107 protein-coding genes and 4 pseudogenes (1 of these 111 only partly in view) are annotated in these 111,454 nt (G+C 72.4%); 54 read left to right on the forward strand and 57 right to left on the reverse strand.

Features of this window, described 5'->3' with window-relative positions; genetic code table 11:
- A protein-coding gene (locus K304_RS0105870) for a UvrD-helicase domain-containing protein (protein ID WP_027762985.1) crosses the window boundary here: on the forward strand, positions 1-368 show its 3' end. Its footprint begins 1,828 nt before the window's first position; the window shows 368 of its 2,196 coding nt (coding positions 1,829-2,196); the start codon falls outside the window, past its left edge; the stop codon is at positions 366-368.
- Between the two features lie 78 nt (positions 369-446).
- Here K304_RS0105870 and K304_RS0105875 read toward each other — a convergent pair whose 3' ends face one another.
- Together K304_RS0105875 and map are read right to left on the reverse strand one after the other, a co-directional pair.
- Positions 447-1,115 (reverse strand): biliverdin-producing heme oxygenase, encoded by a 669-nt coding sequence (locus K304_RS0105875; RefSeq protein WP_027762986.1) that lies wholly within the window; start codon positions 1,113-1,115, stop codon positions 447-449.
- Between the two features lie 121 nt (positions 1,116-1,236).
- Entirely contained in the window at positions 1,237-2,094 is an 858-nt protein-coding gene (gene map, locus K304_RS0105880; RefSeq protein ID WP_027762987.1) for a type I methionyl aminopeptidase, read from the reverse strand.
- 61 nt (positions 2,095-2,155) lie between these two features.
- Between map and K304_RS0105885 the strand changes: the two genes are divergently transcribed.
- Complete coding sequence (locus tag K304_RS0105885; protein WP_027762988.1) at positions 2,156-2,404, forward strand: hypothetical protein; 249 nt, start codon at positions 2,156-2,158, stop codon at positions 2,402-2,404.
- A 106-nt stretch (positions 2,405-2,510) separates the two neighbouring features.
- Here K304_RS0105885 and K304_RS0105890 read toward each other — a convergent pair whose 3' ends face one another.
- The 4 genes from K304_RS0105890 to K304_RS0105905 all read right to left on the reverse strand — a co-directional run bounded on the left by K304_RS0105890 (position 2,511) and on the right by K304_RS0105905 (position 6,788).
- Positions 2,511-3,986, reverse strand: a complete 1,476-nt coding sequence (locus tag K304_RS0105890; RefSeq protein ID WP_051307942.1) for a SulP family inorganic anion transporter — start codon at positions 3,984-3,986, stop codon at positions 2,511-2,513.
- 133 nt (positions 3,987-4,119) lie between these two features.
- Complete coding sequence (locus K304_RS0105895; RefSeq protein WP_027762990.1) at positions 4,120-4,542, reverse strand: hypothetical protein; 423 nt, start codon at positions 4,540-4,542, stop codon at positions 4,120-4,122.
- A 184-nt stretch (positions 4,543-4,726) separates the two neighbouring features.
- Positions 4,727-6,058: an MFS transporter gene (locus K304_RS0105900; protein WP_027762991.1), complete on the reverse strand. Its 1,332-nt coding sequence runs from the start codon at positions 6,056-6,058 to the stop codon at positions 4,727-4,729.
- Positions 6,059-6,122: 64 nt separating this feature from the next.
- Positions 6,123-6,788: a hypothetical protein gene (locus K304_RS0105905; protein WP_027762992.1), complete on the reverse strand. Its 666-nt coding sequence runs from the start codon at positions 6,786-6,788 to the stop codon at positions 6,123-6,125.
- Between the two features lie 181 nt (positions 6,789-6,969).
- Between K304_RS0105905 and npdG the strand changes: the two genes are divergently transcribed.
- Both npdG and K304_RS27525 read left to right on the forward strand, forming a co-directional pair.
- Complete coding sequence (npdG, locus tag K304_RS0105910; protein WP_027762993.1) at positions 6,970-7,668, forward strand: NADPH-dependent F420 reductase; 699 nt, start codon at positions 6,970-6,972, stop codon at positions 7,666-7,668.
- Between the two features lie 119 nt (positions 7,669-7,787).
- A complete protein-coding gene (locus K304_RS27525) occupies positions 7,788-8,048 on the forward strand; it encodes a hypothetical protein (protein WP_051307944.1) in 261 nt (86 codons plus the stop codon).
- Between the two features lie 37 nt (positions 8,049-8,085).
- Here K304_RS27525 and K304_RS0105920 read toward each other — a convergent pair whose 3' ends face one another.
- The 4 genes from K304_RS0105920 to panB form a co-directional block, all read right to left on the reverse strand.
- Positions 8,086-8,901 (reverse strand): site-2 protease family protein, encoded by an 816-nt coding sequence (locus tag K304_RS0105920; RefSeq protein WP_027762994.1) that lies wholly within the window; start codon positions 8,899-8,901, stop codon positions 8,086-8,088.
- A gap of 29 nt (positions 8,902-8,930) precedes the next feature.
- Entirely contained in the window at positions 8,931-9,794 is an 864-nt protein-coding gene (locus tag K304_RS0105925; RefSeq protein ID WP_027762995.1) for an ABC transporter permease, read from the reverse strand.
- Positions 9,791-10,804, reverse strand: coding sequence for an ATP-binding cassette domain-containing protein (locus tag K304_RS0105930; RefSeq protein ID WP_027762996.1), 1,014 nt, complete (start codon positions 10,802-10,804; stop codon positions 9,791-9,793). The genes K304_RS0105925 and K304_RS0105930 overlap by 4 nt, the downstream gene beginning before the upstream one ends.
- 133 nt (positions 10,805-10,937) lie before the next feature.
- Complete coding sequence (panB, locus tag K304_RS27530; protein ID WP_037789332.1) at positions 10,938-11,834, reverse strand: 3-methyl-2-oxobutanoate hydroxymethyltransferase; 897 nt, start codon at positions 11,832-11,834, stop codon at positions 10,938-10,940.
- A 568-nt stretch (positions 11,835-12,402) separates the two neighbouring features.
- Here panB and K304_RS0105940 point away from each other — a divergent pair.
- On the forward strand, positions 12,403-13,323 hold the full coding sequence (locus K304_RS0105940) for an endonuclease/exonuclease/phosphatase family protein (RefSeq protein WP_486591595.1): 921 nt from the start codon (positions 12,403-12,405) through the stop codon (positions 13,321-13,323).
- 36 nt (positions 13,324-13,359) lie between these two features.
- Here the strand turns inward: K304_RS0105940 and K304_RS0105945 are convergent, their stop codons facing one another.
- Positions 13,360-15,123, reverse strand: a complete 1,764-nt coding sequence (locus tag K304_RS0105945) for an NAD+ synthase (RefSeq protein WP_027762998.1) — start codon at positions 15,121-15,123, stop codon at positions 13,360-13,362.
- Positions 15,124-15,271: 148 nt separating this feature from the next.
- Here K304_RS0105945 and K304_RS27535 point away from each other — a divergent pair, with 148 nt between their 5' ends.
- On the forward strand, positions 15,272-16,357 hold the full coding sequence (locus tag K304_RS27535) for a helix-turn-helix transcriptional regulator (RefSeq protein WP_486591586.1): 1,086 nt from the start codon (positions 15,272-15,274) through the stop codon (positions 16,355-16,357).
- A 184-nt stretch (positions 16,358-16,541) separates the two neighbouring features.
- Positions 16,542-17,786, forward strand: coding sequence for a S8 family serine peptidase (locus K304_RS0105955; protein ID WP_051307946.1), 1,245 nt, complete (start codon positions 16,542-16,544; stop codon positions 17,784-17,786).
- Between the two features lie 106 nt (positions 17,787-17,892).
- On the opposite strand, the gene K304_RS0105960 is transcribed toward K304_RS0105955, so the two are convergent.
- Entirely contained in the window at positions 17,893-19,095 is a 1,203-nt protein-coding gene (locus K304_RS0105960; protein WP_051307991.1) for an aromatic acid exporter family protein, read from the reverse strand.
- A 280-nt stretch (positions 19,096-19,375) separates the two neighbouring features.
- Here K304_RS0105960 and glnA (K304_RS0105965) point away from each other — a divergent pair, with 280 nt between their 5' ends.
- Both glnA (K304_RS0105965) and K304_RS0105970 read left to right on the forward strand, forming a co-directional pair.
- Positions 19,376-20,737, forward strand: coding sequence for a type I glutamate--ammonia ligase (gene glnA / locus K304_RS0105965; RefSeq protein ID WP_027763001.1), 1,362 nt, complete (start codon positions 19,376-19,378; stop codon positions 20,735-20,737).
- 246 nt (positions 20,738-20,983) lie between these two features.
- The gene (locus K304_RS0105970; protein WP_027763002.1) at positions 20,984-24,001 is read left to right on the forward strand and encodes a bifunctional [glutamine synthetase] adenylyltransferase/[glutamine synthetase]-adenylyl-L-tyrosine phosphorylase; all 3,018 of its coding nucleotides are present in this window, start codon (positions 20,984-20,986) and stop codon (positions 23,999-24,001) included.
- 63 nt (positions 24,002-24,064) lie between these two features.
- Here K304_RS0105970 and K304_RS27540 read toward each other — a convergent pair whose 3' ends face one another.
- Both K304_RS27540 and K304_RS0105980 read right to left on the reverse strand, forming a co-directional pair.
- A complete protein-coding gene (locus tag K304_RS27540; protein WP_037789333.1) occupies positions 24,065-24,946 on the reverse strand; it encodes a phosphatase PAP2 family protein in 882 nt (293 codons plus the stop codon).
- Positions 24,947-25,039: 93 nt separating this feature from the next.
- The gene (locus tag K304_RS0105980; protein WP_027763003.1) at positions 25,040-26,068 is read right to left on the reverse strand and encodes a LacI family DNA-binding transcriptional regulator; all 1,029 of its coding nucleotides are present in this window, start codon (positions 26,066-26,068) and stop codon (positions 25,040-25,042) included.
- Between the two features lie 195 nt (positions 26,069-26,263).
- Between K304_RS0105980 and K304_RS0105985 the strand changes: the two genes are divergently transcribed.
- Genes K304_RS0105985 through K304_RS0106005 form a run of 5 tightly spaced genes read left to right on the forward strand, consistent with a single transcriptional unit; the run spans position 26,264 to position 32,145 of the window.
- The gene (locus K304_RS0105985; RefSeq protein ID WP_027763004.1) at positions 26,264-27,532 is read left to right on the forward strand and encodes an extracellular solute-binding protein; all 1,269 of its coding nucleotides are present in this window, start codon (positions 26,264-26,266) and stop codon (positions 27,530-27,532) included.
- A 14-nt stretch (positions 27,533-27,546) separates the two neighbouring features.
- Complete coding sequence (locus K304_RS0105990; RefSeq protein ID WP_027763005.1) at positions 27,547-28,596, forward strand: carbohydrate ABC transporter permease; 1,050 nt, start codon at positions 27,547-27,549, stop codon at positions 28,594-28,596.
- Between the two features lie 2 nt (positions 28,597-28,598).
- The gene (locus tag K304_RS0105995; RefSeq protein ID WP_199779563.1) at positions 28,599-29,429 is read left to right on the forward strand and encodes a carbohydrate ABC transporter permease; all 831 of its coding nucleotides are present in this window, start codon (positions 28,599-28,601) and stop codon (positions 29,427-29,429) included.
- 47 nt (positions 29,430-29,476) lie between these two features.
- Complete coding sequence (locus K304_RS0106000; protein ID WP_027763007.1) at positions 29,477-31,126, forward strand: glycoside hydrolase family 13 protein; 1,650 nt, start codon at positions 29,477-29,479, stop codon at positions 31,124-31,126.
- Complete coding sequence (locus K304_RS0106005; RefSeq protein ID WP_037789334.1) at positions 31,123-32,145, forward strand: LacI family DNA-binding transcriptional regulator; 1,023 nt, start codon at positions 31,123-31,125, stop codon at positions 32,143-32,145. Before K304_RS0106000 ends, K304_RS0106005 begins: the two co-directional genes overlap by 4 nt.
- A 169-nt stretch (positions 32,146-32,314) precedes the next feature.
- On the opposite strand, the gene K304_RS0106010 is transcribed toward K304_RS0106005, so the two are convergent.
- From K304_RS0106010 to K304_RS0106030, 6 genes are all read right to left on the reverse strand, one after another.
- On the reverse strand, positions 32,315-32,815 hold the full coding sequence (locus K304_RS0106010) for a hypothetical protein (RefSeq protein WP_027763009.1): 501 nt from the start codon (positions 32,813-32,815) through the stop codon (positions 32,315-32,317).
- A gap of 57 nt (positions 32,816-32,872) precedes the next feature.
- Entirely contained in the window at positions 32,873-33,286 is a 414-nt protein-coding gene (locus K304_RS33250; protein WP_158687304.1) for a hypothetical protein, read from the reverse strand.
- Between the two features lie 88 nt (positions 33,287-33,374).
- Positions 33,375-34,166 carry a sulfite exporter TauE/SafE family protein gene (locus K304_RS0106015; protein WP_199779564.1) on the reverse strand — a complete coding sequence of 264 codons (792 nt, stop codon included), beginning with the start codon at positions 34,164-34,166 and terminating at the stop codon, positions 33,375-33,377.
- A 124-nt stretch (positions 34,167-34,290) separates the two neighbouring features.
- A complete protein-coding gene (locus K304_RS0106020; protein ID WP_027763011.1) occupies positions 34,291-35,715 on the reverse strand; it encodes an MBL fold metallo-hydrolase in 1,425 nt (474 codons plus the stop codon).
- Positions 35,712-36,032, reverse strand: coding sequence for a rhodanese-like domain-containing protein (locus K304_RS0106025; RefSeq protein ID WP_078528621.1), 321 nt, complete (start codon positions 36,030-36,032; stop codon positions 35,712-35,714). The genes K304_RS0106020 and K304_RS0106025 overlap by 4 nt, the downstream gene beginning before the upstream one ends.
- Before the next feature lie 264 nt (positions 36,033-36,296).
- Positions 36,297-36,866, reverse strand: coding sequence for a rhodanese-like domain-containing protein (locus tag K304_RS0106030; RefSeq protein ID WP_027763013.1), 570 nt, complete (start codon positions 36,864-36,866; stop codon positions 36,297-36,299).
- A gap of 81 nt (positions 36,867-36,947) precedes the next feature.
- Between K304_RS0106030 and K304_RS0106035 the strand changes: the two genes are divergently transcribed.
- Positions 36,948-37,229: a metal-sensitive transcriptional regulator gene (locus K304_RS0106035; RefSeq protein ID WP_023531571.1), complete on the forward strand. Its 282-nt coding sequence runs from the start codon at positions 36,948-36,950 to the stop codon at positions 37,227-37,229.
- A 157-nt stretch (positions 37,230-37,386) separates the two neighbouring features.
- Here K304_RS0106035 and K304_RS32735 read toward each other — a convergent pair.
- Positions 37,387-37,503: pseudogene (locus tag K304_RS32735) on the reverse strand (Cmx/CmrA family chloramphenicol efflux MFS transporter); the annotation flags it as partial.
- 107 nt (positions 37,504-37,610) lie between these two features.
- Between K304_RS32735 and K304_RS0106045 the strand changes: the two are divergent.
- From K304_RS0106045 to K304_RS0106055, 3 genes are all read left to right on the forward strand, one after another.
- Positions 37,611-37,904, forward strand: coding sequence for an ArsR/SmtB family transcription factor (locus tag K304_RS0106045; RefSeq protein ID WP_027763014.1), 294 nt, complete (start codon positions 37,611-37,613; stop codon positions 37,902-37,904).
- A complete protein-coding gene (locus tag K304_RS0106050; protein WP_027763015.1) occupies positions 37,901-38,287 on the forward strand; it encodes a VOC family protein in 387 nt (128 codons plus the stop codon). Before K304_RS0106045 ends, K304_RS0106050 begins: the two co-directional genes overlap by 4 nt.
- A 152-nt stretch (positions 38,288-38,439) precedes the next feature.
- Entirely contained in the window at positions 38,440-39,129 is a 690-nt protein-coding gene (locus K304_RS0106055; RefSeq protein WP_027763016.1) for a hypothetical protein, read from the forward strand.
- 84 nt (positions 39,130-39,213) lie between these two features.
- Here K304_RS0106055 and K304_RS27545 read toward each other — a convergent pair whose 3' ends face one another.
- Genes K304_RS27545 through K304_RS0106070 form a run of 3 tightly spaced genes read right to left on the reverse strand, consistent with a single transcriptional unit; the run spans position 39,214 to position 40,891 of the window.
- On the reverse strand, positions 39,214-39,807 hold the full coding sequence (locus tag K304_RS27545) for an SMI1/KNR4 family protein (protein WP_158687305.1): 594 nt from the start codon (positions 39,805-39,807) through the stop codon (positions 39,214-39,216).
- Positions 39,804-40,049, reverse strand: a complete 246-nt coding sequence (locus K304_RS0106065; RefSeq protein ID WP_027763017.1) for a DUF397 domain-containing protein — start codon at positions 40,047-40,049, stop codon at positions 39,804-39,806. Before K304_RS0106065 ends, K304_RS27545 begins: the two co-directional genes overlap by 4 nt.
- On the reverse strand, positions 40,046-40,891 hold the full coding sequence (locus tag K304_RS0106070; protein ID WP_027763018.1) for a Scr1 family TA system antitoxin-like transcriptional regulator: 846 nt from the start codon (positions 40,889-40,891) through the stop codon (positions 40,046-40,048). The genes K304_RS0106065 and K304_RS0106070 overlap by 4 nt, the downstream gene beginning before the upstream one ends.
- 153 nt (positions 40,892-41,044) lie before the next feature.
- On the opposite strand from K304_RS0106070, the gene K304_RS0106075 reads away from it, so the two are divergent.
- Together K304_RS0106075 and K304_RS0106080 are read left to right on the forward strand one after the other, a co-directional pair.
- Complete coding sequence (locus K304_RS0106075) at positions 41,045-41,482, forward strand: DUF6892 domain-containing protein (RefSeq protein WP_027763019.1); 438 nt, start codon at positions 41,045-41,047, stop codon at positions 41,480-41,482.
- 99 nt (positions 41,483-41,581) lie between these two features.
- On the forward strand, positions 41,582-42,028 hold the full coding sequence (locus tag K304_RS0106080) for an ATP-binding protein (RefSeq protein ID WP_027763020.1): 447 nt from the start codon (positions 41,582-41,584) through the stop codon (positions 42,026-42,028).
- A 39-nt stretch (positions 42,029-42,067) separates the two neighbouring features.
- Here K304_RS0106080 and K304_RS33255 read toward each other — a convergent pair whose 3' ends face one another.
- Both K304_RS33255 and K304_RS33890 read right to left on the reverse strand, forming a co-directional pair.
- The gene (locus K304_RS33255; protein WP_158687306.1) at positions 42,068-42,268 is read right to left on the reverse strand and encodes a hypothetical protein; all 201 of its coding nucleotides are present in this window, start codon (positions 42,266-42,268) and stop codon (positions 42,068-42,070) included.
- A 406-nt stretch (positions 42,269-42,674) separates the two neighbouring features.
- A pseudogene (locus K304_RS33890) lies at positions 42,675-42,761 on the reverse strand (MerR family transcriptional regulator); the annotation flags it as partial.
- 420 nt (positions 42,762-43,181) lie between these two features.
- Between K304_RS33890 and K304_RS0106095 the strand changes: the two are divergent.
- Complete coding sequence (locus K304_RS0106095) at positions 43,182-44,672, forward strand: SulP family inorganic anion transporter (RefSeq protein WP_486591587.1); 1,491 nt, start codon at positions 43,182-43,184, stop codon at positions 44,670-44,672.
- Positions 44,673-44,784: 112 nt separating this feature from the next.
- Here the strand turns inward: K304_RS0106095 and K304_RS0106100 are convergent, their stop codons facing one another.
- Entirely contained in the window at positions 44,785-45,246 is a 462-nt protein-coding gene (locus K304_RS0106100) for a GNAT family N-acetyltransferase (RefSeq protein WP_486591596.1), read from the reverse strand.
- Positions 45,247-45,325: 79 nt separating this feature from the next.
- Positions 45,326-45,814, reverse strand: a complete 489-nt coding sequence (locus K304_RS0106105; RefSeq protein WP_027763025.1) for a VOC family protein — start codon at positions 45,812-45,814, stop codon at positions 45,326-45,328.
- Positions 45,815-46,155: 341 nt separating this feature from the next.
- Here K304_RS0106105 and K304_RS0106110 point away from each other — a divergent pair, with 341 nt between their 5' ends.
- The 3 genes from K304_RS0106110 (at position 46,156) to K304_RS0106120 (ending at position 53,828) form a co-directional block, all read left to right on the forward strand.
- Complete coding sequence (locus K304_RS0106110) at positions 46,156-47,547, forward strand: alpha-amylase (protein ID WP_199779570.1); 1,392 nt, start codon at positions 46,156-46,158, stop codon at positions 47,545-47,547.
- A 156-nt stretch (positions 47,548-47,703) separates the two neighbouring features.
- The gene (gene pulA / locus K304_RS0106115) at positions 47,704-53,073 is read left to right on the forward strand and encodes a pullulanase-type alpha-1,6-glucosidase (protein ID WP_027763027.1); all 5,370 of its coding nucleotides are present in this window, start codon (positions 47,704-47,706) and stop codon (positions 53,071-53,073) included.
- A 62-nt stretch (positions 53,074-53,135) separates the two neighbouring features.
- Positions 53,136-53,828 (forward strand): HAD-IA family hydrolase, encoded by a 693-nt coding sequence (locus K304_RS0106120; RefSeq protein WP_027763028.1) that lies wholly within the window; start codon positions 53,136-53,138, stop codon positions 53,826-53,828.
- Between the two features lie 13 nt (positions 53,829-53,841).
- Here the strand turns inward: K304_RS0106120 and K304_RS0106125 are convergent, their stop codons facing one another.
- Both K304_RS0106125 and K304_RS0106130 read right to left on the reverse strand, forming a co-directional pair.
- Positions 53,842-54,570 carry a TetR/AcrR family transcriptional regulator gene (locus K304_RS0106125; protein ID WP_486591588.1) on the reverse strand — a complete coding sequence of 243 codons (729 nt, stop codon included), beginning with the start codon at positions 54,568-54,570 and terminating at the stop codon, positions 53,842-53,844.
- Positions 54,571-54,613: 43 nt separating this feature from the next.
- Complete coding sequence (locus K304_RS0106130) at positions 54,614-55,297, reverse strand: response regulator transcription factor (RefSeq protein ID WP_027763030.1); 684 nt, start codon at positions 55,295-55,297, stop codon at positions 54,614-54,616.
- Positions 55,298-55,434: 137 nt separating this feature from the next.
- On the opposite strand from K304_RS0106130, the gene K304_RS0106135 reads away from it, so the two are divergent.
- The gene (locus K304_RS0106135; RefSeq protein ID WP_027763031.1) at positions 55,435-56,199 is read left to right on the forward strand and encodes an SDR family NAD(P)-dependent oxidoreductase; all 765 of its coding nucleotides are present in this window, start codon (positions 55,435-55,437) and stop codon (positions 56,197-56,199) included.
- On the opposite strand, the gene K304_RS0106140 is transcribed toward K304_RS0106135, so the two are convergent.
- Complete coding sequence (locus tag K304_RS0106140; protein ID WP_486591589.1) at positions 56,171-57,496, reverse strand: sensor histidine kinase; 1,326 nt, start codon at positions 57,494-57,496, stop codon at positions 56,171-56,173. The genes K304_RS0106135 and K304_RS0106140 overlap by 29 nt on opposite strands.
- A gap of 242 nt (positions 57,497-57,738) precedes the next feature.
- Here K304_RS0106140 and K304_RS0106145 point away from each other — a divergent pair, with 242 nt between their 5' ends.
- Both K304_RS0106145 and K304_RS0106150 read left to right on the forward strand, forming a co-directional pair.
- Positions 57,739-58,176, forward strand: coding sequence for an SPW repeat protein (locus K304_RS0106145; protein ID WP_027763033.1), 438 nt, complete (start codon positions 57,739-57,741; stop codon positions 58,174-58,176).
- 158 nt (positions 58,177-58,334) lie between these two features.
- Positions 58,335-59,312: a Gfo/Idh/MocA family protein gene (locus tag K304_RS0106150; RefSeq protein WP_051307995.1), complete on the forward strand. Its 978-nt coding sequence runs from the start codon at positions 58,335-58,337 to the stop codon at positions 59,310-59,312.
- 204 nt (positions 59,313-59,516) lie between these two features.
- Here the strand turns inward: K304_RS0106150 and K304_RS0106155 are convergent, their stop codons facing one another.
- A complete protein-coding gene (locus K304_RS0106155; RefSeq protein ID WP_027763035.1) occupies positions 59,517-59,876 on the reverse strand; it encodes an arsenate reductase family protein in 360 nt (119 codons plus the stop codon).
- A gap of 42 nt (positions 59,877-59,918) precedes the next feature.
- Positions 59,919-60,935: a sigma-70 family RNA polymerase sigma factor gene (locus K304_RS27555; protein WP_051307950.1), complete on the reverse strand. Its 1,017-nt coding sequence runs from the start codon at positions 60,933-60,935 to the stop codon at positions 59,919-59,921.
- Between the two features lie 178 nt (positions 60,936-61,113).
- On the opposite strand from K304_RS27555, the gene K304_RS0106165 reads away from it, so the two are divergent.
- The gene (locus tag K304_RS0106165) at positions 61,114-61,599 is read left to right on the forward strand and encodes a DoxX family protein (RefSeq protein ID WP_027763036.1); all 486 of its coding nucleotides are present in this window, start codon (positions 61,114-61,116) and stop codon (positions 61,597-61,599) included.
- Positions 61,600-61,827: 228 nt separating this feature from the next.
- Positions 61,828-63,624 carry a hydrogenase maturation protein gene (locus K304_RS27560; protein ID WP_051307952.1) on the forward strand — a complete coding sequence of 599 codons (1,797 nt, stop codon included), beginning with the start codon at positions 61,828-61,830 and terminating at the stop codon, positions 63,622-63,624.
- Positions 63,625-63,748: 124 nt separating this feature from the next.
- Here the strand turns inward: K304_RS27560 and K304_RS0106175 are convergent, their stop codons facing one another.
- Complete coding sequence (locus tag K304_RS0106175) at positions 63,749-64,612, reverse strand: universal stress protein (protein WP_027763037.1); 864 nt, start codon at positions 64,610-64,612, stop codon at positions 63,749-63,751.
- Between the two features lie 445 nt (positions 64,613-65,057).
- Between K304_RS0106175 and K304_RS33895 the strand changes: the two are divergent.
- The 4 genes and pseudogenes from K304_RS33895 to K304_RS0106190 all read left to right on the forward strand — a co-directional run.
- A pseudogene (locus tag K304_RS33895) lies at positions 65,058-65,537 on the forward strand (cation-transporting P-type ATPase); the annotation flags it as partial.
- Between the two features lie 34 nt (positions 65,538-65,571).
- Entirely contained in the window at positions 65,572-65,991 is a 420-nt protein-coding gene (locus tag K304_RS33900) for a cation transporting ATPase C-terminal domain-containing protein (protein ID WP_486591590.1), read from the forward strand.
- 68 nt (positions 65,992-66,059) lie between these two features.
- Entirely contained in the window at positions 66,060-66,617 is a 558-nt protein-coding gene (locus K304_RS27565) for a flavodoxin domain-containing protein (RefSeq protein ID WP_051307954.1), read from the forward strand.
- 29 nt (positions 66,618-66,646) lie between these two features.
- Entirely contained in the window at positions 66,647-67,690 is a 1,044-nt protein-coding gene (locus K304_RS0106190) for a zinc-dependent alcohol dehydrogenase family protein (RefSeq protein ID WP_027763039.1), read from the forward strand.
- A 258-nt stretch (positions 67,691-67,948) separates the two neighbouring features.
- On the opposite strand, the gene K304_RS31995 is transcribed toward K304_RS0106190, so the two are convergent.
- The 5 genes from K304_RS31995 to K304_RS0106210 are packed head-to-tail and all read right to left on the reverse strand — an operon-like array spanning position 67,949 to position 72,996.
- Positions 67,949-68,173: a DUF1918 domain-containing protein gene (locus tag K304_RS31995; protein WP_199779567.1), complete on the reverse strand. Its 225-nt coding sequence runs from the start codon at positions 68,171-68,173 to the stop codon at positions 67,949-67,951.
- 22 nt (positions 68,174-68,195) lie between these two features.
- The gene (locus tag K304_RS31605) at positions 68,196-68,810 is read right to left on the reverse strand and encodes an Rv1733c family protein (protein WP_486591591.1); all 615 of its coding nucleotides are present in this window, start codon (positions 68,808-68,810) and stop codon (positions 68,196-68,198) included.
- Between the two features lie 33 nt (positions 68,811-68,843).
- Complete coding sequence (locus K304_RS0106200) at positions 68,844-69,719, reverse strand: universal stress protein (RefSeq protein ID WP_027763041.1); 876 nt, start codon at positions 69,717-69,719, stop codon at positions 68,844-68,846.
- Positions 69,720-69,775: 56 nt separating this feature from the next.
- A complete protein-coding gene (locus K304_RS27575) occupies positions 69,776-72,283 on the reverse strand; it encodes a glycosyl hydrolase family 65 domain-containing protein (RefSeq protein ID WP_051307956.1) in 2,508 nt (835 codons plus the stop codon).
- Complete coding sequence (locus K304_RS0106210; protein ID WP_106965536.1) at positions 72,280-72,996, reverse strand: HAD-IA family hydrolase; 717 nt, start codon at positions 72,994-72,996, stop codon at positions 72,280-72,282. The genes K304_RS27575 and K304_RS0106210 overlap by 4 nt, the downstream gene beginning before the upstream one ends.
- A gap of 486 nt (positions 72,997-73,482) precedes the next feature.
- Between K304_RS0106210 and K304_RS0106215 the strand changes: the two genes are divergently transcribed.
- From K304_RS0106215 to K304_RS0106225, 3 genes are read left to right on the forward strand one after another with little or no spacing between them, the layout of a single operon-like run.
- Positions 73,483-73,896: a cyclic nucleotide-binding domain-containing protein gene (locus tag K304_RS0106215; RefSeq protein WP_486591592.1), complete on the forward strand. Its 414-nt coding sequence runs from the start codon at positions 73,483-73,485 to the stop codon at positions 73,894-73,896.
- Positions 73,893-74,618 carry a CBS domain-containing protein gene (locus K304_RS27580; protein ID WP_078528633.1) on the forward strand — a complete coding sequence of 242 codons (726 nt, stop codon included), beginning with the start codon at positions 73,893-73,895 and terminating at the stop codon, positions 74,616-74,618. The genes K304_RS0106215 and K304_RS27580 overlap by 4 nt, the downstream gene beginning before the upstream one ends.
- A gap of 25 nt (positions 74,619-74,643) precedes the next feature.
- Positions 74,644-75,351, forward strand: a complete 708-nt coding sequence (locus tag K304_RS0106225) for a response regulator transcription factor (RefSeq protein WP_027763044.1) — start codon at positions 74,644-74,646, stop codon at positions 75,349-75,351.
- Positions 75,352-75,414: 63 nt separating this feature from the next.
- On the opposite strand, the gene K304_RS0106230 is transcribed toward K304_RS0106225, so the two are convergent.
- Complete coding sequence (locus K304_RS0106230; RefSeq protein ID WP_027763045.1) at positions 75,415-77,136, reverse strand: GAF domain-containing protein; 1,722 nt, start codon at positions 77,134-77,136, stop codon at positions 75,415-75,417.
- Positions 77,137-77,403: 267 nt separating this feature from the next.
- Positions 77,404-78,402, reverse strand: coding sequence for an Acg family FMN-binding oxidoreductase (locus K304_RS0106235; RefSeq protein ID WP_037789338.1), 999 nt, complete (start codon positions 78,400-78,402; stop codon positions 77,404-77,406).
- A 381-nt stretch (positions 78,403-78,783) separates the two neighbouring features.
- Between K304_RS0106235 and K304_RS0106240 the strand changes: the two genes are divergently transcribed.
- From K304_RS0106240 to K304_RS0106250, 3 genes are all read left to right on the forward strand, one after another.
- Positions 78,784-79,215 (forward strand): Hsp20/alpha crystallin family protein, encoded by a 432-nt coding sequence (locus K304_RS0106240; protein WP_027763047.1) that lies wholly within the window; start codon positions 78,784-78,786, stop codon positions 79,213-79,215.
- A 108-nt stretch (positions 79,216-79,323) separates the two neighbouring features.
- Entirely contained in the window at positions 79,324-80,202 is an 879-nt protein-coding gene (locus K304_RS0106245) for a universal stress protein (protein ID WP_027763048.1), read from the forward strand.
- A 28-nt stretch (positions 80,203-80,230) separates the two neighbouring features.
- Positions 80,231-80,905: a CBS domain-containing protein gene (locus tag K304_RS0106250; protein WP_027763049.1), complete on the forward strand. Its 675-nt coding sequence runs from the start codon at positions 80,231-80,233 to the stop codon at positions 80,903-80,905.
- A 164-nt stretch (positions 80,906-81,069) separates the two neighbouring features.
- Here K304_RS0106250 and K304_RS0106255 read toward each other — a convergent pair whose 3' ends face one another.
- From K304_RS0106255 to K304_RS0106265, 3 genes are all read right to left on the reverse strand, one after another.
- Positions 81,070-81,489, reverse strand: a complete 420-nt coding sequence (locus tag K304_RS0106255) for a universal stress protein (RefSeq protein WP_027763050.1) — start codon at positions 81,487-81,489, stop codon at positions 81,070-81,072.
- A gap of 174 nt (positions 81,490-81,663) precedes the next feature.
- A complete protein-coding gene (locus K304_RS27585; RefSeq protein WP_051307958.1) occupies positions 81,664-82,830 on the reverse strand; it encodes a cation:proton antiporter in 1,167 nt (388 codons plus the stop codon).
- Between the two features lie 5 nt (positions 82,831-82,835).
- Positions 82,836-83,315: a cation:proton antiporter regulatory subunit gene (locus K304_RS0106265; RefSeq protein ID WP_027763051.1), complete on the reverse strand. Its 480-nt coding sequence runs from the start codon at positions 83,313-83,315 to the stop codon at positions 82,836-82,838.
- Between the two features lie 397 nt (positions 83,316-83,712).
- On the opposite strand from K304_RS0106265, the gene K304_RS0106270 reads away from it, so the two are divergent.
- The 9 genes from K304_RS0106270 (at position 83,713) to K304_RS27605 (ending at position 92,024) form a co-directional block, all read left to right on the forward strand.
- On the forward strand, positions 83,713-84,051 hold the full coding sequence (locus K304_RS0106270) for a hypothetical protein (RefSeq protein WP_027763052.1): 339 nt from the start codon (positions 83,713-83,715) through the stop codon (positions 84,049-84,051).
- Positions 84,052-84,140: 89 nt separating this feature from the next.
- Positions 84,141-84,662: a hydrogenase maturation protease gene (locus tag K304_RS27590; RefSeq protein ID WP_037789406.1), complete on the forward strand. Its 522-nt coding sequence runs from the start codon at positions 84,141-84,143 to the stop codon at positions 84,660-84,662.
- Positions 84,663-84,791: 129 nt separating this feature from the next.
- Positions 84,792-85,184, forward strand: coding sequence for a hydrogenase maturation nickel metallochaperone HypA (locus K304_RS0106280; RefSeq protein WP_027763053.1), 393 nt, complete (start codon positions 84,792-84,794; stop codon positions 85,182-85,184).
- Positions 85,185-85,186: 2 nt separating this feature from the next.
- Positions 85,187-85,981 (forward strand): hydrogenase nickel incorporation protein HypB, encoded by a 795-nt coding sequence (gene hypB / locus K304_RS0106285; RefSeq protein WP_027763054.1) that lies wholly within the window; start codon positions 85,187-85,189, stop codon positions 85,979-85,981.
- Between the two features lies 1 nt (position 85,982).
- Entirely contained in the window at positions 85,983-88,562 is a 2,580-nt protein-coding gene (gene hypF, locus K304_RS27595; protein WP_078528639.1) for a carbamoyltransferase HypF, read from the forward strand.
- Entirely contained in the window at positions 88,516-88,899 is a 384-nt protein-coding gene (locus K304_RS32745; protein WP_078528642.1) for a HypC/HybG/HupF family hydrogenase formation chaperone, read from the forward strand. The genes hypF and K304_RS32745 overlap by 47 nt, the downstream gene beginning before the upstream one ends.
- Entirely contained in the window at positions 88,896-90,029 is a 1,134-nt protein-coding gene (hypD, locus tag K304_RS0106300) for a hydrogenase formation protein HypD (RefSeq protein WP_027763055.1), read from the forward strand. Before K304_RS32745 ends, hypD begins: the two co-directional genes overlap by 4 nt.
- Positions 90,022-91,110: a hydrogenase expression/formation protein HypE gene (gene hypE / locus K304_RS0106305; RefSeq protein WP_027763056.1), complete on the forward strand. Its 1,089-nt coding sequence runs from the start codon at positions 90,022-90,024 to the stop codon at positions 91,108-91,110. Before hypD ends, hypE begins: the two co-directional genes overlap by 8 nt.
- Before the next feature lie 326 nt (positions 91,111-91,436).
- On the forward strand, positions 91,437-92,024 hold the full coding sequence (locus K304_RS27605) for a potassium channel family protein (RefSeq protein WP_486591593.1): 588 nt from the start codon (positions 91,437-91,439) through the stop codon (positions 92,022-92,024).
- Positions 92,025-92,076: 52 nt separating this feature from the next.
- Here K304_RS27605 and K304_RS0106315 read toward each other — a convergent pair whose 3' ends face one another.
- Positions 92,077-93,222: a beta-eliminating lyase-related protein gene (locus K304_RS0106315; protein ID WP_027763057.1), complete on the reverse strand. Its 1,146-nt coding sequence runs from the start codon at positions 93,220-93,222 to the stop codon at positions 92,077-92,079.
- A 153-nt stretch (positions 93,223-93,375) separates the two neighbouring features.
- Here K304_RS0106315 and K304_RS0106320 point away from each other — a divergent pair, with 153 nt between their 5' ends.
- Both K304_RS0106320 and K304_RS0106325 read left to right on the forward strand, forming a co-directional pair.
- The gene (locus K304_RS0106320) at positions 93,376-93,930 is read left to right on the forward strand and encodes a TM2 domain-containing protein (RefSeq protein WP_027763058.1); all 555 of its coding nucleotides are present in this window, start codon (positions 93,376-93,378) and stop codon (positions 93,928-93,930) included.
- Positions 93,920-94,357, forward strand: a complete 438-nt coding sequence (locus tag K304_RS0106325) for a DUF2752 domain-containing protein (protein ID WP_051307962.1) — start codon at positions 93,920-93,922, stop codon at positions 94,355-94,357. The genes K304_RS0106320 and K304_RS0106325 overlap by 11 nt, the downstream gene beginning before the upstream one ends.
- Before the next feature lie 40 nt (positions 94,358-94,397).
- Here K304_RS0106325 and K304_RS0106330 read toward each other — a convergent pair whose 3' ends face one another.
- The 4 genes from K304_RS0106330 to K304_RS0106345 form a co-directional block, all read right to left on the reverse strand.
- On the reverse strand, positions 94,398-97,037 hold the full coding sequence (locus tag K304_RS0106330) for a SpoIIE family protein phosphatase (protein ID WP_051307964.1): 2,640 nt from the start codon (positions 97,035-97,037) through the stop codon (positions 94,398-94,400).
- A 271-nt stretch (positions 97,038-97,308) separates the two neighbouring features.
- On the reverse strand, positions 97,309-98,754 hold the full coding sequence (locus K304_RS0106335) for a glyceraldehyde-3-phosphate dehydrogenase (protein WP_027763061.1): 1,446 nt from the start codon (positions 98,752-98,754) through the stop codon (positions 97,309-97,311).
- A 150-nt stretch (positions 98,755-98,904) separates the two neighbouring features.
- Positions 98,905-99,654: a cation efflux transmembrane domain-containing protein gene (locus K304_RS0106340; protein ID WP_027763062.1), complete on the reverse strand. Its 750-nt coding sequence runs from the start codon at positions 99,652-99,654 to the stop codon at positions 98,905-98,907.
- Entirely contained in the window at positions 99,654-99,989 is a 336-nt protein-coding gene (locus tag K304_RS0106345) for a metalloregulator ArsR/SmtB family transcription factor (RefSeq protein ID WP_027763063.1), read from the reverse strand. Before K304_RS0106345 ends, K304_RS0106340 begins: the two co-directional genes overlap by 1 nt.
- A 108-nt stretch (positions 99,990-100,097) precedes the next feature.
- On the opposite strand from K304_RS0106345, the gene K304_RS0106350 reads away from it, so the two are divergent.
- Entirely contained in the window at positions 100,098-100,790 is a 693-nt protein-coding gene (locus K304_RS0106350) for a DNA alkylation repair protein (protein ID WP_027763064.1), read from the forward strand.
- Here K304_RS0106350 and K304_RS27610 read toward each other — a convergent pair.
- On the reverse strand, positions 100,787-101,596 hold the full coding sequence (locus tag K304_RS27610) for an alpha/beta fold hydrolase (protein ID WP_051307965.1): 810 nt from the start codon (positions 101,594-101,596) through the stop codon (positions 100,787-100,789). The genes K304_RS0106350 and K304_RS27610 overlap by 4 nt on opposite strands.
- Before the next feature lie 240 nt (positions 101,597-101,836).
- Between K304_RS27610 and K304_RS33905 the strand changes: the two genes are divergently transcribed.
- Positions 101,837-102,253, forward strand: coding sequence for a hypothetical protein (locus K304_RS33905; protein WP_051307967.1), 417 nt, complete (start codon positions 101,837-101,839; stop codon positions 102,251-102,253).
- Positions 102,254-102,350: 97 nt separating this feature from the next.
- Here the strand turns inward: K304_RS33905 and glnA (K304_RS0106365) are convergent, their stop codons facing one another.
- The gene (glnA, locus tag K304_RS0106365; protein ID WP_027763066.1) at positions 102,351-103,766 is read right to left on the reverse strand and encodes a type I glutamate--ammonia ligase; all 1,416 of its coding nucleotides are present in this window, start codon (positions 103,764-103,766) and stop codon (positions 102,351-102,353) included.
- 207 nt (positions 103,767-103,973) lie between these two features.
- On the opposite strand from glnA (K304_RS0106365), the gene K304_RS0106370 reads away from it, so the two are divergent.
- A complete protein-coding gene (locus K304_RS0106370; protein ID WP_078528649.1) occupies positions 103,974-104,444 on the forward strand; it encodes an RDD family protein in 471 nt (156 codons plus the stop codon).
- 82 nt (positions 104,445-104,526) lie between these two features.
- On the opposite strand, the gene K304_RS0106375 is transcribed toward K304_RS0106370, so the two are convergent.
- The 4 genes and pseudogenes from K304_RS0106375 to lipB all read right to left on the reverse strand — a co-directional run bounded on the left by K304_RS0106375 (position 104,527) and on the right by lipB (position 107,722).
- A complete protein-coding gene (locus K304_RS0106375; protein WP_027763068.1) occupies positions 104,527-105,222 on the reverse strand; it encodes a DUF4191 domain-containing protein in 696 nt (231 codons plus the stop codon).
- 200 nt (positions 105,223-105,422) lie between these two features.
- Positions 105,423-105,566: pseudogene (locus tag K304_RS33910) on the reverse strand (SCO2195 family GlnR-regulated protein); the annotation flags it as partial.
- 265 nt (positions 105,567-105,831) lie between these two features.
- Complete coding sequence (lipA, locus tag K304_RS0106385; RefSeq protein ID WP_027763069.1) at positions 105,832-106,770, reverse strand: lipoyl synthase; 939 nt, start codon at positions 106,768-106,770, stop codon at positions 105,832-105,834.
- A 64-nt stretch (positions 106,771-106,834) separates the two neighbouring features.
- The gene (gene lipB, locus K304_RS0106390; protein ID WP_027763070.1) at positions 106,835-107,722 is read right to left on the reverse strand and encodes a lipoyl(octanoyl) transferase LipB; all 888 of its coding nucleotides are present in this window, start codon (positions 107,720-107,722) and stop codon (positions 106,835-106,837) included.
- A gap of 238 nt (positions 107,723-107,960) precedes the next feature.
- Between lipB and K304_RS0106395 the strand changes: the two genes are divergently transcribed.
- Positions 107,961-109,598 (forward strand): NsdA family TPR-like regulatory protein, encoded by a 1,638-nt coding sequence (locus K304_RS0106395; RefSeq protein WP_027763071.1) that lies wholly within the window; start codon positions 107,961-107,963, stop codon positions 109,596-109,598.
- A 50-nt stretch (positions 109,599-109,648) separates the two neighbouring features.
- Here K304_RS0106395 and K304_RS27620 read toward each other — a convergent pair whose 3' ends face one another.
- The gene (locus K304_RS27620) at positions 109,649-109,891 is read right to left on the reverse strand and encodes a hypothetical protein (protein ID WP_037789340.1); all 243 of its coding nucleotides are present in this window, start codon (positions 109,889-109,891) and stop codon (positions 109,649-109,651) included.
- Positions 109,892-110,017: 126 nt separating this feature from the next.
- Positions 110,018-111,409, reverse strand: coding sequence for an FAD-dependent oxidoreductase (locus tag K304_RS0106405; RefSeq protein ID WP_027763072.1), 1,392 nt, complete (start codon positions 111,407-111,409; stop codon positions 110,018-110,020).
- Positions 111,410-111,454 lie beyond the last annotated feature (45 nt).

The raw sequence follows: 111,454 nt of genomic DNA on the forward strand, positions 1-111,454 counted from the left end.
ACTTCGAACCGCCGCGCTCGGTGCGCTCCACCGGGGTGCCGCCGTGGGAACGGACGGTCGCGGAGGACGCGCTGCCCGGAGCCGTCGCGGAAGCGGTCGCCGCACAGACACCGGACGACGAGGGGCGCCTCGCCGTGGTGGCGCCGCGCGACCGGCACGCCGCACTGGCGGCGGTGCTGCCGGAGGCGACGTACGGCGAGCAGCTCGACCTGACGCGGAGGGTCGTGCTGCTGGACGCGCGGCAGGCGAAGGGGCTGGAGTTCGACACCGTGCTGGTCGTCGAGCCGGACCGCTTCGCGGTCAACGACCGTTACGTGGCGCTCACCCGCGCCACGCAGCGGCTCGGCGTCCTCCGGGTCCGCGGCTGACCGACTGCTGACGGCGGCGGGGCCCGGGGAGCTCCCCGGGCCCCGCGGGGCGGAACGGCTGTGCGGACAGGACTGGCCCTAAGCGGCGCGGGCGTGGAGGTCGGCGAAGACCGCGGTGTTCAGCGCGAACGCGCGCCGGCACTCGTCCACGATCCGCTGCTTCTCCAGGTCGTCCGCCGGGATCGCGTCCAGCCGCTCCCGGTAACCCCGCTTGAACTCGGCCGGGTTGCCGAGGGCCTCGAAGACGTAGAACCGCACGCCGTCGCCCTTGCGCGCCAGTCCCCAGTTGCGCTCCGCGCGGCCGCGGATCACCTGCCCGCCGGACAGGTCGCCGAGGTAGCGCGTGTAGTGGTGCGCCACGTAACCGCCGGGCCAGGTGCGTCCGACTTCGGCGACACGTTCCGCGTACGCCGCCGTCGCCGGCAGCGGCCGTACCCGCTCCTGCCAGCCCGTACCGCCGTGCAGGTGGTCCAGGTCGCGGACCAGGGCGTCGCGACGGAACAGCGCCGGGTCGACGAACGGCCCGGCCACCGGGTCGTCGGCCAGGCCGGGCGCCTCCGCCTCGAGCGCCCCGTAGACGAACCACAGCTGCTCGGTGTAGAGGCGGTAGGCCGCGACCCCGAGGCGCCCGCCGAGCAGGTCGGCCATGAAGCCGGAGTTCTCCGCCTCGGTGTGCTGCTCCTGCGACGCGGTGCGGATCAGCGTGGAGAAAGGGGTGGTGCCGGACGTGAGGTCGGTCGCGGCCATGGGCGGGGCCTCCGGGTCTCCGGGACGGGGGCTCCGCCGCCGGGCCTCACCCGGGCGGCGGTTTCCCGACAGCCTGTCGGAAAGTGTCGAGGTCACTCTTCCCCGGCGGGCCACGCGCCAATCACGGCAGCGTCAGGATGTCCGCGCCGGTGTCGGTGACCACCAGGGTGTGCTCGAACTGCGCGGTCCGCCTGCGGTCCTTGGTGACCACGGTCCAGCCGTCCTCCCACATGTCCCACTCGTACGTGCCGAGGGTGAGCATCGGCTCGATGGTGAAGGTCATGCCGGGTTTCATCACGGTCGTGGCCCGCTCGTCGTCGTAGTGCGGGACGATCAGACCGCTGTGGAACGAGGTGTTGATGCCGTGGCCGGTGAAGTCGCGGACGACGCCGTAGCCGAAGCGGCGCGCGTAGGACTCGATGACCCGGCCGATGATGTTGATCTGCCGGCCCGGCCGGACGGCCTTGATCGCGCGGTTCAGCGCCTCGCGGGTCCGTTCCACCAGCAGGCGGGACTCCTCGTCCACGTCGCCCACCAGGTACGTCGCGTTGTTGTCGCCGTGCACGCCGCCGATGAACGCCGTCACGTCGAGATTCACGATGTCGCCGTCGCGGAGCACGGTGGAGTCCGGGATGCCGTGGCAGATCACCTCGTTGACCGAGGTGCACAGCGACTTGGGGAACTTCCGGTAGCCCAGGGTCGAGGGGTAGGCGCCGTGGTCGCACATGTAGGCGTGCGCGATCTCGTCCAGGGTGTCGGTGGTCACCCCGGGAGCGATGTGCCGGGCCGCTTCCTCCATGGCCCGGGCGGCGACGCCTCCGGCGGTGCGCATCCGCTCGATCGTCTCGGCGTCCTGCACCTCGGGGCCGGTGTACGGCGCGGGCGAGGGCTTGCCCACGTACTCGGGGCGCGGAATGGAGGAGGGCACGGCCCGCTGCGGGGAGAGCGTGCCGGGAACGAGGAGCTGCTGGCCAGACATGTGCGCGAGTCTAACCAGCCCGCTCGTGGCTGACCGCCGGCGACTGGGGCAGCATGACTGCATGGCACTCTTCAAGAAGAAGTCCGCGGGCCGTCCCGGCGAGTGGTTCTACTGCCTGGAGCACGGCAAGGTCGAGGAGGGCCCGGAATGCCCGGGCAAGGACCGCATGGGGCCGTACGCCAGTCGCGAGGAGGCCGCGCACGCCATGGAGACGGCCGCGGAACGCAACGTGAAGTGGGAGAACGACCCCCGCTGGAGCGACCGCTCGACGGCGGAGGGCGACGCGGGGCCCGAGGGCGCCGACTCCTGACGGACCGGCGTACCCGGCGCTCCCGGCGTTCCGTCGCCCGGGAGTGCCGGAGCGCCGGGAAACCCCGGCCGGGCGCGGGGCAAGGGCCCCGCGGGCGGCCCGTGCCTCAGGGGGTCGGAGTCAGCCGCACCGGCGGGACGCCCTCCTCGTGGTGCCGCTCGGCCCAGCCGGTGAGCGCGGCCCGGCTCGCCTGGTCCAGGTGCCGGACGCCCGACAGGTCCAGTTCCAGCGGGCGGTCGCTCGGCAGCGCCTCCAGGGCGGCCAGCAGGCGGGGCAGCCGCAGGAAGGTGGCGTTGCCGGTCAGCGCGACCCGCACCGGGCCGGGCGCGGCGTCGTCGACCTCCAGGTGGGTGTGGGAGGTCTCCCAGGCGGACTTCAGGACCGCCAGGGCCAGGCCGACCAGCACGCCCTCGAACATGCCCACCCCCACGATCGCGAGCGCGGTCGCCGTGAGCACGACGGCCTCGCCCCGGTGCTCGCGCCACAGCGGCACCAGACGCCGCACCGGCAGCAGTTTGCAGCCCGCGTGCACCAGGACGCCCGCCAGCGCCGCGACCGGGATGATGCTCAGCGCGGCCGGGAACAGCACCGCGAACAGCAGCAGCCACACGCCGTGCAGCACCCGCGAGGCTTTGGTGCGCGCACCCGCGTGGACGTTGGTCGCGCTGCGCACGATGACCGCCGTCATGGGCAGGGCCCCGAGCAGACCGCACACGGTGTTGCCGGCGCCCTGCGCCATCAGCTCCTTGTCGAAGTCGGTACGCGGGCCGTCGTGCAGCCGGTCCACGGCGGCGGCGCTGAACAGGCTCTCGGCGGAGGCGATCAGCGTGAAGGCCAGAAGGGTCCCGATCATCCCGGCGTCCACCACCGATCCCAGGCCGGTGAGGTCGGGGGGCTGTACGGCGTCCAGCAGGCCGCTGACCTCGACGGTCGCGATGCCGAGCCCGAAGGTGGTCGTGACGACGGTGGCCAGGGCGACGGCGGCGAGCGCGCCGGGAACCTTCCGGACACGGGTGGGGAGGCGCTGCCAGAGCAGCATCAGCGCGACGGTGCCGGTGCCGACGGCGAACGCGGTCAGGGCAGGAGCCGAGCCGAGGACGTCGGCGGCGAGGCCGGGCAGCCCGGCGATCTTGGCCAGGCCCGAGGAGGGCGCATCGAGGTCGGCCATGGTGTAGAGCTGGCCGGCGATGATCACCAGCCCGATGCCGGCCAGCATGCCCTCGATCACCGCCACCGAGATGGCGCGGAACCAGCGTCCGAGGCGGAGCGCGCCGAGAGCGACCTGGAGCAGGCCGGCGGCGAGCACCAGCAGACCGAGGGTGGCCAGGCCGTACGCGCCCACCGCCTCGTACACCAGGACGGTGAGCCCGGCGGCGGGGCCGCTGACCTGGAGGCTGCTCCCCGGCAGCAGTCCGGTGAGCAGCCCGCCGACGATGCCGGTGACCAGGCCGAGCTCGGCTGGTACGCCCGAGGCCACGGCGATGCCGACGCACAGCGGCACGGCGACGAGGAAGACGACGAGGGAGGAGGGGAGATCCGTGCGCAGGGTGCGCCGGGCGGAGGAGAGGAGGGTGGCGCTCATGGGACCTTTCCGGTGCTGGCGTGTCGACGTGAGGGCCGGCCGGTGCGCGCGGGCACGGCACGGGTCGCACCGGCGGCGTCGCGCGGGACGGACGTCGCGGGGCGGCGGACTCGCGGGGCGGCGCGTGGGTCCGTCAGCAGCGGAAGGTCTGGAGCACGGCGGGGCTGAGGGCCACCGGGCCCGGTCTCCGCGTCCCCGCCGCCCGGGTTTCGTGCGCCGCGGGAACGGCGGCGGCCGGGCGGGGCGCCGCGCCGGCGGCCAGTGGGGCACGGGCGCAGGCCGTGGCGGAGTGTGCGCTGCTCGAGCGGTACGTCCACGCGACCGGATCGGCGGGACAGCCGTCGGGAACCGACGGGCGCCGGGCGTCGGGGCGCTGCGGGTGGCCCGGTGCCTGCTCCGGCTGCGGCACGGCCCGCGCCGCGACGGCGGCCCGGTGCGCGGAGGCCGGGTCGTCCACGGGGGAGGACGGCGGGTGCGGCAAGACGGTGAGCAGCAGAACGACGGCGGTCAGTACGAGCAGGCACGCGGCGGCGACCCGGTGATGGTGCGGTGTCATACGGCCGTCCCCCTCCACCGTCGTGACGCATTGTCCTCACATGTTCACGTAGCGCTCAACGCTTCGACCGTACGTGGGCGTTCCCTGCGGGGCGACGCCGTTCGGGTGAACCCTGCGTGTCCGGAGTCGCACCTTCTGTGCCCGGGGTCGGGTGGGCGGGCGCTGTGGGAGGCGGGCGAGGGGGTCAGGGAGCGGCCGGCTCCGTCGCGGCGCTGTTCCCGCCGCCGGCCTGCGTCGTGTCGGCCTGTGCGGCCCCGGCGGCCTCCCGCTTGGCCCGGGCGTGCGGGTCGGTGCGGGCGTCGTAGGACATCAGCTTCGGCAGCGCCAGCATCAGGACGCCGACCGCCGCCACGCAGAGCAGGCCGCCGCCCCACACCGAGGTGCGCACCGAGGTGAGCGCGGCCATGCCGCCGGAGCGGAGCTGGCCGAGCTGCGGCCCGGCGGAGAAGGACAGCAGCTCGATGCCGGCCAGCCGCCCGCGCAGCCCGTCCGGGATGGTCTGGTTCCACAGGGTGGACCGGAAGATGCCGCTGACCATGTCGAACGCCCCGGCCACGGTGAGGAACAGCAGGACCAGCCAGATGTTCTGCACCGCGCCTGCGGCGGCCATCGCCGCTCCCCACAGCAGCGCCGCGAGAGCGACCATCCGGCCGTGCCGGTGGATCCTCCGCGTCCAGCCGCTGGTCGCGCTGACCAGCATGCCGCCCAGCGGCAGCGTCGCGTACATCATGCCCAGGGCCCATTCCGCGTCGAGCCGGTCCGCGAGGAAGGGGAAGAGGGCGAGGGGGAACGCGAACAGCATCGCGGCGATGTCCACCGTGTACGTGCCCAGCAGTTCCTTGCGGTTCCAGGCGTAGCGCGCGCCCTCCAGGATGCCGCGCAGCGACGGCTTCTCCGCGTCGTGCCCGGCGGGGGAGGGGCGCAGGCGCAGGCCGAGCAGGAACGACACCGCGAAGCTGAGCGCGTCCAGTACGTACGCCGTCTCCACGCCCGCGTAGGCGATCAGCAGACCGGCGAGGGTGGGTCCGGCGACGCCGCCGATCTGCCAGCGCAGGGAGTTGAGCGCGGCGGCGGCACTGAGCTGTTCGTGCGGCACGATGCGCGGAACGATCGCGTCCAGGGCCGGACGCTGGAGGCCGACCAGCGAGCTGGTCAGTGCACCCGCGGCGTACAGCGGCCAGATCATCGGCTCGGGCAGCAGCGAGTTCAGCAGCAGGCCCAGTGCGACGAGGCCGAGCGCGAACTCGGTGAACAGGATGACCTTCCGGCGGTCCACGGCATCGGCGAGCGCGCCGCCGTACAGGCCGAAGACGATCAGCGGCACCAGCTCGACCACGCCGAGAGCGCCCACCGCGACCGGCGAACCGGTCAGCTCCTTGAGCTGGAAGGGCAGCGCGACGAAGGAGAGGAAGCTGCCGAAGACCGTGATGGCCCCCGAGCACCACAGCACGCGGAAGTCCCGTGAGGAACGCCAGGGCGAGAGGTCGGGGAGCAGCGCGCGCAGATCGAGGGACACGAGCGGCCATCCTCCGCCCCGGACGCTGCACGGGGCAACTGCTTATCGACCTGGTCCGGAGGACTCACCAGCGCGGCGGCGGTGGCGCGGTGAGGCGTTCGGCGAGCCGGGAGAGGCGGTCGCGGAAGCCGCGCGTGTGCCGTGCCGCGGTGAACGGCCGTGAGCGGCGGGTCAGCCCGCCCGGTCCCGGCACGGCTTCGCCGGCGGCCGCGCTGACCAGATGCTGGAGCGTGTCGAGGTCGAGCTCCTGCGGGTCGGCGGTGAGCGCGTCGTGGGCCATGCCGCCCAGTTCGGTGGTGCCCGGCGAGCCGCTGGTGTCCGGCGACGCACCGCCCTCCAGCGCCAGGACCGTCGCGCCGGCCCGCCGCGCGTCGTGCACCCGTTCGAGCAGGCCGCCGCCCGGCTCACCGGGAGCGACCACCAGCAGCGTCTCGTTGCGTCCCGCCGCCTCCAGTCGGGCCAGGCCGCAGGAGAGGTGGGCGGGCGCGGCCGGCGGGACCCGGTGGCGTACCAGCGTGGGCGACAGCTCGGGGAGCCCGGACCAGGCGGCCTCGTCGTCCAGATGGGCGGCCAGGTGCCAGGGTTCGTGCTCCTCGGTGCCGACCAGCAGCAGTCCGCCGCCGCGCGGTGAGACGGAGGAGCGCAGCGACCCGGCGAAGCGCCGGGTGGAGGGCAACCACTCGGTCCCGGCGAGGACTTCACGCAGCAGGGCGACGCGTACGGCATCCATGGGCGTGCATGCTGCCGTACGGCCGGTGCCGCGCGTCGCGGTTCGGGGGAGACGTCGCCCGAACGGGGATGCGGCCCTCGTGCTCCGGAGCGCGAGGACCGTCAAGGATGTGGCGAAGCCCTCGACCAGTGAAGCTACTCATCAGTAGGAAGTGGTCCGCGTACACCGTAGGATCGGCCCCATGACTTCCTCAGCAGCGCCCTCGCCCAAGAAGGACCCCTGGGACCTCCCCGACGTCTCCGGACTGACCGTCGGCGTGCTCGGCGGCACCGGCGACCAGGGCCGCGGACTCGCCTACCGGCTGGCCCTCGCCGGCCAGAAGGTGATCATCGGGTCGCGGAAGGCCGAGCGGGCCCGCGAGGCGGCCGGCGAGATCGGCCAGGGCGTCGAGGGCGCGGACAACGCGGAGTGCGCCCGCCGTTCGGACGTGGTGATCGTCGCCGTGCCCTGGGACGGCCACGCCGCCACGCTGGAGAGCCTGCGCGAGGAACTGCACGGAAAGCTCGTCGTCGACTGCGTCAACCCGCTGGGCTTCGACAAGAAGGGCGCCTACGCCCTGGTGCCCGAGGAGGGCAGCGCCGCCGAGCAGGCCGCCGCCCTGCTGCCCGACTCCCGTGTGACCGCCGCCTTCCACCACCTCTCCGCGGTCCTGCTCTCCGACCCGGACATCAAGGAGATCGAGACCGATGTGATGGTGCTCGGCGAGGTGCGCGCGGACTGCGAAATCGTGCAGGCCCTCGCGGGCCGCATCCCCGGCATGCGCGGCGTCTTCGCCGGGCGGCTGCGCAACGCCCACCAGGTCGAGTCGCTCGTCGCCAACCTGATCTCGGTCAACCGCCGGTACAAGGCCCACGCGGGCGTGCGGCTCACCGACATCTGAGCCGGCCGGCCGGGGCGTGCGCGGGGGACGTGCGCCCCGCGACGGTCCGCCCCGCGGCGGCGTGGGGGACAATGGAGTGGTACACCCATCTGCTCACCCGACGGGAGCCCCAGCCCCCCATGCCCGCCTCCACCCCGCCCAGGCCCTCGAAGTCCATCGCCCTGGCCGCCACCGCCCTGTGCCTGCTCGCCGTCGTCGCGGCGGTGGTCGCCTTCGTGAACGGGAATTGGTTCGGAATCGCCTGGGTACTGCTCGCGGGCGTCACCTCGAACATGGCGTGGTACCACTGGCGCCGGCTCCGCGCCGCACAGGGCGGCGAGCAGGCACAAGGCGGCGGCCCCGGTGCGGAGCAGCCCCCGGGCGACGGCCGCGGGCGGTGACGCGCCCGCCCCTCGGAACGTGCCCGGAGGGCGGGCGTCACCGGCCGAGCGTCACCGGCACGAGGCCCGCCGACGGGTCGCCGTCCCAGAAGCGGAAGTACTCCAGCCCGTAGTACGTCTCGCCCTGCCCCACGCCGAGCATGCCGAGCACCGCGTCGACGACGTCCCAGAACACGGCCCCGATCCCCGGGATCCACAGGCAGGCGAACACGATCAGCAGGCCGAACGGTGCGAACGGCTCCGCCTGCCTCCGGGCCGACGGCGACAGCCAGGGCTCGATCACCCCGTAGCCGTCCAGCCCCGGGACCGGCAGGAGGTTCAGGATCGCCGCCGTCACCTGGAGCAGCGCCAGGAACGCCAGTGCGAACCGGAACGGCGCCGGCATCGTGTCGACGGTGCCCAGCCACCACGGCGCGGTGAGCGCGAGCGCGAAGGCCACGTTGGTCAGCGGCCCGGCCGCCGAGACGAGGCTGTGCCGCAGCCGGCCCCGGATGCGGTCCCGCTCGACGAACACCGCGCCGCCCGGCAGGCCGATGCCGCCCAGGATCACGAACAGCACCGGCAGCACGATGCTGAGCAGCGCGTGCGTGTACCGCAACGGGTTCAGCGTCAGGTAGCCCTTGGCGGCCACCGTGTGGTCACCGCCATGCAGCGCCGTGCGCGCGTGGGCGTACTCGTGGAGGCACAGCGAGACGATCCAGCCGGAGACCACGAACAGGAAGACCGCGACGCCGGTCGCCCGCGCGAAGTCCGTCCACACGGCCCAGCCCGACACCGCGAGCACCGCCACCAGGCCCAGGAAGACCGGGCTCGGACGGCGGTGCTCACGTTTCGGCGCGACAGCGGAGGTCATGGGGCCCGACAGTACCGGGCCCCCTCCGGTCAGGTCTTCTTGCGGAAGGTGTTGATGGCCAGCGGGGCGGTGACCGCGGTCAGGCCGACCGACCACACCAGCGTCCACAGCAGCGGCCCGCCCACGTCGCCGGTGCCGCCCATCAGCACGCGGGACACGTCCGCCACGTGCGTGAGCGGGTTGACGTCGGTGAACGCCTCCAGCCAGCCCGGCATCGTGCCCGTCGGCACGAAGACCGACGAGCCGAACTGCAGGGGCATCAGCACCAGGAAGGACACGCCCTGCACGGCCTGCGCGGTCCGCATGGTCAGACCCAGCAGCATGAAGATCCACACCAGGGACGCGCCGAAGAGCGTGGTCAGGCCGATCGCGGCGAGCATGCCGAGCACGCTGCCCTGGAGCTCGTAGCCGACCAGGAAACCGACCGTCAGCAGCACCACGATGGCGATCAGCATGCGGCCGATCTCCACCACGACCTTCGCGATCAGCACCGAGGACCGGGCGATGGGCATGGACCGGAAGCGGTCCATCACGCCCTTGCGGAAGTCCTCGTTGATGCCGGTGCCCACCGCCATGGCGATGTTCATGCCCATCATCGCCATCATCCCGGGGATGAGGTACGCGGTGTAGACGTCCCGGTCGGCGTCGCCGGAGATGGCGCCGCCGAAGACGTACACGAAGAGCAGGGTGAAGATGATGGGCATCAGCAGTGCGTCCATCATCGACTCGGGGTCCTGCTTGATCTGGAGCGCGTTGCGGCGCACCAGGGCCCCGACGTGCCGCACGTTGGCGCGCAGCCCGATCCGGTCCTCGCCCGAGCCGGGCCTGACCGACGGAGCGGGGACGCGCGGTCCCGGACCGGACGCCTCGGGGGAAACGGTGGCGGTGCTCACGCCGTGACCTCCTCGTTCTCGGGCTCGGACTCCTGATGCGTGGCCCGCTGGCCGGTGATGGCCAGGAACACCTCGTCCAGGCTGGGCAGATGGGTGGCGATGTCGGCGATCCCGAAACCGCGCACGCCCAGCAGCCCGACCACGGCGGTCAGCTGCTCGTCACTGATGATCGGCACGCTGACGACGCCGCGCTCCGCGTCGGCCGTGGCACCGGAGATGCCGTCCAGGCCCGCCTCGGCCAGCGCGCCGGCCATCGCCCGCAGGTCGCCGGTGTCGGCCGGGCGGATCTCCAGGGTGCGGCCGCCGACCTTCGCCTTCAGCTCCGGCACCCGGCCCTCCGCGATCACCTTTCCCTGGTCGACGACGGTCAGCTCGCTCGCCAACTGCTCCGCCTCCTCCATGTACTGGGTGGTCAGCAGCACGGTGTTGCCGTCGGCGACGATGTGCTTGACCTCGTCCCACACCTCGTTGCGGGTGCGCGGGTCGAGACCTGTGGTGGGCTCGTCCAGGTACAGCACCCGGGGGCGGCCGATCATGGACGCGGCCAGGTCGAGGCGGCGGCGCATGCCGCCGGAGTACTTGCTCACCGGCTTGCGGGCCGCCTCCGTCAGCGAGAACCGCTCCAGCATCTCGTCCGCCCGGCGGCGCGCGTCCCGGCGCGGGAGGTCGAGCAGCCGGCCGATCATGTAGAGGTTCTCCCAGCCGGACAGCTTCTCGTCCACCGAGGCGTACTGGCCGGTGAGTCCGATGGTGCGGCGCAGCCGGCGCGGCTGGCGCACCACGTCGTAGCCCGCCACGGTGGCCGTGCCGGCGTCCGGCGCCAGCAGCGTGGACAGAATCCGGACCAGGGTCGTCTTGCCCGCGCCGTTCGGCCCGAGGACGCCCATGACGGTGCCCTCGCGCACCGTGAGGTCGATGCCGTCGACCGCCCGCGTCTCCCCGAAGTGCTTCACCAGTCCGCGGACCTCGACGGCGTTGCGTCCGTGGCCGGTGGCTTCCTGTCGCGTCATGGCCCCACGGTGACAGGCGCCACCGACAAACGGCCGACATCCCGCCTACAGGCGGGAGGCCGGCCGTACGTCGAGCGTGCGTCGCCCCCGTGCCGCCGGTACCCGGGCCGGCGCCGCGGGGGAGGCGACGCGGTCAGGAGAAGCTGTGCTCCGGCTGCGGGAACCCGCCGCCGGTGACGTCCTCGGCGAACGCCTTCGCGGCGCCGCCCAGCGTCTCCCGCAGCTGCGCGTACTGCTTCACGAAGCGCGGCAGCCTGCCCGGCGTCAGGCCCGCCATGTCCGTCCAGACCAGGACCTGCGCGTCGGTGTCCGGGCCGGCGCCGATGCCGACCGTGGGGATGTGCAGGGAACGGGTGACCTCCGCGGCCAGCTCGGCCGGCACCAGCTCCAGCACCACCGCGAACGCGCCCGCGTCCTGCGCGGCCTTCGCGTCCCGGACCAGCCGGTGCGCGTCCTCGTCGGAACGGCCCTGCACGCGGTAGCCCATGGCGTTCACGGACTGCGGCGTCAGGCCCAGGTGGGACATGACCGGGATGCCGGCGGAGACGAGCAGTTCGGTCTGGCGCAGCGAGCGTTCGCCGCCCTCCAGCTTCACCGCGCCGACGCCGGCCTCCTTGACCAGCCGGGTGGCGTTGCGCAGGGCCTGCTCGGGGCCCTCCTGGTACGAACCGAACGGCAGGTCGCCGACGACCAGGGCGCGCCGGGTGCCCCGTACGACCGCGGCGGAGAGGATCGCGATCTCGTCCATGGTGACGGGCACGGTCGTCTCGTACCCGAGGTGGCAGTTGCCCATCGAGTCGCCGACGAGCAGGACGGGGATGCCCGCGTCGTCGAAGACCGAGGCCGTCATCGCGTCGTAGGCGGTGAGCATCGGCCACTTCTCGCCGCGCTCCTTGGCGGCGGACAGGTCGCGGACGGTGATGCGGCGGTTCTGCGCGCCGCCGTAGAGCGACCTGGGGTTCTGGGCGGACGGTCCCGACTGGGCGGAGGTTTCAGGCTGGGCAGGCTGTGCCGACTGGGCAGGCGTCATCGCACTGGCTCCTGTGTCTCGTCGTCTCGTGGCGCCCCTGGGGGCGTCCCCGGATTCGGTTCCATGCTGGCACGGTTCGGGCGAAGGGGGGAACCCCTGACGCCGCGCGGGAGCCCCCTGCCCGCCCCTCGCCCGCCCCTCCGCCGTGCGCGGTGCGTTCCCGGGCGCGACGAAGGGTGATCCCCGCTGGTGGAGAGCGCGCGGAAGGGGCGCCGGCACCCCCGCGACGCGGCCGTTCGCAAGGGCGCACGGATATGCGTGTTCGGTCACAGCACGGCGCGCCACGCCCTCTCGCGGAACCCGGCGCGCGGTCGTGATCGTCCTGCAGACAGGAACGGATCACGGCCCGGAGGCGAGGTCGGGGGCGTGCCCCGCACGGTCGGCGGGCGGCCCGGCGATCACCTATCGTTCCCCGGACAGGCGAGGCGAGTGAGGACGGCGCATGGCACGGGCGTTCATGACGGAGGCCGAGCGGACCGACGGCGCGGGGCACGGACGGTTCCGCCGCTCCTTCCGCGGGCCGCGGGGCGGTTCGTCAGGAAACCGCGGCGGCTGGAGCGCTCCCGGCATGTGGCGGCGCGGGGTCCTGCTCGCCGCCCTGGCCCTCGGCCTGACCGCCCTCCTCCTGCTGCACGCCCGGGTGCCCAACGTGATCGGCAACCTCGGCTCCCTGTGGGAGACGTTCCTGCCCTGGGGCGGCCTGCTGATCCCTGTGCTGCTGGTGGGCGCCGTCGTCCGGCGGTCCGCCACCGCCCTGGTCGCGCTGCTGGCGCCCGCCGTGGCGTGGTGGAGTCTGTTCGGCGGGCTGATCAGCGACAAGACCGGCTCCGGCGGCGAACTCACCGTCGTCACGCACAACGTGAGCGCCGCCAACCCCGACCCCGGCGCCGCCGCCGACCAGTTGGCGGCCTCCGGCGCCGACGTGCTCGCGCTCCAGGAGATCGCCGGCGACCGCATCCCGCTCTACGAACGCGAACTCGCCGACGCCTACCCGCACCACGTCGTCATCGGCACCATCGGCCTGTGGAGCAAGGAGCCGCTGGAGGACGCCCGGCACGTCGACATCGACATCGGCTGGAAGCGCGCCCTGCGCGCCACGGTGCAGACGCCGCAGGGGGACGTGGCCGTGTACGTCGCGCACCTTCCCTCCGTGCGGGTCGAGTTCCGCTCCGGCTTCACCGCCGGCCAGCGCGACGACGCCGCCCGGCTGCTCGGCAGGGAGATCGCCGACGACCCCGTCGGCCGCGTGGTGCTGCTCGGCGACCTCAACGGCACGATGAACGACCGCGCCCTGGCGCCCGTCACCTCGCAGATGCGGTCCACCCAGGGCGCGGCCGGCGACGGCATGGGCTTCTCCTGGCCGGCGAGCCTCCCCATGGCCCGCATCGACCAGATCATGGTCAAGGACCTCGACCCGGTGTCGTCCTGGTCGCTCCCGGGCACCGGAAGCGACCACCTCCCCGTCGCGGCATCCGTGAACCTGCCGTAGCAGGAGTCGCGGGCCCGGGCGATCCGGACGGGCGGCTCAGCTCGCGGTGGTGCCGGTCTCGCGCCAGCGGTTGGTGACGGGGAGTCGGCGGTCCTTGCCGAACCCCTTGGCGGAGATCTTGGTGCCGGGCGGGTACTGGCGGCGCTTGTACTCCGCGGCGTCCGTCATGCGCAGCACCCGGGTCACGGTCTCCTCGTCGAAGCCCTGCGCGATGATCTCCGCACGGCCGCGGTCCTGGTCGACGTACAGGGCCAGGATGCCGTCCAGCACCTCGTAGTCCGGCAGCGAGTCCGTGTCCACCTGGTCGGGGCGCAGTTCGGCGCTGGGCGGCTTGCTGACGGAGTTCTCCGGAATCGGCGGCGTCCGGCCGGCGGCCTCGGCGGCCCGGTTGCGCCACCGGGCCAGCGCGAACACGGTCGACTTGTAGACGTCCTTGATCGGGCCGTACGCCCCGACCGAGTCGCCGTACAGCGTGGAGTAGCCGACGGCCAGTTCGGACTTGTTGCCGGGCGCCAGCACGATGTGGCCCTCCTGGTTGGAGAGCCCCATCAGCAGGGTGCCGCGCAGCCGGGACTGGAGGTTCTCCTCCGCGAGTCCGGTGAGCTCGACCGACGCCAGGTAGGCGTCGAACATCGGCGCGATGGGCACCGTGCGCAGGTCGAGTCCGGTGCGGCGGGCGAGGTCCTCCGCGTCCGAGAGCGAGTGCGCCGAGGAGTAGCGGGACGGCATCGCCACGCCGTACACGTTCTCCGCGCCGAGCGCGTCGCAGGCGAGGGCGGCGGTGAGTGCGGAGTCGATGCCGCCGGACAGCCCGATCAGCACCGAGCGGAAGCCGTTCTTCCGTACGTACGCCCGCAGTCCGGTGACCAGCGCCGTGTACACCTCCTCCGGGTCCTCCATGCGCGGGGCCTCCTCGCCGGTGACCTCCGGAGCGGCGGCCGGCAGCGGCCCCGCGGACAGCGTCAGGTGCTCGACGCGCAGCCCGTCGTCCACCGTCCCCGCGGGCACGTGCCCGGCCGCGGGCAGCTCCAGGTCGAGCACCACGCAGCCCTCCTCGAACTGCGGTGCCCGGGCCAGGACCCGGCCGTCGGCGTCGACGACGATGGAGTCGCCGTCGAAGACCAGCTCGTCCTGCCCGCCGACCGTCGCGAGGTAGGCGATGGTGCAGCCGGCCTCCTGCGCCCGCTTGCGCACCAGTTCCAGGCGGGTGTCGTCCTTCTCCCGCTCGTACGGCGAGGCGTTGATCGACAGCAGCAGCCCGGCCCCGGCGGTACGGGTCGCCGGGACGCGGCCGCCGTCCTGCCACAGGTCCTCGCAGATGGCCAGCGCGACGTCGACGCCGTGCACCCGCAGCACCGGCAGCGTCTCGCCGGGCACGAAGTACCGGAACTCGTCGAACACGCCGTAGTTGGGCAGGTGGTGCTTGGCGTAGGTGAGCACCACCTCGCCGCCGTGCAGCACCGCTCCGGCGTTCTGCGGAGCGCCCGCGGGCTGCCCGTAGCGGGGCTGTGCCTGCTCGCTGCGGTCGAGGTAGCCGACCACGATCGGCACCCCGCCCAGGCCCTCGTCGTCCAGCCGCCGCGCCAGCGTGCGCAGCGCGTCCCGGCTGGCCTCGACGAACGAGGACCGCAGCGCCAGGTCCTCGACCGGATAGCCGGTGAGCATCATCTCGGGGAACGCCACCAGGTGCGCCCCCTGCTCGACGGAGTGCCGCGTCCAGCGCAGGACGGCGTCGGCGTTCCCCTCGAGGTCGCCGACGGTGGAGTCGATCTGATTCAGCGCGATACGAAGTCGATGCACGCCCCCATCCTAATCGTCTTTCTGACGCGATCCGCCCGGGGCGGGAGGAGAAACGTTCCGCCGGAGCGAGGCGGCGGTCGGCTCGAGAAAGCTACTGGCGAGTTCGCGACATTGACGCGAACTCGCCAGTAGCATGAGGATGCCGGTCATGCTGGAGGCTCTCGATCTGGACCCCGTGCAGCAGCAGGCGTACGAGGCGCTGGTGGACGGCGCCGTCACCCTGCCCGAACTCCGCGCCGCCCTGGGGCCTTCCGGCCCTCGCGCCCGGGAGGTGCTGGCCTCTCTGGAGCGGCTCCGGCTCGTCGAACGGGTCGCCGGTGCGCGCGGCGAGTCCGACCGCTGGCTGCCCGTCGCGCCGGACGTGGCCTTCGAGACGCTGCTGACCGCGCGCGAGGAGCAGTTGCAGCGCGCCCGCCTGCACGTCCAGCTGCTCGCCACCCGCTACCGCGCCACGACCGGTGCCCGCGACCCCATGGACCTGGTGGAGGTGGTGATCGGGCGGGCCGCGGTGATCCGGGCCGTGGACCAGCTCCAGCGCAGCGCCCGCCACGAGGTGCGCGGCATCGACCGCCCGCCCTACGCCAACACCGGCCCGGACCGGACCGATCCGCGGACCGGGATGATGCCGCTCCAGGAGGAGACGATGCGTCGCGGCGTCGGCTACCGCGTCATCTACGACACCGCCGGCCTGCGCGGCACGGAGACCGTCGGGCCGTTCCACAGCGTCGACACCGATCTCGCCGCCTGCGCCGAACTCGGCGAGGACGCCCGCGTCATGAGCGGGACCCCCACCAAGCTGATGCTCGCCGACGACCGGTGCGGCGTCATTCCGCTGCGCACCACGCCGTACGAGGTCGTCAGCGGTGTCGTGGTCCACCCGTCCGGACTGCTGGAGGCCCTGGGCGGGCTGTTCGAGGTGCTGTGGGAGCGGGCACAGCCGCTGCACGGCGACCGGGAGGGTCCCGACCCGGACGACGCCAGGCTGCTCGCCCTGCTGACGACCGGGCTCACCGACCCGGTGATGGCCCGGCAGCTCGGCGTCAGCCACCGCACGTTCCAGCGGCGGCTGCGGGCGCTCATGGAGCGGGTCGGTGCGGCCACGCGCTTCCAGCTCGGAGCCCGCGCCACGGCGCTCGGATGGCTCGCCGACACCCGCGGGGCGTCGACCGGCGACGGAGGCGGCGCGCCCGGCCCGGCGGACGCCGTCCGCCCGCAGGGCGACCTCGGAGAGTGAAGCGGAGGCCACAGCTCCGCCCGCTGACCGACTCGACCCGTCTACGCGCGGCACCCGAAGGATGTCCGGTTCCTTCCGCGCCTTGTCCTGCTCGTGACATTGCGTTTGGCTGCTGATCGCTGCGCGCCCCACAGCGCAGCACGCGCTCCCCACAAGCGCGAACCCCCACACAAAGGAATTCCAGATGGCTCAGCAGCAGGGGTCCCCGCAGGGCAACTCGCACCGCCGCACGGCCGGCAAGCGCCGCAAGATCTCCGTCGCCGTCTCGGCCGCCGTGGCCACGGCCGCCGTCGGTACCGCCCTCGCCCTCCCCGCCACCGCCGCCCCGCCGCAGGGCACGGTCATCGGCGCACAGTCGGAGAAGGCCGTCGCGGGCAGCTACATCGTCACGATGAACAAGTCCGCCCTCTCGGCGAGCTCCGAGAGCGGCAAGGACGTCGTCGAGGAGCACGGCGGCAAGGTGAAGGACACCTTCACCCGCGTACTGGACGGCTACGCCGTCGCCATGTCCGGCCAGGAGGCCCGCGAACTCGCGGCCGACCCGGCCGTCGACGAGGTGTACGCGAACAAGAAGTTCACCACCACCGGCGAGCAGAGCAACCCCCCGAACTGGGGCCTGGACCGGGTCGACCAGACGGACCTGCCGCTGGACGACACCTACACCTACCCCGACGGCGGCGGCGAGGGCGTCACCGCGTACGTCATCGACACCGGCGTCCGCGTCTCCCACCAGGACTTCGGCGGCCGCGCCGTGGACGGCTACGACGCCGTCGAGGACGACGACGTCGCCCAGGACGGCAACGGTCACGGCACGCACGTCGCCAGCACCATCGCCGGCGAGGCGCACGGCGTCGCGAAGAAGGCCAAGATCGTCGGCGTCCGCGTGCTGGACGACCAGGGCTCGGGCACCACCGCCCAGGTCGTGGCCGGCATCGACTGGGTCGCCCAGAACGCCTCCGGCCCCTCGGTCGCCAACATGTCGCTGGGCGGTCCGGAGGACCCGGTCCTCGACGAGGCCGTCCAGAAGGCGATCGACGCCGGCATCAGCTTCGCCGTCGCGGCGGGCAACGACAGCTCCGACGCGGGCTCCTCGTCGCCGGCCCGCGTCCCGGACGCCATCACCGTCGGCGCCACCGACGACACCGACGCCCAGGCGAGCTTCTCCAACTACGGCTCGGTGCTGGACATCTACGCCCCCGGCGTGGACATCACGGCCGCCTGGAACACCGGTGACGACGCGACGAACACCATATCCGGCACCTCCATGGCCACCCCGCACGTGGCGGGCGTCGCGGCGCTCTACCTGGAGACGAACACCGGCGCCACCCCGGCGGACGTCTCCACGGCACTCACCGACGCCGCGGTCCCGGACGTCGTCGGCAACCCCGGCTCGGGCTCCCCGAACCTGCTGCTCAACGTGGTGAAGTGAAACTCGGTGGTGTCCTGACCCACTGAGCAGCGCGAGAACGCGGCCGCGGCCGCCCGGTTCCCACCGGGCCCGCGGCCGCGTTCCGTGTGAGCGGCCGCGATCCGCGTCAACCGCGGCGGAGGCGCGGCAGCAGGGCGAGGCGGCGGCGACGGTCGTGGCGCTCCCGGGCCGCCCGGTCCAGCTCCTCGGCGAGCCGCAACGACCGCTTCTCCACGGCCAGTTCGTCGAGGATGCGGTCGAACTCGGCCAGCAGCGCGCCGTGCAGCTGCCACTGGCGCGGGTGCTCCTGGACGCGGGCGAGCAGCAGCTGCGCCACCCGCTCCCGTACGGCGCCGCAGGCGGCCAGCTCGGTCTGCAGCTGCGTCTCGGCCTCCTCGGCGCTGCTGCTGACGGGGCTGGTGACCAGCACCGCGAAGCTGTACACCGCCTCCCCGACGTGGCGCAGCAGCTCCTGGACGGCCGCGACCGTCTCCGGCGGGAACAGCGGCTCGTCGTGCCGTTCCCGTGCCAGGTCGGTGAGCGTGCGGGACGTCGTGCGCACGACCACGGCGCAGATCTCCAGGGTGTCCAGCCCGGTGCGGAGCACGATCCGCGACAGGAGCGCCTCCTTCACCCGCGGGTTGAACCGCAGGCTCTCCTCCGCCCGCGTGAGGGAGGCGTCCACCAGCCCCACGTCGTGGTCGAGGCGGCGGGCGGCGTGGAGCTGGGTGCTGATGCGTTCCACCGGCGTACGCTCGCCCAGTTCGTCGCCGACGTGCCGCAGCAGCCACCACATGCGGCGGGCCAGCTGGAGGATCTCGTCCTCCGCCGGCTCGACCCACACCGGCGGCACGAAGAGGAAGTTGAACAGCAGGCCGACGCCCGCGCCGATCAACGTCTCGACGATGCGGACCAGGGCCAGGTCGGTGTGCTGGGTCACGCCGAGCACCAGCATCGCGCTGATCGCCACCTCGGGCACGAACTGGTGTGCGCGCACCAGGTGGCCCGCGGCCAGCGAGGCGAAGATCAGCAGCGCCAGGCTCCACCAGCTCAGCCCCACGATGTTGCTGAACCCCACCGCGATGGTCACCCCGGCCACCACGGCGTTCACGCGCCGGACGCCGCTGGTCAGCGTGGCGTACAGCGTCACCTGCACGACCAGCAGCGCGGTCAGCGGCGCCAGCAGCGGTGCCGGGGAATCGGTGAGGAGCAGTGCGACGACGAAGGCGAGAGTGGCCGCGGCGGTGGACCGGAACGTCTGCACGACGTCCGGGTTCTTGCGCAGCCGGGGCACTTCGGTGCGGAGCTTCCGCAGGGACTTGCGGGACACGGACTTCAGGGTTGCGGACAGTACGGGCACGGTGTGGTCCCTTCCCGCTCAGGGCGCTCCGAGACACCCGGACGGCCCTGCCGGGTGCCGGTCCCGCAACCCGGAACACCTCCGGCGACCCGGCTCCGACGCCCCGCCGGGCCCGGCCGCGGCGCGGGGGACACGGCCGGGTGCCGCGCGTGGCGGGAAACACGACGGAAACCGTGTGGTGGGATGATCCAGTGACGCGGTGTGCCCGGCGGCGTCGGAAAGGGCTTCTGAGCAGCGAGGATGGGTGGAAATGGACAAGCAGCAGGAATTCGTGCTCCGCACGCTCGAGGAGCGTGACATCCGGTTCGTCCGCCTCTGGTTCACGGACGTCCTCGGCTTCCTGAAATCCGTCGCGGTGGCGCCCGCGGAACTGGAGCAGGCCTTCGACGAGGGCATCGGCTTCGACGGCTCCGCCATCGAGGGCTTCGCCCGCGTGTACGAGTCCGACATGATCGCCAAACCGGACCCGAGCACGTTCCAGATCCTGCCGTGGCGCGCCGAGGCACCCGGCACGGCCCGCATGTTCTGCGACATCCTCATGCCCGACGGCTCCGCCTCCTACGCCGACCCCCGCTACGTGCTGAAGCGCACCCTGGCACGCGCCTCGGACCTGGGCTTCACCTTTTACACCCACCCCGAGATCGAGTTCTTCCTCCTCAAGGACAAGCCGGTGGACGGGCGCCGCCCCACCCCGGCCGACTCCTCCGGCTACTTCGACCACACCCCGCAGCACGTCGGGCAGGACTTCCGCCGTCAGGCCATCACCATGCTGGAGAACATGGGCATCTCGGTGGAGTTCTCCCACCACGAGGGCGCCCCCGGCCAGCAGGAGATCGACCTGCGGTACGCGGACGCCCTGTCCACGGCCGACAACATCATGACGTTCCGCCTGGTCATGAAGCAGGTCGCGCTGGAACAGGGCGTACAGGCGACGTTCATGCCGAAGCCGTTCTCGGAGTATCCCGGCTCCGGCATGCACACCCACCTCTCCCTCTTCGAGGGCGACCGCAACGCGTTCTACGAGTCCGGCGCGCCGTACCAGCTCTCCAAGGTCGGGCGGTCCTTCATCGCCGGCCTCCTGCGGCACGCGGACGAGATCTCGGCCGTCACCAACCAGTGGGTCAACTCCTACAAGCGCATCTGGGGCGGCTCCCAGCGCACCGCCGGCGAGGGCGGCGAGTCCCCGTCGTACATCTGCTGGGGCCACAACAACCGCTCCGCGCTGATCCGCGTCCCCATGTACAAGCCCGGCAAGACCGGCTCCACCCGGATCGAGGTCCGTTCCCTGGACTCCGGCGCCAACCCCTACCTCGCCTACGCCGTGCTGCTGGCCGCCGGCCTCAAGGGCGTCGAGGAGGGCTACGACCTGCCGGAGGGAGCGGACGACGACGTGTGGGCGCTGTCCGACGCGGAACGGCGCGCGATGGGCATCGAGCCGCTGCCGCAGAACCTCGGCGAGGCGATCGCTCTGATGGAGCGCAGCGAGCTGGTCGCCGAATGTCTCGGGGAGCACGTCTTCGACTTCTTCCTGCGCAACAAGAAGCAGGAGTGGGAGGAGTACCGCTCCGAGGTCACCGCCTTCGAGCTCCGCAAGTCCCTCCCGGTGCTGTAGCGCCGGGAAGCTCTCGTCCTCCCGCCCTCGGACGTCGCACGGTGTCACGCAGGACCTGGACCTTCCTCGCCGGGGAACCTCCCGAAGCGAGGGAGGCCGGGCACCCGGCGGCCGCGGGGCTTGCCCTCCCGGAGAAGCGGGAAGGGGGTACCTCTCACCCGCGGGGGCAGGGGGCGGGCGAGGCCGGGGACGGAACCCGGCGAAACGGGACCGGAACGCACACGCAACCAGCAAAGGCGGAACGCAGTGACCACGCACGGCGGCCGACGTGACACCCGATTCGGACGGCTGCTCCGCCGCGGCTTCACCGACCCCGCCGCCGCGGGCCGCTTCCTCGACGTCCCCGCCCTCGCGGGAGTCCACGACGCCCCGCTCCTCCTGGACGCCCTCGGCGCCACCGCCGACCCCGACCTCGCCCTGCGCGGTCTCGTGCACCTCGTCGAATCCCTCGCCGCGCAGGACGAACGCGCCGCGGGCGGCGCGGACAACGGCGCCCAGACCCTCCTCGACACCCTGCTCACCGCCAAGCCCCTCCGCGACCGCCTGCTCGGCGTGCTCGGCGCCTCCGAGGCGCTCGGCGACCACCTCGCCCGCCACCCGCACGACTGGAAGGCGCTGGCCACCTACGAGTCGGCCGACCTCCACCCCGGGCTGCCGGACTTCGAGGACGCCCTCGCGGAGGCCGCCGACCCGGACGCCCTGCGCGTCGCCTACCGCCGCTGCCTGCTGTCGCTCGCCGCCCGCGACGTGTGCGGCACCACCGAGCTGGCCGAGACCGCCGCCGAGCTGGCCGACCTGGCGACCGCCACCCTCCGCGCCGCGCTCGCCATGGCCCGGAGCGAGGAGCCCCAGGACGCGGCGGTCTGCAAGCTCGCCGTCGTCGGCATGGGCAAGTGCGGCGGCCGGGAGCTGAACTACGTCTCCGACGTGGACGTCATCTTCGTCGCCGAGCCCGCCGACGGGGCCGAAGAGGACAAGGCGCTCCAGGCCGCCGGCCGCCTCGCCGCCCGCCTGATGCGGATCTGCTCGGACACCACCCCCGAGGGCACCATCTGGCCCGTGGACGCCAACCTGCGCCCCGAGGGCCGCAACGGCCCGCTGGTGCGTACGCTCTCCAGCCACGTCGCCTACTACCAGCGGTGGGCCAAGACCTGGGAGTTCCAGGCGCTGCTCAAAGCCCGCCCGGTGGCCGGGGACCCGGCCCTGGGGCGCGAGTACTGCGAGGCCGTGGCGCCCATGGTGTGGCAGGCCGCGGAGCGGGAGAACTTCGTTCCCGACGTGCAGCAGATGCGCCGCCGCGTCGAGGCCAACATCCCGGCCGCGCACGTGGAGCGGGAACTCAAGCTCGGTCCGGGCGGCCTGCGCGACGTCGAGTTCGCCGTGCAGCTCCTCCAGCTCGTGCACGGCCGCTCCGACGGCACGCTGCGCAGCTCCACCACTCTCGACGCTCTCGAGGCGCTCGCCGCAGGCGGCTACGTCGGGCGGCAGGACGCCGCGGCGCTGGACGCCTCCTACCGCTTCCTGCGCACCATGGAGCACCGCATCCAGCTCCACCGCATGCGCCGCACCCACCTGATGCCCGAGGACGAGGCCGACCAGCGCCGCCTCGGCCGCTCGATGGGCTTCCGGGTCGAGCCGGTGGCCGAGCTGCACAAGGCGTGGCGGCGGCACGCGGCGTCGGTGCGGCGGCTGCACGAGAAGCTCTTCTACCGGCCGCTGCTGGACGCCGTCGCCCAGCTCGCGCCCGGTGAGACCCGGCTCTCCACCCGTGCCGCCACCCAGCGGCTGGAGGCCCTGGGCTACGCCGACCCGTCCGCCGCGCTGCGTCATCTGGAGGCGCTGGCCAGCGGCGTGAGCCGGAAGGCCGCCATCCAGCGGACGCTGCTGCCGGTGCTGCTGGGCTGGTTCGCCGACTCCGCCGACCCGGACGCCGGGCTGCTCGGCTTCCGCCAGATCTCCGACGCCCTCGGCAAGACCCCCTGGTACCTGCGGCTGCTCCGCGACGAGGGCGCCGCCGCCGAGAACCTCGCCCGGGTGCTCTCGGCGGGCCGCTTCGCCCCCGACCTGTTGCTGCGGGCCCCCGAGGCCGTCGCCCTGCTCGGCACGGCCGAACGGCTGGAGCCGCGCGGCCGCGACGCGCTCACCCAGGAGATCCTGGCGGCCGTCAACCGCGCCGACGACCCCGAGCAGGCCGTCGCCGCGGCCCGCGGCGTGCGGCGGCGCGAGCTGTTCCGCACGGCCGCCGCCGACATCGTCGGCGCCTACGGGACGGAGGAGTCGCCGGTCCCCGAGGACCCCGGCCCGGGCGTGGACCGCGTGGGCACCGCGCTGTCCGACATCAACGCGGCGACCCTGGCGGGCGCGCTGCGCGCCGCCGTGCGCGGCAAGTGGGGCGACGAACTGCCCACCCGCTTCGCCGTGATCGGCATGGGCCGCTTCGGCGGCCGCGAGCTGGGATACGGCTCGGACGCCGACGTGCTGTTCGTGCACGAACCGCGCGAGGGCGTCGGCGACGAGGAGGCGTCGAAGGCGGCCTTCGCCGTGGCCAACGAGATGCGGCGGCTGCTGCAGCTGCCGTCCGCCGACCCGCCGCTGCCGGTCGACGCCGACCTGCGCCCCGAGGGCAAGTCCGGGCCGCTGGTACGCACCCTGGCCTCCTACGCCGCCTACTACCAGCGCTGGTCGCAGGTCTGGGAGAGCCAGGCGCTGCTGCGCGCCGAGCCGGTCGCCGGCGACGCCGAGCTGGGCCGGAGGTTCACCGACCTGGTCGACCCGCTGCGCTATCCCGCCGAAGGGCTGGGGGAGGAGGCGGAGCGCGAGATCCGGCGGCTCAAGGCGCGGATGGAGGGTGAACGGCTGCCGCGCGGTGCCGACCCCACGACGCACACCAAGCTGGGCCGCGGCGGCCTGTCCGACGTGGAGTGGACCGTCCAGCTGCTGCAACTGCGGCACGCCTGGGCCGAGCCCGGCCTGCGCACCACCCGCACCCGGGAGGCGCTGGCCGCGGCGCACGCGGCCGGGCTGCTGGAGACCGAGGACGCGCAGACCCTCGACGAGGCATGGCTGCTGGCGACCCGGGTCCGCAACGCCGCGATGCTGGTGCGCGGCCGGCCCGGAGACACGTTCCCGTCCGAGCCCCGCGAACTGGCGGCCGTGGGCCGTTACCTCGGCTACGACGGCGGCACGGGCGAGATGGTCGACGACTACCGCCGTACGACCCGCCGCGCCCGCGCGGTGATGGAGCGGATCTTCTACGGGGCCTGACTCCCGGGGCGCCCCGGCGGGTCGGGCCGTACGCCTCGGGCCGTTCGCGTTGGGCCGTTCGGGTCAGGCCGTGGCCTGCCGCGAGGAGGCGGCTGGCGCCAGGGCGAGGTGCCGGGGCAGCCGGTGCGGCAGGTGCCCGTACCAGGTGTAGGCCAGGCCGTAGCCGAAGCCCAGGCACAGCACGCCGCCCACGGCGTCGAGCCAGAAGTGGTTGGCCGTCGCCACGATCACCACCAGCGTCGTGACCGGGTAGAGCACGCCCAGCACCCGCACCCACAGCGGCTTCGCCAGCACGGCGAGGGTGATGCCGCACCACACCGCCCAGCCGATGTGCATGGACGGCATCGCCGCGTACTGGTTGGACATGTCGGCGAGGTTGCCGGAGGCCATCGACCCCCAGGTGCCGTGCACCCGCACGGTGTCGACGAACCCGCCGCCCTCCATCAGGCGGGGCGGTGCCAGCGGGAAGAGGTAGTAGCCGACCAGGGCCACGCCGGTGGTCGCGAAGATGACCGTCCGGGTGGCTCCGTACCGTCCGGGGTGGCGGCGGAACAGCCACACCAGGACACCGATGGTCACCACGAAGTGCAGCGTCGCGTAGTAGTAGTTCATCGACACGATCAGCCATGTCACGCCGTTGACCGTGTGGTTCACGGACCGCTCCACCGCGATGCCGAGCAGGTGTTCGACGTGCCAGACCCAGTCGGCGTTGTGCATCGCCGCCGCCTGCTGTTCGGGCACCGCGTTGCGGATCATGGAATAGGTCCAGTAGCTGACCGCCACCAGTGCGATCTCGAACCAGATCCTCGGCCTGCGCGGACTCCGCATCCGGGTGACGAACGTACGCTTCCCCCCAGCCGCCCGGCCGGCCTCACGCGTCTCCTCGGAAGGTGTCGCGGCGGCCGACGGGCGGGCGACGCTGACCTTCGCTGTCGGTGCCCCCATGTGACGACAGTCTGCCAGATTCCGGTCCCGCGCCGATCATCCTTCGGTCGGGTGTTCATGTCGCCGCCTCACCCGTCCGGACGAGGGGAGGGCTCAGGGAACGGCCTCGGGGGCGGCCGCCGCCGTCGAGCCGCGGACCACCAGTTCGGGGAGGAAGACGAACTCGCTGTGCGGTGCCGGGGTGCCCCCGACCTCCTCCAGCAGCGCCCGCACCGCGGCCTGTCCCATGGCCTGGACCGGCTGCCGGATCGTCGTGAGCGGCGGGTCGGTGAAGGCGATCAGCGGCGAGTCGTCGAACCCGATGACCGACACCTGCGAAGGCACCGCCAGCCCGCGTTCCCGCGCCGCCCGTACGGCGCCCAGCGCCATCATGTCGCTGGCGCACACCACCGCCGTGCAGCCGCGTTCCAGCAGCGCCGTCGCCGCTGCCTGACCGCCCTCCAGCGTGTACAGCGAGTGCTCGATCATCCGTTCCGCCGCCGGGCCCGTGAGCCCCGTCTGCTCCTGGAGTGCCTGGAGAAAGCCCTCGGTCTTCCGCTGCACCGGCACGAAACGCCGCGGCCCGACGGCCAGCCCCACCATCCGGTGCCCGAGGGCGACCAGATGGGTGACGGCCAGCCGCATCGCCGCCCGGTCGTCCGGGGAGACGAAGGGCGCGCGGACCTTCGGCGAGAAGCCGTTGATGAGCACGAACGGCACACCCTGGCCGCGCAGCCGCTCGTAGCGCTGCGGGTCCGCGGTGGTGTCGGCGTGCAGCCCGGAGACGAAGATGATGCCCGCGACGCCGCGGTCGACCAGCATCTCCGTCAGCTCGTCCTCGGTGGAGCCGCCCGGCGTCTGCGTGGCCAGCACCGGCGTGTAGCCCTGGCGGGTCAGCGCCTGCGAGATCACCTGCGCGAAGGCGGGGAAGATCGGGTTCTCCAGCTCCGGGGTGATCAGCCCGACCAGGCCGGCGCTGCGCTGCCGCAGGCGCACCGGGCGCTCGTAGCCGAGGACGTCGAGGGCGGCGAGGACGGACTCGCGGGTGGCCGCGGAGACTCCCGGCTTGCCGTTGAGCACCCGGCTGACCGTCGCCTCGCTGACCCCCGCCTGGGCTGCGATGTCAGCCAGTCGTGCGGTCACGCTCCGGAACTGTACCGGCAGCGTCCCCGCGTGCACAGCGCGTCCCCCCTCGCGGGGCGCCGCGCAGGCGCCCGAGCATCACGGGTTTGCAGAAAATTGCCGCAAGGTCTTTCGCAAGGTCTTGCACGCTGTTACGTTCCTCGGCAGCCGGGCGCCCACTGAAGGTGACCGGGGCACACACCATGGGAGGACGACATGCGGCGTGGCATAGGGGCCACTGCGCTGGTCGCGGTGCTCGCGCTTGCGGCAACGGCTTGCGGCAGCGACGGCACGGACAGCGCGAAGGGTTCGGACGGGGAGATCTCCGGCACCGTCACCTACTGGGACACCTCGAACGATGCCGAGAAGGGCACGTACAAGAAGATCGCCGAGGACTTCGAGAAGAAGCACCCCAAGGTCGACGTGAAGTACGTGCACGTCAACTTCGGTGACGCCAACGCCAAGTTCAAGAACGCGGCGGGCGGCAACTCCGGCGCCCCGGACGTGATGCGCACCGAGGTCGCCTGGGTCGCCGACTTCGCCAACCTCGGCTACCTCGCGCCGCTGGACGGCACCCCGGCGCTCGCGGAGACCGACGACTACCTCGACGCCCCCGTCGGCAGCACGAAGTTCGAGGGCAAGACCTACGCCGTGCCGCAGGTCACCGACACGCTCGGGCTCTTCTACAACAAGGAACTGCTGGAGAAGGCCGGCGTCGAGGTGCCGAAGACCTTCGACGACCTGAAGAAGGTCTCCGAGACCGTCCAGCAGAAGACCGACGCCGACGGCTTCTACCTCCGCGGCGACGACCCGTACTGGTTCCTGCCCTACCTCTACGGCGAGGGCGGCGACATGGTCGACGCGAAGAACAAGAAGATCACCATCGACGACGGCGGCGGCGCCCGCGCCTTCGCCACCATGAAGGAACTGGTCGACTCCGGAGCCGCCGTCACCGACGCCACCGGCGGCCAGGAGAACGGGCTCAAGGCCTTCCAGGACGGCGACGTCGCGATGATGATCGACGGTCCGTGGGACATCGCGGGCGCCTTGGAGGGGAAGGCGTTCGAGGACTCCGCGAACCTCGGCGTCGCCGCCGTCCCGGGCGGCAGCAAGGCCCAGGGCGCCCCGCAGGGCGGCTGGAACCTCTCCGTCTACGCCGGTTCCGCCAACCTCGACGCGGCCTACGAGTTCGCCAAGTACATGTCCTCCGCCGAGGTGCAGCAGCGGACCACCGAGGAGCTCAGCCTGCTGCCCACCCGCGCCTCCGTCTACGAGGAGAAGTCGGTGCAGGACGACACGATGGTGCAGTTCTTCAAGCCGGCCGTCGACAAGGCCCACCAGCGCCCCTGGATCCCCGAGGCCAACTCCCTCTTCGAGCCCATCCGCGTCCAGATGAACGAGGTGCTCTTCGGCGGCACCAGCCCGAAGGACGCCGCGCAGAAGACCGGCGACGAGTTCGGCAAGCTGCTCGAGGACTACAAGTAAGGGCTGACCGACCCATGGCTGTGGACACCGGCCGGTCGGCGGTCACGGCCGCGGGCGGAGACGACTCCGCCCGCGGCCGCGACCGCGCGAGGGCCCACACGAAGCACGACACGACGAAGTCTCCCGGCGGCAAGGCCCCCGGGCCGCTGCGCCGGGCTCTGGCCCGGCACTGGTACGCCTGGACGATGATCGCCCCGGTGGTCGCCGTCATCGCGGTGATCATCGGCTACCCGCTCGGCCGCGGCCTCTACCTGTCGCTGACCGACGCCGACGAGGCCAACGTCGAACGGCACATCGGCGTCAACGTCATCCCGGCGACCTACGAGTTCGTCGGCCTCGACAACTACGTCGACATCCTCACCGGCCCCGTCTTCTGGAGCCGCCTGGGCTGGACGCTCATCTGGACCGTCGGCTGCGTGAGCGTCACCTTCCTGCTCGGCCTGACCCTCGCCAACATGCTCAACCGGCAGATCAAGGGCCGCACCTTCTACCGCATCGCGATGATCGTCCCCTGGGGCGTGCCGGCGTTCGTGTCCGTCTTCGCCTGGCGGATGCTCTACAACGAGAAGTACGGCATCCTCAACCAGATCCTCTCCGGCGGCGGCATCGACTCCGTGCCGTGGCTGAGCGACCCCACCTGGGCCAAGCTCGCCGTCATCGCCGTCAACGTCTGGCTCGGCGTCCCCTTCATGATCGTCGCCATGCTGGGCGCCCTCCAGTCCATCCCCGGCGAGCTGTACGAGGCCGCCGAGATGGACGGCGCCTCCCCCTGGCAGCGGTTCACCAACATCACGCTGCCCGGCGTCCGTTCGGTCAGCAGTACGGTGATCCTGCTCAGCACCATCTGGACGTTCAACATGTTCCCGGTCATCTTCCTGCTCACCCGCGGCGGACCGGGCGACTCCACCGAGATCCTGGTGACCTACGCCTACCGGCTGTCCTTCATGAACAGCCCGCGCGACTTCGCGACCTCCGCCGCCTGGGGCGTGCTCATCCTGCTTCTGCTCTCGGTGTTCACCGTCTTCTACCGCCGGACGCTGCGCAAGCAGGGAGAGGTGTGGTGACCATGCGCACCTATACGAGGAGCCCGCTGGCCTCCGCCGGACTGCACGCGGGTCTGCTGCTCGGCACCGTCATCGCGCTGTTCCCGCCGCTGTGGCTGGTGGTGACCTCCTTCAAGCCGAAGAACCAGGCGTTCAGCACCGCGCTGGTGCAGGACTTCACCTTCGAGAACTACGACCACGTCCTCGCCGACACCCACTTCCTGGACTGGTTCGGCAACTCGCTGGTCGTCGTCCTCGGCACCACCGTGATCGGCGTGTTCATCGCCTCCACCACCGGCTACGCGCTCAGCCGCTTCCGCTTCCCCGGGATGCGGCCGCTGTTGTGGACGCTGCTCGTCACCCAGATGTTCCCGATGGCGGTACTCATCGTGCCGCTCTACAACACGATGGCCACCCTCGGCCTGCTCAACCAGCCGGCCGGTCTGATCATCACCTACCTGACCATCGCGGTGCCGTTCTGCGCCTGGATGATGAAGGGCTTCTTCGACACCGTGCCCGTCTCCATCGACGAGTCCGGCCGCGTCGACGGCCTCTCGCCCTTCGGCACCTTCTGGCGGCTCATCATGCCGCTGGCCAAGCCCGGCCTCGCCGTCACCGGCTTCTACACCTTCGTCACCGCCTGGGCCGAGGTCGCCTACGCCACCGCGTTCATGACCGGCGAACCGAACATGACCCTCGCCGGCGGCCTGCAGACCTTCGTCAACCAGTACGGCGCCGACTGGGGATCGATGACCGCCGCCGCCGTCGTCATCGCCGTCCCCGCCGCGCTCGTCTTCGGCTTCGCACAGCGCTACCTCGTGTCCGGCATGACCGCCGGCGCCGTCAAGTCCTGACCGGCACGCACACGTTCACGGACCACCCTTTCGAACCCAGGGAAGACATGACCCAGCTCTCACCGGCCACGACCACCGACCCCACCGGCCGTGCACCGGGCGCCGAGACACGCCCGGGCTGGTGGCGCGACGCCGTCATCTACCAGGTCTACCCGCGCTCCTTCGCCGACGGCAACGCCGACGGCATGGGCGACCTCGCCGGCGTACGGCAGCGCCTGCCGTACCTCGCCGGCCTGGGCGTCGACGCCGTCTGGCTCAGCCCCTTCTACGCATCCCCGCAGGCCGACGCCGGCTACGACGTCGCCGACTACCGCGTCATCGACCCCATGTTCGGCGACCTCTCCGACGCCGAGGCGCTCATCCGCGACGCCCACCGCCTGGACCTGCGCGTCATCGTCGACCTGGTGCCCAACCACTCCTCCGACCAGCACGACTGGTTCCAGCGGGCGCTCCGCGAGGGCCCCGGCTCACCCGCCCGCACCCGCTACCACTTCCGCCCCGGCAAGGGCGCGGACGGCGCACAGCCCCCGAACGACTGGGAGTCCATTTTCGGCGGCCCCGCCTGGACGCGCACCAAGAACCCCGACGGCACTCCCGGCGAGTGGTACCTGCACCTCTTCGCCCCCGAACAGCCCGACTTCAACTGGGACTGCCCCGCCGTGCGCGACGAGTTCCGCACCGTGCTGCGCTTCTGGCTCGACCTGGGCGTCGACGGCTTCCGCATCGACGTCGCCCACGGCATGGTCAAGGCCGACGGCCTCCCCGACATGGGCCAGGGCGACCAGCTCAAGCTGCTCGGCAACCAGGTCCTGCCGTTCTTCGACCAGGACGGCGTGCACGAGATCTACCGCGACTGGCGGCAGATCCTCGAGGAGTACGGCGGCGACCGCATCGGCGTCGCCGAGGCATGGACCCCCAGCGCCGACCGCACCGCCCTCTACCTGCGCCCCGACGAGCTCCACCAGGCGTTCAACTTCCACTACCTCGACGCCGGCTGGGACGCCGGCGCGCTGCGCCGCGTCATCGACGAGTCGCTGGACTCCATGCGGCCGGTCGGCGCCGCCACCACCTGGGTGCTGTCCAACCACGACGTGGTCCGGCACCGCACCCGCCTCGGCGACGACCTCGACCGGGCCCGCGCCGCCACCCTGCTGATGCTGGCGCTGCCCGGGTCCGCGTACGTCTACCAGGGCGAGGAACTGGGGCTCCCCGAGGTCACCGACCTGCCGGACGAGGTGCGGCAGGACCCGTCCTTCTTCAAGTCCAACGGCCAGGACGGGCTCCGCGACGGCTGCCGTGTGCCCCTGCCGTGGTCCTCGGGCGGCTCCTCGTACGGCTTCGGCGACGGCGGCGCCTGGCTGCCGCAGCCGCGCAGCTGGGGCGGGCTGAGCGTCGAGGCGCAGACCGGCGACCCGGCCTCCACCCTGGAGCTGTACCGGCGCGCGCTGCGCGTCCGCCGGGAGCACCCCGACCTGGGCGCCGGCGACGCCGTGGAGTGGCTGCCCGCACCCGAGGGCGTGCTCGCCTTCCGGCGCGGCGCCTTCGTCTGCACCGCCAACACCGGCGCCCAGCCGGTCGAGCTGCCCGCCCTCCCCGGGCGCCGGCTCCTCTCCAGCCGCGCCGGGCTGACCTCCGACACGCCCGCCGACGGCACCACCCTGCCCGCCGACACCACCGTCTGGTGGTCCGCCGTATGACGACGCTGCCGACCGCCGCACGCCTCGCCGACCTCGCCCTCCAGGCGAACGTCAGCGAGGCGACGGTCAGCCGGGTCCTCAACGGCAAGTCCGGCGTGGCCGCCGCCACCCGGCAGAAGGTCCTCGCCGCGCTGGACGTCCTCGGCTACGAGCGCCCGGTACGGCTGCGGCAGCGCAGCGCCGGACTGGTCGGGCTGGTCATCCCGGAGCTGACCAACCCCATCTTTCCCGCGTTCGCGCAGGTCATCGAGCAGGCGCTGAGCGGATACGGCTACACGCCGGTGCTCGGCACGCAGATGCCCGGCGGCGCCACGGAGGACGAGCTGGTCGACCAGCTCGTCGAACGCGGCGTCACCGGCATCATCTTCCTCTCCGGCCTGCACGCCGACCTCTCCGCCGACCCCGAGCGGTACGCCCGCCTGACCGGGCGCGGCGTGCCGTACGTGCTGATCAACGGCTACAACGACCGCGTCCAGGCGCCGTTCGTCTCGCCGGACGACCGTGCGGCGGCCGGGATGGCCGTACGGCACCTCGCCGACCTCGGCCACCGTCGCATCGGCCTCGCCGTCGGCCCGGCCCGCTTCGTGCCGTCCCTCCGCAAGGCAGAGGGCTTCACGGCGGCGCTGGCCTCGTCCGACGGCGTCACCGGCTGCGTCCAGCACACCCTCTTCACCGTCGAGGGCGGCCACGCGGCGGCCGGCGCCCTGCTGGACGAGGGCTGCACCGGCATCGTCTGCGGCAGCGACCTGATGGCGCTGGGCGCCGTGCGCGCCGCGCGCCAGCGCGGCCTGTCCGTGCCGGGCTCCGTGTCCGTCGTCGGCTACGACGACTCCCAGCTCAACGCCTTCACCGACCCGCCCCTGACCACCGTCCGCCAGCCCGTCCGCGCCATGGCGAACGCCGCCGTGCACGCCCTCCTGGAGGAGATCGGCGGCAACCCCGTCCAGCGCACCGAGTTCGTCTTCCAGCCCGAGCTGGTCGTCCGCAACTCCACGGGCGCCGCCCCGGACACGGCCTGACCCTGCTGTTCGATTGCGTCTTCGGTGTCGACGTCGAGGAGGGAGGGGAGCGCGGATGTGCCGTCGAACAGCAGGAAGAGGGCCCGAGGGTGATGAACACAGCTCCGCCTGCCAAGGGGACCAGGGCGGAGCGTACGAGGCTGCGGGTGAGTGTTCGTGCGGAACCGGTTCAGGATGCGGACGCGCGAGCGGCGGTCGGGGCGGGGCAGGCGTCGGCGGTGGCCAGGCGCCGCAGGGCGGCCTCGGCCAGCAAGCCGATGGAGGCCAGCGCGACCAGCGGCTGCAGCGGCGCCCAGTAGCTCAGCGCGCCGGAGGTGCCCAGCAGAAGCAGCACCAGCTTGTTGCAGACCGGACAGCCGACGGCGAAGAAGGACAGCACACCGCCCACCGAGCCGAGACGCCCGGCGGTGGGAGTCCCCGCGGCATCCGGTGTACGGATGTAGGTGGCCAGCACGATGCCGGCCAGGGCCGCGGTCACGGCGAGCGTGGGGTAGTTCCACCACTGCACGGGGACGGACCGGGAGAAGAGCGGATTGGGCACCACGTCGGTCGGCATGCCGACCAGCAGTGCGGTGACGAGGGCGCCTGCGGCGGCGGTGGCCCATCGGTTGTGGGGCCAGCCGGTCAGTGAGCGGGCCGCACGGCGAGGCGACCTACTGGAAGAAGTCACGACAAAGAGCTCCTGATTCCGAGATGTGTCACGGACGCGGGGTGGTTGCCGCGCGTCCTACACCCGCAGGACGGAGAGCTCTTCGTAGGACGGTGGAGAAGGCGGTGGTGCCGGGCCGCCACGGCCCGGCACCACCCGTGCGGCGCCGTGTTCACGGGCCGGGGGCGCGCCTGGGCCGGCGACGGGCGTGGAGGCCGCCTCGTGGCGGATGGATGCCGGTGCCTCGGCCTGCTGTTCGGCAGCGTTCGCGCAGCCGGACGAAGAGGCGGTGGCATCGGTGGAGGGACCGTCGGCCGCTTGAAGCTGCGCATGCCGCTGAGCGGCAGCGGTCGAAGGGGCGGCAGGATGGTCCGAGGCCGCGGTGGCGGAGGTTTGCGTGCAGGCGAGACCGCCGACGGCGATCAGCAGCGCCATGGCGGCACGCAGAGCGAAGCCATTGGCCGCGCTTGTCCGGCGCCTGGTGGCTCTCATGCCCGCCTCCTTCCTGCGGCGGCAAGCCTAGCCGACAGGCGGTGCCGGTTTCGTGGGGGCGCCGGGTTGCCGCAAACTCGCGGCTGCGTCACGAGGCCAGCACCGAGGGCGCGAGCAGCGCGGTGGTGGCGACGGCTGCGGCGACGGCGAGGACGACGTAGGCGAAGGCACGGCGTATGGTCGCCGCCGGGAGCCGGGGCGCGATGCGGGCGGCCAGCAGCGAGACGATCACGGACGATGCGGCGAAGAGCACCAGGACGGTGTAGTCGATGCCGCCCACGGCGCTCGCGTGCGCGCTGAGTCCGGCGACGGAGTTGATGAACACCACGGCGAGGGAGGTGGCGACGGCCTGCTGGGCGCCCAGCCCGAGCAGGAGGCTGAGGGCGGGAACGATCACGAAACCGCCGCCGACGCCGAACAGACCGGTCAGCAGCCCGACGCCGGCGCCGGCGAGAATCGACTTGGGCAGGCAGCTACGCCAGTTGATGCCGCCCTCGCGGGTGCGGCAGGCGCCGCCGGCCTCGTCGCTGCCACGGAGCATGCGCACCGCGACGACCACCATGAGGGCGGCGAAAGCGAGGAAGAGCCAACGCTCGGGGATCAGGCGTCCCAGCGCGGCGCCGGCGAAGGCGGCCGGGATGCCGGCGGCGCCGAAGACGCCGGCGATGCGCCATTGGACCGCGTGCCGGCGTTCCCGGGGGAGGACGCCGCCGAGAGAGGAGACGGCCACCACCGCGAGGGAGGCGGGGATGGCGGCGTGGAGCGGTTGCCCGACGCCGTAGACCAGGGCCGGCACCGCGAGGATGGATCCTCCGGCACCCAGGAGGCCGAGCGCGAGTCCGATGACGGCGCCGAAGAGCACGGCCAGAATGCTGATCACCTCATGTGCTTAGGGCGCCCCGCGGATCGTCAGGGGCGGACACCACTGGTAGCGACGTGCCGGGGCGGGGTCGGTGACGGGGCGGCGAGCGCCCCGGTCACCGACCCGGTGATGGCCGGCTCAGTCAGGCGCCGGTCAGGGGTACTCCGGCGCCTTCGGCGGTGTCGAAGTGGTCGTCGATGATGACCGCGCGGCGGCCTGCCTGTTCCAGGACGGAGGCGGCGGCGGTGGCGCGATAGCCGCTGCCGCAGTGCACCCACACGGCGCCGGCGGGGATCTCGCCCAGGCGGTCCTTGAGCTCGTACAGCGGGATGTGCACCGCGCCCTCGACGTGCGCGGCCGTGAACTCGTTGTTGGTCCGCACGTCCAGGACCACGTCCGCGGCCGGCAGGCCGCCGGTGCGGCCCTGCAGCGCGGCGGCCAGGTCGGCGAAGCCGGCCGTGTCGGCGTCCTGCAACTGGGCGGTGTCGGCGGCGAGCTCGGCGGGCCGGCCAGTGGCGGCGCCGGCGAGGTCGTCGATGCCGATGCGTGCCAGTTCCCGCTGTGCTGCGGCGACCTGCTCACTGCTCTCGCCGACCAGGGTCACCGGGGCGCCCCAGTCGATCATCCAGCCGAGCCAGGTGGCCATGGGGCCGTCGAGGCCGAGGCTGACGATGCCGGCGAGGTGGGAGGCGGCGTATGCCTTGCGGTTGCGCAGGTCGATCACCCACTCGCCGCTCTCCAGGTGCTGCGCCAGCTCCTGCGGTGTGGTGGTCGCCGGGGCGCGCAGGTCCAGCGGCTCGGGCCCTTCGGCGTTCTTCACGCCCATGTGCGCGTAGTAGGCGGGGTAGGCGTCCAGGCCGGACAGTGTCTGCTCGACGAACTCCTCCTCCGCCAGCGTGAGCGCGGGGTTGATGCGGCGCTGTTCGCCGATGTCGGCGGTGTCGCCGGCCGCCTGGGTGGCCGAGCAGAAGCTGCCGAAGCCGTGGGTGGGCCACACCTGTGCGCCGTCGGGCAGCAGGTCGGCCAGCTTGCGGGCGGAGGCGTGCTGGTGGCGGGCCAGTTCGTGGCTGTGCTCGGTGCCCAGGAGGTCGGTGCGGCCGGTGGTGCCCAGCAGCAGCGAGCCGCCGGTGAACACGCCGACCGGACCGGCGTCGCCCTCCAGCGCGTAGGACAGGTGGTGGAAGGTGTGCCCCGGGGTGGCGAGCACCCGGACGCGCATCCGGCCGGAGAGTTCCAGCACCTCGCCGTCGCGCAGCGGCCGGTGTGGGAACGGTGCCTGGTCCGCTGCGGCCACGCCGTACTCGGCGCCGGTCAGGCGGGCCAATTCCAGCCCGCCGGAGACGTAGTCGTTGTGCACGTGCGTCTCCAGCACGGCCGCAATGCGCACGCCGAGCCGCCCGGCCTCGGCGATCACCCGGTCCACGTCCCGCTGAGGGTCGACCACCACGGCCACCTCGCCGTCGGCCGCGAGATAGCTGCGGTCACCGAGTGACGACGTCGCCACCGTTGACACCGACAGCCCGCCCGGGAGCGTCTCCTCGGCCTGCTTGTTCGCCGTGTCCGTCACTGCTTCGCTCCTTCGACTTCGCGGCCGGACTCGATCCACGCCGACGTACCGCCGGCGACCGAGACGGCCGTCACTCCTGATTGCTCCAGCGCGCGCGCAGCTTCGAGGCTGCGACGGCCGGACTGGCACACCACGTGCACACCGTCCGATCCCGCGCTCGCGGGCGCGGCCAGCAACTCCTCCAGCGGCACATTCACCGCCCCGGGTACATGGCCCTGCGCGTACTCCTGCGGCGAGCGCACATCGAGTACCCGCACCCCGCGCTCCCGCGCGGCGGCCGGCTCCTCCACGGTCACCTCGCGCACCGTGCTGTTCATCACCGAACTCCTTACCCGAGGGGGTATTTTTCGGGTTGTCGCAGGGTGGCCCCGCAAACCCGGCAGTCGGCGGCTCCCGTCGCCGGTGTCCACCATCTTCCACAATACCCAGGGGGGTATTTATTCCGTTGCAGGGGTCCGCCGGTGGCGGGGCGGGGTCTCGGCACGGGAGTGGTGGGGTCCGCTTCTCGCGCCCAGGTCGTGGGGTGTCCGGGTGGAAGGCGTCACGGCCCAGGAATGGGCCGCTGCGGCGCCCGGCTTCCGCTAACGGTCCAGGGTGCTCAGGGTGTCGCGGAGGTCGCACTGGCGTGTGCGGTTGTGGGGCAGCTTGGCCAGCACGGCGGCCATGCCGCACGTGTCGGTCGCGGCGGAGAAGACCAGACCGGCCGCGATGCCCGCGGACAGCAGCTGGAAGGCCGGGTGCACCAGAAGGCCGAGGAGGAGTCCGGTCAGGACGAGTGTGCCGGCGGTGAGGCGGACCTGGCGTTCCATGCCCCAGGTGGTACGGGCTCCTTCGGGGTGGTGGACCTCGCCTCCGTACTGGGTCCACGCCCGCGTGCCGCCAGTGAGCGTGGTGGCGCTTACGCCGTGTTCTGCGAGCGTGGCGGATGCCTGACTGGAGCGCGCGCCGGAAGCGCACACGACCAGCAGCTCACCGCGGGCGGCCGCGTTCTGCAGCGTCGGCAGAGCGACCGACAGCTGATCGAGGGGCACATTGTGTGCTCCCGGAAGGTGGCCCGAGGCATACTCCCCCGGCGTACGGACGTCGATGATGGTGTAGCCCTCCAGGCGTGAGGCCGCCTGTGTGGGGTGGACCGCGGTGGGGGCGGGCATCGTTGGGTGTCCTCTCGATGTTGACGGATGAGCTTTCCCCCGAGAGTACAATACCCATGGGGGTATTCAAGAGGAGGCATTGTGGAACTGGACATGGCCGCTGACGAGCTGAAGGCGGCGCTGAACCGGCTGCGGCGCGCTCAAGGGCAGCTCGCCGGAGTCATCAAAATGATCGAGGACGGGCGCGACTGCGAGGACGTCGTCACCCAGCTCGCCGCCGTCTCCCGCGCCCTGGACCGAGCCGGCTTCGCGATCATCGCCACCGGGCTGCAGCACTGCCTGACCGAACAGGGCGAGCAGCAGCCCGGCGACCGGGACCGGCTACGCGCCCGTCTGGAAAAGCTGTTCCTGTCCCTGGCGTGAGAAGCCCGTCACCCTCTCTCGGTCTGCGAGGGTCCGCTGGGCGTGCGCCGGTAGCCACGCCTGTTCGCGACGGCTTCCCGGATCCGGGCACGTTCTTCGTCGGTGAGGTCGTCCAGGTCCTGGTGGAGTCGCTGGATCAGGTGCCGGACGCGGGCCTGGCGCGAACGGGCGCGCCGACGAGCATGCCGAGGGCGAAGGCCGAGGTGAGCGTGCCTGCGGTCCCGACGGTGACGCCGAGATCCGCGGCGATGTCCGGCAGGAGGCCGGCGAGCATGAACTCCGGGGTGAGGAGAGGGAGCGAGAGGGCTCATCTCGTCACCGCGGCCCGCCCCGGTCGCCGTCGGCTTGATAGGCAAGTCGCTACTTGCCTATTGTGGGCGCATGGCGGAGGATGTCTTCAAGGCGCTGGCCGATCCCACACGTCGGCGCATCCTCGACGAGCTGGCGGAACGGGACGGCCAGACGCTGTTCGAGATCTGCACGCGGCTGGTGACCAAGTACGGCCTGGGGCTGTCACGCCAGGCCGTGAGCCAGCACCTGGCCGTGCTCGAATCCGCCGGCCTGGTCCGGACGCGGCGCCAGGGCCGCTACAAGTTCCACGACCTCAACACCGAACCCCTGGAGCACATCGTGACGCGATGGCTCCGGCCCGACGCACCGGAGAACACCCCATGAGGATCCATGTGTCCAGCGTCTTCGTCGACGACCAGGAGGCGGCGCTGCGCTTCTACACCGAGGTGCTGGGCTTCGTGAAGAAGCACGACGTACCGCTCGGTGAGGCGCGCTGGCTGACAGTGGTCTCGCCCGAGGACCCCGACGGCACCGAGCTGCTGCTGGAGCCTTCCGGGCACCCCGCCGTGCAGCCGTACAAGACCGCGCTCGTCCAGGACGGCATCCCGGCCACCTCCTTCGCCGTGGACGACGTACCGGCGGAAGCCGGCCGACTGCGCGAACTCGGCGTGCAGTTCACCCAGGAACCCCTGGAGATGGGGCCCGTCACCACCGCGGTCTTCGACGACACCTGCGGCAACCTGATCCAGATCGTGCACAGCAAGTAGTCGTCGGTCCGCGCCGTGGAGGGCGGACGGAGGCGGAGCGGGAGTACCGTGCGGGGGAGAGCGACCCGTCGGGGCGGTGCCTACGCGAGCCGCACCGGCGCCGGTGTCCTGCTCGACGCTCGCGTACAGCCCAGCACGGAAGGAAGTCCGACATGGCGGAATCCGACAGCGGCGGTCCGGTGAGAAGCGACGCCTCCGGGAAGGTCACGCTCACCAAGAGTGCCCCCAAGGTCTCACTCGACAAGCCCCGTTCCGGCGGCGAACTCACCGTGAACCTCAACTGGAACGCCCGTGGCGCCGAGGGTACGGCAGGCGGGACGGGCAAGCGGGGCCTCATGGCCAAGCTGCAGACGGCGTTGCAGCCGAAGCCGGGGATCGACCTCGACCTCGGTTGTCTGTGGGAGTTCACCGACGGCTCCAAGGGCGCGGTCCAGGCAGTCGGCAACGCCTTCGAGGCCCGGGACTCCTCCGGTCGGACCGTGCTCCAGTTGGACGGCGACGACCGTTCCGGTGCCGCGGCGGGCGGTGAGAACCTGCGTATCGACCTGGGCCGGATCGACTCCCTCAAGCGGGTGCTGGTCTTCGCCATGATCTACGAGGGTGTGCCGAACTGGGAGGCCGCGCGGGCGGTCGTGACGCTGGTCGCCCCGGCTCAGGCGCCGATCGAGGTCCTGCTCGACGAGGCCGACCCCAACGCCCGGATCTGTGGCGTCGCGCTGATCGAGAACACCGCTCAGGGCCTTTCCGTGCGGCGCGAGGTCCGCTACGTCAAGGGTTCTCAGCGCGTGCTGGACCAGGCGTACGGCTGGGGGCTGAGCTGGGCTCCCGGGCGGAAGGACTAGCACCAGGGGCGCGGAGACGGCGAGGAACCCGTCCGCGTCCGGACGGCGCGCCGCGCTTCATGACGGAGCCGAAGAACCGGTGGGTCAGCCCCAGCCGAGTTCGCCCGTGGGGGTGGCGTGCGGCTGGTCGAACGGGGGCGGGTCCGGCATGCGGCCGGTCGTGAGCACGTCGGCGAACGTCTCCAGGCACGCGCCGAGGGAAGGCCAGGCGGCGGCCTCGTCGAACGTGCCCGGGCCGTCGTGCGGCACCAGGCCCATGCGTCCCCGGCCGGGGCCGGGGCGCATGTCGAGGCATTCCAGGTCGCCCTGGAAGTGCGTGACCGGCACCCACAGGCGATGCCAGTGGCGCTGCCCCGCGACGACGCCCCACGGCTCCTCGCCCTCGTCCTCCTCGGTGGAGACCTCGTTCCACAGTTCCCACTGCTCCACCACACCCTCGGCCGACAGCAGGTCCGCGCGGAACGGCAGGACGCCCGAGCCCGGTTCGCTGCCGTCGTGGCAGGCGAGCGAGGCGGCGAGGTCGGCGGGCAGCGCCATGCCGAGCGCCCGCTCGGCGGCGGCGAGCGCGGCCGGTGCCGCGCCGGGGCGGAGCTGCGCCAGCGCGGCCGGCGCGTTGGCCCCGAGCCACGCGTCGATGCGCGCCCAGGACTCGGCCACCGGGGCGGTCGGTGGCGTCACCCTGTCTGCGAGGCGAGGAGGAGGAAGGAGCGCCACGTGGTGGGGGAGAGCGCGAGCTGCGGGCCGTGGGGGTCCTTGGAGTCCCGTACGTGCACGGTGGTGGCGCACGTCGCCACCTCGACGCAGTCGCCGTCGCCGCTACTGCTGTGGCTGGATTTGTGCCATGACAGGGCCACTTCGACGCAGGCGTCCCCCGAATCGCCGCTGTAGCTGGTCTTGAACCAAGCCGGTCCGGTAGTCATCGCGCGCCTCGCATCCGCCGCAACAGGCCCACGGAATCTTCGAGTGGCAAGGCCTGTGATCGCATCCTGGCATACCGCTTCTGCAAGACGCTCACCTCTTTCACGTCGGAGAAGAACAATCCGCCGCGTTGCCCTTCGTTGTAGGCGAACCACCGGCCCTCGGGAACCTCGAGCATCTGCATCGGGCCAGCCATGCCCGCGTGGCTGCCCCTCGTCAACGGCATGATCTGAATCTCCACGTTCCGGAGTTCGGAGAGAGCGATCACATGATCGATGAGCTGGTCTGTGAGCGTCGAGCCTCCCGTTCGGCGCAGGAAGAGGTGCTCTTCCAGGATGAAGCTGAAGGATGTGTGAGGGCGTTCCATGAGGAGCCGTTGCCTTTCGAGGCGAGCCGCCAGGTGCGACTCGATGTCCTCGTCGCTCAGCGGGGGAAGCCGGTGCTCGAACAGCCGCCGCGCGTACGCCTCGGTCTGGAGGAGGCCGGGGATCAGGCGGCACTCGTAGGTGTAGAGGCTGATGGCTTCCGCCTCCAGGCGCGCCCACTGGCGGAACCAGCTCGCCAGGCCGGGCTGGCGGGAGAGGTGCTGCGCGGCCTTGCGGAGCACGCCCGTGTTGCCCAGCGCTTCTTCCGCCTGCTCGACGAACGAGGCGTCCGGCATGCGGCGGCCCTGTTCGACGGAGGCCACGGTATGGCGTGAGTACCGCACCAGGCGGGCGAACTCGTCGCGGGTCAGGCCCGCGTGCTCGCGGAGCGCCTGGACGACCGCGCCGAATGTGCGGAGGCTGTCGGAAGCCTCCGGTTCGCCGCCCGCGTTGTCCTTGCCGTTCCTGCTCTCGCCCATTCCGGCCACCCTCCCGCAGTACCCGCCCGCCTGACGGATCATCACACTGCCTAACGCGTACCGCAGTCGTTGGTGCGCGTACGCTCCCGGCGCGTACGCGCACGCCGTGGGGCGGCCGACCGGGCGTGCAGGCGCCCGTGGGATGCTCTGCGCATGGCCGTCTTCCGCGACTTCAACTTCAAGCTGCTGGTCGTCGAGCAGCTCATGTACCGGCGGGAACTGCTCACGCCGCAGTTCCGGATCGCCGACCGCATGCGGGAGCGCGGCGTCACGGACGTGCAGGGCTGGGCGTTCGACAACGACCTTGCGTTCACGGTGCTGGACGAGCCGCGGGAGTACTTCGCGGAGCTGGAGATCCCGGACGACCTGCTGGCGAAGGTCGAGGAGCTGAGCGTCGACGGTGGGCTGGAGGTCTACCAGGAGTGCGCGCCCGTCTGGGACGGAGAGGACGACCTGTTCGACGTCCGCTCACTGGACGACCTGGACCTGCTGCCGAACCTCCGGCGCGTCGAGGGCGTGGAGGACTGCGCGATCGTGTCGGTGCCGGACGCCGTCGAACTCCTCGCGGCGCGGGGGATCGAGGCCGACTGAGGGGGCGCGCGTACGTGGCGGCGCGGTGCTGCGTACGACGGCCCGCAGTACGCGGGCCCAGAGTGGAGAACCGGCGTCCGTGCAGGTCAGGGTGGGTCCATGCGATCGACCTCCGCCCCCGAGGGCACCGGCGCGGTGCGCCTGTTCACGCAGCGGTTCAGCTCCACACGGCTCGGCGCGCGCCTCGCGCGGCACCTGGCGCTGCATCAGCTGGAGCGCTGGGACCACCCGCACGGCACCGCCGTGTCCGACGCCGCTGCGCTGCTCGTGGCGGAGCTGGCCGCGAACGCCGTCACGCACGGCCGCGTTCCCGGGCGGGACTTCGAGCTGCGGCTCCTGCTGGCCTGCGGCACGCTGCGCGTCGAGGTGACCGACGCGCGTGACGAGCGACGGCCGCCGCCACCGGGCCACCTTCCCGAGCCGAAGCCGCACGCCGAGCGGGGGCGCGGCCTGTACCTCGTCGAGGCGCTGGCCGACCGGTGGGAGGTGCTGGACCGGGTGCCGGTCGGCAAGACGGTCGCCGCCGAGCTGGACCTGCCACGCTGAGCCGGCCGCGCCCCGCCGCACGGCGGGGCGCGGCCGGGCTCACTCCTCCCGGGCGCGTGCGGCGGCCTGCTTGCGGTCGTAGTAGACCCCGAAGATCAGTCCCGCGAAACCCATGGCGATGCCGGCCAGCGCGCCCTTCGCCGCGATGCTGTTCAGCGGCGTGGTGAGCAGCACTGCGACGGTCATCGCGACCAGCAGCACCCCCACGGCGATCTGCATCGGGACCTTCCACCGCTGCATGCGGGTCACCTCTCCGTTCTGCCGGAACCGCTCGTTCCGTTCGGTGTGCCGTACTGCATGGTGAGCCACCGCCCCGCACGTCGACACCGGTCCCGACGGCTTCCAGAACTTCCGCCAGCAGGTGCGCCGCATCGCGGATGAGCGCTCCGCGAGTGGGTAGACGCCGGTGTCGCCAGGTCGTGACCGGCCCAGGCGGTGATGAGCCTGCGGGCCCCCGGCGGATCAGGCGATGCCGCTCTCAGCTCTGGACGGGGGAGATCGGTGTGCTCTGCTCCAGGCGGATCCCCGGGGTTGCGGTGAAGTCCTCGGCCTTCTCCAGTCGCATGCGGCTTCTCCACCTGTGCGGCGGTGGGTGCTGGCAGGTCCGCGCGGGCTCCAGCAGAGCATCGCGCTCATCGGCGTCCGGGCCGGTCTCCTCGTCGTGCCGAATGGTGCGCAGGGGCAGCTCCGTCCGCGCGACGACCTCGGCGATCTGCAGGTGCCCGGTCTTCACGCCCGTGTTCCCCGGCCCTTCCACCGGACGGCGGGCCGCGTCCCCTACCCCCTCCAGTTCCGGCTCCCACGTGGGAGTAGAGTTGCCGGTGAGGGTGGCCCGGCCGCCCCGCTGCTGCCGTTTCCGGGGCCGCTGATGCCCCCGGCGAAGATCCGACTCTTGCAGGAGAGAGAGCGTGCGCGAGCCCATGACGCCGATCGCCGCCGCCTGCCCGCCGTGACCTTTCGCCTTCCCGCGTGAGCCGCAGGGTGCCCGTGGGCGCCGCTGCCTCGCCTCTGTCCTCGACTGCTTCCGGCCCCGTTCCGCGGGCTGTCCGCGGGGTGCCGTCCGGGCACCCGCGAGTCCTTCCCGCACGCCCCGCTCTGCCGTAAGGGGTGTGCCCGACCACGACAGGTACGCGTCCCCTTGTCTTCTGCTGCTGTGACCCCCGCCGCGCGGCTGCGCGGCCTCAAGCCGGACTGGCTGAACCATCCGAAGGTCTGGCGCACCGAGGTCCTTGCGGGCCTGGTCGTCGCCCTCGCCCTGATCCCCGAGGCGATCTCGTTCTCCATCATCGCAGGCGTGGACCCTGCGGTCGGCCTGTTCGCTTCGTTCACCATGGCCGTGGTCATCTCGGTCGTCGGCGGCCGACGCGCGATGATCTCCGCCGCGACCGGCGCCATCGCCCTCGTCATCGCCCCGCTCAACCGTGAGCACGGCCTGGGCTACCTGATCGCCGCCGTCATCCTGGCCGGCGTCTTCCAGGTCACCCTGGGCGCGGTCGGCGTGGCGAAGCTGATGCGGTTCATTCCCCGCTCGGTCATGGTCGGCTTCGTCAACGCCCTGGCGATCCTGATCTTCATGGCCCAGGTCCCGGAGATGCGGGACGTCCCGTGGGCGGTGTACCCGCTGATGATCGGCGGGCTGGCCCTGATGGTGTTCTTCCCGAAGATCACCACCGTGATCCCCGCCCCGCTGGTCGCCATCGTCATCCTGACCGTCATCACCGTCGCGGCCGGGATCGCCGTGCCGACCGTCGGGGACAAGGGTGGACTGCCGTCCTCCCTGCCCGTGCCGGGCCTGCCGGACGTGCCTTTCACCCTCGACACCCTCACGACGATCGCCCCCTACGCGTTCGCCATGGCGCTCGTCGGCCTGATGGAGTCGCTGATGACCGCCAAGCTCGTCGACGACATCACCGACACCCGATCCGGCAAGACGCGCGAGTCCATCGGCCAGGGCATCGCCAACATCGTCACCGGCTTCTTCGGCGGAATGGGCGGCTGCGCCATGATCGGCCAGACGATGATCAACGTGAAGGTCTCCGGCGCCCGCACCCGCCTCTCCACCTTCCTCGCCGGCGCCTTCCTGATGGTGCTGTGCATCGCGTTCGGCCCCGTCGTCTCCGACATCCCCATGGCCGCACTCGTCGCCGTCATGATCATGGTTTCGTTCGCGACCTTCGACTGGCACTCCGTCGCGCCCAAGACGCTCAAGCGGATGCCCGCGGGCGAGATCGGCGTCATGGCCGTCACCGTGGTCGCCGTGGTGGCCACCCACAACCTCGCCATCGGCGTCGTCGTCGGCTCCCTCACCGCCATGGTCGTCTTCGCCAAGCGAGTCGCCCACCTCACCGAGGTCACCGCGGTGACCGATCCCGACGGCACCACGGTCGTCTACCGGGTCACCGGCGAGCTGTTCTTCGCCTCCTCCAACGACCTCGTCGGCCACTTCGACTACGCCGGCGATCCGAAGAAGGTCGTCATCGACCTGTCGTCCGCCCACGTCTGGGACGCGTCCTCCGTCGCCGCCCTGGACGCCATCGAGACCAAGTACAGGCAGCGGGGCAAGACCGTGGAGATCACCGGGCTGAACGACCCCAGTGCTCACCTCCACGGCAAGCTCTCCGGCGAACTCGCCGACAGCCACTGACCCCCGCCGCAGTGCCGGCGCTCGCTGCCCGGGTCGGCGCCGTCGCCCGGTGCGCACCTGCGCTGCTGCGGACGGGTTCGGTGCTCTCCGAGATCATCGAGAATCCCGTCGGTCAGCCGACGCGGCGGGCCAGGGCGCACCCGGGCCAGGAACCGGAGGTGAAACGGCCGGTCGGCGTGAAGCCGTTGCGCTCGTAGAACGCGACCAGGGCGCCCCCGCCGCCCGCCCAGCAGTCGACCCGCAGCAGCCCGACGCCCGCCCGCCTGGTCTCCTCGGCGGCGTGGGCGAGCAGCGCCGCGCCGATACCCGAACCGGCGTACCGGCGGTCGGAGACCAGCAGCCGTACGTACCGCTCGGGCTCCCCGGCCGGCGCGATCGGCAGTTGCGGGCTGGGGCCGCCGTCCAGGATCAGCACACCGGCCGGCGTCCCGCCGAGCTCGGCGACGTACGGCGTGTTCTCCGTGAGGTACCGCTCGACCCGGGCCGGCCCGTCCGAGCGCTGCGAGTACGGGGTCGTGCCCCACTGCCCGGTGTTGCCGCGCGCGTTCATCCAGGCCACGGCGGCGTCCAGCATGCCCAGTACGGCGCCCGCGTCGGCCGCGTTCCCCGGCCTGAGGCTCAGCCCCCGTGCGTCGTCGTCCACGGCCGGAAGCCTAGTCGGCGGCAGCGGCCAGGCGACGCCGCAGCTCCTCCTCCGGGACGTCCTCCAGGTGGGTGAGGAAGACCCACATGTGGCCCTGGGGGTCCTTGAGGATGACGGTGCGGTCGCCGTGGAACATGTCCGTCGGGGGCTGGAGGATCTCGGCGCCGGCGGCCTCGGCACGCTCCGCCAGGTCGTCGACGTCCGGTACGAAGACGTGCAGCGTGACGGAGGTTCCTCCGCCCAGGGCGGTGGGGGAGGCGAAGCGGGCGGCCTCCGCCTCGTCCACGCTGGCGTCGCCCAGCATCAGCGCCGACCGTCCGACGGTGATCTCGGCGTGCAGGATCCCGCCGCCCGGGGCGTCGATCCGGAAGTCCTCGCGGGCGCCGAACGCCCGCCGGTAGAAGTCGATCGCGGCGGCGGCGTCGTCGACCATGATGTGCGGGACCACGGCGTAGTGGTACTGCTCGGGAATCTCGACGGCGGTGGTGTGCTCGGGCATGGCGAAGCTCCCTCTCCGGGCGCCGCAGGTCGGTCCCGGCGGCTCTGGGACGAACGTAGAAGTTCACCTTTGGTTCAGGTCAAGCGCCGGTGTCGGGCGGGTGCACGCAACGGCGCGCAAGGTCTTCCGCAAGTTTCAGCAAGCTGTTACGTTCCTTCCCGTCCGGTCCGGTCGGCCGGGGCCCGTCGCATCGGGCCCACGCGCCCGGCCGGCCGGGCCGGTTCACACCGGCAGCTTCAACCGCCTTGCGGGCAGCGGCGCGTGGCCCGGCGGGGCGGCACACCCATCCTCCCCAGGGCCTCCGGCCCCGGGAGGGACCCCCAGCCCACCCCCAAGGAGGCATTGTGGCCAGGAGAAGGACCACGGGGGCCGCACTCGCGTCGGTCGCGACCGTCGCGGGACTGCTGACCGTCGCGCCCACCCCCACCGCAGAGGCCGCCCCGCCCGGAGGCAAGGACGTCACCGCCGTCCTCTTCGAGTGGGACTTCGACTCCATCGCCCGCGAGTGCACGAACACCCTCGGCCCGGCCGGCTACGGGTACGTGCAGGTCTCGCCGCCGCAGGAGCACATCCAGGGCGGCCAGTGGTGGACGTCGTACCAGCCGGTCAGCTACGAGATCGCCGGACGGCTCGGCAACCGTCAGCAGTTCCAGAACATGGTGAACGCCTGCCACGGCGCGGGCGTCAAGGTCGTCGTGGACGCCGTGATCAACCACATGACCGCCGGCTCCGGCACGGGCACCGGCGGCTCGCCGTACACGCACTACGACTACCCCGGCACGTACTCCGGCGCGGACATGGACGACTGCCGGGACGACATCAGCAACTACGGCGACCGGTACCAGGTGCAGCACTGCGAACTGCTCGGCCTCGCGGACCTGGACACCGGCGAGGGCTACGTGCGCGGCCGGATCGCCGGCTACCTGAACGACCTGCTGTCGCTCGGCGTGGACGGCTTCCGCGTCGACGCCGCCAAGCACATCCCGGCCGGCGACCTGGCGAACATCAAGAGCCGGCTCAGCGACTCCGGGGTGTACCTCAAGCAGGAGGTCATCCGGGCGGCCGGCGAGCCGGTCACGCCCGAGGAGTACCTGGGCGTCGGCGACGTGCAGGAGTTCCAGTACGGCCGGGACCTCAAGCGGGTCTTCGAGAACGAGAAGCTGGCCTACCTCAACAACTTCGGCGAGGGCTGGGGCTACCTGGACAGCGGCAGGGCGGGGGTGTTCGTCGACAACCACGACACCGAGCGCAACGGCGAGACGCTCAACTACAAGAGCGGCGCGAACTACACCCTCGCCAACGTGTTCATGCTGGCCTGGCCGTACGGCTCCCCGGACGTCAACTCCGGCTACGAGTGGTCGAACAAGGACGCCGGACCGCCCAACGGCGGCCGGGTGGACGCCTGCTGGCAGGGAGGCTGGAAGTGCCAGCACGCCTGGCCGGAGATCGAGTCGATGGTCGCCTTCCGCAACACCACCCGCGGTGAGCCGGTCACCGGCTGGTGGGACAACGGCAACGACCACATCGCCTTCGGACGCGGCGGCAAGGGCTACGTCGTGATCAACCACGAGGGCTCCTCCGCCACCCGCACCTACGACAGCGCGCTGCCCGGCGGCACGTACTGCGACGTGCAGAGCGGCACCACCGTGAACGTGGACGGGGAGGGCCGGTTCAGCGCCACACTCGCCGCGAACACGGCGCTCGCCCTGCACACCGGCGCCCGCTCCTGCTGACCGCCGCACTCCCGCTCCGATCGCTCTGAGGCGGGACCGCACCACCCGGGCCGCCCGGCACACTCCGAACCCCGCTGCCGGGCGGCCCGTTCCCGCCACTCACCCTCACCCTCCTCCACCCTCACTTTCCTCCACCGCCCCTGAAGGAGAGCCACCGTGCTCGGTTCCTCCGCGCGCAGAGGGGTGGCCGCGGGCATAGCGGCCGCCGTTCTGACCACGCTCGTCACCGCCGCCGCGCCCGCGGCTGCGAAGAAGGCGCCGCCACCGCCGTCCGACAAGAAACTCGCCGCCGAGGCGACGCGGCACGACCTCACCCGCGAGCAGTTCTACTTCGTGCTGCCCGACCGCTTCGCCAACGGCGACACCGGCAACGACGAGGGCGGCCTGGCCGGCGGACGCCTCCGGACCGGCTTCGACCCGACCGACAAGGGCTTCTACCAGGGCGGTGACCTCCAGGGCATCATCGACCGGCTCGACTACATCGAGGACCTCGGCACCACGGCCATCTGGATGGCGCCGATCTTCAAGAACAAGCCGGTGCAGGGCGAGGGCGAGAACGCCAGCGCCGGATACCACGGCTACTGGATCACCGACTTCACGCAGGTCGATCCGCACTTCGGCACCAACGCACAGCTCGAGACGCTGATCGAAGCGGCCCACGACAAGGGCATGAAGGTCTTCTTCGACGTCATCACCAACCACACCGCCGACGTCGTCGGCTACGAGCCGGCGTCCTACGACTACCTGTCCAAGGGCGCCTTCCCCTACCTGACGAAGGACGGCAAGCCGTTCGACGACGCCGACCACGCGGGCGGGAAGCGCTTCCCGAAGGTGGACGCCGGGTCCTTCCCCCGTACGCCCGTCGTGCCGGAGGCGGAGCGGGACGTCAAGGTGCCGTCGTGGCTCAACGACCCGGCGATGTACCACAACCGCGGCGACTCGACCTTCGCCGGCGAGTCCAGCGAGCAGGGCGACTTCGCCGGGCTCGACGACCTGTGGACCGAACGGCCCGAGGTCGTGCGGGGCATGGAGCGGATCTACCAGCGCTGGGTCCGCGACTTCGACATCGACGGCTTCCGCATCGACACCGTCAAGCACGTGAACCGGGAGTTCTGGTCGCAGTGGGCCACCGCCCTGGACCGGTACGCCGCGAAGAAGGGGCGTGACGACTTCTTCATGTTCGGCGAGGTCTACTCCTCCGACGTGAAGACCACCGCGCCGTACGTGACGCAGGGCCGGCTGGACTCCACCCTCGACTTCCCCTTCCAGGACGCCGCCCGCGGCTTCGCCTCCCAGGGCGGCTCCGCGCAGAAGCTGGCCGAGGTGTTCGCGCAGGACTACCGCTACACCACCGGCAAGGCCAACGCCTACGAACAGGTCACCTTCCTCGGCAACCACGACATGGGCCGCATCGGCGCCTTCGTCCGCCAGGACAACCCGGACGCGGACGAGGCCGAACTGCTGCGCCGCGACACCTTCGCCCACGAGCTGATGTTCCTCAGCCGCGGCAACCCGGTGCTCTACTACGGCGACGAGCAGGGCTTCACCGGAGCCGGCGGCGACAAGGACGCCCGCCAGACCCTCTTCGCCTCGAAGACCCCCGACTACCTCGACGACGACCAGCTCGGCACCGACCGCACCCACGCCGAGGACGCCTACGACACCCGCCACCCGCTGTACCGCGCCGTCGCCCGGCTCTCGAAGCTCACCACGCGGCACCCGGCGCTGCGCGACGGCGTGCAGGTCGAACGGCACGCGGCCGACGGCCCCGGCGTCTACGCCTTCTCCCGCTTCCCCGCCGAGCAGGACGCACCGGCCCGCGAGTACCTGGTAGCCGTCAACAACGCCGAGGAGAAGCGGACCGTCACCCTCGACACCGCCTCGCCCGGCACCCGCTTCCGCACCCTCCACGGCGAGGGCAAGCCCGTCACCAGCGCGGCCGACGGCGAGGTGAAGGTCACCGTGCCCCCGCTGTCCGCCCTGGTGCTGCGCGCCGCGCAACCGGTGCCGGAGCCGGAGGACGGGCCGTCCGTCACCCTCACCGCCCCCGAGGCCGGCGCCACCGGCACCGTCGAGCTGAGCGCCGCCGTGGACGGCGGCCCCCTCACCCGCGTCGTCTTCGCCGCCCAGACCGGCGACGGGACGTGGCGCACCCTCGGCACCGCCGACCACGCGCCGTACCGCGTCACCCAGCACGTCGGCGACGACGTCGCCGCAGGAACGCCGTTGCGCTACAAAGCCGTCGCCGTGGACCGGCAGGGCCGCCTCGCCTCCGACACGGCCGGCAGCACCGCCGGGCAGCCGCCCGCCGAACAGCCGCCGTCCGCCCTGGAACGCGACTGGGCCGTCGTCCACTACCAGCGGCCCGACGGCGACTACGACGGCTGGCAGCTCACCGCGGGGGAGCGCACCGCGCCCTTCACCGGACGGGACGCCTACGGCGCGTTCGCCTGGGTCCCCGTCGCGGACGGCGAGAGCGCCGTCGACTTCCGCATCGAGAAGGACGGCACGGCCGACGGCGGGGAGCGCAGCATCGACCTGGGCCGCACCGGCGAGGTGTGGGTGCGGCAGGGCGGCGACGAGACGCTGCCCGAGGCGCCCGACGGCGCGTACCCGCCGCAGGACGAGAGCACCGCCGTGGTCCACTACCACCGCCCCGACGGCGACTACGACGGCTGGGGCCTGCACACCTGGACCGGTGCCGCCGACCCCACCGACTGGGCCGAGCCGCTGCAGCCCACCGGCCGCGACGCGTTCGGCGTCACCTTCGAGGTGCCGCTCGCCGAGGGGGCGGGAACACTGAGCTACATCCTGCACAAGGGCGACCAGAAGGATCAGGCCGCCGACCAGTCACTCGACTTCGCCACCCACGGCCGCGTCGCGTGGAAGCTCAGCGGCAAGGACGGCTACCTGCTCCCCGCCGGCGGCAGCGCACCCGACCTCGACCTCACCAAGGCCGAGGCGCAGTGGATCGACCGCGACACCGTCGCCTGGAGGGTCGAGGCCACCGGCGCCACCGGCGAGCAGCTCGTCTTCGACCCGAAGGGCCGCATCGGGATCGAGGACGGCGCCCTGTCCCGCGAGGGCCGGTGGATCCGGCTCACTCCGGTCGAGGGCGGGCTGACCGAGGAGCAGCGCGCGCAGTACCCGCACCTGAAGGACTACGCCGCCTTCCGTGTCGACCCGCGCGACCGCGACCGGGTGCGCGAGGCGACCCGCAGCCAGCTCGTCGCCACCCAACGGGCGAAGAACGGTGCCCTGCTGGCCGCCACCGGCGTTCAGCTCCCCGGCGTGCTGGACGACCTGTACGGTGCCCGGGCCGAGGACGCCGAGCTGGGCCCGGTCTTCGACGGCCGGGGACGCCCCACGCTGTCGGTGTGGGCCCCCACCGCGCGCACGGTCTCCCTGGAACTGGACGGCCGCACGGTGCGGATGCGACGCGACGACGCCACCGGCGTGTGGAGCGTGCGCGGCGACCGGAACTGGGAGGGCAAGCCCTACCGGTACGTCGTGGAGGTGTGGGCGCCGACGGTGCAGAAGCTCGTCACCAACGAGGTCACCGACCCGTACGCGACGGCGCTGACGACCGACTCGAAGCGGAGCCTGGTCGTGGACCTGTCGGACCGGAAGCTGAAGCCGGAGGGCTGGGGGCAGCTGGACAAGCCGCAGGCCACGCCGCTGCGCGACGCGCAGATCCAGGAACTGCACGTCCGCGACTTCTCCGTCGCCGACGACACCAACCGCCACCCGGGGAAGTACCTCGCCTTCACCGACGAGGACTCCGACGGCATGCGGCACCTGCGGAAGCTGGCGAAGGCCGGCACTTCCTACGTGCACCTGCTGCCCACCTACGACCTCGCCTCCACGCCCGAGCGGCGCGGCGACCAGAAGGAACCCGACTGCGACCTGGCCGCGCTGCCCGCCGACTCGGCGAAGCAGCAGGAATGCGTCGGCGCGGTGCGCGGCGAGGACGCGTACAACTGGGGCTACGACCCGCTGCACTACACCGTGCCCGAGGGGTCGTACGCCACCCGGACGGACGGGCCGCAGCGCACCCGCGAGTACCGGCGCATGGTGCAGGGACTCAACGACGCGGGCCTGCGGGTCGTGCAGGACGTGGTCTACAACCACACCTACGCCGCCGGGCAGGACGGGAAGTCGGTGCTCGACCGCATCGTTCCCGGCTACTACCAGCGGCTGCTGGCCGACGGCGCCGTGGCCACGTCCACCTGCTGCGCCAACACCGCGCCCGAGCACACCATGATGGGCAAGCTCGTCGTCGACTCCGTCGTCACCTGGGCGAAGGAGTACAAGATCGACGGCTTCCGCTTCGACCTGATGGGCCACCACCCGAAGGCGAACATGGTCGCGGTGCGCGAGGCGCTGGACGAGCTGACGCCGGCGAAGGACGGCGTCGACGGGTCGTCGATCATCCTCTACGGCGAGGGCTGGAACTTCGGCGAGGTCGCGGACGACGCCCGGTTCACGCAGGCCACGCAGAAGCACATGGCCGGCACCGGCATCGCCACCTTCTCCGACCGGGCACGGGACGCGGTGCGCGGCGGCGGCCCGTTCGACGAGGACCCCGGCGTGCAGGGCTTCGCCTCCGGCCTCCACACCGACCCCAACGACTCGGAGAACAACGGCACCCGGGAGGAGCAGAAGCAGCGCCTGCTGCACTACCAGGACCTGATCAAGGTCGGGCTCACCGGCAACCTCGCGGACTACGCCTTCACCGACTCGGGCGGGAAGCGGGTCACCGGAGCCGAGGTCGACTACAACGGTTCGCCCGCCGGGTACGCCGACGCCCCCGGCGACGCGCTCGCCTACGCGGACGCGCACGACAACGAGAGCCTGTACGACGCGCTCGCCTACAAGCTGCCGAAGGACACGACGGCCGGGGAACGGGCCCGCATGCAGGTCCTCGCGATGGCGACCGCGGCGCTCTCGCAGGGACCGGCGCTGAGCCAGGCCGGGACCGACCTGCTGCGCTCCAAGTCGCTGGACCGCAACTCCTACGACTCCGGCGACTGGTTCAACGCCATCCACTGGGACTGCCGCGACGGCAACGGTTTCGGCCGCGGGCTGCCCCCGGCGTGGGACAACGAGGACAAGTGGCCGTACGCGAAGCCGCTGCTCACCCGGGACGCGCTGACGCCGGGGTGCGAGGAGATCCGCGGGGCGTCGGGCGCGTACCGCGACCTGCTGCGCATCCGCGCCGGTGAGGACGCCTTCTCGCTGGGGACGGCCGCGCAGGTGCAGGAGCGCGTCTCCTTCCCGCTGTCCGGGACGGACCGGCAGATCGCCGGGGTGATCGCGATGGAGGTCGGCGACCTGGTCGTCGTCCTCAACGCGACGCCCGAGCGCCGGCGGGTCGCCGACGACGGCTGGCGGGACGGCGGCTTCGCCCTGCACCCCGCCCAGGCCCGCGGCTCGGACGAGGTCGTGAAGTCGGCGGAGTTCGACGCCGGGACGGGCACGTTCGAGGTGCCGGGACGTACGGTCGCGGTGTTCGCCGCCCGCTGACGGGCCGCGTCCGGTGTCCTTCCTCGCCGGGGCGGCTCCCGCTGGAGCAGCCCCGGCGAGGCATGAGCGGAGAGGTGAGTGGAGTGGCCGTGAAGTACGTCCTGCTCGACGTCGACGGCACGTTGATCGACGCCGTGGACAACCAGCGGCGCGTTTGGCGCACCTGGTCGCGGCGGCACGGGCTGGACGTCGACGAGGTCTACCGGGTGGCGCTGCGGACGAGGCCGCTGGAGACCTTCGCGGAGGTCGCTCCGGGCCGTGATCCGCAGCAGTGCCTGGCCCTGCTGCACGAGCTGGAGGACGAGGACGTCCGGGCCGGGACGTACACCGCCTTCGACGGCGCCGCGGAACTCCTGGACGGCCTCCGCCCCGGGACCTGGGCCGTGGTGACCTCGAACTACGCGCACCGGGTCCGCGGGCGCTTCGCGCGGACCGGCCTGCCGGTGCCGGAGGTCCTCGTGGACGCGGCCGCCGTCGAGGAGGGCAAGCCGTCGCCCGTGCCGTACCTGCGGGCGGCCGCGCTCCTCGGGGCCGCTCCGGAGGACTGCCTCGTGATCGAGGACGCCCCGTCGGGCGTGCGGTCCGGGCTGGACGCCGGGATGACGGTGTGGGGTGTCAACACCGCGGCGGCGGTGGACGGCGTGCACCGCCACTTCGCCACCCTGCGCGCAGCGGTCCGCGAGATCCTCGCCGTCGCCTCCGGCCGGGACGCCCCGGACGTGTCGAACGCCTCGGACGGGCCGGACGGGTCTTAGCGCCGTCCTCGGCCTACGGCCCGCGCGGGGCTTCGGTGGGGTGGGGCAGGAGGGCGAGGAGTCCGGCCACCAGTTCGGAGAGCGGGCCGTCCGTCGGCTCCTGCCCCACGACGCGCCGCACGACGGCCGCCGTCTCCTCGTCGTGCACGGCGGTCACGGCCGCCAGCGCCATGAAGTCGTGCACCAACTGCACCTCCAGCTCACGGCGCGGCACCTCCCGCCCGTCCAGCCAGGTCAGCGCGGTGGTCTCGGCCAGCCCCACCCAGGAACGCACGACGAGCGACAGGCGCGGGCCGGGCGACTCGATGCCCAGGTGCGAGAGCACCTGCTCGTACGCGGCCTGCCGCACCTCGTCGATGACCGCGCCCGTCTGCGGGGAGCCCACGGCCGTGCCGCCGCGCAGCAGCGCGGAGAAGCCGGGGCCGTGGTCGGCGACGAAGTCGAAGTACCGGCGCATCACGCGCAGCAGGCGTCCGCTCAGCGGGCCCTCGTGCGGCTCGCTGAAACGTCCCGCGAGCTCCTCCGCCGCGATCCGGACGGCCGCCTGATAGAGGCTCTGCTTGCCGGGGAAGTAGTGGTACACCAGCGGCCGCGAGATTCCGGCGGCGTTCGCGATGTCGTCGATGGACACGTCCTCCGGAGCGCGGCTGCTGAACAGCTCCAGGGCGACGGCGATCAGTTGCTGCCGCCGCTCCTCGACGCCCATCCTGCGGCGCGCACCGGTGGTCGGTGTGGTGGTCATGTCCCCAGACTAAGCGGTACCGGGCGCGTGTTCTGACAGGGCGTCAGGGTCTGGGAGGGGGCCTGCCCCGGTCCAGGTGGGCGAGGACGGCCAGAACGCGGCGGTTGTCGTCGTCGGAGGGCGGCAGGCCGAGCTTGGCGAAGATCTGGGAGGTGTGCTTGCCGACCGCCCGCTCGGTGATGACCAGCCGGGCGGCGATCGCGGCGTTGGAGCGGCCCTGGGCGACGAGTTCCATCACCTCGCGCTCCCGCGGCGTCAGCCTGCCCACCGGGCCCTCGTCCCGTTCGCGCCGGGACAGCAGCTGCCGGATCACCTGCGGGTCCATGGCCGTGCCGCCCGCGGCCACCCGCCGCACCGCGTCCACGAACTGCTCCGCGTCGAACACCCGGTCCTTGAGCAGGTACCCGACGCCGCCGGAGCCGTCGGCGAGCAGTTCGCGCGCGTAGAGCTGCTCCACGTGCTGGGAGAGCACCAGCACCGGCAGCCCCGGGCGGGCGCGGCGCGCGGCCAGCGCGCACTGCAGGCCCTCGTCGGTGAAGGTGGGCGGCAGCCGTACGTCCACCACCGCCACGTCCGGGACCTCCTCCGTCAGGGCGCGGGTCAGCCCGGGGCCGGTGTCGACGGCGGCCGCGATCTCGAAGCCGTACGCCTCCAGCAGTCGCACCAGGCCGTCCCGCAGCAGGAACAGGTCCTCGGCGAGCACGACGCGCGCGGCACCGCTCGTCACGGCGCCACCACCTCCCCGGCGCGCTCCCCGGCGGCGGGCGGTTCGTCGGGCCGCCCCCGAAACGCCCTGCGGCGCGGCGCGCGGTGACATAGCGTGTGCGGGTCGAACGCATCGGGCACGAAGGAGAAGCACCGGGTATGGCACGGGTGAGCGTGATCAGCGGCGGGGGGACCGGCATCGGCCGGGCGACGGCGGAGCGCTTCGCGCGGGACGGCGACCGGGTCGTGCTGCTCGGGCGGCGGGCGGAAGTGCTGGAGACGGCGGCGGACGACCTGCGGGCGCGCGTCGCGGGAGCCGAAGTGAGCACCCGGGCCGTGGACCTCGCCGAGCCCGCGCAGGTCGAGGAGCTGTGCGCGGAACTGGCCCAGCGCTACGGCCGGGTCGACGTGCTGGTCAACAACGCCGGCGGCAACGTGGAGATCGGTGCTCCGGCGGAGGCGACGAAGGGACTGGCGGGCGCCGCCGCGCACTGGACCGGCAACTTCCGGTCCAACGTGCTGACCGCCGTACTGCTCACCGAAGGGCTCCGCGACCTGCTCGCCTCGCCCGGCGGCCGGGTGGTGCTGCTCAGCTCCATCGCCGCCTTCCGCGGCTCCGGCACCGGCTCCTACGCCGCCGCGAAGGCCGCGCTGCACCCGTACGCCTACGACCTGGCGGGGGCCCTCGGACCGCGTGGCGTCACCGTCAACGCCGTGGCCCCCGGCTACATCGAGGACACCGAGTTCTTCCGCGGCGGGATGACCGACGCACGCAGGCGCGTCCTCGTCGAGCAGACGGATACGGGCCGGGCCGGCGTCCCCGAGGACGTCGCCGACACCGTGCACTGGCTCTGCTCGCCCGGCGCGGGTCACGTCACCGGCCAGATCGTGCAGGTCAACGGCGGGGCCCGGAAGGGGAACTGACCGGCTCCGCCGCGGGGGCGGCCGGCACCTCCATGGTCACCATGGTCGGGCCGCCGGGCGGGCTGCTCACCGCGAGGACGCCGTCGAACCCGGCCAGGCGGCGTTCCACGCCGCGCAGGCCGCTGCCGGCGGACGGGTCGGCGCCGCCCCGTCCGTCGTCGGTGACGGCGACGCGCAGCGCGCCCCCGCCGCCCGGTGCCGGCGCGAAGTGCAGGTCCAGCCAGACGCGTCGGGCGCCCGCGTGCCGGACCGCGTTGGTCAGCACCTCGCTGATCGCGAAGTAGGCCGCCGCCTCGACGGGTTCGCCGTACCGGCCGGGCAGGTCGATGTCGGTCTCCACCGGCACGCCGCAGCGCAGCGCCAGCGCCTCCGCCGCGTCGGCGAGGCCACGCTCGGCGAGCACCGGCGGGTGGATGCCGTGTACCAGGTCGCGCAGTTCGGTCAGGGCGGCCGCGGACGACGAACGGGCCTGCGCCAGGAGCGCCTTGGCGCCCGCGGGGTCCTTCTCGATCAGTGCCAGGGCGGTGCCCAGGTCCATCCCCATGGCGACCAGCCGGGCCTGCGCGCCGTCGTGCAGGTCCCGTTCGATGCGCCGCAGTGCGGCGGCGGAGTCGTCCACCGCGTCGTGGCGGGTCTCGGCCAGGCGCCGCACCCGCTGCTCCAGCCGTGCCTCCCGCGTCGGCGCGAGCAGGGCCCGCACGAGGAGGAAGTGGACGCGCAGCAGTGCCGGGTTGGCCACCAGACCGAGGGCGATCAGCGCCGTACCGAGGGCGGCGCACAGCACCGCGCTGCCGAAGCCCGAGACGGGGATGAACGCGTACCAGTAGGCGCCGGAGACCGCGTGCCACAGCCCGGCGAGCAGCACCAGCCCCTCGACGCCGTAGCCGATCAGCGCCACCGGCAGCAGCGCCGTGACGAAACCGGCGACCGCGTCCACCAGCAGCCACAGCACGTCGCGCCAGGTCGCGGGATCGCGCAGGAGCAGCGTGCACCGCTCGACCTGGCCGGCCAGTCCGCCGCGCCTCGTCGGGGGGAACGCCCGGTACGGCGCCGGGACGGTCAGGCCCACCCAGTCGTGCGCGAGGGCGCGCCGCTGGTTGGCGTGCATCCGCACCAGCGTGAGCACGGCGGGCGTCGTGAGGAAGCCGACGCCCAGCAGCAGGAACGCGAGCGACACCACCGTGACGATGAACAGCGCGAGCGACACCCCGAGCGACAGCAGGCAGAGTGCGAACGCCCGCACCGTCGCCACCACCGAGGCCCTCCACCGGCGCAGCCGGTCCTCTCCCTGAGCCACCGCCCTCACCTCCGCCGCTCAGTCTGGCGCCGGCCGGGCCGCCGCACACGGGTGCCGCCACCCCGCCGGGGGTGGTGCTGTCACCACCCCCGGCGGGAAACGTGGTTACCCCGTCAACCTTTTTGCCCGGATATCTACCTCTTCGGCGTTCCGGCGCGCACAATGGGAGAAGGCGACATGTATATGTCGCACGGCTGAGCACCACGCAGTCGGACTTGCGACACGAGTAGGAGGCGAGTCGGATGGCCGATGTGTCTCACCGGGGAGACCTGGCGGGTCACCCCGACGCGACGGAGATGCGGGAGAGGTACTCCCGTGTACTCCAGGGAAGGGACGTGGCGTTCGTCGACGGGCCGGTCTTCCTCGTCGGCCTGTACTGCGCCGTGTCCCCCTGGGTGGTGCACTACTCCGGCAACCAGCCCGCACTGACGACGCACGCCCTGATCATGGGCATCGCGATCACCCTGCTGGCACTCGGATTCACCGTGACACCGGAGCGGATGTACGGCCTGAGCTGGGCCATGTGCGCGATCGGCGCATGGATCATCGTCTCGTCCTGGGTGGTCGGCGACAGTCCCGACGCCGGCATCATCTGGAACAACATCATCGTCGGCGGCCTCGCCTTCCTTCTGGGCGTGGCCTGCGTCGGCGTGGCGGCCAGGAGCGGCCGCGCCACGTGACCGGAACCCGGCGAAGGCCGGGGACGGAACCGACGACGCACACCCCGAACCCCGCAGGAGCCCGGAGGTGAAAGGGCCCGGGCACGGCCGGCGCGCCGCTCGCGCGAGAAGCGGCGCGCCGCCCTGCGTGCGGGACGGCCTACGCTGTCGGCATGCCGATGACGACGCCGCACGACGACCTGCCCGGCACCCCGCACGGCGCGCCGCCGCCCGCACCCCTCCGCTTCGGCCTGCTCGGCACGGGACCGTGGGCCCACGCCACGCACGCGCCCGCGCTCGACGCCCACCCCGGTGTGGAGTTCGTCGGCGTGTGGGGGCGGCGGCCGGAGGCCGCCGCCGAACTCGCGGACCGCTTCGGCGCCCGCGCCCACTCCGACGTCGACGCGCTGCTCGCCGACTGCGACGCGGTGGCCGTCGCCCTGCCGCCCGACATCCAGGCGCCCCTGGCCGTACGTGCCGCCGAAGCGGGCTGCCACCTGCTGCTCGACAAGCCGGTCGCCACCACTCCCGGCGGCGCGGCGGAGGTCGCCGCCGCCGCCGAACGGGCGGGCGTGGCCTCCGTGGTGTTCTTCACCCTGCGGTTCAGCCCCACCACGGCCGGCTGGATCGACGCCCGGGCCGCCGCGCGCGACTGGCTGCTCGGCCGCGCCGACTGGCTGTCGCCGGTCTTCGGCGGCGCCGACTCCCCGTACGCGGCCTCACCCTGGCGCAAGGAGAAGGGCGCGCTGTGGGACGTCGGCCCGCACGCGCTGTCCGTCCTGCTGCCGGTGCTCGGCGACGTCGCCGACGTCGCGGCCGTCGCCGGCCCCGGCGACACCGTCCACCTGACGCTGCGGCACCACGGCGGAGCCTCCAGCACGGTCACCGTCAGCCACACCGTGCCGCCGGGCGCCGCGGGCGTCACCGCCGAGGTGCGCGGACCCGCCGGCGTCGCCGTGCTGCCCGAGCGCGAGGAACCGCCGGCCGAGTCCTTCGGCCACGCGCTCGACGCCCTGCTCCGCGCTGTGCGCACCGGCACGCCGGACGCCTGCGACCTGCGCTTCGGCCGCCGGGTGACGGAGATCCTGGCCGGAGCGGAGGCCGCCCTCGGCGCCGTGCCCGGCCTGGACACCGAGCGCGCCGCCGCCGCGCGCTGACGCGGACGGGCCGTCCCGCCGCAGGGGGACGCGGCCCGCGCGGCACGTCGGGTGGGGCCTGCCGGCATGCCCCGGCCGCCTGCCGTCCGCCGTCCCCCGCCTTCCGGCCGGACCCGCGAGGGACGTGCGCCGCAGTGGCCGACGCGCGCCGCAGATCCGGAATCCGGGACGGCACCCCCGCACCCCCTCCCCGGCGGGGCTTCATCAGCGGGAGAGCGCGTCCCGGACCGCCTCCTCGCTGCGGCCCACCACGGCCGTACCGTCGTCGGCCGTGATGATCGGCCGCTGGATCAGCTTCGGATGCCCGGCCAGGGCGGCGATCCAGCGGTCGCGGGACGCGGCGTCGCGCGGCCAGTCCTGCACGCCCAGTTCCTTCGCGGCCGCCTCCCGGGTCCGTGTGATGTCCCACGGCTCCAGACCCAGCCGGTCCAGCACCGCGCGCAGCTCCTCCTCGCCCGGCGGGTCGTCCAGGTAGCGGCGGACGGTGTAGTCCCTGCCCTCCTCGTCCAGCAGTTTCACCGCGCTGCGGCACTTCGAACAGGCGGGATTGATCCAGATCTCCATGCCGGCAACGGTAGCCGCCGGGCGCGGGGGAGCAGCGCCCGGTCAGGCGTGCTCCGCCGCCCCGGCGTGCGCCGGTGCGGTGCCCGCGGGCAGGTGGTCCGGCAGCCCGAAGGTCTCGAACAGGCTCAGGTCGAAGAACGCGGCGACGTGCGACACGCGGTCGCCCTCCAGCGACAGCACCATCGTGCTGAACGGCAGGAAACGCCCGTCCTCGCCGCGCATGTACATCGCGAACGCGGGCTGGCCGTTCAGCCCCGTCGGTATCAGGCGCAGCTCGTCCGGCCCGGCCGGGCAGTTGAGGTCGATGAGCGTGCCGATGCTCTCCGGGCCCTGGTACCAGCCGGTGAACGGCGGCATCTCCCAGACGGCCTCCTCGGTGAACAGCCCGACGATGGCCTTCATGTCCTTCTTCTCGAAGGCTGTCACATACCGGTCCAGCAGCTCGCGCTGCTCCGCCGACACCGGCTCGCTGGTCCCGCTCTCGCTGGGGGCCACCCTGCCGAGCTGCGCGCGGGCGCGCTGGAGCGCGCTGTTCACCGACGCGGTCGTGGTGCCGAGCAGGTCCGCGGCCTCCGCGGCCTTCCACTTCAGCACCTCGCACAGCAGGAGCACCGCACGCTGCCGCGGTGGCAGGTGCTGGAGGGCGGCGACGAACGCCAGCCGGATGCTCTCCCGCGACGTCACGATCGCCGCCGGGTCCGCGCCGTCCGCACCCACCATGGCGTCCGGCACCGGCTCCAGCCAGGGCACCTCGCGCTGCTCGACCAGGTCGTCCACCGGGTCGGTGCTCGGGGCTCCCAGGCCGGTCGGCAGCGGGCGCCGGCCACGGCTCTCCAGCGCGTCCAGGCAGGTGTTGGTGGCGATCCGGTGCAGCCAGGTGCGCATGGAGGACCTGCCCTCGAACCTGTCGTACGCCCGCCAGGCGCGGAGGTAGGTCTCCTGCACCAGGTCCTCCGCGTCGTGCACGGAGCCGAGCATCCGGTAGCAGTGGGCCAGCAGCTCACGCCGGAAGGGATCGGCAAGCTTCGGGAAATCCTCGCTGACCTGGTTCTCCGCCATGGTCCACGCCCTCTCTCGCAGGAGCTCCGATGCGGATGGGGACATCCTGGCACCGGGGTCTGACAATCGCCCCCGAAACGACCGCGACCGCCGTTCGCCGGCCCCACCGATGAGTTTCCGGCCCGGCCGCCGTCTCCCTGTGCGACACGCGACACCCTCGCTACGAGAGGCCGGGACCATGACCGCTTCGACGCCGGACACCGCGACCACGACCACAGCCGCAGCCACCTCGGCAACCGCCACCCGGGCGAACGCCACCCCCTCCACCCTCGGCTCCCCGCCCCGCAGCCGCAAGGCGAACGTGGCGCTGTGGACGCTCCAGATCGTCACCGCGCTCCTCTTCGTCAACGGCGGCGTACTCAAGCTCGGCGGACTCGCCGGATCCCCCGAGGCGTTCGCGGAGCTGGGGCTGGGCCTGCCCGGCATGTACCTGGTGGGCGTGGCCGAGCTGGCCGGCGGCATCGGCCTGCTGGTGCCGCGCCTGGCCGGGCTCGCCGCGCTGTGCTTCGTGCCGATGATGGCCGGTGCGGTCGTCCTGGAGCTCGCCGTGCACGGCCCGGCCATGGCCGTTCCGCCGCTCGGCGCGCTGATCTTCGTCGCGGTCCTCGCGCGGTTCCGCCGGGACAGCACGCTGCGGCTGCTGCGCGCCGTCCGCCGCCGCTGACCGTCCGCCGTCGGCCGTCCGCCGGCGCCGCTCCGTCCGGGGTGCGGCGCGGACGGTCACCGGGCGTCGCGGCATTGGCCGCCCTTCCCCTCGTCGGCGGAGGGAACGCACGGCTATCGGGTGACCCGTGGGCGGGCCGTCCGGCCGTCCGGCGCACCTCCGGGGCATGATCGCCGCGGATCGGGCCCGCTGAAGCGGGCCGCGCCCCGGACGGCCGGGAGGTCGACGTTGCACATTCTGCTGGTGGCCGGAGCCTTCAACAGCCTCACCCAACGCGTCCACGCCGAGCTGACCGCACGCGGCCACGACGTCGCCGTGGAGACGGTCGCCGACGGCGAGGCGATCCGGACGGCCGTACGGCGGCACCGCCCCGGACTGGTGCTCGCGCCCATGCTGAAGGCCGCCATCCCGCGCGAGGTGTTCACCGCCCACACCTGCCTGGTCGTGCACCCCGGACCGCCCGGCGACCGCGGTCCGTCCTCCCTGGACTGGGCCGTCGCCGGGGGAGCGCTCCGCTGGGGCGTGACCGTCCTCGAGGCCGAGGCGGAGATGGACGCCGGACGCGTCTGGGCCTGGGCGCCCTGCCCGCTCCCCGAACGCGGGAAGAGCGACCTGTACCGCGGCGAGATCGCCGACGCCGCCCTGACCGCCGTGCACCTGGCCGTCGAACGGTTCGCCTCCGGCGCCCACACCCCTTCCCGGCAGGACGACCCGGCGCTGGGCGCCGAGGTGTGCGTACGGCCTGCGATGCGGCAGACCGACCGGCGCCTGGACTGGCACCGGCACACCACCAGCGAGGTGCTGCGCATCCTCCGCGCCGCCGACTCCCAGCCGGGCGTACGCGACACCCTGCTCGGCGCGGAATGGTTCCTGCACGGCGGGCACCCCGAGTACCGGCTGCGGGGGCGGCCCGGCACGCTCCTGGCCGTCCGCGCCGGCGCGGTGTGCCGGGCCACCGCCGACGGCGCCGTGTGGCTGCCCGTCCTGCGCGCACGACGCACGGACGGCCGGCGCGGCATCGCCCTGCCCGCCGTCACCGCCCTCGGGGACCGGCTGCCCGACCTGCCCGAGGAGCCGGTCCTGCTGGACCCGGAGGCGGCGCCCTGGCCCGGAGCCCCCGGGGACCCGGACGCACGTACGGCCTGGTCGGACATCCGCTACCGGGAGCAGGGCGCCGCCGGATTCCTGGAGTTCTCCTTCCCCGGCGGCGCGATGAGCACCGCGCACTGCCGCCGCCTGCTCGACGCCTACCGCTACGCCTGCACCCGCCCCACCCGGGTGCTGGTCCTGGGCCCCGCCCGTGACTTCTTCTCCAACGGCATCCACCTCGGCGTCATCGAGGCCGCCGCCGACCCCGCCGCCGAGTCGTGGGCCAACATCGAGGCGATGAACGACCTGGTGCGGGCCGTTCTCACCACCACCGACCGGTTGACGGTCGCCGCCCTCGGCGGCAACGCGGCGGCCGGGGGCGTGATGCTGTCGCTGGCCGCCGACGAGGTGTGGTGCCGCCGCGGCGTCGTGCTCAACCCGCACTACCGGCTGATGGGCCTGCCCGGCTCCGAGTACTGGACCGCCACCCTGCCCCGCCGCGTCGGCCCGCACACCGCCCGCGACCTCACCGAGCGGGCGCTGCCGGTCGGTGCGGACACCGCCCACCGCATCGGGCTGGTGGACCGCGTCCTGGAGACCTCCCCGCAGGGGTTCGCCACGGAGACGGCCGCACGGGCCGCACGGACGGCGGGCTCGGCCGAGACCGAACGCCGCATCGGCGCGAAGAAGTCCGACCTGGAGGCGCGCGAGGCGCGCAGGCCCCTGGCCGACCACCGTGCGGAGGAACTCGCCGCGATGCGGGCCGTGTTCGACGACCCCGGCGCGCCGTACCACGCGCTGCGGGCGGCGTTCGTCCGCAAGGAGGCCCCGCCCGCCGGGGCCCCGCAGCCCCGCTTCGCCGCCCGCGCATCGGCCGCTGGCGAGGGCGAAGCCTCACCACGTCGTCCCCCAGCCGAAGCCCATCGCACCGTCTGACTCCGCAGACCCGGCAGCGCCCCGGAACCCCCGGCGCCTGGAGGCATCGTGGAATCCCCGCCGGGGAGAAGCTGTTCTTCTCCCCGGCCTGCATTCCATGCCTTCCGCCTGACTCCGGATGGAGTCAGTTCCGGTGGGGGACGACGACGACCGAGCAGAGGGCGTGGTGCAGAACCGCCTGGCTCACGGATCCCAGCAGCATGCCGGTGAAGCCACCCCGTCCGCGGCTTCCGACGACGACGAGCTGCGCCTGGCGGCTCGCCTCGATGAGCGCCTCACGGGTGTCGTGGCGCAGAGGCGCCTGTTCGACCCGGACATCCGGATAGCGTTCGCGGTGGCCTGCGACCGCCTCGGCGAGCAGGCGCTCTTCCTGGGCCGCGAGCTCGCCCGGCTTGGCCGCGTAGGGCATGGACGGATCCTGAGGGGCCGGCGCCTCGGTGTTCCAGACGGTCCAGGCGTGCACGGCCCTGACACCGGTGCGGCGCAACGACGCCTCCGCGAACGCGAAGTCGAGTGCCGCGTCGCTTGTCGCGGAGCCGTCGACGCCCACGACCACCGGCCCCCGCGCCGGGGCCCCGTCCCGGACCACCATGACAGGGCAGTGGCTGTGAGCGGCGAGCTGAACCCCTGTCGAGCCGAGCAGGAGTCCCGCGAAAGCACCCCTCCCGCGGTTGCCGACCACAACGAGAGCCGCGGCACGCGAGTGTGCTTCCAGCACCACCAGCGGATCGCCCTGTTCCACCTCGGCGATCACTTCCGCTTCCGGTTCTTCGGCCAGCGCGCAAGCGGCGGCGTCAGCGGCGACCTGCTCGGCGGTGGCACGAAGCCGGTCGGGCGGAAACCCGAGCGGCGGTTCCCAGGCGGGCATGCCGTATGCGTGCACCACCTGCAGTCGTACCCCGCGCAGCCGTGCCTCGACGGCTGCCGCCTGTGTCGCCCTGATGCTCGACTCGGAGCCGTCCACTCCCACTACGACCGGACCCACCATGACTACTCCTTCGGTTCACCGGTTTCCGGCGGATACGGGTGACCGGACGTTCTCACCCGGAACCTCGTATGGCGCATCGGTGCCGACCTCCTGCTCGAGTGGCCTGCGGGGGTGGGAGCCAGACCGGCGCAGAGGCCGGACGATCGCAGGGAGGCGTGGTCGGTGCGGGCCGCCATGGGAGTTCCGGCCCGGCAGTCACGAGGACGGCGAAGGTCGCCCGTCACTCCGGGTACTGCGGGCGCGTCTTTGTCCACCTGCCATGGGGCGGATCCTCCTGCCGGCGGCGGGTGTGTGCCTTTGAGGATGCCGGGTGGCATCTGGTGTCCGCAGAGGTCGAATGTCCTTCGATGTGGTCCTGTCGGCCCTGGCTCGGCGCGCGCCGGTGCTTCTAGCTTCCGGTGAGGGCCAGGGCTGCGTCGGGATCTGCGTGGTGGGCGGTGGTGCGATGAGGGACCGGGCGGGAGAGGCACAGGCGGCCGCGCGGGATCCGGGTCTGTCGGAGGCCGAGGCGTCGCTGCGGCTCGCCGCTTGGGGGCCGAACGCGGTGCCTTCGGCGCCACCGGCGCCGCTGTGGCGGCGGGTGGTGCTCCAGCTGCGGGACCCCCTGATCGTGGTGCTCCTGGCCGCCGCACTGCTGACCGTTGCCACGGGTGACGTCTCGGAGACGGTGGTCATCGCGTTCGTCGTGGTGGTGAACACGGCGGTCGGTGTGTCTCAGGAGGTGCGGGCGGAGCGTGCTGTCGCCGCGCTGTCCGTCCTCAGAGCCCCGGCGGCGAGAGTGCTGCGGGACGGCCGGGCGCGTTCGGTGGCCGCCGACGGGGTCGTCGCGGGTGATGTGGTCCTCCTCGCGGAGGGCGATGTCGTTCCCGCCGACGGCCGGGTCCGTGAGGCGGCGATGCTGCTTGTCGACGAGTCCTCGCTCACGGGTGAATCCCTTCCCGTGGACAAGGCGGCGGGTGATGGGGACGGCGATCGGGGCGATCACGCTGCTCGCGGGCTGGTGGGCGAAGGAGACGGACCGGCCGTGGCAGTCGGTGGTGTTCCTCGTGCTCGGCGTCAGTCAGCTGGGCGTTGCGCTGGGGTCCCGGGCGCGGCCCGGAACCCTCGCGAATCCGTTCCTGCTCCTGACGGTCTGTGCGGCTCTGGGCCTGCAGTGCGCGGCGATCTATCTGCCGCCGCCGCGGTCTCTGCTGGGGACCACGGCGCTGACCATGCCGGAGCTGCTGGTCGCTTCCGCGATGTCGGCGCTCGGCTACCTCCTGATGCGCGTGCAGTCCCGGCTCTGGCCGGAGAAGCGGGCCGGACGCGGCCGGGCCGGTCCGCCCGGCTGTGGGGACCTTGGGCCCACTGACCCCACCGACTCCTCGGCCGATGCTTGAGAGAGAACGGGACGTGGCCACGGACCGGAGCCGGGCCTGGCGCACGAGCCGAGGAGGTCGGCGACAACATGCGGATACTGGTCGTCTACGCCACTGTGTACGGCTCGACCCGGCAGATCGCGGAGCGGATCGGAGCCCGGCTCGGAGCGTCTGGAGCTCACGTCGAGGTGCGCGCCGTCGACATGGTCGGGGACGTGTCGCGGTTCGATGCGTTCCTCGTCGGAAGCGCCATTCACGACCAGGCCTGGTTGCCCGAGGCGCAGGACTTCGTGCAGAGGCACCACGCGCTGCTGTCCCGTTGCCCGGTGTGGCTGTTCAGCGTCGGCATGGCTGCCGCCCTTCCTCCGCGCATGCGCGCTCTGGCGATGAGGCAGGAGCACATCGTTCTCGCTTCCCTGCCCCCCGTCCGTCCTCGTGGCCACCACGTGTTCTCCGGAATCGTGATGCCCGATCGCATACCCCTGCGCGCACGCATGCTGTTCCGTCTACTCGGAGGCCGGTACGGCGACTACTGCGATCCGAAGGAAGCCGACAGGTGGGCCGCGGGCATCGCCGGCCGTCTGAACGGAGTCGCCGGTGAGGTGCAGTTTTCCCCTCCCCGCCGCCCTTCTGAGCCGACCGCGTAGCCGAAATCCCCCGAGGAAGGTGAGCCATCATGCACGCCCTCGTCTACTACGGTCCCGAGAAGTTCGCCTGGGGTCAGGTCCCCGATCCGGCGGTCAAGGACGCCGAGGACGCGGTGGTCCGTGTCGACTGCACGACCATCTGCGGCACCGACCTGCACATCCTCAAGGGGGACGTGCCCGATGTCGTCCCTGGAAGGGTTCTCGGGCACGAGGCCGTAGGCGAAATCGTGGCAGCAGGGCACAACGTGACCGGGTTTCAGCCGGGGGACCGGGTACTTGTCTCCTGTATCTCCGGTTGCGGCAGGTGCCGTTTCTGCCGGGAGGGTTCCTACGGGCAGTGCGTCGGCGGCGGCGGCTGGGTTCTGGGCCACCTCATCGACGGTACGCAAGCGGAGTACGTCCGCGTCCCCCATGCGGATGTCTCCCTCCACCCCCTGCCCCGCTCCGTGCCGGGCGAGGACGCGGTACTGCTGTCCGACATCTTCCCCACCGCCTACGAAGTCGGTGTCCTCAACGGCCGGGTGCGGCCCGGGGACGACGTCGTCATCGTGGGGGCCGGGCCCATCGGTCTGGCGGCGGTTGCCGCTGCCCGGCTGTACTCCCCCGGCCGCATCATCGTCACCGACCTCGCGTCGAGCCGGCTCGAGGCGGCCGAGCAGCTCGGAGCCGAGGTCGTCGTACAAGCGGCAGAGGAGCCCGAACGCGTGGTGCAGGAACTCACTGGCGGGCTGGGCGCGGATGTGGTGATGGAGGCCGTCGGCGTACCGGAGACCTTCGAGATGTGCACCCGCATGGTCAGGCCGGGTGGGTACGTGGCGAACATCGGCGTTCACGGCAAGCCTGCGGCCCTCCACCTCGAGTCGCTGTGGATCAAGGACGTCACGATCACCACCGGCCTGGTCGACACCTTCACCACACCGATGCTGCTGCGCCTGCTGTCCCAGGGGCGGCTCCCCACGTCCGCACTGGTCACTCATCACTTCCGTCTGGAGGAGATGGAGACCGCTTACGACGTCTTCGCCCGCCCCGGTGACACCGGCGCCCTCAAGGTCACGCTCTCCAGCGGCACCTGACACCCGTGCGCCTCCTCGTCCCTGCGAACTCCTGCGATCAGGCGGCGGCAGGGACGTTCGCCACCGGGCAGGACGCGTGGTGCGGCAGGGCGTGGGTGACGCGCCCCAGCTGGAGGCCGTAGGCGGGGCACAGCCATGCCCGGATCGCGCGAAGCGGGCTGTGTCGTGCCGCTGCTTCGGCTTCAGTCGCTTCACCGGCGCCGAGAGCGACGGGGCGAGAGGCGTCCTGCCACTCCTCTGGACGGCCGCGGACCGCGCTCACGCCCTTTCGGTGGTTCGGCGGGGGCGGTGCAGGTGAGGGACGTGAGCGTCGGGGCCGGGAAGGACAAGGCTCACTCCACCGGTGTCCGACCAGCGCACGTCGTAGGGGGAAGTGCCGTCGTCACTGTGGAGGCCGACGCTCTCTCCGTCGCGCCCGGGTGGCCCTTCGGCGGGGTTTTGCACGACGAGTGGTCTCCCGGCAGCGGCCCGCACAACGGTCATCCAAGCTGTTGGCCGTTGTCACCTACGGGTGCGCGCGTCCCGACCAATGCGGTTCCACCGCGTCCCACTCCTTCTCCCAACATGTGGCGTGGTGCCTCTCGAAGAGGCGGCGCAGTCCTACGTTGGCAGTGAGCGTCAGGGCGACGACGGCACCGGCGGCCATGAGGCCCAGCGCCCAGGCTTCGGCCTCGGGCGAGGGCCGGGTCTCCGGAGGGCTGGTGAGGTCACCCGCCCGGTCGAGCCAGACGCGTACGCGTTCGTCCCGCTCGGACGCGGTGGGGACTTGGGCCGTACCGGTGCGGGTCTCGCCGTCGGAGCGGGTCCAGCGGACCTGCGCCCATGTCGACGGGCCCCGGGTACCGGATTCCTGTGACTCCGCCGGATCCGTGACCACCTTCGCGGTGACTGCTCGTCGCTCCGCCAGCTCTGCCTGAACACGCGCCGTGTGCGCCGAGTGTCCGGCGTTCGCGGCCACGATGCCGGCGGTCACCGCGCCGACCACGAGTACCGCCGCCAGAATCACTCGAAGCCACGACCACAGACGGTCGGAGGGGCGGCGCAGAGGGTTCTCGCGTCGCGAACTCCGGTGCGGTGGCGGTTCTGGTGCAGAAGGAAACGGTGACCTGCTCGGGTTCATCGGATTTCCTCCCCCTGTGGCGACGCCCACGGTTCAGTCGTGGGGTACGACGGCCACCGGTGGTTCGGCGTGATGCAGCACGGCGTGGGTGACGGAGCCGATGTGGGTGCCGAAGCGCGACCGGCGGTTGCGACGTCCGACGACGACGAGGGATGCGTCTGCGGAGGCGGTCAGGAGAGTGCGGGCCGGCCATCCGACGGGGGCCTGGCAGGAGACGGCGGGACGGGGGTACTTCTCCTGCCACGGCAGGAGCAGCTTGCGTACCGCTTCCGTCTTCTCTTCGACCAGTTCCTCCACCAGTCGGGGCGGGGCCGCGATCGGGCGTACCCCGAAGGCAGGCGGCAGTTCCCATCCGTGGACGACACGCAGAGCGGTTTCCCAGCGCTCCGCGGTCCGGAAGGCGAAGGAGAGGAGTTCGTCGGCGGACTCCTCCAGCTTGACTCCCAGTACGACCGGTCGTTGCTGAGGCTGCTGAGGTGCGTCGTCCTCGGCTTCCTGATTCCGTACGACCACGACGGGGCACCGCGCATGTGCGAGGGTGGGCAGTCCCACGGAGCCCACGAGGAATCCCGTGACCGGCCCCAGCCCCCGGGATCCGAGAACGAGCAGGTCGTCGCGGTCGCTGAAACTCACCAGGACCTTCGAGGGGCGCCCGGAGTAGTGATGCGTCGCTGTTCGCAGGCCGGGGTAGCGGCGGGCCAGGTCGGTCACCGCCTCCCGGGTGGTCTCCTCCCCCCATTCGCGTTCGACCTCGTCGTCCATGAGGGGGGAGTAGGGGTAGGGGCCGGTCTCCCTGATCTGGACGAGGTTGAGTTCGGCGTCGCGGCTGAGGGCCTCTCGCGCAGCCCATTCGACGGCCGCCCGACTTTCGCGCGAGCCGTCGAGACCCACGGTGACGGTGGGAGTCATGGTGTACCTCCTGTCTGCAGCAAGCCGACGGGCACCCGGGCCACGGGTGTTCGTCTTCAGCGTCCGCCGTGCGAGGTGGGAGGTGGAGGGGCCACAGGTCCCTGCTCCGATCCGATGGGCCCCGGCACGGGTCCCTCGGGGTTGTCGAGTACGTAGCAGCCGCCGGGCGCGACGGTGATGGTGCGCTCTCCGAGCTTGATACGGACGGGTGCACCGGCGGATTCGGGGACCGCGACATGAAGTGTTCCGTGGTCGGCCCGAAGCTTCAGCCCCCAGTGTCCGCGGAAACGCAGCGAGGACCGGAAGCTCGGTAGCTGCGGGACGGTGACCGGGTCCAATGCGAGTACGTCGCCTTCGGCTTCCAATCCGGTCAGACCTCTTTGGACCAGGTCGAGGGTGCCCGCCATGGCCCCGAGGTGAATACCTTCGGAAGTGGTGCCGCCCTGTATGTCGGCGACATCGGACAGCAGCGCTTCTCGGCAGTGGTTCCAGCTGTCCGCGCGGTGGGACCGGGCTGAGACCCAGCCGTGGACGAGGCTGCTGAGCGTGGATCCGTGGCTGGTACGACGCAGGTAGTAGTCGATCGTCGAACGCCACACCTCGTCGTCCAGGTGATGGCCCAGCCGGTGGAAGAGAGCGGCGAGGCGACGGGGCGGGAAGAGGTAGCCCAGCATCAGGACGTCGGCCTGCTTGGAGGCCCGGTACCGGTTGACGCTGTCGCCCTCCGCCTCCAGGATGCGATCCAGTCGCCGGATGTCACGGTACCTGTCGCGGTAGGCGGCCCACGGGAGTTCCTTCAGGTCTCCGTAGCCTTCGAACTGGCTGATCACGCCCTGGTGCCAGGGCACGTGCAACATTCGGGAGACCTCTTCCCACAGGTCCGTCTCGTGGGCTTCCAGACCAAGGTGACCGCTCAGTTCCCGCCGCCGAGGAGCGGGCAGTTCCTGCCAGACCTGCAGAGCCCGTGCGAGGACCCAGGCAGCGGTGACATTGGTGTAGGCGTTGTCGTCGATGCCGGGTCCGGAGGCTCCCGGGTAGGCGTCGTGGTATTCGTCCGGGCCGACGACGCCGCGGAGGCGGTACCGGCCGAGTGACGCGTCCCAGGAGGCGGCTCCGGCCCAGAAGCGGGCGATCTGCAGCAGCATCTCCGCACCTGCCCCGTGCAGGAACTCTGCGTCTCCGGTGACCTGCGCGTATTCCCACACGTTGAACGCGATGGCTGAACCGACGTGGTGCTGCAGGTGGGAGTGGTCGGAGACCCAGTGTCCGGACCGGGGGTTCAGGTGGAGGGTCTGGGATTCCTCGCGGCCGTCGCCGGCGCTTTGCCAGGGGTACATCGCACCCGCGTGTCCGGCCGCCTGTGCGGCCTCGACCGCTCGTGGAAGCCGGCGGTGCCGGTAGGCGAGCAGGCCCCGGGAGACCTCCGGGAAGTGCAGGTTGAGCCAGGGCAGCACGAACAACTCGTCCCAGAACACGTGCCCGCGATAGGCCTCACCGTGCAGTCCCCTGGCGGGTACACCGACGTCGAGCTCGGCTGTGTGCGGGGAGAGGGTCTGCAGGACGTGGAAGAGATGGAGGCGGAGGATGCTGCCGGCTTCGCCGGGGACTTCCAGTTCGGCCCGGCGCCACAGCCGCTGCCAGGCAGCGCGGTGGCAGGCAGCCGTCTGCGCGAAGGGCGCCGCCTGGTGCAGACGGTGCAGGGCGGCTTGCAGCGGTTGGCTGATGGCGCTGTCCCGTGAGGTGTGAACGGTCACGGCCTTCTCCAAGGTGACGGTGTGTCCCGGCACGACGGGCACGCTGACCCGCTGCATCACGCTCCGCCGACGGGCGCGCGGCTCGGAGAACCCGGCTCCGGGAGAACCGGCCCGGTGCCGTACCGCCATCGCCACCGCTGTGCCGGAACTGCTGGTGCGGCACTCGAGCCAGAGCAGGCCGTCACGGACGCCGGTACGCCAGTCGGTGAGATGCGCGCCGTTCAGACCTCGGTAGCGCTCCACTCCGCAGTTCGTGACATCGCCGTCTATCCCCGATTCGAACTCGAGGGCGCCGGCCCAGTTCTCCGGCGTGATCTCGGTCCGCAGTGCGGCAAGGTGCGCGTCCGCCATGGATACCAGCCGGGTCTGTCGTACCGAGAGGCGGCGGCCCGACTCGTCTTCGAAGCGCATGCACCGGGTGAGCAGGCCTGCGCGCAGATCGAGCGTCTGTGTGTGGTCCAGAAGGAGGGCCGAGTCCGGGGAGAGCCACCCACCGACGGCGACTGTGTCGTCCGAACGGATGCGGAAGCGCACCGGAAGCCAGTTCGGCAGTTTGACGAGATCTTCGTGCTCCACGTCGTGACCGGCGACACGGGAGGTGAGCCGGTTGTAACAGCCTGCGACGTAGGTGGCGGGGTAGTGCGCGGAGTCCGCGGGCGCGGCTTCGGGAGCTGCCCCGCGCGTGGCGAAATAGCCGTTGCCCAGGGTGCACAGCGTCTCCCGCAGACGTTCTTGTTCCGGGGAGTAACCCTGGTAGGTCCACGACCAGGCCGACGGAGGGCCGGGTTCCTGGGGCGAGGAGCCGTTCACGTCGCCGTCTCCGTGTGCGCAATGAGTTGATCGAGATCGTCTACGACGATGTCGGCGCCCCGCGAGCGGAGGTCGCCCGTGTGGGTGGGGGTTCTGCTGCGGTCGACGCCGATGACCAGGCGGAATCCTCCGCGCCGCCCCGCCTCCACTCCGGCGAGCGCGTCCTCCACCACCGCGCAGGAGGCCGGCCGGACATCGAGTCGCCGCGCGGCCTCGAGGAAGAGCGCCGGGTCGGGTTTCCCCGGCAGGTTCAGCCTGGCCGCTTCGTTGCCGTCGACGACGGTGGTGAACAAGGCGAGGACCGCTGCCTTGTGCAGCAGCCCTCGGGCATGGCGGGAAGCGGAGACCGCTGCCATGGGGACGCGGAGGTCTGCCAGGGCATGGAGCAGCCGCACCGTCCCCGGCCAGGCGACGACGGAGCTGTTGCGCAGGCGGCACAGGAAGGCGCGTTCCTTGGCGGCCGCGAGCGCGTGAACGGTGGCGGACCCCGGCGGGTCGTCCGCCGTGCCCATCGGAAGTTCCAGGCCTCGTGCGGCGAGGAAGGACACCACACCGTCCATCCGGGCCCTGCCGTCCACGTAGCGGCGGTAGTCCTCGGCCGCGTCGAAGGGGAGCGCCCCCGATGCGGCCAGGTAGTCGTCGAAGGCGTCCTTCCAGGCCGCCGCGTGCACCTGCGCCGAGTCGGTGACCACGCCGTCCGTGTCGAAGATCATCGCGCGAACCGCGTGGAGCGGCGGGGCAAGGGACAGTTGCACGGGGAAGGTCCTCCTTCCGCTCGTCGTGTTCGCCGCACGCCGGGGTCAGCAAGCTTCCCGCCCCGGCGACGCTTCGGAGCACCGGACCGGACGGGCTGCGACGGTCTGGTCCCCACGGTGTCGCGGCCGCTCCCTCGGCCTGCAGGGCCTTCCCGTACCGGACACCGGGACCTGTGGCCCGATTCCCGTGGCGCTTCTCACCGGGGCGTGCCGCACCGGTCGGGCGCGTCGCGGTGCGGAGCGTCGCTCCGTCGGCTGAGGTCCGGTGGACGGCGGAAGGCCGTGCTCTCACAGAGCCCTCGGGACGAGTGGCCCCTACCGGTCGTCTCTGCCGGATTCCACGATGGTGGTGCAGGGGCCCGTGCCGCAGGGAGGTGAGTCTCGATGGTGGAGGTCGGTCCTGTGCTGCTGGAAGCTCTTCCCCCAGCGGGCAGGGAGGCCCTGATGCGGGAGGCGAAGCCGGTGGAGTTCCCCGACGGCGCCCGGATCTTCCGTGAGGGGCAGCGAGCAGACCGCTTCTGGGTTCTGCGCAGCGGCTCGGTCCGTTTGGCGTGGGAGATTCCGCTGCAGGCGCCCGTGACGGTGGAGCGGCTGCATCGCGGGGAACTTGTGGGGTGGTCGTGGCTGTTTCCCCCGCACGAGTGGCATTTCACCGCGCGGGCCGAAGGCCATGTCACGGCATGGGAGTTCGACGCTGCGGCGGCGCGTGAGTTGTGCGACTCCGATCCGGAGTTCGGCCGGTCTCTCGTATGGCAGGTGGCCCGCATCGTCGCGCATCGGTTGCAGACGGCTCGCATGCGTCTGCTGCACACGTACGGTCCATGGAGGCACGCCATGACGTCGGAGGGGGCGGAGTGAAGCACTCTCCTCATGTGGTGAACGACGTGATGACCCACACGGTGGTCGCGGTGGGTCCTGACGCCTCCTTCAAGGAGATCGTGGAAACGATGCAGAAGTGGAAGGTCAGTGCGCTGCCGGTGCTGGAAGGTGACGGCAGGGTCGTGGGGGTGGTCTCGGAGGCCGATCTGCTCTTCAAGGAGGAGTACCGGAACGGTCCGCCGACCCTCGCTGACGAGGCGCGGTATCCCGGGGACTCCGTGAAGGCCGGAGCACTGGTGGCTCGCGATCTGATGACGACGCCCGCAGTGTCGGTACGTTCGGATTCGACGCTGGCCCAGGCGGCGCGCGCGATGGCCCGCCGACGGCTCAAGCGCTTGCCGGTCGTCGATGCAGAGGGGCACCTGACGGGAATCGTCAGCCGGAGTGATCTGTTGAAGGTGTTCCTGCGTTCCGACGAGGGCATCGCAGAGGAAGTCCGTGAACAGGTGATCGCTCCGCTGTTCCCGTTCGAAGAGGCGACGGTGCACGTGTCCGTCGAGGGAGGCGTGGTGACGTTCCTCGGCTGGTTCCGGGACACTTCCCTGGTTCCCATGGCGGCACGCATGGCTCGCTCCGTCGAGGGAGTGGTCGATGTCGACTTCCGCCTCAGCCACCCGGGCGACGCACCGGGCCGTACGCTGCCTGGAGAGCGGAGAGCTGCTGCGTCACCGGGACGTTCCCGCGATGATGAGGCCACGTAACCGCTCCTCCTCGAGGTGACTCGCGATGCCCGACACAGGTGCTCATCCGGCTGCGGCCCCCGAACGACCGGTCCGTGTGTTCCTCCTCGACGACCACGAGGTCGTCCGGCGTGGCCTGAGTGATCTCCTGGGAAGCGAATCCGACATCGAGGTGGTGGGTGAGGCCTCCACCGCCGATCAGGCTCTCGCTCGAGTGCCCGCCCTCCGGCCCGACGTGGCGGTCCTGGACGTGAGGCTGCCGGACGGCAACGGGATCGTCGTGTGCCGGGAACTGCGTTCGCGGATGCCGCATCTCGCGTGCCTGATGCTCACTTCCTTCGACGACGACGACGCTCTGCTCGATGCGATTCTGGCCGGAGCCGCCGGGTACGTTCTCAAGCAGATCAAGGGGTCCGATCTGCTTGCCGCCGTGCGGACGGTCGCAGCGGGGCAGTCCATGCTGGACCCGGCGACGACCGGTCGGCTGATGAACAGCCTGCGGGGAGAGACGCAGGAACCCGCGGCGCAGGAGAGCCTGGCAGGTCTCTCGACGCGCGAGCGCGAGATCCTGGCACTGATCGGCGAGGGCTTGACCAACCGGCAGATCGGGAAGCGGCTCTATCTGTCGGAGAAGACCGTCAAGAACAACATCTCCCGGTTGCTGAGCAAGCTGGGTGTGGAGCGCCGGGTGCAGGCGGCGGTGATCGCGACGCAGTCGGGTCTCCGTCCGGCGCCGGAAGAGCACCGGGGCTGACGAGGGCGCGTGGGGTTCGCGGAGGCCGGAGCGGCCGGCTTCCCCCGGCTCCGGCCGGACGGATCAGCCCGGTCCACCGGCCAGTGGAGCGGACCACTCCAGGGAGGTGCCGCCCTCGCGCCGCCTGGACACGCGGAGGCGACCACCGAGTTTCTCCGCGCGCTCGGCCAGATTCCGCAGGCCGCTGCGCCGGCCTCCGTGCTCCGGCATGCCCACCCCGTCGTCCTCCACCGACAGGATCGCCGAGCCGTTCGCCGCGGTCAGGGAGACCTCCACGGCGGCCGCCCCCGCGTGCCGGGCCACGTTGGTCAGGGCTTCACTCAGGACTGCTTCGACGGCGTCGGCGACATCTGCGGGGACGTCGGTGTCGATCAGTCCTTGCATGCGCAGCGCGGGGGTGAAGCCCAGGGGTGCCACCGCGTCTTCCACGGCCTTGACGATTCTCGACCGCAGCCCGTTCTTCCCGGTCCCCTCTCGTCGGCGCAGTCCGAAGATCGTGGAACGGATGATCCTCGTCGTCTCATCCAGGTCGTCGACTGCCCGGAGCAGTCGCTCACGTGCCTCGGTGTGTTCGACGAAGCGCAGTGCGCTCTGTACCGAGATCCCGGTGGCGAACAGGCGCTGGATGGCAAGGTCGTGCAGGTCCCGCGCGATGCGGTCCCGGTCCTCGAGCAGGGTGATCTGCTCGGCGTCGCGTCGACGGTCGGCGAGTTCCATCGCCAGTGCGGCCTGCCCCGCATAAGCGAGGAGGGGGGCGGTCTCCAGGTCGGTGAAGACGGCGAGGGGGTCTTTGCGCGCCAGGAGGAGCACTCCGCGGGCTCCGTCCTCGGCGGCCATGGGCACGGCGGTGGCGGGGCCGAAGGCACGCCAGCGTGGGGGGCCGGCCGTGATGCGGGGGTCGCGGGAGATGTTGTGGCTCGTGATGGGCCTTCCGGCAGCGACGGCGGCGCCCGCGAACGACCCGCGGCGCGGGAGGACGAGCCCTTGGTGTCGTTCGGCCTCTGCTCCTGCGGCCAGTGCCACCCGAAGGGTGCTCGGGTCGTCTTCGACGAGTGCGAGGGCGCCCAGGTCTGCTTTCAGGATCCTGCGAGCGTGATCGACGATGAGTTCCAGGACTGCCGGTTCCTCGGTCCCGGAGAGCAGGCTGGCGGTGACTTCCGCGTTGGCTTCCAGCCATCGTTGCCGGTTGCGGGCCTGCTCGTACAGCCTGGCGTTGTCGACGGCTATGCCCGCGGCGACAGCCAGAGTGGACAGGACCGCTTCGTCTTCGCTGTCGAACTCCCGGCCGTCCCGCTTCCCGGTGAGGTACAGGTTCCCGAACACTTCTCCGCGGATCTTCACCGGTACGCCGAGGAAGGTGTGCATGGGTGGATGCCGCGGCGGAAAGCCCCGGGAGGCCGGGTGGCGGGAGATCTCGGCAAGGCGCAGGGGCTCGGGGTGGCGGATGAGTTCGCCGAGAAGTCCATGGCCCGTGGGCAGGGGGCCGATGGCTTCGATCTGCTCCTGGGTGAGTCCCACGGGCACGAACTGCGACAGCTCTCCCTCCTCCCCGATGACGCCGAGGGCGCCGTACTCGGCATCGACGAGGACCGTTGCCGCCTCGACGATCCGTCGCAGGGCCTGAGGGAGATCGAGTTCGCTCCCTACGGACAACACCGCTTCGAGCAGATGATGAATGCGGTCGCGGGTTCCGCGCATCGCCTCGATGCGCGCCTGCAGTTCCTCCAGCAACTGGTCCAAGTGGAGTCGCGGCAGGTGGTCGGGGGTTCGGCTGTCCTGGGTCACCGGCCCTCCAGAGGTACCCGAAACGCGTCGGAGACTCTCAGAACCACCGTAGCTGTTCGTCTGCGGCGGCGCTGCCGAAGACATCGCACACGAGCCCCTGCGTAATCGTCCCGATGCCTTACGTCACGAAGAGAGGGGCAGTCCAACGACCAGATGCGTTACCGGCGCCAACCCTGACGCCGACAGCGGCCGGGGCCCTCGACGCCGCCCTCACACGCCTCGTGGCGGTGCGCGCCCCGCCCGCCGACGGCTCGCCCGCTGTCGGCGTCAGGGTTCGATGACGAGAACGTCCGTGACCGGTCGGCGCGGAGCGCCGGTTCCGCGAGGGCCGTACCCCAGACGCATCAGCATCTGCACATGTCCGACCCCGGTCATGGGGTCCTTCAGCGGCCACCGCGTGTCGGTCCACTCGAGCGCTTCGGTGGCGAAGGAGGTGGCCACGTCGTGGAGGGTCGCAGTGAGCAGGACACGTTCCATGGCCTGTCCGGCGCGCAGCCAGTCCGTGGGGCCGTCGTAGTAGGTGCTGATCAACGCGACCTGCGGGTGGTTTTCGAACGATGTGGCACCCAGGTCGGACGATGGGCGATTCCCGGCGAAGTCGCGCACCGGCGCCCGTCCTCCTCGCCGGCGCGGCCCGAACGCGTATTCCGGCACTCCGTCGGTCGCAATGTCCGAGGCTGCCGCTCCGACACGTGTCCAGCGTGCCAGTTCTTCAGCTCGTTCGGGGTCCTCCCTGTTCCGCGACGCCCCCTCTTGAGCGAGTTCGAGTACCCATTGCAGGTGCCAGTCGGAGGGGAAGGTCAAGATCGCACCCTCCCGGGCGGCCGCTTCGATCAGCTCACTGCGGATACGGTCGGGAAGGGCTTTCCGGGCGAACGGATAGCGGCTGGTATGGCGCCGGGCGACGGCCGGATGGAGCACGGCCAGATCCTCGTCGGCGCCCGGTGAAGGGGAGGTGAGGCGCACTGTGGCCATCAGGTCCGGCTCGTCATCGCTGGGCCGCAGCCGGGTGAGGGTGGAGTGCCCGGCCTGGCATGCTGCGGCGCGCAGGTTCAGCAGCGCGGCACCGCATCCGATGTGCAGTGCCCGTGCCTGGGGGTCGGTGTGCGGCAGGGCCCGGGCGAAGTCGCCGTAGAGGTGGAAGGTCGCGGTGCTGCGGGTGTAGCGGAAGCGCCACGGCTGGGCGTTGTGCAGCGAGGGGGCAGCGACTGCGGCTTGAGCCAGTGCCCGCACTTGCTGGTCATCGGCTGGCGGCGTCTGCTTCACGGCCGACCTCCTCGACTGCTGTAGCGGCCCTCGGCCGGATGGAGGACGGGTCGAGGGTCCGTCCGCTTCTCGCGGACCCTGATCGCGCGGTGAGCGGCCGGGAACGGTCGTTTCTCCGCGCCTTCCGGTGGGCCCTCGACCCGCTTCTCAGTGCACCGCGCAGGCGGTCCCACGCGCCAGAGGCCGACCGGCCTCGTTCTGACCGGGCCGGACGGGCGCGGGCCTCGTCAGACGGCGGGGAATTCTCAGCTGTGCCCGGTGTGCCGCATGCCCGAGCAGGTACCGAAGGTCCCCAGGCCCGCACCCGCTCGGCCCTCGCCGGTCATGCCGCAGGAACGGCATCGTGAAGACGAGAGCACCGGCGCATCCAGGGAGGACGTCATGCACACATCGATGGAGCCTCGTCACGGCACGATGTCGCTCCCCGACCTGTTCGACTGGATCGTGCCCGACTTCCCGGCGATGCCCGGGGCCCGCGGGGCGCACGGCATCCGGGTGGAGGAGGAAGTCACCGACGGTGGCTTCGTGCTCCGCGCCGAGCTGCCGGGCGTCGATCCCGAACAGGACGTGAAGATCAGTGTCGAGGGTGACCTGCTCAGCATCCGGGCAGAACGCGTCTCCACGACGGAGGACAAGCGTCACTCCGAGTTCCACTACGGAGTGCTCGCCCGAACGGTTCGCCTGCCCGCCGGGGCCCGTACCTCCGAGGCGAAAGCCGACTACAGGGACGGCATCCTCACGGTCACGGTGCCCGTGCCCGAGGAGTCCGGGAAGGGCCCCCGCACCATCGCCGTGCAGCGCCCCGACGAGTGAGAACGTGCCGGTCGACGTCGCCTGGTCCCGTCGCCGCCGATCGGCACTCTTCAGGCGGGCTCGCGACCATCGAGCCGTGAGGGCACGAGCGGCACCGCGGAGGACGACATGACGGATCGACCGGTTGCGGTCGGAGTGGACGGCTCCGAACCGAGCATGGCGGCCGTGCAGTGGGCGGCGGACGAGGCAGCGGCGCGTGGGGCACCGCTGCGCCTCGTGCATGCCCGTGTGTGGCGCGGCAGCAACGAGCAGTTCTCCATCGGCCTCTCGGCTCAGGAGGACTGGGCCCGGGACAGGATCAGGGACGCCTGGAGGCAAGCCGCCGCCCAGCACCCCGAGCTGGACATCAGCGGCGACGAGACGCTGGAGGCACCGGCGAAGGTGCTCCTCGACGCGTCACGCGAGTCGCAGCTGCTCGTTCTCGGCTCCCGGGGCACCGGAATGGTGTCGGGGTTCTTGACCGGCAGCGTGGCCCTGCCGGTGGTGGCTCACGCCACCGGGCCGGTGGTTCTCGTCCGTGAGAGGCCGTCGGCAGAGGACGGGGAGGACGAGCGGCGTCGGCCGGTGGTGGTGGGTCTGGACCTGGAGCACCGGGTCGACCCGGTGCTGGAGTTCGCCCTGCGGGCGGCGGCACGCACAGGCCGGCGGCTTCGTGTGGTGCACGTCTGGCCCAGGTCGTCCGTGTACGCCTATCCGTCGGCACTACCGGACCCGCACGTGGGAGCCGGCCTGGAAGCGACCGCGCGGAAGGACCTGGACGCCGCCCTGGCCGCCTGGCAGGAGTCCTTTCCCGAAGTGGAGATCGAGCGGGTGCTGCTGGACGGCTCGGCCGCCCCTCGCCTGCTGGAAGCCGGCATGAACGCGCACCTGATCGTGGCCGGGCGCCGTATGCGCAAGCACGTCAAGATCGCCACCTTCGTGGGCCCGGTGACACACGCTCTGCTGCATCACGCGTCCGTGCCCGTCGCCGTCGTCCCGCACCACTGAGATCCGGCCCCGACCCGGGAGAGAGAGCATGCGGCACCGCACGGTGAGGGATCTGATGACGCGGCACGTGGTCAGTGCCCGTTACGACACGTCGTTCAAGGAGATCGTCCGCCTGATGACCGAGAACGAGATCACTGCGCTTCCTGTGATCGATGCCGGAGGCAGGCCCCTCGGAGTGGTCTCCGAGGCGGACCTCCTGCGGAAGGAGAGTGATCAGCCCGGCATCGCCGGGCGTGCTCCGGTGCCTCCGCTGGAGGCATGGGAGCGTGCCAAGGCGCGAGGAGAACGAGCCGAGGACTTGATGTCCGCCCCGGCGATCTGTGCGCGGCCGGAGTGGACCGTCGTCGAGGCCGCTCGGCTGATGGAGACCCAGCTTGTCAAGCGTCTCCCGGTGGTGGACGAGACGGACCGGCTGTTGGGCGTCGTCAGCCGGAGGGACCTGTTGCGCGTCTTCCTGCGAAAGGATCGGGCGATCCGCGAGGAGATCGAACAGGATGTCCTGCAGGACACCTTGGGTCTGGCACCCGCGCAGGTCTCGGTCGCCGTACGAGAGGGACGAGTCGAACTGCGCGGTGTGATCGACAGCAGGAGCCTGATCCCGGTCGTCCTGCGCCTGTGCACCTCCGTCGACGGAGTCGTCGGCGTCACCGACCGGCTGTCCTACCGCATCGACGACTCGCGCCCCGCTCGTTCCGGCGCATGAGGCCGTCCGGCCGACCGCCGACGCCGTCCTCGGTGAGCCGTCGCCTCCGAGCTCCCTGCGGCCGGATCCACTCACACGTGCAGCACTCCCCCGAAACGCGGTGGTTCCGGGGACCGGGGAGCACTGCTGATGCCGGGTTCGGTTCACCGAGGACCGTGCGAATCTCAGTGGACCGGAACGCAGATCACCGGGACAGGTGACGTATGCAAGAGCTTGTGGGGCGTCGCCCCCAGCAGCGCGCCCCGGAGCGGGGACTCTCCCCAACTGCCCACCACGATGAAGCGCGCTCCGTGACGCTGCGCGGCCGCCGTCAGTGCGGTGACGGGCTCGTCGTCGATGACTTCCTCCACCGGTTCCAGCCCTGCCTCCCGGACTGTTGCGGCACCCTCTTCCAGTTCGGCGGTACCGATGCGGCGGAGCGCAGCAAGGTGTGCCCGGTACTCGGTTCCGGCCACGCTTCCGCCCGGAGGGGCGGCGCCGTAGACGAGTACCACCGGATCGTTCGCTCCGGAGGCGACGTCACAAGCCGTTCGCAAGGCTCGTACGGAGCCGGGCGATCCGTCGTACCCCACGACCACCGACATCCGCAGACTCCCTCCGGCGGAATCCAGTCGACCGGCTGTCGGGTTGCCCGAGGTGTGGACTCCAAACGGCTCCGTCCGGCCGGCGCGCTCATGTGACGCCGCGCAGTCGCGTGCCCTGCGCGGGCTGCGGTCCGCAGCCGCTCGGCGGTGCGGGGCGCGTGGGCCCGCTCCCGTTCACGCCTCGCGCCCGGAGGGCCGTAGTCCACCGGGGACCGAGCCGCCGGCGAGGCGTGTCGTCACGGGCCCGGCGACGGCGAGGATGAGGACGTAGGCGGTCACAAGCGGGCCGAGCCTGTCGTCCAGCGTCCCGGCCAGGGCGATGATGACGATCGAGAACTCACCGCGGGCGATGAGTGCGGTCCCCGCCCGTAGGCGGGCCTGCACACCGGCGCCGTCCCGTGCAGCGGCGTACCAGCCGACCACCAGTTTCGTACCCGCCGTGGCCGCGGCCAGCGCCAACGCGACGGGAAGCATGGGCAGCAGGCTGCCAGGGCTCACGGACAGTCCGATGGCCAGGAAGAACACTGCGGCGAAAAGATCGCGCAGCGGGCCGAGTACTGATCGCGCGCGGTCGGCTGCCTCTCCGGTGAGGGTGAGTCCCACGAGGAAGGCGCCGACCGCCGCGGAGATGTGGACGGCCTCGGCGAGGGCCGCGACGATGAGGGTGAGCCCCAGAACGCGGAGGAGAACCTGTTCCGCGTCGGGGTGGGAGACCAGGCGGCCCAGATGACGGCCCCACCAGTACGAGGCGGCGAAGGCGACCGCCACCGCGCCCACGGCGAGGAGCGCGCCCCCGAGAGCCTGGCTCCAGGTGCCGCCGGAGACGACGACGGCCAGGACGGGAAGGTAGGCGGCCATGGCGAAGTCCTCCAGGACGAGCACGGAGAGAACGGCCGATGTCTCCTTGTTGCCCAGCCGCCGCAGGTCTCCGAGGAGCCGGGCGATGATGCCGGACGAGGAGATGTAGGTGACGCCCGCAAGAGCCAGCATTCCTCCCGCGTTCCACCCGAGCAGCCATCCCGCCAGGGCTCCCGGCGCCGCGTTGAGGACGAGGTCGAGACCGGCGGACGGTACATGACGGCGCAGGCTGACCGTGAACTCGCGGAGAGTGAACTCCAGGCCGAGGGTCAGGAGCAGGAGGACCACGCCGATGGACGCGCCGATCTCCACGAACTCTCCGGCGGCCGGCACGGGAGCGAGGCCTCCCTCACCGAGGAAGAGTCCAGCCAGGAGATACAGGGGCACGGGCGAGAGTGCGAGGCGCTGCGCGAGGGCGCACAGCACGCTCAGTGCCCCGAGGATGATGCCGAGTTCCAGCAGCAGAGCGATCGAGGTGTGCACCGGGATCAGCCGCGAATGATCTGTTCCACACCCGTGATCCCGTCGTGAGTACCGATCACCACCAGCACGTCACCACCACGCAGTACGTGTTCGGGCCCGGGGGAAGCGATCACTTCGACGCCTCGTACGACGGCAACGATGGACGCGCCGGTGCGGGTCCGGGCTCGGGTGTCTCCCAGCGGCCTGCCGTCGAAGGCGCTGCCGCCCCACACTTCGATCTGTCCGGCGCTGAGCCCGGGGACTTCCTTGGTGAGGTCGGCGAAGCGCTCCGCGATCCGCGGGGCGCCCAGGATCTCTGCGAGGACGTCGGCCTCTTCGCTGGTGAGCCGGAGCACGGAGCCCGCCCTGTCGGGGTTGTCGGCCGCGTACACGATCACTTCGAACGCCCCTGAGCGCAACGCCACCACGCCGATGCGGTCGTCGTCCTGATTGGTGAACTCGTATCGCAGTCCCACTCCGGGGAGGAGCACCTCGTTCACGTCCATCCGCAGATTGTCGTCAGAGAGATGCCGCTGTCCCGAAGGGACATGGATGGCATACGGGTGGACGTCACTTCCCCTCCGGAGGGGAAGCACCGCTCGGCCGTTGGCGGCCGGAGAGAGGTCCTCGCGGAGGCCGTGCAGGTGAGGGGTGCACCGCAGTCCTCACCTGCACCTGGCCCCCGAACCGTGCACGCGGGCGTGGCCCGAACGGTGTCACTTCGTCCGGAAAGTACTGTGCCCGGGTGAACGGCCGCTCTGGCGGCGCTTCCGGACCGGCCCCGCAGGGAAGGACGCCGGTTCCGGTTGCGCACGGCTCAGGTCGCTTCGACCGTGGGCTCCCGACCACCTGCCCCCCGCCCGACCTCAGACCGCACGACCGCACCGACGAAAGGCGCGACGCATGGCCGGCAGTACGGAGCCCACCGCCGAGGAGACGCCCTGGTGGCACCCCGAGGCCGAACGCGGTGTGGACCCCGCGCGCGACCGGGTGCAGGTGCAGGGCACGTCGATCGGCGCCGGAGACCGCGTCGTGCTGCGGCCCGGTCAGCGCCGCAGCGACGCACAGGACGTCTTCCTCGACGGCCGCACGGCCGTGGTGGAGGAGGTGCTGCACGACGTGGACGGCTCCGTGCACCTCGCGGTGACCGTCGAGGGCGACCCGGGCACCGAACTGCGCCGTGCCCAGCGCCGCTACTGGTACTTCCAGCCCGACGAGGTCGCCCTCCCGGAGGAGGCGTGAGCAGCCCGGAGACGAACGGCCCGCAGGCGAACGGCCCGGCCGTCGGCGGCGCGAACGCGGAGACCGGCCCGGAGGCCGCGCCCGGCCGCATCCTCGTCGCCGGCATCGGCAACATCTTCCTCGGTGACGACGGCTTCGGCGTCGAGACCGCGCGCCGGCTGCGCGAGGAGACGATGCCTCCGGGCGTGGAGGTGCAGGACACCGGCGTGCGCGGCGTCCACCTCGCCTACCAGCTGCTCGACGGCTGGGCGGGCCTGGTCCTCGTCGACGCCGTACCCGGGGACGACCCGCCCGGCACGCTCCGCGTCATCGAACCCGGTCCCGACCCCGCGGGAGGCCCGGTCGCCGTGGTCGACGGCCACCGCATGACCCCGGACGCCGTGCTGGGCCTCCTGGACACCCTGGCCGAAGGCACCGGGGAGGCCGGCCCGCGCCGGGTGCTGGTCGTCGGCTGCGTGCCGGAGACGGTGGAGGAGGGGATGGGCCTGTCCCGGCCGGTGGCCGCGGCGGTGCCCGAGGCCGTGCTGCTCGTGCGTGAACTCGTCGACGACCTGGCCGCGGGGCTCCTGCCGCACCCGGAGGCGGGAGCGGCGGCCGGCGGCCCCTCCTGAGCCGAACGGGCCAGCCGCCCCGGCCGTGGCGGCGTGTCAGCCCGGGGCCCACCCGGGCCCGCCCTCTAATGAGCGGACGGGCAGCAGGAGGCGCCGCGCACCCCGACGTCCACGCGAGAAGAGACCACGATGCACGAGATGTCCATCGCCATGGCGGTGGTGCAGCAGGTCGAGGAGGCGCCGCCGGAGGACGTCACCGGCGCTGTCGAGTGCGTCCGGCTCCAAGTCGGCGAACTCGCCGGCGTCGTCCCGGACGCCCTCCGCTTCAGCTTCTCCCTGGCCTGTGCCGGGACCGTCCTGGAAGGCGCGGAGCTGCTGATCGACGCCGTCCCCGGCCGGGCCCGCTGCGCGGCCTGCGGCCACGCGTGGGCGACGGGCATGCCGCCCCGCCTGACCTGCCCTCAGTGCGACGGGGCGGACACCGAACTGCTCGCCGGCCGGGAGCTGCGGATCACCGCGCTCCGCTGCTCCGGTGCCCGCCCCGACCCCGTCCCGTCCGCCCCGGTGCCCGAGGAGAGCTGACCATGTGCCGTGCCGTCGACCTGCAACAGGCCGTACTCGCCAAGAACGACGACAGTGCGCGGACGCTGCGCGCCGACCTCGCCGCCCGCGGCACCACCGTGGTCAACCTGCTCTCCAGCCCGGGCAGCGGCAAGACCGCGCTGCTGGAGACCGAACTCGGGCACGCTCGCCAACGGGGCGTGCCGGTCGCCGCGCTCACCGCCGACCTCGCCACCGAGAACGACGCGGTGCGCCTGGCCCGCTCGGGCGTCCCCGTCAAGCAGGTGTGCACGGACGGGCTGTGCCATCTGGAGGCGCACATGCTCCGCGGTCACCTGGAGGGCTGGCTGCCGGACGACACCCGGCTGCTGTTCGTGGAGAACGTCGGCAACCTGGTCTGCCCCGCCTCCTACGACCTCGGCGAGACCCTGCGGATCGCGCTCGCCTCCGTCACCGAGGGGGAGGACAAGCCGCTCAAGTACCCCACCGCCTTCGGGCTGTCGAACCTGGTGGTCGTCACGAAGAACGACATCGCGGCCGCGGTCAGCTTCGACCGCGCCGCGTTCGAAGCGAACGTGCAGCAGGTCAACCCCGGCGTCGAGGTGCTGTTCACCTCCGCGCGGACGGGGGAGGGGAGCGGCGAGGTGCTCGACCGTGCCCTGGCGGCGCACGACGGGGAGCCCGTCCACCGGCCGGTGCTGGCCCGCACCACCCACGACCACGGACACGGCCACGCGCACGGGCACCACGACCACGACCACCACGACCACGACCACCACGACCACGCCCACCCGCACGTCCACGAGCACGCCCGCTGACGTGAGCGCCGACGCCCTGCCCGCTGCGGCAGTCACCGCGGCCCCGGAACGACGCCGGTGCCGGGTCACGGTGCGCGGTGTGGTGCAGGGCGTCGGCTTCCGCCCCTTCGTGTACGCCCTCGCCACCGAACTCGGACTGCACGGCCACGTCGCCAACACCCCCGAGGGGGTCGTGGCCGAGGCCGAGGGTGCGGAGCCGGCCGTGACGGCGTTCCTCGAGCGGCTCGCCACCGACGCACCCCCGCTCGCCCTGGTCGAGTCCGTCACCCCCGAACCGCTCCCCGCCACCGGCACCGGCGGCTCGGCCGGCTTCGCCATCCACGAGTCCCGCGGCGATGCGGCGGCCCGTACCCTCGTCTCCCCCGACACGGCCACCTGCGCCGACTGTCTGGCCGAACTGTGCGACCCCGCCGACCGGCGGTACCGGCACCCCTTCGCCACCTGCACGCACTGCGGGCCGCGCTTCACCATCGTCACCGCCCTGCCCTACGACCGGGCGCACACCACCATGGCCGGCTTCCCGATGTGCGCGGACTGCGCCCGCGAGTACGCCGACCCGGCCGACCGCCGCTTCCACGCCCAGCCCGTCGCCTGCCACGCCTGCGGCCCCCGGCTGCGCCTGCTGCTTCCCGCCCACGGCGCCGGAACCGGCGTCCCGGGCGGACCCGCCGACCACGCCGAGCACACCGACCACGCCGAGCACACCGAGTACGACGGCGAACCGGTCGCCCGCGTGCGGGAGTTGCTTGCCGCCGGGGCGATCGTCGCCGTCAAGGGCCTGGGCGGCTACCACCTGGCCTGCGACGCCGCGAACCCCGAGGCCGTCCGGACGCTGCGCCGTCGCAAGGCCCGCGGCGACAAGCCGTTCGCCCTGATGGCCCGCGAACTCGCCGACCTCGCGCCCCGCGTGCACCTCGGCACCGCCGAACGGAACCTGCTCACCGGCCCGGCCCGGCCCATCGTGCTGCTCCGCCGCCGCCCCGCCGCCGACGTTCCCGCGGACGCGGTGCCGCTCGCCGAAGCCGTCGCCCCCCGCAGCGCCGACCTGGGCGTGATGCTGCCCTACACGCCCGTGCACCATCTGCTGCTCGGGCTTCCCGGGGACCCGCCCGGCCCCCGGCTGCTGGTGATGACCAGCGGCAACCTCGGTGGCGAGCCCATCGTCACCGGCGACGACGAGGCCCTGGAACGGCTCGCGGGGCTCGCCGACGCGTGGCTCGTGCACGACCGTCCCATCCACGTGCCGTGCGACGACTCCGTGCTGCGCGTGGTGGACGGCGAGGTGCTGCCGGTGCGCCGCTCGCGCGGCCACGCACCCTTCCCCGTCACCCTGCCGTTCCCCGTACGCCCTGCCCTGGCCGTCGGCGGCGACCTGAAGAACACCTTCTGCCTCGGTCGCGGCCGGCGCGCCTGGCTCTCGGCGCACATCGGCGACATGGACGACCTCGCGACCCTCACCGCCTTCACCGATGCCGAAGCGGCGCTGGAAGGGCTCACCGGCGTCACCCCGGAACTCCTCGCCGCCGACCGGCACCCCGGCTACCGCAGTACCGGCTGGGCCCGGCGCCACACCGCAGGCCGGCCGCTGCGGCAGGTCCAGCACCACCACGCGCACGTCGCCGCCGCGATGGCCGAAGCCGGGCACGACGGCGCCCGCCCGGTGCTCGGCGTGGCCTTCGACGGCACCGGCTACGGCGACGACGGCGCCGTGTGGGGCGGCGAGTTCCTGCTCGCCGACTACGACGGCTACCGGCGCTTCGCACACCTGGGCTACGCCGCGCTGCCCGGCGGCGACGCGGCCGTGCGCCACACCCGCCGGATGGCGCTGTCCCACCTGCACGCCGCCGGGCTCCCGTGGGACCCCGCGCTGCCCCCGGCAGCGGCCTGCGCCCCCGATGAACTGCGACTGCTGGCACGCCAGTTGGAGCGCGGCCTGCACTGCGTGCCCACCTCCAGCATGGGTCGGCTGTTCGACGCGGTCTCGTCCCTCGCCGGGATCTGCCACCACGCCGGGTACGAGGCCCAGGCCGCCGTCGAACTCGAGGCCGCCGCCCACGCGCACCTGGGCGAGCACGGCACGGAGGACCCGGACCCCGCGTACGACGCGGACTTCGCGCTCCGGCCCCCGGCACGGCAGCACGACCGGCCGACGGACGACGGGCCGCTGATCGCCGACCCGGCGCCCGTGATCCGCGCGGTGGCGGACGCGGTGCGGCGCGGCGACCCGCCGGGTGCGATCGCCGCCCGCTTCCATGCCTGCGTCGCCCGCCTCGTGCGGCGCGTGTGCGCCGCCGCCCGCGACCGGCACGGCACGGACACCGTCGCTCTCAGCGGCGGCGTGTTCGCCAACGCGCTGCTCGCGCGCGACTGCGTGCGGGGCCTGCGGGCGGACGGTTTCAGCGTCCTGACCCACCGCCTCGTCCCCCCGAACGACGGCGGGCTGGCGCTCGGCCAGTTGGTGCTCGCCGCCCGCGAGGACCCTGCGGGCCCGGCCGGGGCCCGCAGCGACGAACCCCGAGAGCGAGGAGGAGCCCATGTGTCTGGCGGTACCCGGCAGGGTGCTCACCATCGAGGAGCGTGACGGCACCCGGATGGCCGAGGTCGACTTCGGCGGCGTGGTGAAGGAGGTGTGCCTGGAGTACGTGCCCGATCTTCAGGTCGGCGAGTACACCATCGTGCACGTCGGCTTCGCGCTCCAGCGGCTGGACGAGGAGTCGGCGCGGCAGACCCTCGAACTCTTCGCCGGACTCGGTCTGCTGGAGGAGGAGTTCGGCGACGCCTGGCTGCAGGCGGCCGAGGAGAGCGGGCAGCCCGTGCCGCACGCGGCGGGCACGGCGGACGCGCCGGACGCGGCGGAGGGGCCCGGCGGGGCAGCACGTGTCCCCGCCGCCCAGGACACGGCGGAGGAGGCCCGGTGAAGTACATCGACGAATTCCAGGACCCCGAGCTGGCGCGGCGCCTGCTGGACGACATCCACGCCACCGTCACCCGGCCCTGGGCGCTCATGGAGGTCTGCGGCGGACAGACGCACACCATCATCCGGCACGGCATCGACCAGCTGCTGCCCGAGCAGGTACGCCTGATCCACGGGCCCGGCTGCCCGGTGTGCGTGACCCCGCTGGAGGTCATCGACAAGGCGCTGGCCATCGCCGCCCGCCCCGGGGTGATCTTCTGCTCCTTCGGCGACATGCTCCGCGTCCCCGGCACCGACCGCGACCTGTTCCGGGTGCGCAGCGAGGGCGGCGACGTGCGCGTCGTCTACTCGCCGCTGGACGCGCTCCGCGTCGCGCAGGAGAACCCGGACCGTGAGGTGGTGTTCTTCGGGATCGGCTTCGAGACCACCGCCCCGCCCAACGCCATGACGGTGTACCAGGCGCGCAGGCTCGGCATCCGCAACTTCAGCCTGCTGGTCTCGCACGTCCGTGTCCCGCCCGCCATCGAGGCCATCATGACCTCGCCGGACTGCCAGGTGCAGGGCTTCCTCGCGGCCGGGCACGTGTGCAGCGTGATGGGCGTGGAGGAGTATCCGGAGCTGACCGAACGCCACCGGGTGCCGATCGTCGTCACCGGCTTCGAGCCGCTGGACATCCTGGAGGGCGTCCGCCGCACCGTGCAGCAGCTCGAACGCGGCGAGCACACCGTCGACAACGCCTACGCCCGCGCCGTGCGCCCCGAGGGCAACCCGGCCGCGCGCGCCATGCTGGCGGACGTCTTCGAGGTCACCGACCGGGCCTGGCGCGGCATCGGCGTCATCCCCGACAGCGGCTGGCGGCTCTCCGAGCGCTACCGCGACTACGACGCCGAGGAGCGCTTCCCCGTCCGCGGCATCACCACCGCGGAGCCGGACGCCTGCCGCAGCGGCGAGGTGCTGCAGGGGCTGCTCAAGCCGAACGAGTGCGAGGCGTTCGGCACCACCTGCACCCCGCGCACGCCGCTCGGCGCCACGATGGTCTCCAGCGAGGGGGCCTGCGCCGCGTACTACCTCTACCGCCGCCTCGGCGGCTCCGTGAGCACCACCACCGCGCAGGAGGCGACCACTGTTGGCTGAGACCACCGCCGAACGCACCGCCGGCCACCCGGCACCCGACTTCTCCGGCTGGACCTGCCCGGCGCCGCTGCGCGACCAGCCGCGCATCGTGATGGGCCACGGGGGCGGCGGCGCCCTGTCCGCCGAACTGGTCGAGCACGTCTTCGCCCCCGCCTTCGGCGGCGAGACGCTCGCCACGATGGCCGACTCCGCCGCCGTCACCCTCGGCGGCGCCCGCCTCGCCTTCTCCACCGACACCTTCGTGGTGCGCCCGCTGTTCTTCCCCGGCGGCTCCATCGGCGACCTCGCCGTCAACGGCACCGTCAACGACCTCGCCATGAGCGGCGCCCGCGCGGCGTACCTGTCCTGCGGCGTGGTGCTGGAGGAGGGCGTGGAGATGCCGGTCGTGGCCCGCGTCGCCGAGGCGATCGGCGCCGCCGCCCGGACGGCGGGCGTGGAGATCGTCACCGGGGACACCAAGGTCGTCGAGGCCGGCCACGGCGACGGCGTCTACCTGAACACCGCCGGCATCGGCCTGATCCCCGACGGCGTCGACATCCGCCCGCAGCGCGCCCGGCCCGGCGACGTGGTGCTCGTCAGCGGGCAGATCGGCCTGCACGGCATCGCGGTGCTCAGCCTGCGCGAAGGGCTGGAGTTCGACGTGCGGGTGGAGAGCGACTGCGCCCCGCTGGGCGGACTGGTCGAGGCGATGCTCGCCGTCACCCCCGACCTGCACGTGCTCCGCGACCCGACACGCGGGGGAGTGGCGGCGGCCCTCGGTGAGATCGCTGCCGCGGCGGGTGTGGGCGTGGCCGTCGACGAGCGGCACCTGCCCGTCCCCGAGCCCGTCGCCGGAGCCTGCGCCATGCTCGGCCTGGACCCGCTGTACGTGGCGAACGAGGGCAAGCTGGTCGCCTTCGTGCCCCGCGACCACGCCGACGCGGTGCTGGAGGCGATGCGGGCCCACCCGCTGGGCGCCGACGCGGCCGTCATCGGCACCTGCGTCGCCGACCACCCCGGCATGGTCGTCGCCCGCACCGGCCTGGGCGGCACCCGGGTCGTCGACCTGCCGCTCGGGGAGCAGCTGCCCCGCATCTGCTGACCGCACCGCCGCTCGCTCATCGGCCCTGCCGGCCCGCCCGCCCGTTCCGGGCGCGTGAGGGCGGGGCGGCGGGGTACCCGGCCCCGGTTCCCGACCCCGGCCCGCGCGGCGGGCGACCGACGAGGACGTCGAAGCCGGAGGTGAGAGGCATGCAGGCTGCGGTGCAGCACGGAAACCGGGACGTGAGGCCCCGGGAGGGCGGGACCCGGGTGGCCGCGCCGATGCCGGAACGGTAGCGCCCCGGCTACCGCGGCGACGGGACAGGCGTGCGGGACGACGGCCGGGGCGGCAGGCGGAACCCGGAACGGATCTGGGGAGCCCTCAGCGTGGTGACGGCCCTCATGGTCACCGGGTACTTCCTGCTGCCCCTCGACGCGTTCGGCTCCGAGCGCCCCGTGATCGGCTGGTCCGTCTTCGTCCTGCTCCTCACGCTGATCGCCGTGCTGCTGCTCAAGCAGATGCGGGACGTGCTGCTGGACCGCAGGGGCGTGCATCCGGGCTTCGTCATCCCGCTCCTGGTGGCACTCACGGTGCTCGCGTTCTCCGCGGCGTACTACACGCTGGCCAAGGAGCCCGGGCAGTTCCACGGACTGCGCACCCGGCTGGACGCGCTGTACTTCACGGTCGTCACCCTGGCGACGGTCGGCTACGGCGACATCCACCCGCGGGGACAGACGTCCCGCCTGCTGGCGGTCATCCAGATCACGTACAACCTGGTCTTCCTCACCGCGGCCGCCACCACGCTGTCCCACCGCTTCCGGCGGCACGTCGGCCGCCACTGGGGCGGCCGGGGCGGCGGCGCGGTGCGCCCCGCCGACCGTGAGGGCCCCGACGACGGCCGGCCGGACGCGGGCGGGCCCGGTGCCGCCGGACCGGACGACGGGGACGACGGGGGGCCGCCGCTGCGTCTCTAGTGACCTGAGCGGGAGATTCGCCGGCCTACTGCCACCGAAGCTCTGACGCAGGTCACTGGTGAGTGCTCCGGGGCGACCCGGCTCGCAGGAACCCGAGGAACTGCGCGGTGCCGTCCGCGACGTCCTCCGCCGTCCACTCCAGCGCCGACGCCGACACCGTGACCTCCGTGTGCGAGAGGCCGGGCAGCGGACCTTCCTGCCAGACGCCGAACACCAGCGTCTTGGTCTCCTCCGCCTGCCGCAGCCCGGCCTCGTTCAGCACGTCCGCCGGGTACGGCAGCCACACCTGGAACTGGTGCGTGCACGGCGTCTGCGGATGCACGCGGAAGAACGGCACCTCCGCCGCCAGCGCCTCGCGCAGCGCCGCGGCGACGGTCGCCGCGTGCGCGACGTACCCCGGGAGCCGCGGCAGCTCGTGGTCCAGCCCGTACAGCGCGGACAGCACCGCCGGCCACTGCTGGAACGGCAGCCCGCCGTACCGGTGCCGCCACGCCTTCGCCTCCGCGACCAGGTCGGCGGAGGCTGCCAGCGCGGCTCCCGAGACGCCGCCCAGCGACTTGTAGAACGACACGTAGACGCTGTCCGCGAGGTCCGCGATCTCCGGCAGCGGCCGCCCGAAGTGGGGCGTGCACTCCCAGAGCCGGGCGCCGTCGAAATGCACCACCGCGTCGCGTTCCCGCGCAGCCGCCACGGTCGCCGTCAGCTCCTCCCACGACGGCAGCACGAACCCGGCGTCCCGCAGGGGCAGTTCCAGCATGAGCGTGCCGAACGGTTCCGCCAGATCGCGGACTTCCGCCGCGTCCGGCAGCCGCTCCTCGCGCGTCGGGTGGACCGTGCGCAGGCCGGCCACCGCGCCGAGGGCCCCGCCCTCGTGCACCTCCGGATGCGCCCGCGGGTGCAGGGCGACCGTGGCGTCGCCCGTGCGGCCCGCCCAGCAGCGCAGCGCCACCTGCTGCGCCATCGTCCCGGTGGGGAAGAACGCGGCGTCCTCGGCGCCCAGCAGCTCCGCGACGCGCTGCTCCAGTCCCGCCACGGGGCCGTCGCCGTACATGTCCGGCGGCCCGTCCAGGTCGTAGCTCTCCAGCCGCGTCAGCCGTTCGCGCATCGTCGGCCACCTGCCCGCCGACAGCAGCCGGTCACAGCCGTTCACCGCCGCCGTCCGCCGCGCCCGCAGCGCCGCCCGCTCCTCGTCGGTCATCCGCCGATTCTCGCACCGGACGCGTCTGCGCGGGCCGACGGGAACCGGCCTCTGCAGCGGGTGTGCGGGCCGGGGGCCGGAACTGGCAGGATGATGCCAGGGGCTCCGCTCGGCCCCACGTCACCATCCGCGTCCCTCGGGGGGTCCAGCGCCATGTCCGATCCGCACCAGAACCCGTACCCGGAGCAGCAGCCCCCGGCCGGCGGCTACGGCTACCCCCAGCAGCCGAGCCCGCAGCCCGGCACCCCGCCGCCCGGTGCTCAGCCCACCACCCCGCCGCCCTACGGCACGCAGCCGCCGTACGGCACGCAGCCGCCGTACGGCGCCGACCCGTACGGCCAGCCGTACGGCGGCCAGCCGTACGGAGACCCGCAGTACGGCCAGCAGTTCGCCGGTCAGCCGGGCTACGGCTACCCCGGCCAGCCCGGTGCGATGCCCGTGCCCTACGGCTACGACCCGGCGGCGCCCTACGGCTACGACCCGTACGGGCGGCCCTACTCCGACAAGTCCCGCATCGTCGCGGGCGTGTTGACGCTGTTCGCCGGCGGCCTCGGCATCGGCCGGTTCTACACGGGCCACGTCGGCATCGCGCTCGCCCAGCTCTTCACCTGCGGCGGACTCGGATTCTGGGCGCTCATCGACGGCATCATCACGCTCACCAACAAGGACGCGACCGACAGCGAGGGCCGGGTGCTGCGTGGCGGCTGACGGGGGCGCGGCGGCCGGTGGCGGCCTCGTCCGGCTCCGTGCGGCACTGCGCCACCCGCTGGCGCTGCCCACCGGGCTGGCCGCGTTCGCCGCTGCCGGTGCCGCCTACCTGTACCGGACGAACCCGCACCAGCCCGGTCAGCTCCTGCCCCGCTGCCCCCTGGAGTGGGCGACGGGGCTGCTCTGCCCGGGCTGCGGCGGCACCCGCATGACGTACGACCTGCTGCACGGCGATCTCGTCGCCGCCTTCCACGACAACGCGGCGATGCTGCTGCTCGGGCTGCCGGCCGCCGCGTACCTGTTCACGCGGATGCTGCGCGAGGGCCTGCGGGGGCGTCACTACCGCCCCGAGCCGAGCCGCCTCGGCACGGCCGCGATCGTCGCGACGGCCCTGGTCTGGACGGTCGGACGCAACGTCGCCGGGTGACACCGGCCCGCGGGTGACCGCGGGGGCCGACGACGACCCGTCAGGTCTGCGCGGCGGGGGCCACCGGCTGTTCGGTCCAGATCACCTTGCCGTTCGGCGTGTACCGGGTGCCCCAGCGGTCCGAGAGCTGGGCGACCAGGAACAGCCCGCGGCCGCCCTCGTCCATCGTGGCGGCGTGCCGCAGGTGCGGCGAGGTGCTGCTGCCGTCCCAGACCTCGCAGATCAGCGCACGGTCCAGGATCAGCCGGGCGCGGACCGGGCTGGAACCGTAGCGGATCGCGTTGGTGACCAGCTCGCTCAGGATCAGCTCGGTCGCGAACGCCTCCTCGGACACGCCCCACCGCTCGAGCACCTCGCCCACCGCGGCGCGCACCGCGGCGACCGCCGCCGGGTCCGAGGGCACGTCCCACTCGGCGATCCGGTCGGCGGGCACCGAACGGGTCCGGGCCACCAGCAGCGCGATGTCGTCCTTCTGCTGTTGCTGCTGCGGCAGCAGCGTCTCCAGCACGCCCCGGCAGGTCTCCTCGGCGCCGTCGCCGTCCGCACCGGCCAGCGCGTCCCGCAGCAGGCCCAGGCCGTGGTCGATGTCCCGGCCGCGCCGTTCCACCAGCCCGTCGGTGTACAGCACCAGGCGGCTTCCGGTGGCCAGCTCCATCTCGGCCGACTCGATGGGCAGCCCGGGTACGCCCAGCGGCGGCCCGGCCGGTACCTCGGCGAACGCCACCGAGCCGTCCGGCGCCACCACTGCGGGCGGCAGGTGTCCCGCCCGGGCGACGGTGCAGCGCCGGGCCACCGGGTCGTAGATGGCGTACAGGCAGGTCGCGCCGGTCAGCCCCGCGCCGCTGAGGTCCGCGCCGTCCGGATCGCTCTGCAGCGCCAGTTCGTTCAGCCGGCCCAGCAGCTCCTCGGGCGCCATGTCGAGGGAGGAGAAGTTGTGCACCGCGGTGCGCAGCCGTCCCATCGTGGCGGCCGCGTGCAGGCCGTGCCCCACCACGTCGCCGACGACCAGCGCGACCCGTGCGCCGGGCAGCGGGATGACGTCGAACCAGTCGCCGCCCACCCCGGCCTGCGCCGGCAGGTAGCGGTAGGCGACCTCCAGGGCACGCTGCTCCGGCAGCCCGCTCGGCAGCAGGCTCTGCTGGAGGGTGACGGCCATGGAGTGCTCGCGGGTGAAGCGGCGGGCGTTGTCCACGCAGGCCGCTGCGTGGGCGCAGACCTCCTCCGCGAGCGACAGGTCGTCCACCTCGAAGGGCTCGGAACCCTCCGTGCGCCAGAAGTTCGCCAGGCCCAGCACGGTGTTCCGGGACCGCAGCGGGACGGTGATCATCGAGTGGATGCCGTAGTCCATCAGGGCCTGCGCGCGCTCCGGGTCCTGCGCCTGCCAGCCCGGCGACTCCCGCAGGTCCGCGGCGAGTATCCCGCGCGCCCGGCCGACGCCCTGGGCCTGCGGCGAGGACTCCACGAACCGGATGAGCCGACCGACGGGGAAGAACGGCGGCCCCTCCGCGATACCGCTGAGCGCGGCCCGGCGCATCTCCACCGACGACGCCGGCCCCGGCTCCTCACCGGCCAGCACACCGTCCAGCAGGTCCACCGTGGTGAAGTCGGCGAAGCCGGGCACGGACGCCTCGGCCAGCTCCTGGGCGGTGCGCCGCACGTCCAGCGTCGTGCCCACGGTCACGCTGATGTCGTACAGCAGCCGCAGCCGGTCGCGGGCCAGCGCCGCCTTGCCGGACAGCTCGTGCAGCTCGGTGGTGTCGCGGAGCGTGGCCACGGCCCCGGCCGGGCTGCCGTGCCGGTCGGCGGGCCGGTTGTTCACCGCGAGCAGCCGGTCGCCGGAGGCCACCACCTCGTCGGTCGCCACCCGGCCGGTCGCCAGCAGTTCGGTGATGTGCGCGTCCATGCCCAGGTCGACGACCGGGCGGCCCTCCGCGTCGGCGGGGAGGGACAGCAGTCGCCGCGCCTCGTTGTTGGCCATCAGCAGCCGCCCGTCGCCGCCGACGATCAGCACGCCCTCACGCACGGCGTGCAGCACCGCGTCGTAGTGCTCGTACATCCGGGCCATCTCGGCCGGGCCCAGACCGTGCGTCTGCCTGCTGAGCCGCCTGCCCACGAGCACCATGCCGGTCGTCGCCAGCGCCAGCGCGACCGCCGCGCCGCCGAGCAGCACCGGCAGCTGACGGTCGACCACGTCGCCCACCGCGCTGGTGAGCACTCCGGCCGACACCAGGCCGACGACGTCGCCCTGCTCGTCCTTCACCGGGACGACGGCCTGCACCAGACGTCCGATGGTGCCGTCGATGGTCTCGGTGACCGCCCGCCCGTCGAGCGGAGTCTCGATGTCCCCGACGAACTTCTTGCCGATCCGGTCGCGTTCGGGGTGGGTGTAGCGGATGCCCTGATCGTCGGTGATCACCACGAAGTCCACCCCGGTGCGCTCCCGGACCGCCTCGGCCCGCCGCTGCAGCACGCTCGTGGGGTCGGGGGACCGGAGGGCCTCGACGATGCCGGGGGACCGGGCGAGGCTCTGCGCCACGGCCAGGGAGCGGTCCTTCGCCGCACGCTCGCTGTAACGTTCCGTCTGGAGCAGCAGCGCGGCCACGCCCGCAGTGACGATCAGCAGCGCCAGCACGACCTGGAGCACCAGCGCCTGGCCGGCGACGGTGCGCATGCCCAGCATCGACCGTCCCCCGCCTCCCCGCCGCCACGGACGACGCCGGGAGGGGGGTTCCGCGTTCGTCCGGGACCCGAGACTCACCATGGTCGAGATGCTTCCACACCGCTTCCGCCGGGGCGAAGCCGCACACCGCGTACGGGCCGCGTACCGCGTACGGCGCCGTCCGGCCGCGGGCCGTCCGCCGGGCCGCCGCACGCCCGCAGGCCGTGCCCCGGAGTGCGGGGGCACGGCCTGCGGGTCACCGGCGCGACGCCGGAGGGCGGAAGCGGGTGGATCAGGCCACCGGGGCCGGGAAGGTCGGGTACTCGGCGCCCGAGACGTGCTGCACGATCCGGACGACCTGGCAGGAGTAGCCGAACTCGTTGTCGTACCAGAGGTAGAGGATCGCGTTGTCGCCGTCGACCTTGGTGGCGCCGGCGTCGACGATCGAGGCGTGACGCGAGCCGATGAAATCGCTGGAGACGGCGTCGGGGGCGCTGATGAAGTCGATCTGGCGCTTGAGCGGCGAGGTCAGCGAGACGTTGCGGAGGTAGTCGAGGACCTCCTCGCGCTCCGCCTCGCGGGCGAGCTGGAGGTTGAGGATGGCGATCGACACGTCCGGTACCGGCACGCGCACCGAGCTGCCGGTGATCTTCGCCTTCAGGTCCGGCAGCGCCTTCGAGACCGCCGAGGCGGCACCCGTCTCGGTGATCACCATGTTGAGCGCGGCCGAACGCCCGCGGCGGTCCGAGCCGTGGTAGTTGTCCAGCAGGTTCTGGTCGTTGGTGAACGAGTGGACGGTCTCCACGTGGCCACGCAGCACGCCGTACTCGTCCGCCATGGCCTTCAGCGGCGGCACGATCGCGTTCGTGGTGCAGGACGCGCAGGAGATGATCCGCTCGTCCGGCTTGATCGTGTCGTGGTTGACGCCGTGCACCACGTTCGGCACGTCGCCCTTGCCCGGGGCGGTGAGGACGACCTTGTCGACGCCGGGACGCAGGTGCTTCGCCAGGCCCTCGCGGTCGCGCCAGCGGCCGGTGTTGTCGATGAGGATGGCGTCCTTGATGCCGTACGCCGTGTAGTCGACCGTCGTCGGGTCGTCGGAGTAGATGACCTTGATCTCGTTGCCGTTGGCGATGATCCTGCTGTTCGCCTCGTCGACGGTGATCGTGCCCTGGAAGGCGCCGTGGATGGAGTCGCGCCGCAGCAGCGAGGCACGCTTCACCAGGTCCTGGCCCTTGCCCTGGCGCACCACGATGGCGCGCAGTCGCAGGCCGTTGCCGGAACCCGCCTTCTCGATCAGCAGGCGGGCGAGGAGCCGGCCGATGCGGCCGAAGCCGTACAGGACGACGTCCCGCGGCTCGCGGCGGTCGATCTTGTGCTCGCCCATGGCGCCGGCCACGGCGTCGGCGGTGAACTCCTCCACGGACAGTCCGCGGTCGTCGGCCCTGTAGGTCGCGGCGAGCATGCCGATGTCGATCTGGGACGGGCCCAGGTCGAGCGTGGTCAGCGTCTTCAGGAAGGGCAGCGTCTCGGTGACCGAGAGCTCCTCACCGGCGATCTGCCGGGCGAAGCGGTGAGTCTTGAGGATGCTCACCACCGACTTGTTCACCAGTGAGCGGCTGTGGAGGAGGACGGTCACGTCCCGCTCCCGGTGCAACGTGCCGATGATCGGGATCATCGACTCCGCGATCTCCTCGCGGTTCTTCCAGTTGGTGAACGCGTCCTCGTTGACAGTCACAGTTCTTATCTTTCGAGCTAGGCGGTGCTCATATGCTAAACACATCCCTAGCCGATCACCCGACCGCCCCACCCTGACGGGCCGGTCCTGCGGAAGCGGTCGGGCAGGGGCCCGGGCGTCCCGGGGGCGAGGCACCCGGCGCCCGGCGGCTCAGTGCGCCGGGCCCGCATCCGTGCAGCAGGTGCAGCCGGGTGAGCACCCGCATCCGGCCGGCTCCTCGTCGGCGGTGTCCGGGCTCGCCCCTGCGCGGGCGGAGGACGCGCAGCAGCCCTTGCCCTGCCAGGCGTCACGGCCCTCCTTGACCGCGATCGCCGCGATGACGAGGGCGGCCACCGGGTCGGCCCAGGACCAGCCCACGGCCGCGTGCAGGACCAGCCCCACCAGCAGCACGGCCGAGAGATAGGTGCACAGCAGGGTCTGCCGGGAGTCCGCGACCGCGCTGGCCGAGCCCAGTTCGCGTCCGGCGCGGCGCTGGGCGGCGGACAGAAACGGCATCACCGCCAGCGAGAGCGCGGCGATGACGATGCCCGGCACCGAGTGCTCCGGCTCGCCGTCGCCGACGAGGGCCCGTACGGCGTCGATCCCCACGTACGCGGCGAGTGCGAAGAACGACACGGCGATGATCCGCAGCGTGGTCCGCTCGCGGGCCTCCCGCGCGGCGTGGTCGCGGGCGGAGAACTGCCAGGCGACCGCCGCGGCGGAGGAGACCTCGATGACCGAGTCCAGGCCGAACCCGATCAACGCCGTGGACGACGCCAGCGCGCCGGCGGTCAGCGCGACGACCGCCTCGACCACGTTGTAGGCGATGGTCGCGGCCACCAGCAGCCGCACCCGCCGGGCCAGCGCCTCACGGCGGGCCGGGGAGGAACCGAGCGACAGGGGAGACGTCCGCGCGGCCATCAGCAGCAGTCCTCCGCGTCGGCGTCCGGACAGCTGCGGTCGCCCGCCACGGCGACCACCGCCGCGCGCAGGTCGTCCAGCGCGTGGCCGAGTCGTGCGTCGGCGAGTTCGTAGCGGGTGCGGCGCCCGTCGGGAGCGGTCACGACCAGGCCGCAGTCGCGCAGGCACGCCAGGTGGTTCGACAGGCGGGTCCGGGAGACGCCGAGCGTGTCGGCGAGGTCCGCCGGGTACGCCGGACCCTCCCGCAGCGCCAGCAGTACCCGGCACCGGATCGGATCCGCCAGCGCCCGCCCGAACCGCGCCAGCACCTCGACCTCGGAAGCAACAGTCAGCATGCCCGTGACGGTACACGATTCTCTGAATCCAGGAAATCGTGTACCAGCGTTCTCCGTGCGGGGGTGGCCGTCGTACGCTGAGCGGCATGTGGGAGGCGGGAGGCCGGGATGGCTGACGACACACGCACCGGCGCGACGGCGGACGAGGTGAGGGCCGAGCTGGCCGGACTCGAGGACCCGAAGGTACGCGCGGTGAACGAGAAGCACGGCGACGACCACGGCGTGAAACTGAGCACGCTGCGCGCGCTCGCCAAACGGCTGAGGACGCAGCAGGAACTCGCCCGCGAACTGTGGCGCACGGGCGACACCGCGGCGCGACTGCTGGCGCTCCTGATCTGCCGCCCGAAGGCGTACGGGCGCGACGAACTGGACGGCATGCTGCGCGAGGCGCGCACGCCGAAGGTGCACGACTGGCTCGTGAACTACGTGGTGAAGAAGAGCCCCCACGCGGAGGAACTCCGCGTGGCCTGGTTCGCCGACCCGGACCCCGTGGTCGCGAGCGCCGGCTGGGCGCTGACCACCGAACGCGTCGCGAAGCAGCCCGAGGGCTTCGACCTGCCCGGCCTCCTGGACACCGTCGAGGCGTCGATGAAGGACGCCCCGGACCCCCTGCAGTGGGCGATGAACCACTGCCTGGCCCAGATCGGCATCGAGCATCCCGAGCACCGCGCCCGCGCCCTCGACATCGGCGAACGCCTCGAGGTGCTCAAGGACTACCCGACCTCCCCCGGCTGCACCTCCCCCTTCGCCCCCACCTGGATCACCGAAATGGTCCGCCGCCGGGAGGACGCCCCAGGCTAGGGCCCGCCCGGACCCTCCACCTGTCGCGGAGCCGCCCCTCCGGCCCGCGGCTCGTCGAGGTACTGGTCGGCCCAGGCGCAGATGATGTGGGCGGCCCGCTGCGCCTGCCCCCGCGCGGTCAGCAGGTGGTCCGCCCCTTCGAGGGAGACGAAGCTTCGCGGATGCCGCGCCTCCTGGAAGATCTCCGCGGCGTTGGCGATGTCGACCGTGGAGTCGGTGGGCGAATGGGCCACGAGGAGCGGCAGGTCCACCTCGCCGATCCGGTCGCGCAGGTGCGCCCGGCGGACATCCTCGACGAAGGCGCGCTTCAGAACCAGGGTCCTGCCGCCGACGAACCACTCGTGCGCCCCGTCCTCGAGGACGCGGTCCAGCACCGAGTCGTAGTGCCGCTCGACGTCGCTGGGATCGACGGGCGCGGCGATCGTGGCCAGCGCCCGGAGACCGGGCGTCTCGTGCGCGGCGGCGATCGCGGCCGCGCCTCCCCAGGAGTGCCCCACCAGCAGGTCCACCGAAGTCCCCCGCTCCGCCATGAAGGCCGCGGCCCGGACGGTGTCCCGCACCTTGACGGTGAAGGAACCGTCCCCCCAGTCGCCGTCGGAATCCCCGATCCCGAGATTGTCGTAGCGCAGCATGCCGACGCCCTCGCGGGCCAACTGCCTGCACACGCGCGAGGCGGCCGGCGAGTCCTTGCCGAGGGTGAATCCGTGCACGAACAGCCCCCAGCCCCGGATCTCGCCCTCCGGCACGTCGATCACCCCGGCCAGCTCGGGACCGACGACGCTCGGGAACCTCACTTCTTCCTTCATGCGGGGCGCTCACCTCGACAGGGACGGATCGTGGCACGGGAACGAGGGCGACCTTAGCGTGTGCCGTGGCAGGCGAGGAGATCCTGCCGCGGACTTCGTCTCCGTCCCCCTCACCCCGTCGCCGACAGGGCGGGCGCGGCCCGACCGCGCTCCGCGCTCTCGTGGCCTCACGCCGCGAGAGGTTGCGCCACCGCGGAGGATCGTGCAACCCACCGCCCCGCTCGCGCGTCGGGACAGATCATGAGCCGTGTCGAGCCGAGTCCCTTCGCGTGGTTTCCCTGGGCGGGTGCCGTCCTCCTCGGGGCGCTCGCGGGATACGGCACGTGGGTCCTCACCTTCCACGCACGCGCCGTGTGCGACGCCGGGTTCGAGCCCGGTCATCGCTTCGGACTCGTCTTCGTGATGCTCCCCGCCTGCGTGGGCGGCTTCGCCGTGTACGCGGTCCTCGCCTACGGCCTCGGGCGGTCCCTGCTCTTCCGCCGAGCGCCGGCCGGACTCCGGGAGTGCGCGTCGCTGGTGCTGCTGCTCGCCGTACTGATGCTCCTCGCCTGGTGGTGCTTCGCGACGGCGGGGACTCCCGAGGCGATTCACAGCTACACCCGCAGGTGTCCGCCGAGCAACATCCCGCCGTGGTGGCCCGACTGGATCCCCGTCTGACAGGGGCATCCGCCCGAGCGCGCCGTGGACCGCGCCTCCGTCACGGAAGCCGCGGCCCACAGCTCTGCGGGGCAGGCCGGTGTGACCTGCGGGTGGCTCAGATGTCGAAGTACAGCTCGAACTCGTGCGGGTGGGGGCGGAGCTGCATGGGGGCGATCTCGTTGGTGCGCTTGTAGTCGATCCAGGTCTCGATCAGGTCGCCGGTGAAGACGCCGCCCGCCTGGAGGTACTCGTTGTCGGCCTCCAGGGCGTCGAGGACGGCCGGGAGGGAGGTCGGGACCTGCGGGACGCCGGCGTGCTCCTCGGGGGCCAGCTCGTAGAGGTCCTTGTCGATCGGCTCGGCCGGCTCGATCTTGTTCTTGATGCCGTCCAGGCCGGCCATCATCAGCGCGGAGAAGGCCAGGTAGGGGTTGGAGGACGGGTCCGGGGCGCGGAACTCGACGCGCTTGGCCTTGGGGTTGGCGCCGGTGATCGGGATGCGCATGGCCGCGGAGCGGTTCCGCTGCGAGTAGACCAGGTTCACCGGGGCCTCGAAGCCGGGCACCAGGCGGTGGTAGGAGTTCACCGTCGGGTTGGTGAAGGCCAGCAGCGACGGGGCGTGCTTGAGGATGCCGCCGATGTAGTAGCGGGCGGTGTCGGAGAGGCCCGCGTAGCCCTGCTCGTCGTAGAACAGGGGCTCGCCGCCCTGCCACAGCGACTGGTGGACGTGCATGCCCGAGCCGTTGTCGCCGAAGATCGGCTTCGGCATGAAGGTGGCGGTCTTGCCGTTGCGCCAGGCGACGTTCTTCACGATGTACTTGAAGAGCATCAGGTCGTCGGCGGCGGCGAGCAGCGTGTTGAACTTGTAGTTGATCTCGGCCTGTCCGGCGGTGCCGACCTCGTGGTGCTGGCGCTCGACCTGGAGGCCGGCCTTGTCCAGCTCCAGGGAGATCTCGGCGCGCAGGTCGGCGAAGTGGTCGACCGGCGGGGCGGGGAAGTAGCCGCCCTTGTAGCGGACCTTGTAGCCGCGGTTGCCGCCGTCCTCGATGGCGCCGGTGTTCCAGGCGCCCGCCTCGGAGTCGATGTGGTAGTAGCCGGCGTTGGCCTTGGTCTCGAAGCGCACGTCGTCGAAGACGTAGAACTCGGCCTCGGGCCCGAAGAAGGCGGTGTCGGCGATGCCGGAGGAGGCGAGGTACGCCTCGGCCTTCTTCGCCACGTTCCGCGGGTCGCGGCTGTACTGCTCGCCGGTGATCGGGTCGTGGATGAAGAAGTTGACGTTGAGTGTCTTGTCGCGGCGGAACGGGTCCACGCGGGCGGTCGAGAGGTCCGGGACCAGGGCCATGTCGGACTCGTGGATGGCCTGGAAGCCGCGGATCGAGGAGCCGTCGAACATCAGGTGCTCGGCCGGGTCGAACGACTTGGCCGGTACCGTGAAGTGCTGCATGATGCCGGGCAGGTCGCAGAACCGTACGTCGACGAACTTCACGTCCTCGTCCGCGATGAACTTCTGGGCTTCGTCGGCGTTCTGGAACATTCGACTCCTCCTAGTCCCGCCGTGTGGGGACGGGCTTTGCTGCCGTGAGAGCGCGGGCCGGTGCGGGGGCACGCTGATCCCCGACCATAGGGAGACGCCATTTCTCGGGCATGACCCATTTGTTTCGCCGATGTTAACCACCCTACGGCCCGGAAACCTCGCCAACCGGGCGGTCGTGGACGATTTCGCCCGCGATACCGTGGAGCCGTGGACAACAGGGAAGCAATCGGATCGTGGCTCTCCGGCCCGCGCAGCGCGGCCGAGGGCATGGGCGCGGACTTCGGCTACCGCGGTGAACGGCTCGGCCTGCCGCAGGACGGCCCCCGGTCGGTCGCGTCGTTCGGGCGGCGGCTGGGCGCCATCTTCATCGACTGGGCGCTGGCCGTGCTCATCTCCTACGGGCTCCTCTCGGGCGGCGCGCTGCAGACCGCGAACCGGTGGGCGCTGCCCGTCTTCCTGGTGATGGTCCTGCTCACGGTGGGCACGGTCGGCTTCACCCCGGGCAAGCGCATCCTCGGCCTGCGCGTGGTCGCGGTGGACGGGCTGGGCCGGCTGGCGACGTGGCGGGTGCTGGTCCGCACGGTCCTGCTCGGCCTCGCGATCCCCGCGCTGATCTGGGACCGCGACGGGCGCGGCCTGCACGACCAGCTCTCCGGTGCGGTCCAGGTCCGCATCTGACCGGTCCGCCGGCCGGCGGAGACATGCGAGAGGGGCCGGTGCACCGCACCGGCCCCTCAGCCGTTCGTCGGGGTGGCGGTCGTCAGCGCCGGCCGCCGTTCGGGCCCTTCGGCAGCCGCATGCCCTTCGGCATGGGGCCCTTGGGCATGGGCATGTTGCTCATCAGGTCGCCGAGCGCACGCAGCCGGTCGTTGGTGGCGGTGATCTGCGAGCCCTGCATCACGCGGGGCAGCTTCAGCATGGTGGTGCGCAGCTTCTTCAGCGGCACCTGGCCCTCGTCGTTGCCGACGACCAGGTCGTGCACGGGAACCTCCGCGACGACCCGGCTCATCTTCCGCTTCTCCGCTGCGAGCAGTCCCCGCAGCCGGTTGGGGTTGCCCTCGGCGACGAGCACGATGCCGGGCTTCCCGACGGCCCGGTGCACCACGTCCTGGTTCCGGTTCATCGCGACGGCGGGGGTGACGTTCCAGCCCCGGCCGATGTTGTCGAGGACTGCGGCGGCGGCACCGGGCTGGCCCTCCATCTGCCCGAACGCCGCCCGCTCCGCGCGCCGCCCGAAGACGATCGCCGTGGCGAGGAAGGCGAGCAGCACGCCGAGAATGCCCAGGTAGACCGGATGGCCGATGAGGAAGCCGATCCCGAGCAGGACACCGAGCGTGCCGAGACCGATGCCGGCCAGAATCCAGCCGATCTTCCGGTCCACGCGCCGGGTCATCTTGTACGTCAGGCCGATCTGCTTGAACCGGCCCGGGTTCTCGGAAGTGTCCTGCCTCGCCATAGGGCGCAGTTTACGTGGCGCGCCGGAGCGCTTCCGCCCCGGCCGGGTGTACGCCCCGCCGGGACCGGCGTTCGTGGCGCGTGCGGCCGGGTCTAGCCGTGCTGGAGGGCGCCCGCCCCGGCCTGCGGAACGGCCTGCGGAACGGCGGCGACCGCAGGGCGCGGAGCGGCCACGGGGCGGAGCGCCGTGCCCGGGGTGGGCATCGCGGTCAGCAGCCGCTCGGCCTCCGCCCTGGCGCGCGCCCGGGAGCGGTCCTCCAGGACCGCCTGCCAGGCGTTACGGCGCGCGGTGCGGCCACCGCCGTCCAGCAGCAGACCCTCCAACGTGCGCAGGGCGGTACGCATGCTTCCTCCGGAGATTGAAGAAAAGAGCCGGGGCCCGCGCCGCACGGCGAAGCGCCGGACGCGGGGTGTGAGTACATCGTCACTCACGGGTGTTACCAGCGCATGTCGATCAGGTCAAAGGGACCCGGCGGCGCTGGGGCGAAGTGCGGCCGAACTCACACCGCCGCCCGCCGCGCCGGGCCCCGCGTACCGGGGCGGCCGTCCCCGTGCGCACGCCCGAAGGGGCGCGGGGCGGCGTGCCCCGCACCGCCCCGTCGTCGGGCGGTCAGGCGGCCTTCGCCGCGCGGGCGTCCATGGCCTGCCGGTACAGGCGCCCGGCGCGGTAGGAGGAGCGGACCAGCGGACCGGACATGACGCCGGCGAAGCCGATCTCGTCCGCCTCCTGCTGGAGCTCCACGAACTCCTCCGGCTTGACCCAGCGCTCCACCGGGTGGTGCCGGGGCGACGGGCGGAGGTACTGCGTGATGGTGATCAGCTCGCAGCCGGCCCCGTGCAGGTCGCGCAGCGCCTGGGAGACCTCCTCGCGCGTCTCGCCCATGCCGAGGATCAGGTTCGACTTGGTGACCAGGCCGTCCTCGCGGGCCCGGGTGATGACCTCGAGCGACCGCTCGTAGCGGAAGGCGGGGCGGATGCGCTTGAAGATGCGCGGCACCGTCTCGACGTTGTGGGCGAGGACCTCGGGGCGCGAGGAGAAGACCTCGGCGAGCTGTTCGGGCACCGCGTTGAAGTCCGGGATCAGCAGCTCGACGCCGGTGTCCGGCATCGCCGCGTGGATCTGGCGGACCGTCTCCGCGTACAGCCAGGCACCGCCGTCATCGAGGTCGTCGCGGGCCACACCGGTGATGGTGGCGTAGCGCAGCTCCATCTGCTGGACGGACTCCGCCACGCGCCGGGGCTCGTCGCGGTCCAGTTCGGCGGGTTTCCCGGTGTCGATCTGGCAGAAGTCGCAGCGCCGGGTGCACTGCTCGCCCCCGATGAGGAAGGTGGCCTCGCGGTCCTCCCAGCACTCGAAGATGTTGGGGCAGCCGGCTTCCTGACAGACGGTGTGCAGACCCTCGTCCTTCACGAGCTTCTGCAGGGCGTTGTACTCGGGGCCCATCTTCGCCCGGGTCTTGATCCACTCGGGCTTGCGCTCGATGGGGGTCTGGCTGTTGCGGACCTCCAAGCGGAGCATCTTGCGACCGTCGGGTGCGACAGCGGACACGTCCGGCTCCCTACGTACTTTCGATTCCTCGGTGCGTATCAGAGTACGCCTGCCGTTGTGCGGGTCAGACGGCGCGGGGGAGGGGAAGTGTCTCCTCCAGCACCGCACGGAGGTGCTTCTCCACTACGGGAAGCACTTCGGCGACCGGAACATTCCTGCCCAGCTCGTCCGAGAGCGAGGTGACGCCCGCGTCACGGATGCCGCACGGCACGATCCGGTCGAACTCGGTGTTGTCGGGATCACAGTTCAGTGCGAAGCCGTGCATGGTCACGCCCTTCGCGACCCGGATGCCGATGGCGGCCAGTTTCCGGTCCTCCCGGCGCTGCCCCGCGTTGGACGGGGCGTATTCCGGGCCGCTCAGCCGCGGGTCGAACTCCTCGTCCGTCAGCCGCGGGTCGAAGTCCAGCGCCAGCCCGCCCAGCGCCTGCCGCTCGTGACCTCTGGTCGCGCTCCGCCTCGATTCCGCTGCGGCCGAGTGCCCCTTCCTCGTTCCTCGGTCCGGACCCTCACCCTGCGCTGCATCTCGGCTGCGCCGCTCGTGGACCGGGTCGCCGAGAATCCACACGCCGCTGCGCCCCTCGATACGGGTCGTCTCCAGGCCGAACTCGGCGGCGGCCCGGATCAGCGCCTCCTCCAGCCGCCGCACGTGCGCCACGACGTCGACCGGGCGCGGCAGCTTCAGGATCGGGTAGCCGACGAGCTGGCCGGGGCCGTGCCAGGTGATCTTCCCGCCGCGGTCCACGTCCACCACCGGGGTGCCGTCCAGCGGGCGTTCGCTGTCCTCGGTGCGGCGGCCGGCGGTGTACACGGCCTGGTGCTCCAGCAGCAGACAGGTGTCCGGGGACTCGTCCGCGAACCGTGCCGCGTGCACCCGGCGCTGCTCCTGCCACGCCGCGGTGTACTCCACGGCGTCGGCGCCGAAGCCCAGGTGGACGAAGCGCAGCTCGCTCACGGCCGTCTCCTCTGCGTGCGTCTCGGGCGCGGGCACGCGCCCCGGTGCGCTCGATGCACACCCCAGCCACTCTACGGCGGGCCCCGTGCGGACCCGGAGGCGACCGCCTACTCACACGTACGGATGAATACGCGGCGGTCAGGGCCGGTGCGGGCGCTGTGGCCGTTACATTCGCGCCGTTCCAGCAGGGCGCCCCGGCGTCTGCGCGCAAGCCGTGAGTCAGGAGACCGTACAGCCGATGACGACGGAACGACCTGGGGGTTCCCCCCAGCAGCGCACGCCCAACCGACGCCTCGCCGCGCTCATCGCGGAAGCCGGGTTCTCCCACGCGGGCCTCGCCCGCCGGGTGGACCAGCTCGGCCTCGAACACGGTCTCGACCTGCGCTACGACAAGACGTCCGTGACCCGCTGGCTGCGCGGGCAGCAGCCGCGCGGCACCACCCCCGCCCTGATCGCGGAGGTCTTCACCCGCCGACTGGGCCGACGCCTGTCCGCGCAGGACCTCGGCCTGGACGCGTGCGCTCCGGTGTACGCGGGTCTGGAGTTCGCCGCGACGCCCGCCGAGGCGGTGGACATCGTCAGCGGGCTCTGGCGCAAGGACACCGGTGCACAGGCCGACCTGCGGAAGATCGCGTTCACACCGGCCGGTCTGGTGGTGCCCAGCCGGGACTGGCTGATCGGGCGGTCCGACGAGCGCGTCGCACGTGGTGGCGGTGGCGAAGGGCCGGCGGTGCCGTCGGCGGCTTCCGCGCGGGTGCCGCAGCAGGCGCGCGGCGCGAGCCCGGTGCTCCGGCCGGGCGCGGTCGCGGCGTCACCGGGAGCCGGGCGCCTGGCGGGAGGGGTGCGGGTACCGCGCCCCGCCGGGGCGGCGGACCCGGTGGGTGTCCCCGGCGGCCCGGGTACCGCATCCGGTACCGCCGCCGGGCGGGCCGCCTTCACCGAGCCGGCGCAGCTCACCGAACGCGGTCCGGGCCGTCGCGTGACCGGAGGCGACGTCGCCGCGCTGCGCTCGGTCTGCGACCTCTTCCGCGCGCTCGACCACGCCTACGGCGGCGGCCACGCCCGCCAGGGCCTGGTGCGGTACCTCGAACACGAGGCGGAGCCGCTGCTGCGCGGCGTCTACGGCGAGCAGACCGGGCGCCGCCTCTTCGGCGCGGTCGCCGACCTCACCCGGCTCGCCGGCTGGACTTCGTACGACGTCGCGGCGCACGGCCTCGCCCAGCGCTACTTCGTGCAGGCGTTGCGGCTCTCGCAGGCGGCGGGCGACCGGGCGTACGGCGCTTACGTGCTGGTGACGATGAGCCGCCAGGCCGTCTACCTCGGGCACGGCCGGGAGGCGGTGCAGCTCGCGCGGGTGGCGCAGCAGGGCGTGGGTGCGGCGGCGCCGTCCGCGGTCCAGGCGCTGCTGCACGCGGCCGAGGCGCGCGGCCACGGCGTGCTCGGTGAGGTGCGGGCCTGCACCGCTTCGCTGGCGCGTGCCGAACGGTCGCTGGAGGCCGTGCGGCAGGGGGAGGAGGTGCCGCCCTGGGCGCGCTTCTTCGACGAGGCGCAGCTCGCGGACGAGTTCGGGCACTGCCACCGGGACCTCCAGCAGTATCGCGCGGCGGCACAGCACGCGGAGCGCGCGCTGCGGCTGCGCGGCGCGGGCTATGCGCGCAGCCGGTTGCTCTGCCGGGTGGTGCTGGCGACCGCGCGGCTCGGGCTGGGCGAGGTCGAGCAGGCGTGTGCGCTCGCGGCGGAGGCGGCGCACCAGGCCGCGGAGATGCGGTCGGCGCGGGCGTTCGAGTACGTGCGCGACTTCGAACGCCGTCTCGAGCCGTACCGCGACGCGGGGCCGGTGCGCGTCTACCGCGAGCGCGTCGCAGCCCTGGGCTGAACGGCCGGGGGCGGGGCGCTCCGAGCCCCCGCCCCCGGCCCCGGGAGGGGCTACCGGCGAGCCGGCGCCGGGAGCAGGTCGCGGACGGCGCGGCAGGTCGTGCGGGACGGACGGTGGATGCCTATCCGCTCGGCCAGGCCGCAGATGCGGCGGTCCGTCGCCCGGTCCGGCGTGTAGACGCCGGAGTCGAGCAACGCGATCGCCAGCCGCATCGCCTTCAGCCGGCGGTTGTGCGTGACGTACCACTCTCGGGGCTGCCCGGCGGGCAGCGGCACCTTGCGGACGACGGTCATCAGCGACCTCCCAGGACGTGGGTGAGCCCTCGCGATTCTGTCTCCAGAATACCGCCGCCCACTGACAAAAGGCCCTGGCCAGAGCGCATGTGACGGCCCGTCGGGAGGGCTTTCGGCCAGGTCTGTTCAGGCCGCCGCGCGCACGCCCGGGCCGCCCTCCGAGGCGGATCGCAGACCGAGATCGCGCAGCACCTCGGCGGCCGCCCGCCGGGCCGAGGCGAGGGCCCCCTGCGGACCCGACACCTCACGGTGGTCGCCGCACACGTACAGGCCGCACAGCACGCGCACGGCCCGCCGGATGTCGTGCGGGGCGGGCATCGCGGGCACGGCGCGCGGGTCGTGATGGACGGCCATCGCCTCCCAGCCGTCCGACGGCACTCCGTGCAGCACGCCCGCGTGGGCCCGTACCGCCCTCTCCAGCGTGGCCGCCGGTTCCCCGGCCGCCTTGCCGAGCACCACGGACGTCACCAGCGGCCGTCCGTCGCCCGGCGCCCGGGACGGGTCGACCGCCGATGCCACCCAGCTGTGCGAGACCGGGCCGCGGCGCTCGGCGTCGACCAGCAGCGCGTCCCCGTGCGGCAGCGGGCCGTCCGCGAGGTGGTGCAGCACCGTCACCGGGTGGTGCGGCGGGACGCGCAGGCCGGGCAGCAGCTGCGCCGCCCGGTGCGCACCGGCCGCGATGACCACGGCGCGGCAGCCGATGCTGCCGTGCCCGGCCGTGTCCACCGCGCTCGCGCAGACCGAGGTGGCGCGCACCCCGGTCCGTACGGAGCCCCGGGGCAGCGCGGCGGCCAGGACTTCCGGCAGCGCGCCGGCACCGCCGGCCGGTACGCACAGCCCGGCGCGGGCGAAGCCGCGCAGCGCCAGGTCGGCGACCCGGCTGGACGTGGTCAGCGCCGGATCGGACAGCAGCGCGGAGAGCAGCGGGCGTATCAGGGCGTCGACCGTACGGCCGGACAGGCCGCGCCCGGCGAGCGCCTTCGACGCGGACATCTCGGGCCGGGCGTGCAGGCGTTCTTCGGGCAGCGCGGCCAGCCTGCCCAGGGCGGCCCGGAGCCGCGAGACCTCCACGGCGTCGCTCACCGCCGTACGGGTCAGCGCGCGGGCCGAGCGCAGCGCGCCGCGGCCCACCCGGCCGCCGTGCGGGTGGCCGCCCCGCCCCGGCCGTCCGGCGTGCGGGCGGACGTCTGCGACGCGCAGCGCCCGGTTCCCGGTCCGCAGCACGGCGCCGGCCGCGAAGGGACGCAGCGCGAGCGCCGATCCCAGGCCCAGGCCGGGCAGTTCGGCCTCGGGCCAGCCGGGGCAGAGCAATCCCGGTGCGCGGTCCAGCAGACGGCCGTCCACCTCGTCGGTGCGCATCCGGCCGCCGATGCGGCCCTCGGCCTCCAGAACCACGACCTGCAGCCCCGCACCGGCCAGGTGCAGTGCCGCTGCCAGGCCGGCCGGCCCGGCGCCCACGACGACGACGTCGGTCTCCTCCGCGTGCGTGCGGCGTGCGAGTGCGCTGTTGATCGGCACGTGCCCTCCCCAAGGTCGTCGAGCGACAGCAAGGGCCTTTTCCCG

It is taken from the genome of Streptomyces sp. CNS606, from assembly GCF_000426325.1.

What these genes read in the sequence shown, in the direction of transcription:
- K304_RS0106165 (WP_027763036.1), top strand. Translation starts at nt 61,114, where the DNA reads ATGACCGCTTCGACGCCGGACACCGCGACCACGACCACAGCCGCAGCC.
- K304_RS0106225 (WP_027763044.1), top strand. Translation starts at nt 74,644, where the DNA reads ATGCCCGACACAGGTGCTCATCCGGCTGCGGCCCCCGAACGACCGGTC.
- K304_RS0106125 (WP_486591588.1), bottom strand. Translation starts at nt 54,570, where the DNA reads ATGACCACCACACCGACCACCGGTGCGCGCCGCAGGATGGGCGTCGAG.
- K304_RS0106120 (WP_027763028.1), top strand. Translation starts at nt 53,136, where the DNA reads ATGAGCGGAGAGGTGAGTGGAGTGGCCGTGAAGTACGTCCTGCTCGAC.
- K304_RS27540 (WP_037789333.1), bottom strand. Translation starts at nt 24,946, where the DNA reads ATGGGGGCACCGACAGCGAAGGTCAGCGTCGCCCGCCCGTCGGCCGCC.
- K304_RS0106215 (WP_486591592.1), top strand. Translation starts at nt 73,483, where the DNA reads ATGCGGGAGGCGAAGCCGGTGGAGTTCCCCGACGGCGCCCGGATCTTC.
- panB (WP_037789332.1), bottom strand. Translation starts at nt 11,834, where the DNA reads ATGACGCCTGCCCAGTCGGCACAGCCTGCCCAGCCTGAAACCTCCGCC.
- glnA (WP_027763066.1), bottom strand. Translation starts at nt 103,766, where the DNA reads ATGTTCCAGAACGCCGACGAAGCCCAGAAGTTCATCGCGGACGAGGAC.
- K304_RS32745 (WP_078528642.1), top strand. Translation starts at nt 88,516, where the DNA reads ATGTGTCTGGCGGTACCCGGCAGGGTGCTCACCATCGAGGAGCGTGAC.
- npdG (WP_027762993.1), top strand. Translation starts at nt 6,970, where the DNA reads ATGACTTCCTCAGCAGCGCCCTCGCCCAAGAAGGACCCCTGGGACCTC.
- K304_RS0106100 (WP_486591596.1), bottom strand. Translation starts at nt 45,246, where the DNA reads ATGCTGGACGCCGCCGTGGCCTGGATGAACGCGCGCGGCAACACCGGG.
- K304_RS0106190 (WP_027763039.1), top strand. Translation starts at nt 66,647, where the DNA reads ATGCACGCCCTCGTCTACTACGGTCCCGAGAAGTTCGCCTGGGGTCAG.
- K304_RS0105955 (WP_051307946.1), top strand. Translation starts at nt 16,542, where the DNA reads ATGGCTCAGCAGCAGGGGTCCCCGCAGGGCAACTCGCACCGCCGCACG.
- K304_RS0106255 (WP_027763050.1), bottom strand. Translation starts at nt 81,489, where the DNA reads ATGTCGGTGGTCGTGGGGTACGACGGATCGCCCGGCTCCGTACGAGCC.
- K304_RS0105885 (WP_027762988.1), top strand. Translation starts at nt 2,156, where the DNA reads ATGGCACTCTTCAAGAAGAAGTCCGCGGGCCGTCCCGGCGAGTGGTTC.
- K304_RS0106250 (WP_027763049.1), top strand. Translation starts at nt 80,231, where the DNA reads ATGCGGCACCGCACGGTGAGGGATCTGATGACGCGGCACGTGGTCAGT.
- K304_RS0106155 (WP_027763035.1), bottom strand. Translation starts at nt 59,876, where the DNA reads ATGGAGATCTGGATCAATCCCGCCTGTTCGAAGTGCCGCAGCGCGGTG.
- K304_RS27555 (WP_051307950.1), bottom strand. Translation starts at nt 60,935, where the DNA reads ATGGCGGAGAACCAGGTCAGCGAGGATTTCCCGAAGCTTGCCGATCCC.
- K304_RS0105985 (WP_027763004.1), top strand. Translation starts at nt 26,264, where the DNA reads ATGCGGCGTGGCATAGGGGCCACTGCGCTGGTCGCGGTGCTCGCGCTT.
- K304_RS0106105 (WP_027763025.1), bottom strand. Translation starts at nt 45,814, where the DNA reads ATGCCCGAGCACACCACCGCCGTCGAGATTCCCGAGCAGTACCACTAC.
- K304_RS0106320 (WP_027763058.1), top strand. Translation starts at nt 93,376, where the DNA reads ATGTCCGATCCGCACCAGAACCCGTACCCGGAGCAGCAGCCCCCGGCC.
- K304_RS0106350 (WP_027763064.1), top strand. Translation starts at nt 100,098, where the DNA reads ATGGCTGACGACACACGCACCGGCGCGACGGCGGACGAGGTGAGGGCC.
- K304_RS0105895 (WP_027762990.1), bottom strand. Translation starts at nt 4,542, where the DNA reads ATGACACCGCACCATCACCGGGTCGCCGCCGCGTGCCTGCTCGTACTG.
- K304_RS27620 (WP_037789340.1), bottom strand. Translation starts at nt 109,891, where the DNA reads ATGACCGTCGTCCGCAAGGTGCCGCTGCCCGCCGGGCAGCCCCGAGAG.
- K304_RS0106240 (WP_027763047.1), top strand. Translation starts at nt 78,784, where the DNA reads ATGCACACATCGATGGAGCCTCGTCACGGCACGATGTCGCTCCCCGAC.
- K304_RS0106025 (WP_078528621.1), bottom strand. Translation starts at nt 36,032, where the DNA reads ATGAACAGCACGGTGCGCGAGGTGACCGTGGAGGAGCCGGCCGCCGCG.
- K304_RS27535 (WP_486591586.1), top strand. Translation starts at nt 15,272, where the DNA reads ATGCTGGAGGCTCTCGATCTGGACCCCGTGCAGCAGCAGGCGTACGAG.
- K304_RS0106005 (WP_037789334.1), top strand. Translation starts at nt 31,123, where the DNA reads ATGACGACGCTGCCGACCGCCGCACGCCTCGCCGACCTCGCCCTCCAG.
- K304_RS0106065 (WP_027763017.1), bottom strand. Translation starts at nt 40,049, where the DNA reads ATGACTACCGGACCGGCTTGGTTCAAGACCAGCTACAGCGGCGATTCG.
- K304_RS0106340 (WP_027763062.1), bottom strand. Translation starts at nt 99,654, where the DNA reads ATGGCCGCGCGGACGTCTCCCCTGTCGCTCGGTTCCTCCCCGGCCCGC.
- map (WP_027762987.1), bottom strand. Translation starts at nt 2,094, where the DNA reads ATGTCTGGCCAGCAGCTCCTCGTTCCCGGCACGCTCTCCCCGCAGCGG.
- K304_RS33905 (WP_051307967.1), top strand. Translation starts at nt 101,837, where the DNA reads ATGAGCCGTGTCGAGCCGAGTCCCTTCGCGTGGTTTCCCTGGGCGGGT.
- K304_RS0106045 (WP_027763014.1), top strand. Translation starts at nt 37,611, where the DNA reads ATGGCGGAGGATGTCTTCAAGGCGCTGGCCGATCCCACACGTCGGCGC.
- K304_RS0105940 (WP_486591595.1), top strand. Translation starts at nt 12,403, where the DNA reads ATGTGGCGGCGCGGGGTCCTGCTCGCCGCCCTGGCCCTCGGCCTGACC.
- K304_RS0106280 (WP_027763053.1), top strand. Translation starts at nt 84,792, where the DNA reads ATGCACGAGATGTCCATCGCCATGGCGGTGGTGCAGCAGGTCGAGGAG.
- K304_RS0106265 (WP_027763051.1), bottom strand. Translation starts at nt 83,315, where the DNA reads ATGGACGTGAACGAGGTGCTCCTCCCCGGAGTGGGACTGCGATACGAG.
- K304_RS0106210 (WP_106965536.1), bottom strand. Translation starts at nt 72,996, where the DNA reads ATGATCTTCGACACGGACGGCGTGGTCACCGACTCGGCGCAGGTGCAC.
- K304_RS0106345 (WP_027763063.1), bottom strand. Translation starts at nt 99,989, where the DNA reads ATGCTGACTGTTGCTTCCGAGGTCGAGGTGCTGGCGCGGTTCGGGCGG.
- hypB (WP_027763054.1), top strand. Translation starts at nt 85,187, where the DNA reads ATGTGCCGTGCCGTCGACCTGCAACAGGCCGTACTCGCCAAGAACGAC.
- K304_RS0105920 (WP_027762994.1), bottom strand. Translation starts at nt 8,901, where the DNA reads ATGACCTCCGCTGTCGCGCCGAAACGTGAGCACCGCCGTCCGAGCCCG.
- K304_RS0105930 (WP_027762996.1), bottom strand. Translation starts at nt 10,804, where the DNA reads ATGACGCGACAGGAAGCCACCGGCCACGGACGCAACGCCGTCGAGGTC.
- K304_RS0106000 (WP_027763007.1), top strand. Translation starts at nt 29,477, where the DNA reads ATGACCCAGCTCTCACCGGCCACGACCACCGACCCCACCGGCCGTGCA.
- K304_RS0106245 (WP_027763048.1), top strand. Translation starts at nt 79,324, where the DNA reads ATGACGGATCGACCGGTTGCGGTCGGAGTGGACGGCTCCGAACCGAGC.
- K304_RS33900 (WP_486591590.1), top strand. Translation starts at nt 65,572, where the DNA reads ATGGGGACGGCGATCGGGGCGATCACGCTGCTCGCGGGCTGGTGGGCG.
- K304_RS0106080 (WP_027763020.1), top strand. Translation starts at nt 41,582, where the DNA reads ATGCGATCGACCTCCGCCCCCGAGGGCACCGGCGCGGTGCGCCTGTTC.
- K304_RS0106145 (WP_027763033.1), top strand. Translation starts at nt 57,739, where the DNA reads ATGGCCGATGTGTCTCACCGGGGAGACCTGGCGGGTCACCCCGACGCG.
- K304_RS33250 (WP_158687304.1), bottom strand. Translation starts at nt 33,286, where the DNA reads ATGAGAGCCACCAGGCGCCGGACAAGCGCGGCCAATGGCTTCGCTCTG.
- K304_RS0106075 (WP_027763019.1), top strand. Translation starts at nt 41,045, where the DNA reads ATGGCCGTCTTCCGCGACTTCAACTTCAAGCTGCTGGTCGTCGAGCAG.
- K304_RS0106175 (WP_027763037.1), bottom strand. Translation starts at nt 64,612, where the DNA reads ATGGTGGGTCCGGTCGTAGTGGGAGTGGACGGCTCCGAGTCGAGCATC.
- K304_RS0106375 (WP_027763068.1), bottom strand. Translation starts at nt 105,222, where the DNA reads ATGGCGAGGCAGGACACTTCCGAGAACCCGGGCCGGTTCAAGCAGATC.
- K304_RS0106050 (WP_027763015.1), top strand. Translation starts at nt 37,901, where the DNA reads ATGAGGATCCATGTGTCCAGCGTCTTCGTCGACGACCAGGAGGCGGCG.
- K304_RS31605 (WP_486591591.1), bottom strand. Translation starts at nt 68,810, where the DNA reads ATGAACCCGAGCAGGTCACCGTTTCCTTCTGCACCAGAACCGCCACCG.
- K304_RS0106150 (WP_051307995.1), top strand. Translation starts at nt 58,335, where the DNA reads ATGACGACGCCGCACGACGACCTGCCCGGCACCCCGCACGGCGCGCCG.
- K304_RS31995 (WP_199779567.1), bottom strand. Translation starts at nt 68,173, where the DNA reads ATGACCGTTGTGCGGGCCGCTGCCGGGAGACCACTCGTCGTGCAAAAC.
- glnA (WP_027763001.1), top strand. Translation starts at nt 19,376, where the DNA reads ATGGACAAGCAGCAGGAATTCGTGCTCCGCACGCTCGAGGAGCGTGAC.
- K304_RS0105905 (WP_027762992.1), bottom strand. Translation starts at nt 6,788, where the DNA reads ATGGATGCCGTACGCGTCGCCCTGCTGCGTGAAGTCCTCGCCGGGACC.
- K304_RS0106395 (WP_027763071.1), top strand. Translation starts at nt 107,961, where the DNA reads ATGACGACGGAACGACCTGGGGGTTCCCCCCAGCAGCGCACGCCCAAC.
- K304_RS0105890 (WP_051307942.1), bottom strand. Translation starts at nt 3,986, where the DNA reads ATGAGCGCCACCCTCCTCTCCTCCGCCCGGCGCACCCTGCGCACGGAT.
- K304_RS0105990 (WP_027763005.1), top strand. Translation starts at nt 27,547, where the DNA reads ATGGCTGTGGACACCGGCCGGTCGGCGGTCACGGCCGCGGGCGGAGAC.
- K304_RS33255 (WP_158687306.1), bottom strand. Translation starts at nt 42,268, where the DNA reads ATGCAGCGGTGGAAGGTCCCGATGCAGATCGCCGTGGGGGTGCTGCTG.
- K304_RS27565 (WP_051307954.1), top strand. Translation starts at nt 66,060, where the DNA reads ATGCGGATACTGGTCGTCTACGCCACTGTGTACGGCTCGACCCGGCAG.
- K304_RS0106330 (WP_051307964.1), bottom strand. Translation starts at nt 97,037, where the DNA reads ATGCTGGGCATGCGCACCGTCGCCGGCCAGGCGCTGGTGCTCCAGGTC.
- K304_RS0106030 (WP_027763013.1), bottom strand. Translation starts at nt 36,866, where the DNA reads ATGCCCGCCCCCACCGCGGTCCACCCCACACAGGCGGCCTCACGCCTG.
- K304_RS0106070 (WP_027763018.1), bottom strand. Translation starts at nt 40,891, where the DNA reads ATGGGCGAGAGCAGGAACGGCAAGGACAACGCGGGCGGCGAACCGGAG.
- K304_RS27610 (WP_051307965.1), bottom strand. Translation starts at nt 101,596, where the DNA reads ATGAAGGAAGAAGTGAGGTTCCCGAGCGTCGTCGGTCCCGAGCTGGCC.
- K304_RS0106135 (WP_027763031.1), top strand. Translation starts at nt 55,435, where the DNA reads ATGGCACGGGTGAGCGTGATCAGCGGCGGGGGGACCGGCATCGGCCGG.
- K304_RS0106055 (WP_027763016.1), top strand. Translation starts at nt 38,440, where the DNA reads ATGGCGGAATCCGACAGCGGCGGTCCGGTGAGAAGCGACGCCTCCGGG.
- K304_RS27525 (WP_051307944.1), top strand. Translation starts at nt 7,788, where the DNA reads ATGCCCGCCTCCACCCCGCCCAGGCCCTCGAAGTCCATCGCCCTGGCC.
- K304_RS0106270 (WP_027763052.1), top strand. Translation starts at nt 83,713, where the DNA reads ATGGCCGGCAGTACGGAGCCCACCGCCGAGGAGACGCCCTGGTGGCAC.
- K304_RS0105875 (WP_027762986.1), bottom strand. Translation starts at nt 1,115, where the DNA reads ATGGCCGCGACCGACCTCACGTCCGGCACCACCCCTTTCTCCACGCTG.
- K304_RS0106200 (WP_027763041.1), bottom strand. Translation starts at nt 69,719, where the DNA reads ATGACTCCCACCGTCACCGTGGGTCTCGACGGCTCGCGCGAAAGTCGG.
- K304_RS0106315 (WP_027763057.1), bottom strand. Translation starts at nt 93,222, where the DNA reads ATGACCGACGAGGAGCGGGCGGCGCTGCGGGCGCGGCGGACGGCGGCG.
- K304_RS0105995 (WP_199779563.1), top strand. Translation starts at nt 28,599, where the DNA reads ATGCGCACCTATACGAGGAGCCCGCTGGCCTCCGCCGGACTGCACGCG.